The organism is Trueperaceae bacterium, from assembly GCA_023954415.1.
Taxonomy (GTDB): domain Bacteria; phylum Deinococcota; class Deinococci; order Deinococcales; family Trueperaceae; genus JAAYYF01.
The window spans coordinates 227,416-318,916 of record JAMLIB010000004.1; the positions used below are offsets into that span (position 1 = coordinate 227,416).

The 91,501-nt window shown below is 70.5% G+C and carries 87 protein-coding genes and 1 other annotated feature (1 of these 88 cut by a window edge); of the genes, 60 read left to right on the plus strand and 27 right to left on the minus strand.

The genetic code is table 11. The features are described from left to right. From M9914_06690 to M9914_06700, 3 genes are all read left to right on the plus strand, one after another. Positions 1 to 181, plus strand: the final stretch of a protein-coding gene (locus M9914_06690; GenBank protein ID MCO5173866.1) for a hypothetical protein. The gene continues 1,376 nt to the left of window position 1, outside the view; only the last 181 of its 1,557 coding nucleotides appear in the window; its start codon lies beyond the left edge, outside the window; it ends in the stop codon at positions 179 to 181. A gap of 73 nt (positions 182 to 254) precedes the next feature. After that, positions 255 to 1,616 carry a methylenetetrahydrofolate--tRNA-(uracil(54)-C(5))-methyltransferase (FADH(2)-oxidizing) TrmFO gene (gene trmFO, locus M9914_06695; protein ID MCO5173867.1) on the plus strand — a complete coding sequence of 454 codons (1,362 nt, stop codon included), beginning with the start codon at positions 255 to 257 and terminating at the stop codon, positions 1,614 to 1,616. Between the two features lie 16 nt (positions 1,617 to 1,632). Further along, on the plus strand, positions 1,633 to 2,514 hold the full coding sequence (locus M9914_06700; protein ID MCO5173868.1) for a GNAT family N-acetyltransferase: 882 nt from the start codon (positions 1,633 to 1,635) through the stop codon (positions 2,512 to 2,514). Here the strand turns inward: M9914_06700 and M9914_06705 are convergent. Continuing rightward, positions 2,470 to 2,862, minus strand: coding sequence for a type II toxin-antitoxin system HicB family antitoxin (locus tag M9914_06705; protein MCO5173869.1), 393 nt, complete (start codon positions 2,860 to 2,862; stop codon positions 2,470 to 2,472). The genes M9914_06700 and M9914_06705 overlap by 45 nt on opposite strands. A 444-nt stretch (positions 2,863 to 3,306) precedes the next feature. On the opposite strand from M9914_06705, the gene M9914_06710 reads away from it, so the two are divergent. The 3 genes from M9914_06710 (at position 3,307) to M9914_06720 (ending at position 6,346) form a co-directional block, all read left to right on the plus strand. Beyond that, positions 3,307 to 4,347, plus strand: coding sequence for a beta-eliminating lyase-related protein (locus M9914_06710; protein ID MCO5173870.1), 1,041 nt, complete (start codon positions 3,307 to 3,309; stop codon positions 4,345 to 4,347). Between the two features lie 58 nt (positions 4,348 to 4,405). Then, positions 4,406 to 5,338, plus strand: a complete 933-nt coding sequence (locus M9914_06715) for a shikimate dehydrogenase (protein MCO5173871.1) — start codon at positions 4,406 to 4,408, stop codon at positions 5,336 to 5,338. 126 nt (positions 5,339 to 5,464) lie between these two features. After that, positions 5,465 to 6,346, plus strand: a complete 882-nt coding sequence (locus tag M9914_06720) for a metallophosphoesterase family protein (GenBank protein MCO5173872.1) — start codon at positions 5,465 to 5,467, stop codon at positions 6,344 to 6,346. A gap of 96 nt (positions 6,347 to 6,442) precedes the next feature. On the opposite strand, the gene M9914_06725 is transcribed toward M9914_06720, so the two are convergent. Beyond that, positions 6,443 to 6,862, minus strand: a complete 420-nt coding sequence (locus M9914_06725; GenBank protein MCO5173873.1) for a disulfide oxidoreductase — start codon at positions 6,860 to 6,862, stop codon at positions 6,443 to 6,445. Next, positions 6,859 to 7,500 carry a DsbA family protein gene (locus tag M9914_06730; protein ID MCO5173874.1) on the minus strand — a complete coding sequence of 214 codons (642 nt, stop codon included), beginning with the start codon at positions 7,498 to 7,500 and terminating at the stop codon, positions 6,859 to 6,861. The genes M9914_06725 and M9914_06730 overlap by 4 nt, the downstream gene beginning before the upstream one ends. 71 nt (positions 7,501 to 7,571) lie before the next feature. Between M9914_06730 and M9914_06735 the strand changes: the two genes are divergently transcribed. From M9914_06735 to holA, 6 genes are all read left to right on the plus strand, one after another. Then, positions 7,572 to 8,585 (plus strand): YhdH/YhfP family quinone oxidoreductase, encoded by a 1,014-nt coding sequence (locus tag M9914_06735; protein ID MCO5173875.1) that lies wholly within the window; start codon positions 7,572 to 7,574, stop codon positions 8,583 to 8,585. A gap of 108 nt (positions 8,586 to 8,693) precedes the next feature. Continuing rightward, on the plus strand, positions 8,694 to 9,305 hold the full coding sequence (locus M9914_06740) for a superoxide dismutase (GenBank protein MCO5173876.1): 612 nt from the start codon (positions 8,694 to 8,696) through the stop codon (positions 9,303 to 9,305). Positions 9,306 to 9,456: 151 nt separating this feature from the next. Beyond that, a complete protein-coding gene (locus M9914_06745; protein ID MCO5173877.1) occupies positions 9,457 to 9,957 on the plus strand; it encodes a ComEA family DNA-binding protein in 501 nt (166 codons plus the stop codon). After that, positions 9,954 to 12,293, plus strand: coding sequence for a ComEC/Rec2 family competence protein (locus M9914_06750; protein MCO5173878.1), 2,340 nt, complete (start codon positions 9,954 to 9,956; stop codon positions 12,291 to 12,293). Before M9914_06745 ends, M9914_06750 begins: the two co-directional genes overlap by 4 nt. A 169-nt stretch (positions 12,294 to 12,462) precedes the next feature. Continuing rightward, entirely contained in the window at positions 12,463 to 13,218 is a 756-nt protein-coding gene (locus M9914_06755) for a serine/threonine protein kinase (GenBank protein MCO5173879.1), read from the plus strand. A gap of 10 nt (positions 13,219 to 13,228) precedes the next feature. Then, complete coding sequence (holA, locus tag M9914_06760) at positions 13,229 to 14,188, plus strand: DNA polymerase III subunit delta (GenBank protein ID MCO5173880.1); 960 nt, start codon at positions 13,229 to 13,231, stop codon at positions 14,186 to 14,188. 74 nt (positions 14,189 to 14,262) lie between these two features. On the opposite strand, the gene M9914_06765 is transcribed toward holA, so the two are convergent. Further along, positions 14,263 to 15,477, minus strand: coding sequence for a Gfo/Idh/MocA family oxidoreductase (locus M9914_06765; GenBank protein ID MCO5173881.1), 1,215 nt, complete (start codon positions 15,475 to 15,477; stop codon positions 14,263 to 14,265). 237 nt (positions 15,478 to 15,714) lie between these two features. Between M9914_06765 and M9914_06770 the strand changes: the two genes are divergently transcribed. The 6 genes from M9914_06770 to M9914_06795 all read left to right on the plus strand — a co-directional run bounded on the left by M9914_06770 (position 15,715) and on the right by M9914_06795 (position 20,740). Then, complete coding sequence (locus M9914_06770; protein ID MCO5173882.1) at positions 15,715 to 16,425, plus strand: SBBP repeat-containing protein; 711 nt, start codon at positions 15,715 to 15,717, stop codon at positions 16,423 to 16,425. A gap of 131 nt (positions 16,426 to 16,556) precedes the next feature. Beyond that, entirely contained in the window at positions 16,557 to 17,039 is a 483-nt protein-coding gene (locus M9914_06775) for a hypothetical protein (GenBank protein ID MCO5173883.1), read from the plus strand. Positions 17,040 to 17,207: 168 nt separating this feature from the next. Then, a complete protein-coding gene (gene meaB, locus M9914_06780; protein ID MCO5173884.1) occupies positions 17,208 to 18,137 on the plus strand; it encodes a methylmalonyl Co-A mutase-associated GTPase MeaB in 930 nt (309 codons plus the stop codon). Positions 18,138 to 18,166: 29 nt separating this feature from the next. Then, positions 18,167 to 18,649, plus strand: a complete 483-nt coding sequence (gene coaD, locus M9914_06785; GenBank protein MCO5173885.1) for a pantetheine-phosphate adenylyltransferase — start codon at positions 18,167 to 18,169, stop codon at positions 18,647 to 18,649. A 181-nt stretch (positions 18,650 to 18,830) separates the two neighbouring features. Further along, positions 18,831 to 19,823 carry an Hsp33 family molecular chaperone HslO gene (locus M9914_06790; GenBank protein ID MCO5173886.1) on the plus strand — a complete coding sequence of 331 codons (993 nt, stop codon included), beginning with the start codon at positions 18,831 to 18,833 and terminating at the stop codon, positions 19,821 to 19,823. Positions 19,824 to 19,918: 95 nt separating this feature from the next. Further along, the gene (locus M9914_06795; GenBank protein MCO5173887.1) at positions 19,919 to 20,740 is read left to right on the plus strand and encodes a DMT family transporter; all 822 of its coding nucleotides are present in this window, start codon (positions 19,919 to 19,921) and stop codon (positions 20,738 to 20,740) included. Here M9914_06795 and M9914_06800 read toward each other — a convergent pair. Together M9914_06800 and plsY are read right to left on the minus strand one after the other, a co-directional pair. Further along, on the minus strand, positions 20,721 to 21,191 hold the full coding sequence (locus M9914_06800; protein ID MCO5173888.1) for an NYN domain-containing protein: 471 nt from the start codon (positions 21,189 to 21,191) through the stop codon (positions 20,721 to 20,723). The genes M9914_06795 and M9914_06800 overlap by 20 nt on opposite strands. A gap of 165 nt (positions 21,192 to 21,356) precedes the next feature. Continuing rightward, positions 21,357 to 21,959 (minus strand): glycerol-3-phosphate 1-O-acyltransferase PlsY, encoded by a 603-nt coding sequence (gene plsY / locus M9914_06805; GenBank protein MCO5173889.1) that lies wholly within the window; start codon positions 21,957 to 21,959, stop codon positions 21,357 to 21,359. A gap of 164 nt (positions 21,960 to 22,123) precedes the next feature. Between plsY and M9914_06810 the strand changes: the two genes are divergently transcribed. The 5 genes from M9914_06810 to M9914_06830 all read left to right on the plus strand — a co-directional run bounded on the left by M9914_06810 (position 22,124) and on the right by M9914_06830 (position 28,583). Further along, positions 22,124 to 23,704, plus strand: a complete 1,581-nt coding sequence (locus M9914_06810) for a rhomboid family intramembrane serine protease (protein MCO5173890.1) — start codon at positions 22,124 to 22,126, stop codon at positions 23,702 to 23,704. A 131-nt stretch (positions 23,705 to 23,835) separates the two neighbouring features. Beyond that, positions 23,836 to 25,617 carry an acyl-CoA dehydrogenase family protein gene (locus tag M9914_06815; GenBank protein MCO5173891.1) on the plus strand — a complete coding sequence of 594 codons (1,782 nt, stop codon included), beginning with the start codon at positions 23,836 to 23,838 and terminating at the stop codon, positions 25,615 to 25,617. Between the two features lie 252 nt (positions 25,618 to 25,869). Next, positions 25,870 to 26,934, plus strand: coding sequence for a recombinase RecA (gene recA, locus M9914_06820; protein ID MCO5173892.1), 1,065 nt, complete (start codon positions 25,870 to 25,872; stop codon positions 26,932 to 26,934). A gap of 273 nt (positions 26,935 to 27,207) precedes the next feature. Next, the gene (locus tag M9914_06825) at positions 27,208 to 27,423 is read left to right on the plus strand and encodes a ribbon-helix-helix domain-containing protein (protein ID MCO5173893.1); all 216 of its coding nucleotides are present in this window, start codon (positions 27,208 to 27,210) and stop codon (positions 27,421 to 27,423) included. Positions 27,424 to 27,551: 128 nt separating this feature from the next. Continuing rightward, positions 27,552 to 28,583 carry an efflux RND transporter periplasmic adaptor subunit gene (locus M9914_06830; GenBank protein ID MCO5173894.1) on the plus strand — a complete coding sequence of 344 codons (1,032 nt, stop codon included), beginning with the start codon at positions 27,552 to 27,554 and terminating at the stop codon, positions 28,581 to 28,583. On the opposite strand, the gene M9914_06835 is transcribed toward M9914_06830, so the two are convergent. After that, a protein-coding gene (locus M9914_06835; GenBank protein MCO5173895.1) for an IS3 family transposase occupies positions 28,519 to 29,759 on the minus strand; the annotation gives its coding sequence in 2 pieces (ribosomal slippage) (positions 28,519 to 29,465 and positions 29,465 to 29,759; 1,242 coding nt in all). The two genes, M9914_06830 and M9914_06835, sit on opposite strands and share 65 nt — an antisense overlap. After that, positions 29,350 to 29,481 (minus strand) — a sequence feature (AL1L pseudoknot). It overlaps the preceding gene by 132 nt. A gap of 59 nt (positions 29,760 to 29,818) precedes the next feature. Between M9914_06835 and M9914_06840 the strand changes: the two genes are divergently transcribed. From M9914_06840 to M9914_06860, 5 genes are read left to right on the plus strand one after another with little or no spacing between them, the layout of a single operon-like run. After that, complete coding sequence (locus M9914_06840) at positions 29,819 to 30,346, plus strand: hypothetical protein (GenBank protein MCO5173896.1); 528 nt, start codon at positions 29,819 to 29,821, stop codon at positions 30,344 to 30,346. After that, positions 30,343 to 31,050 (plus strand): ABC transporter ATP-binding protein, encoded by a 708-nt coding sequence (locus M9914_06845; GenBank protein ID MCO5173897.1) that lies wholly within the window; start codon positions 30,343 to 30,345, stop codon positions 31,048 to 31,050. Before M9914_06840 ends, M9914_06845 begins: the two co-directional genes overlap by 4 nt. Further along, the gene (locus tag M9914_06850; protein ID MCO5173898.1) at positions 31,047 to 32,354 is read left to right on the plus strand and encodes an ABC transporter permease; all 1,308 of its coding nucleotides are present in this window, start codon (positions 31,047 to 31,049) and stop codon (positions 32,352 to 32,354) included. The genes M9914_06845 and M9914_06850 overlap by 4 nt, the downstream gene beginning before the upstream one ends. Beyond that, positions 32,354 to 33,820 (plus strand): TolC family protein, encoded by a 1,467-nt coding sequence (locus tag M9914_06855; GenBank protein MCO5173899.1) that lies wholly within the window; start codon positions 32,354 to 32,356, stop codon positions 33,818 to 33,820. The genes M9914_06850 and M9914_06855 overlap by 1 nt, the downstream gene beginning before the upstream one ends. Next, on the plus strand, positions 33,817 to 34,857 hold the full coding sequence (locus M9914_06860; GenBank protein ID MCO5173900.1) for a TolC family protein: 1,041 nt from the start codon (positions 33,817 to 33,819) through the stop codon (positions 34,855 to 34,857). Before M9914_06855 ends, M9914_06860 begins: the two co-directional genes overlap by 4 nt. A gap of 89 nt (positions 34,858 to 34,946) precedes the next feature. Here M9914_06860 and M9914_06865 read toward each other — a convergent pair whose 3' ends face one another. From M9914_06865 to M9914_06875, 3 genes are read right to left on the minus strand one after another with little or no spacing between them, the layout of a single operon-like run. Then, positions 34,947 to 35,930 (minus strand): ABC transporter permease, encoded by a 984-nt coding sequence (locus M9914_06865; protein ID MCO5173901.1) that lies wholly within the window; start codon positions 35,928 to 35,930, stop codon positions 34,947 to 34,949. Continuing rightward, positions 35,927 to 36,889, minus strand: coding sequence for an ABC transporter permease (locus M9914_06870; protein ID MCO5173902.1), 963 nt, complete (start codon positions 36,887 to 36,889; stop codon positions 35,927 to 35,929). Before M9914_06870 ends, M9914_06865 begins: the two co-directional genes overlap by 4 nt. A gap of 38 nt (positions 36,890 to 36,927) precedes the next feature. After that, a complete protein-coding gene (locus M9914_06875; protein MCO5173903.1) occupies positions 36,928 to 37,872 on the minus strand; it encodes an NAD(P)-dependent oxidoreductase in 945 nt (314 codons plus the stop codon). 538 nt (positions 37,873 to 38,410) lie between these two features. Here M9914_06875 and M9914_06880 point away from each other — a divergent pair. From M9914_06880 to M9914_06925, 10 genes are all read left to right on the plus strand, one after another. Further along, complete coding sequence (locus tag M9914_06880) at positions 38,411 to 40,093, plus strand: peptide ABC transporter substrate-binding protein (GenBank protein MCO5173904.1); 1,683 nt, start codon at positions 38,411 to 38,413, stop codon at positions 40,091 to 40,093. A 92-nt stretch (positions 40,094 to 40,185) separates the two neighbouring features. Beyond that, a complete protein-coding gene (locus M9914_06885; protein ID MCO5173905.1) occupies positions 40,186 to 42,006 on the plus strand; it encodes an amidohydrolase family protein in 1,821 nt (606 codons plus the stop codon). A gap of 3 nt (positions 42,007 to 42,009) precedes the next feature. Beyond that, a complete protein-coding gene (locus tag M9914_06890; protein ID MCO5173906.1) occupies positions 42,010 to 43,806 on the plus strand; it encodes an amidohydrolase family protein in 1,797 nt (598 codons plus the stop codon). Continuing rightward, a complete protein-coding gene (locus M9914_06895; protein MCO5173907.1) occupies positions 43,803 to 45,638 on the plus strand; it encodes an amidohydrolase family protein in 1,836 nt (611 codons plus the stop codon). Before M9914_06890 ends, M9914_06895 begins: the two co-directional genes overlap by 4 nt. Before the next feature lie 93 nt (positions 45,639 to 45,731). Beyond that, the gene (locus tag M9914_06900) at positions 45,732 to 46,445 is read left to right on the plus strand and encodes a FadR family transcriptional regulator (GenBank protein ID MCO5173908.1); all 714 of its coding nucleotides are present in this window, start codon (positions 45,732 to 45,734) and stop codon (positions 46,443 to 46,445) included. A gap of 58 nt (positions 46,446 to 46,503) precedes the next feature. Beyond that, a complete protein-coding gene (locus M9914_06905) occupies positions 46,504 to 47,505 on the plus strand; it encodes a thiamine pyrophosphate-dependent dehydrogenase E1 component subunit alpha (protein ID MCO5173909.1) in 1,002 nt (333 codons plus the stop codon). Continuing rightward, the gene (locus tag M9914_06910) at positions 47,492 to 48,520 is read left to right on the plus strand and encodes an alpha-ketoacid dehydrogenase subunit beta (GenBank protein MCO5173910.1); all 1,029 of its coding nucleotides are present in this window, start codon (positions 47,492 to 47,494) and stop codon (positions 48,518 to 48,520) included. Before M9914_06905 ends, M9914_06910 begins: the two co-directional genes overlap by 14 nt. A gap of 26 nt (positions 48,521 to 48,546) precedes the next feature. Continuing rightward, positions 48,547 to 49,908, plus strand: coding sequence for a Xaa-Pro peptidase family protein (locus tag M9914_06915; GenBank protein ID MCO5173911.1), 1,362 nt, complete (start codon positions 48,547 to 48,549; stop codon positions 49,906 to 49,908). Between the two features lie 30 nt (positions 49,909 to 49,938). Continuing rightward, a complete protein-coding gene (locus M9914_06920; GenBank protein ID MCO5173912.1) occupies positions 49,939 to 51,246 on the plus strand; it encodes an E3 binding domain-containing protein in 1,308 nt (435 codons plus the stop codon). Positions 51,247 to 51,270: 24 nt separating this feature from the next. Then, positions 51,271 to 52,716: an NAD-dependent succinate-semialdehyde dehydrogenase gene (locus M9914_06925; protein ID MCO5173913.1), complete on the plus strand. Its 1,446-nt coding sequence runs from the start codon at positions 51,271 to 51,273 to the stop codon at positions 52,714 to 52,716. A gap of 64 nt (positions 52,717 to 52,780) precedes the next feature. Here the strand turns inward: M9914_06925 and M9914_06930 are convergent, their stop codons facing one another. Next, complete coding sequence (locus tag M9914_06930; GenBank protein MCO5173914.1) at positions 52,781 to 53,836, minus strand: Gfo/Idh/MocA family oxidoreductase; 1,056 nt, start codon at positions 53,834 to 53,836, stop codon at positions 52,781 to 52,783. Continuing rightward, positions 53,836 to 54,324, minus strand: a complete 489-nt coding sequence (locus M9914_06935) for a hypothetical protein (GenBank protein MCO5173915.1) — start codon at positions 54,322 to 54,324, stop codon at positions 53,836 to 53,838. The genes M9914_06930 and M9914_06935 overlap by 1 nt, the downstream gene beginning before the upstream one ends. A 178-nt stretch (positions 54,325 to 54,502) precedes the next feature. Here M9914_06935 and M9914_06940 point away from each other — a divergent pair, with 178 nt between their 5' ends. The 7 genes from M9914_06940 to M9914_06970 all read left to right on the plus strand — a co-directional run bounded on the left by M9914_06940 (position 54,503) and on the right by M9914_06970 (position 63,762). Continuing rightward, complete coding sequence (locus tag M9914_06940; protein MCO5173916.1) at positions 54,503 to 56,005, plus strand: MmgE/PrpD family protein; 1,503 nt, start codon at positions 54,503 to 54,505, stop codon at positions 56,003 to 56,005. A gap of 92 nt (positions 56,006 to 56,097) precedes the next feature. Beyond that, positions 56,098 to 57,258 (plus strand): 2-methylcitrate synthase, encoded by a 1,161-nt coding sequence (prpC, locus tag M9914_06945; GenBank protein ID MCO5173917.1) that lies wholly within the window; start codon positions 56,098 to 56,100, stop codon positions 57,256 to 57,258. A gap of 7 nt (positions 57,259 to 57,265) precedes the next feature. After that, positions 57,266 to 58,168, plus strand: coding sequence for a methylisocitrate lyase (gene prpB, locus M9914_06950; protein MCO5173918.1), 903 nt, complete (start codon positions 57,266 to 57,268; stop codon positions 58,166 to 58,168). A gap of 197 nt (positions 58,169 to 58,365) precedes the next feature. Continuing rightward, positions 58,366 to 60,141 (plus strand): 2-oxoacid:acceptor oxidoreductase subunit alpha, encoded by a 1,776-nt coding sequence (locus M9914_06955; GenBank protein MCO5173919.1) that lies wholly within the window; start codon positions 58,366 to 58,368, stop codon positions 60,139 to 60,141. An 8-nt stretch (positions 60,142 to 60,149) separates the two neighbouring features. Next, positions 60,150 to 61,190 carry a 2-oxoacid:ferredoxin oxidoreductase subunit beta gene (locus M9914_06960; protein ID MCO5173920.1) on the plus strand — a complete coding sequence of 347 codons (1,041 nt, stop codon included), beginning with the start codon at positions 60,150 to 60,152 and terminating at the stop codon, positions 61,188 to 61,190. 11 nt (positions 61,191 to 61,201) lie between these two features. Then, a complete protein-coding gene (locus tag M9914_06965) occupies positions 61,202 to 62,455 on the plus strand; it encodes a glycosyltransferase family 1 protein (GenBank protein MCO5173921.1) in 1,254 nt (417 codons plus the stop codon). A 71-nt stretch (positions 62,456 to 62,526) separates the two neighbouring features. Beyond that, positions 62,527 to 63,762, plus strand: a complete 1,236-nt coding sequence (locus tag M9914_06970; protein ID MCO5173922.1) for an MFS transporter — start codon at positions 62,527 to 62,529, stop codon at positions 63,760 to 63,762. 10 nt (positions 63,763 to 63,772) lie between these two features. Here M9914_06970 and M9914_06975 read toward each other — a convergent pair whose 3' ends face one another. From M9914_06975 to M9914_06990, 4 genes are all read right to left on the minus strand, one after another. Then, positions 63,773 to 64,810, minus strand: coding sequence for a dipeptidase (locus M9914_06975; GenBank protein ID MCO5173923.1), 1,038 nt, complete (start codon positions 64,808 to 64,810; stop codon positions 63,773 to 63,775). A gap of 116 nt (positions 64,811 to 64,926) precedes the next feature. Then, positions 64,927 to 65,790 carry an ABC transporter permease gene (locus M9914_06980; protein MCO5173924.1) on the minus strand — a complete coding sequence of 288 codons (864 nt, stop codon included), beginning with the start codon at positions 65,788 to 65,790 and terminating at the stop codon, positions 64,927 to 64,929. Next, on the minus strand, positions 65,783 to 66,712 hold the full coding sequence (locus tag M9914_06985) for an ABC transporter permease (protein MCO5173925.1): 930 nt from the start codon (positions 66,710 to 66,712) through the stop codon (positions 65,783 to 65,785). The genes M9914_06980 and M9914_06985 overlap by 8 nt, the downstream gene beginning before the upstream one ends. A 113-nt stretch (positions 66,713 to 66,825) precedes the next feature. Next, a complete protein-coding gene (locus tag M9914_06990) occupies positions 66,826 to 68,310 on the minus strand; it encodes an ABC transporter substrate-binding protein (GenBank protein MCO5173926.1) in 1,485 nt (494 codons plus the stop codon). A 224-nt stretch (positions 68,311 to 68,534) separates the two neighbouring features. Here M9914_06990 and M9914_06995 point away from each other — a divergent pair, with 224 nt between their 5' ends. Then, a complete protein-coding gene (locus M9914_06995) occupies positions 68,535 to 70,373 on the plus strand; it encodes a diguanylate cyclase (protein MCO5173927.1) in 1,839 nt (612 codons plus the stop codon). 107 nt (positions 70,374 to 70,480) lie between these two features. After that, positions 70,481 to 71,719, plus strand: coding sequence for a Zn-dependent hydrolase (locus M9914_07000; GenBank protein MCO5173928.1), 1,239 nt, complete (start codon positions 70,481 to 70,483; stop codon positions 71,717 to 71,719). A gap of 86 nt (positions 71,720 to 71,805) precedes the next feature. Here M9914_07000 and M9914_07005 read toward each other — a convergent pair whose 3' ends face one another. From M9914_07005 to M9914_07020, 4 genes are all read right to left on the minus strand, one after another. Beyond that, complete coding sequence (locus M9914_07005) at positions 71,806 to 73,203, minus strand: FAD-binding oxidoreductase (GenBank protein ID MCO5173929.1); 1,398 nt, start codon at positions 73,201 to 73,203, stop codon at positions 71,806 to 71,808. A 139-nt stretch (positions 73,204 to 73,342) separates the two neighbouring features. Then, positions 73,343 to 74,098 carry a class I SAM-dependent methyltransferase gene (locus M9914_07010; GenBank protein MCO5173930.1) on the minus strand — a complete coding sequence of 252 codons (756 nt, stop codon included), beginning with the start codon at positions 74,096 to 74,098 and terminating at the stop codon, positions 73,343 to 73,345. 60 nt (positions 74,099 to 74,158) lie between these two features. Further along, positions 74,159 to 74,965, minus strand: a complete 807-nt coding sequence (locus M9914_07015) for an ABC transporter permease (GenBank protein MCO5173931.1) — start codon at positions 74,963 to 74,965, stop codon at positions 74,159 to 74,161. Position 74,966: 1 nt separating this feature from the next. Further along, positions 74,967 to 75,743 (minus strand): ATP-binding cassette domain-containing protein, encoded by a 777-nt coding sequence (locus M9914_07020; GenBank protein MCO5173932.1) that lies wholly within the window; start codon positions 75,741 to 75,743, stop codon positions 74,967 to 74,969. An 88-nt stretch (positions 75,744 to 75,831) separates the two neighbouring features. Between M9914_07020 and M9914_07025 the strand changes: the two genes are divergently transcribed. The 4 genes from M9914_07025 to M9914_07040 all read left to right on the plus strand — a co-directional run bounded on the left by M9914_07025 (position 75,832) and on the right by M9914_07040 (position 77,740). Then, positions 75,832 to 76,578, plus strand: a complete 747-nt coding sequence (locus M9914_07025; GenBank protein ID MCO5173933.1) for a TetR/AcrR family transcriptional regulator — start codon at positions 75,832 to 75,834, stop codon at positions 76,576 to 76,578. 110 nt (positions 76,579 to 76,688) lie between these two features. Further along, positions 76,689 to 76,976, plus strand: a complete 288-nt coding sequence (locus M9914_07030; GenBank protein ID MCO5173934.1) for a hypothetical protein — start codon at positions 76,689 to 76,691, stop codon at positions 76,974 to 76,976. A 39-nt stretch (positions 76,977 to 77,015) separates the two neighbouring features. Continuing rightward, positions 77,016 to 77,369 carry a DUF6516 family protein gene (locus M9914_07035; GenBank protein ID MCO5173935.1) on the plus strand — a complete coding sequence of 118 codons (354 nt, stop codon included), beginning with the start codon at positions 77,016 to 77,018 and terminating at the stop codon, positions 77,367 to 77,369. Beyond that, positions 77,366 to 77,740, plus strand: a complete 375-nt coding sequence (locus tag M9914_07040) for a winged helix DNA-binding protein (GenBank protein ID MCO5173936.1) — start codon at positions 77,366 to 77,368, stop codon at positions 77,738 to 77,740. The genes M9914_07035 and M9914_07040 overlap by 4 nt, the downstream gene beginning before the upstream one ends. Positions 77,741 to 77,815: 75 nt before the next feature. On the opposite strand, the gene M9914_07045 is transcribed toward M9914_07040, so the two are convergent. Then, a complete protein-coding gene (locus M9914_07045) occupies positions 77,816 to 78,505 on the minus strand; it encodes a LysE/ArgO family amino acid transporter (GenBank protein MCO5173937.1) in 690 nt (229 codons plus the stop codon). A gap of 701 nt (positions 78,506 to 79,206) precedes the next feature. Here M9914_07045 and M9914_07050 point away from each other — a divergent pair. After that, a complete protein-coding gene (locus M9914_07050; GenBank protein ID MCO5173938.1) occupies positions 79,207 to 79,830 on the plus strand; it encodes a LysE family translocator in 624 nt (207 codons plus the stop codon). A 12-nt stretch (positions 79,831 to 79,842) separates the two neighbouring features. On the opposite strand, the gene M9914_07055 is transcribed toward M9914_07050, so the two are convergent. Both M9914_07055 and M9914_07060 read right to left on the minus strand, forming a co-directional pair. Beyond that, positions 79,843 to 81,237 (minus strand): PLP-dependent aminotransferase family protein, encoded by a 1,395-nt coding sequence (locus M9914_07055; protein MCO5173939.1) that lies wholly within the window; start codon positions 81,235 to 81,237, stop codon positions 79,843 to 79,845. A gap of 20 nt (positions 81,238 to 81,257) precedes the next feature. After that, the gene (locus M9914_07060) at positions 81,258 to 82,088 is read right to left on the minus strand and encodes an arginase family protein (protein ID MCO5173940.1); all 831 of its coding nucleotides are present in this window, start codon (positions 82,086 to 82,088) and stop codon (positions 81,258 to 81,260) included. Positions 82,089 to 82,122: 34 nt separating this feature from the next. On the opposite strand from M9914_07060, the gene M9914_07065 reads away from it, so the two are divergent. From M9914_07065 to M9914_07080, 4 genes are all read left to right on the plus strand, one after another. After that, positions 82,123 to 82,731, plus strand: coding sequence for a TetR family transcriptional regulator (locus M9914_07065; protein ID MCO5173941.1), 609 nt, complete (start codon positions 82,123 to 82,125; stop codon positions 82,729 to 82,731). Positions 82,732 to 82,783: 52 nt separating this feature from the next. Then, a complete protein-coding gene (locus tag M9914_07070) occupies positions 82,784 to 83,557 on the plus strand; it encodes an ABC transporter ATP-binding protein (GenBank protein MCO5173942.1) in 774 nt (257 codons plus the stop codon). After that, positions 83,554 to 84,288 (plus strand): ABC transporter permease, encoded by a 735-nt coding sequence (locus M9914_07075; GenBank protein MCO5173943.1) that lies wholly within the window; start codon positions 83,554 to 83,556, stop codon positions 84,286 to 84,288. Before M9914_07070 ends, M9914_07075 begins: the two co-directional genes overlap by 4 nt. Positions 84,289 to 84,411: 123 nt before the next feature. Further along, positions 84,412 to 84,789 (plus strand): VOC family protein, encoded by a 378-nt coding sequence (locus M9914_07080; GenBank protein ID MCO5173944.1) that lies wholly within the window; start codon positions 84,412 to 84,414, stop codon positions 84,787 to 84,789. 50 nt (positions 84,790 to 84,839) lie between these two features. Here M9914_07080 and M9914_07085 read toward each other — a convergent pair whose 3' ends face one another. The 3 genes from M9914_07085 to M9914_07095 all read right to left on the minus strand — a co-directional run bounded on the left by M9914_07085 (position 84,840) and on the right by M9914_07095 (position 86,938). Beyond that, positions 84,840 to 85,277, minus strand: coding sequence for a VOC family protein (locus M9914_07085; protein MCO5173945.1), 438 nt, complete (start codon positions 85,275 to 85,277; stop codon positions 84,840 to 84,842). 166 nt (positions 85,278 to 85,443) lie between these two features. Beyond that, positions 85,444 to 86,400 (minus strand): NAD-dependent epimerase/dehydratase family protein, encoded by a 957-nt coding sequence (locus M9914_07090; protein ID MCO5173946.1) that lies wholly within the window; start codon positions 86,398 to 86,400, stop codon positions 85,444 to 85,446. A gap of 4 nt (positions 86,401 to 86,404) precedes the next feature. Then, positions 86,405 to 86,938 (minus strand): DUF4188 domain-containing protein, encoded by a 534-nt coding sequence (locus M9914_07095; protein MCO5173947.1) that lies wholly within the window; start codon positions 86,936 to 86,938, stop codon positions 86,405 to 86,407. Between the two features lie 87 nt (positions 86,939 to 87,025). On the opposite strand from M9914_07095, the gene M9914_07100 reads away from it, so the two are divergent. From M9914_07100 to M9914_07115, 4 genes are all read left to right on the plus strand, one after another. Then, complete coding sequence (locus M9914_07100) at positions 87,026 to 87,676, plus strand: MerR family transcriptional regulator (GenBank protein MCO5173948.1); 651 nt, start codon at positions 87,026 to 87,028, stop codon at positions 87,674 to 87,676. A gap of 255 nt (positions 87,677 to 87,931) precedes the next feature. Next, complete coding sequence (locus M9914_07105; GenBank protein MCO5173949.1) at positions 87,932 to 88,513, plus strand: helix-turn-helix domain-containing protein; 582 nt, start codon at positions 87,932 to 87,934, stop codon at positions 88,511 to 88,513. After that, on the plus strand, positions 88,510 to 89,043 hold the full coding sequence (locus M9914_07110) for an SRPBCC domain-containing protein (protein ID MCO5173950.1): 534 nt from the start codon (positions 88,510 to 88,512) through the stop codon (positions 89,041 to 89,043). The genes M9914_07105 and M9914_07110 overlap by 4 nt, the downstream gene beginning before the upstream one ends. Before the next feature lie 55 nt (positions 89,044 to 89,098). After that, the gene (locus M9914_07115) at positions 89,099 to 89,716 is read left to right on the plus strand and encodes an MBL fold metallo-hydrolase (protein MCO5173951.1); all 618 of its coding nucleotides are present in this window, start codon (positions 89,099 to 89,101) and stop codon (positions 89,714 to 89,716) included. 285 nt (positions 89,717 to 90,001) lie between these two features. Here M9914_07115 and M9914_07120 read toward each other — a convergent pair whose 3' ends face one another. Continuing rightward, positions 90,002 to 91,249 (minus strand): MFS transporter, encoded by a 1,248-nt coding sequence (locus tag M9914_07120; protein ID MCO5173952.1) that lies wholly within the window; start codon positions 91,247 to 91,249, stop codon positions 90,002 to 90,004. Positions 91,250 to 91,501 lie beyond the last annotated feature (252 nt).

The following is a 91,501-nucleotide window of genomic DNA, read 5'->3' on the forward strand; positions in this document are numbered from 1 at the left end:
CGGCGCGTTGAGCTGGTGGCAGGTTCACGCTCCTGGCGACCTGCTCAGCGACCGGCTCATCCACTACCGGGTAGACAGGCGCGTCATCCTCCGGCGCTCCAACCCGTTCACCGCCCACGGCGCCTACTGGTCCGACGCCACGTTCTTCAGGGTGGCGCTCGACTGGATGGGGTTCGGTTGAGAGAGTCCGGCCGAAGCCAGGTGGACGCCGGCTAGTACCGCCGCGGTCCGACTCCGGTGCTAGGCTGACCCGCATGGAAGCCACCCACAAGCGCATCACCGTCGTCGGCGCCGGCATGGCAGGCAGCGAGGCCGCGCTGGCCGCCGCCCGCCTCGGGGTGGCGGTCGACCTGATCGAGATGCGTCCGACGAAGCTCACCCCGGCGCACAAGACGGGTGCTTTCGCCGAGCTCGTCTGCTCCAACTCCTTCGGCGGCGAGGGCGAGAGCAACGCCAAGGGCCTGCTGCAGGCCGAGATGCTCAGGGCCGGCGGCGTCGTGATGGGCAGCGCCCACGCGAACCGCGTCCCGGCCGGCGCGGCGCTGGCCGTTGACCGCGAGCCGTTCTCCCGGTCCGTGACCGCCGCCGTGCGTGCGCACCCGCTCATCACGGTTCACGAGCGCGAGCTGACGAAGGTGCCCGACGGCATCGTCGTCCTCGCCACGGGGCCGCTGACCGCCGACGCCTTGGCGGCCGACATCAAGGGCCTCCTCGGCGACGAGTTCCTCGGCTTCTACGACGCCGCCGCGCCCGTGATCGCCTACGACTCGATCGACATGACCATCGCCTACCGCAAGGGCCGGTACGGCCAGGCGGCCGACTACATCAACCTGCCCTTCACGCCAGAGGAGTACGGCGCGTTCTACGCCGCGCTCGAGGCCGCGCGCTCGCACACGCCGCACGATTGGGAGAAGCTGGAGTTCTTCGAGGGGTGCATGCCCGTCGAGGAGATCGGACGGCGCGGCCGCGACACCCTCCGTTTCGGCCCCATGAAGCCCGTCGGGCTCGAGCATCCGGAGACGGGCAAGCGGCCGTACGCCGCCGTGCAGCTCCGGCAGGAGGACGCCGAGGGGCGCATGTGGTCGCTCGTCGGCTTCCAGACGGGCCTCAAGTGGGGTGACCAGAAGGCGGTCGTGCAGCTCATCCCCGGTCTGCAGGACGCCGAGATCGTGCGCTACGGCGTCATGCACCGCAACACGTACCTCAACGCCCCGCGGCTCCTCGCGCCCACGCTCGGCATGCGCGACCACCCACGGCTGTTCGTGGCCGGCGTGCTGGCCGGCACCGAGGGGTACCTGGAGTCCTCCGCCACCGGCTGGTTGGCCGGCAGCAACGCCGCGCGCCAGGCGCTCGGCCTGCCCGGCGTCGTCCCGCCGGTCGAGAGCATGCTCGGCGGCCTCGTGCGCTACCTCGCCACGGCGAACCCGCAAGGCTTCCAGCCGATGAACGCGAACTGGGGCCTCGTGCCCGACGTCGAGAAGGTCAAGGGCCAAGGCAAGCGCGAGCGGCGCGAGGCCATGTACCGGCGCGGGCTGGCGGCGTTCGAGGCTTGGTTGCCGGAGGTGGGCGGTTCCGCCGAACCGGCCGGCGCGGGCCAGGTGCTGGTACCGGCCTAGATCGCTCCGGCGCCGCGTGAGGATCCAGAGGTACTACGAACAGCCGGACCGGCTGCTGACGGCCACGCTGGAGGCGCTCGCGCTCGCCGGCGCGGCGACCGACGGCTTCAAGTCGCCCATAGACGTCGACGCGGCCATGAACGTGGCGAAGGAGATGCCCGTCCTGTACGTGGCCGAGGAGGACGGCACCCCCACCGGCTTCCTGTACGTCTTCGCCCCGCGGCGCGACGAGATCGAGGTGAACGCCCTGGTGGCTCCCGGTTGGCGCCGCAAGGGCGTGTTCACTGCGCTACTGCGCGAGGCGGTGGCCAACGCCGCCCTGGCCGGGTACCGCAAGGGGCTGCTCGTGTGCGACGCGCGCTCCGCGACCGGCAAGGCCGTGCTGGAGCGCTGGGGCGTGCCGTTCGAGCACGCCGAGCAGCAGATGGTGCTCGCTGTCACGGCCCGACCAGGTCCGGTGAGGGAAGGCCTGACGCTGACGGAAGCGCACCTGGATGAGCTGCCGGAGCTTGCGGTCCTGAGCTCGGCCGCCTTCGGGCTCGACGTGGTTGCCACGACCTCACTTCTCGAGAACAGCATCCGCTCGGAGGAGCGCACGCAGTGGGTCTTGAGCGACGCCGGCAGGCAGGTCGGCGTATGCGCCAAGGTCGAGAAGGGCGGCGCCTATGAGCTATACGGACTGGGCGTTCACCCTGATGAGAGGCGCCGGGGGTACGCGCGGGCGCTACTCGACCTCGCGGTGGAGCGGGCCTGGGGCTCGGGGGTTAGGAGCGTGCTCCTGGACGTAGATAGCGCGAACATTGCGGCGTTGGCTCTGTACCACGGCTACGGTTTCGAGCGGGCTCAGAGCACGCTATATCACGTGTTCGAGTTCGCTCGGTTCCGGGGCGGTCGCTGACTCGGCGTCCTTGTCCTCGTTCAGCGTACGTTCGACGGCGCGGATCACCAGTGAGTTGATGCTGATCGCGTTGTTTTCGGCGCGCTGGGCCAATCTGCGATGCAGGCCAGGATCCATACGGATGACGACCTTGCCCGAGTACGGCTTCTCCGGCGCTTCTCCAAGTTCGCGGCACCATTCCAGGTACTCGTCGACCGAGTCGTGGAAGGCTTGTTCGGCGTCGCGGACAGTGTTTCCCTCGAAGTGGATCACGTCCCTGAGTCCGATGACCGTTCCGCTTAACACCCCTGCGGCGATGTCTATGTCCAGCGCGGCCGTATAGCCCTTGTACGGCGTTAGCTTAGCCATTCCAGTCCTCCAGGAAAGACCTGAGGCGAGCGATAAGTATCTTGCTGCACTCGTCGTCCGGGTGGGGCCGGTGCACGACGAGTTTTCTGCCGCTTGGGGCTAACATACGGAACCTCGATTCTTTCGCGCCGGTTACTGAGCACCCGATGGCTTCCAGAAGGCTTACCGCCTCGGCCCACCGTATGGTTGCCGCCGTTGGCGTGATGCCTATGCGCCGCAAGGTGTCCAAGTGCCTGTTGCTCAGCTTGCTATGCGGCATCCGTCCCAGGCCCTTTCGGAATGCTAGCATGAAGTGCTAGCATCTGAGCTTCGTCACCGGCGCATGGCTGGGCGGCTCCTACGAGCGACCTGGCATGGCCTCGTGATGCTTGTTCGATTCATACGACGACGCGACGGCGGCCCCCACGGCTCGGAGCCTAGGGTGCATAGGCATAGAATGCCGCCATGTTCGCCGTCGACCTGCGCTCAGATACCGTCACCGTCCCCACTCCCGAGATGCGCGCCGCGATGGCGGCCGCCGAGGTGGGCGACGACGTCTACGCCGAGGACCCCACCGTCAACCGCCTGCAGGAGACGGCGGCGGAGCTGACCGGCTTCGAAGGCGCCCTGTACGTCCCCTCGGGCACGATGAGCAACCAGATCGCGCTGGCCGTGCACACGCGGCGCGGGTCCGAGGTGATCGTGCCCGAGGGCGCGCACATCTACGAGTACGAGCCCGGGGCGATGGCCGTGCTGTCCGGCGCGCTGCCGCGCTTCGCGCCCGCCGTCCGCGGCGCCCCGACCGCCGAGGGGGTGCGAGCCGCCATCCGCCGCAGCCCGCACCAAGCGCCCACGGGCCTCATCACGTTGGAGAACACGCACAACCTGGCGGGCGGCGCGGTGGTGCCGCTCGCCACCCAGGCCGCCATCCAGTCCGTGGCGCGCGAGGAGGGGATTCCCGTCCACCTCGACGGCGCGCGGGCGTTCAACGCCGCAACCGCCCTCGGGGTCGGCATCGCCGACGTCACGCGCGGGTTCGACAGCGTGTCGATCTGCCTCTCCAAGGGCCTCGGCGCCCCCGTCGGCAGCCTCCTCCTCGGCAGTCGGGCATTCCTCGCCGAGGCTCACCGCTACCGCAAGCTCCTTGGCGGAGGCATGCGCCAGGCGGGCGTGCTTGCCGCGGCCGGCCTCATCGCGCTCACGCGCATGCCGGCCGGGCTCGCGGCCGACCATGCGCGCGCCAAGCGCCTCGCCGAAGCGCTAGCTGGCGCTCCTGGCATGACGCTCGACCCGGCCCGCGTCGAGACGAACATGGTCTTCATCGAGGTGGGCGACGCGGCGGGCCTCGTGCAGCGCTGCGCGGCGCGCGGAGTCGGCCTGAGCAGCATGGGGCCGCGCACGGTGCGGCTTGTCACGCACCACCAGGTGGACGACGCGGGCATAGCTCTGGCCGTCGACGCGATCGTGGCCGCTGCCGGCTCCATGGCGCGCGCCGCGCGGGCCTAGCCATGGCGGGGAACGCCGCGGCGAGCCGCTCAGCGCCATCACGTGCGCGCGGCCCGGCGTGAGACGCGCCTACGTCATCGCCTACCCGGCCGGCCACTCGCTCAGCCCCGCCATGCACACGGCCGCGTTCGCGGCCCTCGGCCTCCCCGCCACCTACGAGGCGTGGGCGGTGCCTCCCGACGAGCTCCCCGCCGCCTTCGAGCGGCTGAGGCTGCCTGACGCCTACGGCGCCAACGTCACCGTGCCCCACAAGGAGGCCGCCGCCGGGCTCGTGGACGAGCTGACGAGCGAGGCGCGCGCGCTCGGCGCGGTCAACACGGTCGTGAACATGGGAGGTCGGCTCCTCGGCGCGAACACCGACCCGGACGGCTTCGCTGCGAGCCTCGCCGCCGTGCTGCCGGGCTACCCGGACGCGCTGCCGCGCGACCTGCGCACGCTCGTGCTCGGCGCGGGCGGCGCGGCGCGGGCCGTCGTCTGGACGTTGCTCGAGCGCGGCGTCCACGTGGATGTCCTGAACCGCGAACAGGAGAGGGCGAAGAGGCTGGTGGCACAGTTCGACCCGGGTGGCCGGCGTGCCGGGGTGGTCGAGCGCCTGCCGTCGGGAGACCCCGCCGCTCGTGACCGCGCCACGGGGGTCGAGCGCGATGGGGGCGGTGATCCGCGTCCAGCCATGCTCGACCTCTCCCGGTACGCCCTCCTCGTCAACACGACGAGCGTCGGCATGGCCGGCGGTCCCGACCCGGACGGTCTGCCGTTGATCACGCGCGCCGAGCTGGCGACGGCGCGGCAGGGCTGCGCCGCCATCGACCTTGTCTACCGGCCCGCGACCACGCCCCTCCTCTCGGCGGCTGCCGAGCTAGGGCTGAAGACCGAGAACGGCGTGACGATGCTGGTCGGGCAGGGGGCCCGGTCGTTCGGCATGTGGACCGGCGTCGAGGCGCCCGTCGCCGTCATGCGGCAGGCCGTGGAGGTGGGTCTGGCGGGGCGCTGAGGGGGCGGAGGGACGCTGCCGAGCCGGACCCCGCCTCGCCCGAGCGCCGGAGGCGCCGCCGAGCGCGATGAGCGGTCGCCGATGCCCGACGCCGCCCCGCTTGTGCGCCTTGGTACTATCACCCACGTGAGGGTAGCCATCTTCGCCGACGTCCACGGCAACCTCCCGGCGCTCGAGGCCGTGCTGGACGACCTCGGACGCCAGGACGTCGACCGCGTGATCATCAACGGCGACTCCGTGAACAGGGGACCGCAGAGCGCCGAGGTGGCGCGCCTCCTCGCCGGCTTCCCTCACGAGGCCACCCTCGGCAACCACGACGACCTCATGGTCATGGTCAACGAGCGCGACCCGTCCCTCGGCGAGACGCTCGTAGACCCGTTCTGGTCCTCCACGCGCATGACGGCGGCGAGCCTCGCGCCAGGCGGCTTCCTCGAGGCGGTGAAGACGCTGCCCATGACGCTGCGCATCGAGCTGCCGGGCGCGCCGAGCGTCCTCGTGTCGCACGGCAGCCCGCGGCACTACCGGGAGGGGTACGGCCCGGCGCTGACGTCCGAGACGATCTCCGAGATCGTCGAGGAGTACCCGGCGGACGTCTTCGTCGGCTCGCACACGCACCGCCCGCACTTGCAGGGGTGGGCGCGGTACACGGTCATCAACACCGGCTCGGTCGGGGCCCCCTTCAACGGCGACCCACGCGCGCAGTACCTGATCCTCACGCTGACCGGAGGCGCCTGGGAGCACGAGTTCAGGCGCGTGCCCTACGACCTCGACGAGGCGGTGGCCGCCTACGCGGACTCCGGCCTCCTGGAGGAGGGCGGCCTCTCGGCGCACATCTTCCGGGACGAGCTCGCGCATGCCCGGTCGTACATCGTGCCGTTCCTCATGCGGTGCGAGGAGGGTGCGCTCGAGCGCACGTGGGAAGGCTGGGAGGCCTACAAGCGTATGCGTCCGGAGCGGTTCGTGCCGCCGGTGCGGTCAGTGGAGATCGGGTCCAGCACGGAGCCTTAGGAGCTCGAGCGGTACCGTAGGGACCTCGTGGAGCTGGTTCGCGAGGACCTTACGGAAGGCCTCTGAGGCTCCAGCCCTGGTCCGAGACCCGGAGCCTCAACGCCCCGCACTACGCCGCGCGACGAGCGTGAGCATCACCGTGGTCATGATGAACGCCACGAACGCCAGCGTCGGGATCGTGATGAACCCTAACCAGTCGATGTACTTGAGGCTGCACGGCACCCCGCTCGAGCACACCCCGTGGCCGAAGCCCGGGATGCGCTCGACGAGGATGTGATAGCCGCTCACTAGGATGCCGAGGGCGCTCAAGGGGAGCGCGTAGCGCACGACCTTCGTGTCCTGCGTGAAGCTCGCCACCCCGAGGACGAGCACGAGCGGGTACATCAGGATGCGCTGGTACCAGCAGAGGGTGCAGGGCACGAAGTGCCTGATCTCCGAGAAGTACAGCGACCCGAGGGTGGCCACGATGGCCACCAGCCAGGCCGGGTAGATGAGGCTCGAAGAGCCTTGTTTCACTGGAGGGCGTTCTCGATGGCGCGGCTGATGTTGGCCACGGTGGGGTTGGACACGAGCACGCCGTTCACGAGCACGGAGGGCGTGCCGGTGAGGTTGGCCTGGCGGGCCGCGGCCTCGTCGGCCGTGACATCGCGCGCCGTCTCGCTGCCGCTGACGCACTGGCGGAGCTGGTCGGCGGCGAGCTGCGGCGCGTACTGGATGGCGAGGTCTAGGGCACGGCTCGTGTTGCGGGCGATGTCGTTCTGCGCGCGCATGAGGATGGGCTCGAGGGTCACGAAGGCCTCGTTGCTCTGCTGGTAGACGCACTCGCCGAGGACGGCCATGTAACGGGAGCGTACGGCCGGGTCGATCACGGGGAAGTTCAGGTAGTAGAAGGCGGCCTTACCGGTGTCTGCGAAATCCCGCAACAGCTGCGGGGCGATGTTCTCGCTGAACTCGGCGCAGTGCGGGCAGAGGAAGTCGATGAAGACCGCGACCTTGACCGGCGCGTCCGCGCTGCCTGCGCGCGGCTGCGAGGCGTAGTCGATGGTGGCGACGGGCGCGGCCGACGACGAGGTCAGGCGCGGAACGATTACGGCGGCTAGCACCACGAGCACGGCCACGACGATCGTCAGCAACGTCAGACGTTGAGAGTTCATGCTGCGCAGTGTAACGGACGACGTATGAGGACGCTGCGGCCTGCGAGTGGCGGCGAGGCTAAGATCGGCGCATGGCCGCCTTCGTTCCCCCCGCCACCTACCGCGCGCTGCGCGTGAGCCTGGAGGACGGCGCGGCCCGGCGCGCGGTGCTCGACGTGCCGTGGTCCGTGCTGCCCGACCACGACGTCACGGTGCGCGTCAGCCACTCGAGCCTCAACTACAAGGACGCCCTCTCCGCCAGCGGCAACCGCGGCGTGACGCGCGACTACCCGCACACGCCGGGGATCGACGCCGCCGGCACCGTCGTCGCGTCGCGCGACCCGCGCTTCGCCGAGGGCGACGCCGTGGTGTGCACGGGCTTCGACCTCGGCATGGGCACGGCCGGCGGGCTCGCGAAGTACGTGCGCGTGCCCGGCGACTGGCTCGTGCGCCGGCCTGCCGCCCTGAGCGCGCGCGACGCGATGGCGCTCGGGACCGCCGGCCTCACGGCCGCGCTCGCCGTTGACCGGATGGCGGCGGCCGGAGCGACGGCGGACCTCGGTCCGGCCGTGGTGACTGGCGCCTCCGGTGGGGTCGGCAGCCTGGCCGTCGCGCTGCTCGCCGGCGCCGGTTACGAGGTCGTGGCCAGCACGGGGAAGGCTGCTGCTGCCGAGCTGCTCGGGCGCCTCGGCGCGGCGCGTACGCTCCCTCGGGCGGAGCTCGCGACCGAGTCGCAGCGGCCGCTCCTCTCGGCCCAGTACGCGGGTGGGGTCGACACGGTCGGCGGAGCCACCCTCGCCAACCTCCTCAAGAGCACCGCGATCGGTGGCGCCGTCGCGGCCTGCGGCCTGGTCGGCGGGTCCGACGTGCCCCTGACGGCGTTCCCGTTCATCCTGCGGGGCGTCGCGCTCCTCGGCGTCGACTCGCAGCACGCGCCCATGGCCGTGCGCGAGGCGGTGTGGGAGCGGCTCGCCACGGACGCGCGGCTGCTCGGCCTCGTTCAGGACGCGGAACTCGTGCGGGAGACCGGGCTGGACGCCCTCGAGGAGCCGTTCGCCGCGTTGCTCGCGGGCGGCGTGACGGGCAGGATCGTCGTGCGGCTGTAACGCCTCGACCGGGGCGCGGCGCCCGCGCTGCTAGACTCGCTTGAAGAAGTCGCGCCCTCCCGACCCGGTGGAACGGGCCGCGGGCGAACATCGAAAGGAGCCCCCACCATGGCCTTCAAGCTTCCCGACCTGCCGTACGCCACCGACGCTCTCGAGCCGAACATCGACGCACGCACGATGGAGATCCACCACGACAAGCACCACGCGGCCTACACGAACAACCTGAACGCCGCCATCGAGAAGCACCCGGAGCTCGCCGACAAGAGCGCCGAGGACCTCGTCAAGAACCTCGCCCAGGTGCCGGACGACATCCGGACGGCCGTGCAGAACAACGGCGGCGGGTACCTCAACCACAACCTGTTCTGGGAGATCATGGGCCCGAAGGGCGGCGGCGAGCCAAGCGGCGCCCTGGCCAGCGAGATCGAGAAGGCGTTCGGCTCGTTCTCGGCCTTCCAGGAGAAGTTCGCCGCCGCCGCGGCCGGGCGCTTCGGCTCCGGCTGGGCCTGGCTGGTCGTCGGCAAGGACGGCGCCCTGAAGGTCTACTCGACGGCCAATCAGGACTCGCCCCTCATGCAAGGCGACACGCCCGTGCTCGGCCTCGACGTCTGGGAGCACGCCTACTACCTCAACTACCAGAACCGGCGCCCCGACTACATCAAGGCGTTCTGGAACGTCGTCGACTGGGGAGCGGTAGGCAAGAAGCTCGCGGCTGCGCGCTGAGGCGGGGCCGGCCGTGTGCCGCGTGCCGCCCTGGGTGTGCGGGCGTAGCGGTCGATAACGCGCCGGCTGCGGCCGCCCGCTGACCGAGCACCACTAGGCAAGAGCCCACGCGGAACGAGCGTCCGCGTGGGCTTCTTCGTAGCGTCGCGGCATGCGCGTCCTGCGCCGCGACCCACTTGCCCGCATCCTGGCCCTCGCCTGCCTCGGCCTGGCGCTGGCCGTCGGCCTGGGCACGTTCGCCCGCCGTCCGGTCGCGCCGCGGGTGGTGAGGCCGCCCATCACGGTCTCCGTGTCCGGCGAGGTCGTGCGGCCGGGCAGCTACGAGGTCGAGTTCGGCGCGCGCGTCGAGGAGCTGCTGCGGCTCGCCGGCGGCTTCCTGCCGACCGCGGCGCGCGCGCTCGTCCAGCTCGCGGCGCCGCTGACGGACGGCCAGGCCGTAGTGGTGCCGGCGCTTGCGGCACCGGGCGGGTCCGCGCGCGTCTCGCTCAACTCGGCCGACGCCGCCCAGCTCGAGACTCTGCCGGGCGTCGGCCCGGCCACGTCGCGGCGCATCATCGAGCACCGGCCCTACGCGCGGGTCGACGACCTGCTGCGCGTCCCTGGCATCGGGCCGAAGAAGCTGGAGCGCCTCAGGCCGTTGGTGACGTTGTGACGGGTACGTTCGTGCCGTGGCCGCTCCCGCTCGCCGTCGGGGCGGTGCTCGGGGTGGTCGTTACCGCGCCGCTCGGCCCTGGGGCCACGTGGGTGGTGGTCGCGGGGCTGGCGGCGGCCGGCACGCTTGCCTGGCGAAGGTGCGGTTGGCGCTGGCCGCACGTGGTGGCGCATGCCGGGATCGTCGGCCTCGCGCCGTTCTTACCCGTCGTGGCGCTAGCCGCCGCCGTCGGTGCCGCCCGCATGCAGGCCTGGCAGGCGGGGCCGAGCGAGCGCCAGCGGGCCGTGCTCGCCGCGGAGTACGCCGGCGCTGAGCACGAGTGGCGGGGGCGGTCAGACGGCGAGTTCCTGAGCACCACGGCGCCCGTCGCGGCTCGGCTCGCCATCGTCATGCCGCGCGGCGCGGCGGTGCCGGTCGGCGACGTCATGCTCGTCGGCACGGCCGAGCCCGCGCCCGGCAAGCGGAACCCGGGCGGCTTCGACTACGCCTCACACCTCGCCAGGCGCGGCGTGGCCGGGCAGCTCTTCGTGCGCGGAGCGGTCGCTCCGACCGACAGCACGTTCCGCCTGATCGACCGCCTGGCCGCCGGGGTCGGTGCCGGCCTGCCGGAGCCGGCGGCGGGGCTGATGCTCGCGCTGACCCTCGGGAAGCGCGAAGACCTCGGGGGCCTGCGCGAGACGTTCGGGGCCGCCGGTATGGCCCACCTGCTGGCGCTCTCCGGCCTCCACGTCGGCATTCTGCTGCTCGCCCTCGGCAGGTCGTTGAGCCGCCTGCCCACCGCGCGGTTGCCCGTGCTGGCAGCGGCCACCCTCGGGTTCGTCCTCCTCGTCGGCCCCAGCCCGAGCGTGGTGCGCGCGGCCACTATGTCGCTCGCCGCGCTGGCCGCCACCGCGCTCGGGAGCGGGCGGGCGCACGCCTGGGCCACGCTCGGCCTCGCCGCGCTACTAGGCACCTTGAGCGCTCCCCAGATGGTCCTCGACCTCGGCTTCCAGCTCTCCTACCTGGCCGTGGCGGGCATGCTCGTCTTCTTGCCGCCCTGGACCAAGGCGCTGACCGGCCCGGGGCTGGGCGGCCGTTCGCTTGGCGGCGGGGCTCCCACGAGATCGCGCGGCCGGCTCGCGCGGCTGGGCGGCGCCCTCGTGAACGGCGGCCTGGTGAGCGTGGCGGCGCAGTTGCCGACGCTCTCCCTCGTGGCGGGCACGTTCGGCGGCGTGCCGGTGGCGTCGCCGCTCGTGAACGTCGTCGCCGTGCCACTAGCGGGCCTGCTCGTGCCGCTCGGCTTCCTGGCCGCCGCCGCTGGGCTCGTCGCCACGCCGCTGGCGGCGCTCGTGAACCACGTCACCGGTCCGTTGGCGGGAGCCCTCATCGGCGCAGCCGAGCTCGGCGCGCGCCTGCCGTTCGCGGTGTGGGGCGAGATCGGGTCGGTGGGGCACGTCGCGTGGGTGGGCGCATGCGTCGGCATGGCCGCGTGGGCGCACGGGCGGTTGCGGGCGGCTCAGGCGCTCGCCGTGGTCCTCCTGTGCGGCGGCGCCACCGTGGCCCTGACCCCGCGCCACGGCGTGCCGGACGTCTGGTTCCTAGACGTCGGGCAGGGCGATGCCGCGCTCATCCGCCTGCCCGGCGGCACGGGCGTGCTCGTAGACGGTGGGGGCACCCCGTTCTCCGACTACGACGTCGGCAAGCGCGTGGTGCTGCCGGCGTTGCGCGCCCTGGGCGTGCGGCGGCTCGACGCCGTCGTCTCCACCCACCCGGACGCCGACCACCTGGAGGGGCTCCTCACCGTCCTCGGCGCCATGCCCGTCGGCCTGCTCGTGGCCGGGCCGCCCGTACCCGATAACGCTTTGGATGTGGCGCTGCGCGAGCTGGCGGCCGCGCGCAACGTCGAGGTCCACGAGGCGTGGCGCGGTGAGCGCCTGGTCGTCGGCCGCGCCGGCCGTGTAGTCCTCGACGTCCTCAACCCGGCCCGCGGCCCCGATCCGCCCGCCGGCAACGACGCCTCCGTGGCGCTCGTGCTGCGCCTGGACGGCGTCGCCAGGGCCGTGTTCCTGGGAGACATCGGCGTGGCCGTGGAGCCGGAACTGCCCGTGCCGCCCGTCGACGTGCTGATGGTGGGCCACCACGGTTCTCGAGGCAGCACCGGCGAGGGGCTCGTGCGGGCGGCGAGCCCCTCGCTCGCCGTCATCTCCGTCGGCAGGAACTCGTACGGTCATCCGACGGCCGAGGTCGTGGACCGCCTCGCGGCCCACGGCGTGACGGTGCTGACCACCCAGGAGCGCGGCGCCGTGCGCGTCGGGCTGCGCGGCAGCACGACGTGGTCGACGATGGTGGGGCCGTGAGGTTCGCCGGCTTGCGTCGGCTGGTGCGGCCGTCGTGTGCCGGGGAACGCCCGTCGCGATCGTCGGTAAGTGTGCCGCGAAGGTGCGGCCGCCCGCGTGACCGACGAGGAGCCGGGGTAGGGGGTATGCGCGGCTGCCGCGCGCGGAGGTGCGTGATAGATTGCCCACAGTGTTGCTGACGGTTCGTGTGCTATCGGAGCAGGGTCCCGTGCGGGTCGAGCTCGCACGCTGGGAGGACCGGCTCGTGGTCGTGAAGCGCCTCCTCGGCACCCACCCCGTCGCCAGCCAGCGCCTCGAGCGCGAGGCGGCCGTGGTCGGCAGGCTCCGCCACGAGAACATCGTTCCCCTGCTCGGCATCTCCGGCGACGCATCGCTCATCTACGCCTACTGCCCGGGCGTGTCGCTCGAAGCCGCGCTCGAGCGCGGGCCGCTGCGGCCGCGCCGGGCCATGAAGATCGCGCGGGACGTCCTGAGTGCGCTGGCCTACGCCCACGCCGAGGGCGTCCTGCACCTGGACGTGAAGCCGGCCAACATCCTGGTGAAGGGCGAGACGGCCCTCCTCACGGACTTCGGCTTCGCCAAGGACCTGGGCCTCACGGCCATCACCACGCAGGACATGCTGCTGGGCACACCGAGCTTCATGGCGCCCGAGCAGTTCAAGGGCGTGCGCACGGACCACCGCTCCGACCTGTACGCCACGGGCGCTGTCATCTACCACATGCTCACGGGGGCCCCGCCGTTCGGCGGTCAGGTCGTGCGCTGGCTCGCCGGCGACGACCGGGTGCCGCTCGACCCGCTCCCCGAGTCGGTCGCGCAGTACGAGCCCATCGTGGCGAAGGCGCTTGCCCGCGACCCGGACGAGCGCTACTCCTGCGCCGAGGAGTTCCTGGCCGCGCTCGAGGACGTCGCCTTGGCCGCGACGTAAGCTCGGACCCATGATCAGCTCGTTCACCGGCGACCCGTTCCTGGCGCGCCGCGCCGCGCGTGCGGCGATCCTCGAGGCCGGCCTCGACCCCGCCGGGGTTACGGAGCTGGGCGAGGGCATGAGCGCTCAGACCGTGCTCGAGCTCGCTAGTCAGGGCGGCCTGTTCGCGCAGGCGGCGCTGTTACTCGACTTCGACGCGGCCTTCCAGGGCCAGGCCGGGGTGAAGCCTCGCAACGAGGTCATGAGGGCGCTCGAGTCCGTCGGCGACGGCGCGGTGGTGTTCGTGCTCGACCCGAGCGCCACCCCGGCCCGGCAGAAGGCCCTGAAGGCACTCGGCAAGCAGACGCACCTCGCCCTGCCACGCGGCGACCAGCTCGCGCGGTGGGTGGGGAACGAGCTGAAGGCGGCCGACGTCGCCTTCGAGCCCGCCGTGGCCACCTACCTGGCGGAGACGTTCGGGGACGACGCGGCCAACATCGTCTCCGAGATCCAGAAGCTCGCGGCGCTGGACGAGAAGATCGGCCTGGAGCGGGCGAAGGCGGTCGTGAACGTCATGGCGACGTACTCGGCCTTCGACCTCATCGAGCGCGTCGCCAAGGGCGACGTGGCCGGCAGCCTGAGCATCGCTCGGAGCCTGGTCGAGGGGGGAGAGGCCGTGCCGCGCGTGTTCGGCGCCCTCACGTGGCAGTTCATGCTCGTCGCCAAGGCGGCCGGGCTGCTGGAGCGCAGCGGAGGCAAGCGCGTGAGCGGGGCGCAGGCGGCCGGCGAGCTCGGTGCGGCGCCTTACGCGGCCGAGAAGGCCCTGCGCCTGGCGGCCGGTCTGGACGAGGGAGCCGTGCGTGAGTGCCTGGGCGGGCTCCTCGCCGCGGACGTGGCCGCCAAGTCGGGCGGCTCTCCCGAGCTGGCGTTGGAGGCGGCCGTGATCGATCTCGCGCAGAGGTGGCGGGGTGGGTTGGGTGCGCGTAGGTGAGACGGTCCGCGTGCTGCTATGCCGCGAGGGAGATGTTCAGAGGAGTGTTCGGATAATCGGCTCGAACGAGTAGCTCAGGCGCCGCGACCGACCTTCACCCAGACAGACCCCCCAGCCTGCGACGCCACAGCCGCCTCGATGAACGCCACGCCGCGGGCGCCGTCGCTCACGCTCGGGTAGTCCGGCACCGCGCTGCTTAGGCCTGCGTCGCTTGGGCTCGCACCGCCCGAGCTTGGCGCACCGGTGTCCGCCGAGCGCTCACGCAGCCTTATCGCCTCCGCCACGTTCCGATAGACCTCGGCGAACGCCTCGATGAACCCTTCCGGGTGGCCGGACGGGATGCGCGTGGCGGCAGCCGCGGCGGCGCCGAGGTACGGCCCGCCCGCCCGGGTGAGCACCTGCGTCGGCGCGTTCAGCAGGTGGACGACCAGGCGGTTCGGGTCCTCCTGGCGCCAGTGCAGGCTGCCGCGGCTGCCGTTCACCGTGAGGCGCAGGTCGTTCTCGGCACCGATGGCGACCTGTGACGCCACCAGCACGCCCTTCACGCCGCCCGTGAAGCGCAGGAGCACGTTCGCGTCGTCGTCGAGCCGCCTGCCCGGCACCACGGGGGTCAGGTCGGCGCAGAGCTCCTCCACGTGTAGGCCCGTGACCGAGGCAGCCAGGTTCTCAGCGTGGCTCCCGATGTCGCCGATGGCGCCGCCCGTGCCGGCCAGCGCGGGGTTCGCGCGCCACGCCGCCTGTTTGTTGCCGTCCTCCTCCAGGCGCGTGGCCAGCCAGCCCTGGTGGTACTCGATGACGACCTTCCGCAGCTCACCGAGCGCACCCGAAGCGACGAGGCGGCGCGCCTCCTTCACCAGCGGGTAGCCCGTGTAGTTGTAGGTGACGCCGAACACGACGCCGCTCGCCGCGACCGCGGCCTCCAGGGCGCGCGCCTGGGCCGAGTCCACCGTCATCGGCTTGTCGCAGATGACGTTGAAGCCCGCCTCCACGAACGCGCGCGCGACCGGGTAGTGCATGTGGTTCGGGGTGACGATGCTGACGGCCTCGATGCGCTCGGCGGGGTCGAGCGCGTTCTCGGCCCCGAGCATCTCCTCCCACGTGCCGTAGGCGCGCCGCAGGCCGAACTCGGCACCACTCGCGAGCGACCGCTCCGGCGTGCTCGAGAGGGCGCCCGCCACGAGCTCGAAGCGTCCGTCCAGCCGAGCCGCCATGCGGTGCACCGCGCCGATGAAGGCGCCCGTTCCGCCGCCGACCATGCCGAGGCGTACGGGTGCGGGGTTCTTGGTCATGTGACGTCGCACCTCCTCAAGTGAACGTGCGTGAGCCTAAGGTAGTTACTAGGGTACCCGACGGGCCTGCTTCGCTCCGGATAGTGAGGTCCGCCTGACTGCTCGGCACCGTACCGCGTGTTGTCGCCGAGGTATTGCGGTTGGTCACCAGCGTAGACGAGGCCGCGCGCACCGGCTTGACGCGGTACGTGACTTTGCCAAGATGGGTAGCGAGTGACCAAAATGCGGAGTGACATATTGATCGCTCTTACTGCGGCCCTGGCTGCTGCCGTGGTGTTCGCTCAGGCACCGGTTCCTGCGATCGGTCCTGGTTCTACCGTCGCGGCGGTGGCGCTGCGTGCGGATGGAGCCATCATCGTTGCCGGCACGACGCAGGGCAGCCAAGGGGGGCAGTCCAGCCAGGGTGGCTTGGATGCCTTCATCGCGTGGCTGACGCCTGAGGGGCTTCTGGAGCGCGTCTTGCAGTTCGGGACGTCTGGTGATGAGCGTGTCGGTTCGCTCATCCTCGATGAGCAGGGGAATATCTATGTGACGGGCGACACCAATATGCAACTCTCGTTCGCCGTCGGTACCGGCGCACAGTTCGTCGTAAAGTTCACGCCCGAAGGCCAACTCCTGTGGGCAAAGAACTTTGGTGGCAACGAGTCGTATTCACCGCCGGTCATTGCGTTGGACGGCGCAGGTGATGTCATCGTCGCCGGTTCACAACCGAGCGGCAGGACGAAGTCCTATGGGAGGCTGGGGCAACAGCCGTTCTACGAGGCGTACTTGGCCGTTCTCACGCTGGACGGAGAGTTGATTGATGACCATGTCTTCACAGTAGATGAAACCCAGGCGCCCACGGAAGCCTTGCCGTTGTCAGACGGAAGCTTAGTGATCTTGGGGCTGCAGTCTCTCGAGCTCTTGGCGGCGATGGCCCGGAGTCACACGGTTTCGCTGCCCGCATGAGCAGGAATGGCGAGGTAATCCATCAAGTGGCTCTCACTCGCCGAGGTGACAACACGTTTCCCGTTAGAGGTCTGTTACTGGGGCATGGGGAAGTGGTCATAACGACGGGTACGGGTATAGGCATCGGCGAGATGGATGGCAAGCCGGGTGGCATTAGCTACTATGCTGCCATCGGCATACTCAATCAAAACTTTGAGCCGGTTTGGATGAAATCCTTCGGCGAAGCTCGGAGCTACGTTGGTACTGGCGTCGCCGTGAGTCCTGTAGGAGAGCTGGTTCTGGTCGGTTCTGGTAACGGTGATGTTGGTGGTGAACCCCAAGGTGCTAGTGATGTTTTTCTTGGCGCCTATACGATTGAAGGCGTGAGGCTTTGGCTCACCCAGTACGGTACTCATAACTTTGATCTCGCCAAGGCAGTGGCCGTTACTGCAGAGGGGACGATTATCGTTGTTGGCTCGTGGAATGGAGACTGGAAGCATATCGTATATGGATTGCCAGGCAACATACTTGAATTGGGCGAATCGTGGTTCATCGCCGCTCATGCTCCTGACGGTGAGATGCTCTGGATGAGGACGTTCACTGCGAGTGACGCGGACTCAGGTGAAGGCCCTTAGCCAGACTGCTTATGAACTACGAACACCCACTGCCGACGCACCTCATGCGCGCAGGCGCAAGATTGCGGCACCACTAGCGCGCCCTCCGCGCTGCTAGTGAGCGGCATGGGCAGGTTGGCGCCTTCGTTGAGTCGCCTGCTAGACGCTGCAGTAGGTTAGCCTCATCTGATGGAACCGCTATTGGAGCGCCTCCTGGCCGGCAACGAACGGGCCGTAGCTCGCGCCATCACCCTGGTCGAATCTGACGACCCGCGCGGCCGCGAACTGCTCAAGCGCGCGCGGCCGCGCACGGGCCGGGCGGCCGTCGTCGGCATCACCGGCTCGCCCGGTAGCGGCAAGAGCACGTTGACGGACGGCCTAATCGCGGCGGCTCGTGCGGCGGGGCGCAAGGTGGGCGTCGTGGCCATCGATCCGACGTCGCCGTTCAGCGGCGGCGCCATCCTGGGCGACCGCATCCGCATGACGCGCTGGCACTCGGACTCCGGGGTGTTCATCCGCTCGATGGCGACGCGCGGTCACCTCGGCGGCCTCGCCGCGGCCACCCTGCAGGCCGTTGCCCTCCTCGACGCCGCGGGGTTCGACACGGTGTTCATCGAGACGGTCGGCGTCGGCCAGTCCGAGGTGGAGATCGTGACGGCGGCCGACACCACCGTCGTGGTGCTGACACCCGGCCAGGGCGACGCCGTGCAGGCGTTCAAGGCCGGCATCATGGAGATCGCCGACGTGTTCTGCGTCAACAAGTACGACCACCCCGGCGGCGACCGGTTGCGCAGGGAGATCCGGGCCGCGCAGGAGCTCGGCGAGCACGGCGAGTGGCTGGCGCCGGTGGCCACCACCGTCGCGTCGAAAGGCGAGGGCGTCGATGACCTCATGCGCCTGGTGGACGAGCACCGCGCCTACCTGGTCGCGAGCGGCGGGCTCGAGGCCGCGCGCAGGCGCAGGGTGCGCTCCGAGGTGAGGTCCGCGCTAGGGGAGAGGCTGCGCCGCCAGCTCGTGGACGGCGAGGAAGAGGCCGTCGACGCCGTCCTGGCGGGCCGCCTCTCACCCGAGGAGGTCGTGGACGACCTGCTGCGCGATGTCCTCTTCCGCTCACCCTGAGTGGCGAGGGCCGCTAGACTGACCCCACCATGATCCATGCCGTCTACCCCGGTAGCTTCGATCCGTTGCACAACGGCCACGTCGACCTCATCCGCCGTGCCGCGCGCATCTACGAGAAGTTGACGATCGCCGTGCTGCACAACGAGGCCAAGGCGAACGCGCTCTTCGACACGAACGAGCGCGTCGAGATCATCCGCGAGGTGGTCGAGGGCATGGAGGGCGTGACGGTCGATTCGTTCGACGGCCTGCTCGCCGACTACACGCGCAAGATCGGTGCCACGGTCATCGTCAAGGGCCTGCGCGCCATCTCCGACTTCGAGTACGAGCTGCAGATGGCGCACCTCAACCGCCAGCTCAACCCGAACGCCGAGACCACGTTCATCATGACGGCCACGCGCTGGTCGTACGTGTCCAGCACGCGCGTGAAGGAGCTCGCGCGCTACGGCGCCGACGTCGCGAAGCTCGTGCCGCGCGCCACGTTGCGCCGCCTGCACGAGAAGCTGCCCCACTAGGCGTTCGCTGCGCGGGATTGGGACCCGCCCGCACCGCTACGGCGCGCCGGTGGTCGAGGGGCGCGCGCAGCCCAGGGCACGCCGTCGCCGCCCTGACTGCCCATATACTCTCTGGTCGCGCCCACGGGCGCCCCTGTCCGCCGGGCGCCACGGGCTGCCCGAGCGGCACGAGAGGAAGTCCATGTCTTACTTGCTTCGTGGCGTCGCCGCGGGCGGCGGCATCCGCGTGGTCGCGGCCGACACCACGGCCTTGGTGAGCGGGGCCGTGGAGAAGCACGGCGCCACCCCCACGGCGGGCGCCGCCCTCGGGCGTACGCTCACCGGTGCGCTGCTCCTGTCGCACGTCCTGCTCAAGAACAGCCGCGACCGCGTGACGCTCCGCCTGCGCGGCGACGGCCCGCTGGGCGGCGTCATCGCCGACGCCGGCCTGGACGGCACCGTGCGCGGCTACGTCAACAACCCGCACGTCGACCTGCCGCTGAGGCAGGACGGCAAGCTCGACGTTGGTGGCGGCATCGGGAGGCAGGGTGAGATCAGCGTCGTGCGCTCGCACGCCCCTTACGGCGACCCGTACGGCAGCTCGAGCGACCTCGTCAGCGGCGAGGTGGCGGAGGACATCGCCACGTACCTGGCCGTCTCCGAGCAGGTCCCCTCCGCCGTCCTCCTCGGCGTCTACTTCGACGGGCACAGGCGCGTGAAGCGCTCCGGCGGGGTCATCCTCCAGGCGCTCCCCGGCGCCGACGAGGGCGCGCTGACCCTCCTCGAGGCCAACGTCAAGGCGCTCGGGCAGCTCACGACGGCCATGGCCGACGCGCCCATCCTGGACGTGGTGCGCGACCAGCTCCTGTGGGGCATGGACTTCGAGCTCCTCACCGACCCGCCCTTGGGCGTGGCGTTCGCCTGCCGCTGCTCGGACGAGAAGGCGCTGGCGGCCCTCGCCTACTTCACACCGGCGGAGCGCCGGCAGATGGCAGCCGAGGACGGCGGCGCGGAGGTCGTGTGCCACTGGTGCGGCGAGAAGCGCTGGGTCGGCGCGGAGGCCATCCTCGGCATCTCCGGCGCCGAGGTGCGCTGCCCCGATTGCGGTACCCTCTGGTACCGGGACGGCCAGACGCGCATGGTGCGGGACGCCGAGCTGTGCACCTGCGGCCGTCCGGTGGTCTTGCCCAACTGAGCTGCGTCAGATCGACCTAGCGGAGGCGCTTAGTGCGGCCCGGTCTCGTACTGCTACTGCTCTTCCAAATGGTGCTTTGGGGATCCGCTTACCCGATGATCAAGCTCGGTCTGGGCGGCATGTCGGCCGACCACCTGACGCTCCTCAGGCACCTCGTGGCGTCGGTGGCGTTCCTGCCCATCCTCCTCGCCATGCGCTCCCGGCTTTTGCCGCGGCGGCAGGACGTGCCGTACCTCTTCCTGCTCGGCCTGCTCGGTTACACCATCTACCACTTGGCGCTGAACTTCGGCGAGCTGCACGTGAGCGCCGGCGCCGCGAGCCTGATCATCGGGACGGCGCCCGCCATGACGGCGCTCCTCGCCACGGTCATGATGCGCGAGAGGCTCCCGGCGCTCGGCTGGCTCGGGTCCCTCGTCTCGTTCGTCGGCGTCGCCTTCATAGTGCTCGGCGACGCGGGCGGCGGGGTCTCGTTCAACGCCTGGTCGTGGCTCGTGGTGATCTCGGCGGTCGCGTCGTCCTTCTACACCGTCCTGCAGAAGCGGCTGTTCACGGTCTACCGGCCCATCGAGGTGGCGGCCTACGCGACCTGGGCGGGCACCATCCCGCTCCTGGTCTTCCTACCCGGCCTGGGCGCGGACGTGGCCGACGCCCCCTGGCAGGCCCTGGCGGCCACGCTCTACATCGGCGTTTTCCCGTCGACCATCGCCTACAGCATCTACGCCTATGCCCTGTCGAAGGTGCCTGTCACGCTCGTGACGGCCTTCCTCTACCTCGTGCCGGTCATGAGCCTGCTGTTCGCCTGGGTCATGCTCGGCGAGGTGCCGGCGCTCGTCACGGCCGTTGGTGGCGCGGTGGCCATCGGCGGGATCGTGTTACTCAATTATGCGAAGGCGCGGGCTACCAGTCGGACGGTTTAGCGATCGGACCCTTGGTCGAACCCACGGGGTCCGGGAACTGGCATCTGCTCAGTGACGGTTTTATATGCCTGACGTCGCTCACTAGCCGTGCCAAGCTTCCGACTGGCCTGTTCTCCGGAGTAAGCAGAATGACTGGCAAGCCCACCTCTTTGACCACGATGCGGACAGGCTCTGCAAGGTCGGAGTCGTTGGTGATGATCGCCGCCTGCTCGAACGCACCCAAGAAGGCATCGCGGACCAGATGCGCGCCGAAGTAGAACTGTTGCCTACGCGGCATGTCAGGGTCCCGCTTACCGGAAACACGAGCCGTGTAGTAGTTGATGCGCTCAACAACGGCGGAGGACGGCAGCACCGCCTCAGACAGCTTCAGGAGATCAAGCCACTTGTGGTGTGTGCCCTTAAGGGCACGGTAGTACAGGTTGAAGCCGTCGACATACACGAAGGTGCGCACGTCGTGTCTCCTATAGCAGGAGAGCCCGCAGTTAGCGCTGCGGGCTCTCCTGAGCCTACGGCACGCCGTAGGTGGGTTGGTTCAGAGTAGACGGTCGTATCTGATGATGTCAATGAGCCATAAACAATCTCGCTTGCAGAGGTGTCTTGCTAGGAGGCGACCGGTTCAGGACTTCGCCGACCGGTCTCCCAGCCGGCGCTCGTTGCCGGCCACCAGCCGCTGGATGTTGCTGGAGTGGCGGTAGACGGCCAGCCCGAGCAGGGCGGCCGCCAGTAGGAGCCGCGGGCCGATGTACTCGCCCTGCACGATGACGAAGAGGGGCAGCGCCGCCATGCCGACTAGCGAGCCGAGCGACACGTAACGGCTCAGCAGGATGGTGAAGACCCCGAGCACGAGGCACATGAGCGTCGTGAGCGGGTCGATGACCATGAACACGCCGATGCTCGTGGCGATGCCCTTGCCGCCCTTCATGCGTAGGAGGACGTTGAAGTCGTTGCCGAGCACGGCCGCGAGGCCGGCGAGCGCCGTGACCCATGGGCCCAGGCCGACGATGCCGGGCAGGAGCGTGGCCAGCGCGCCCTTCAGCGGGTCGAGGATGACGACGATGACGGCCGGCACCACGCCCAGCGCCCTGAGCACGTTCGTGGCGCCGATGTTGCCGGACCCGACCTGCTGGATGTTCACGCCCCGCACCTTGGCCACCAGGTACCCGGACGGGATGGTGCCGAGGAAGTACGCGACGACGATGGTGATTGCGGCCAACAGCACGTCCAGCAAGGAAACCCTCCGGGTCCCGCCACTCGCATGTGCGGACCGTTCCTGATTGTAACGACTGCGCCTGCCCGCCACGGTGCCTCGGTGAGTGGACCTCGCTACCGGGCGGTGAGATAGGCCGCCTAGGTCCGAGGCGAGCGCCGCGTTACCATCTGGCGATGACCACGGCCACCCTCTTCGCGTTCGTAGTGGCGGTGACTGGCGCGTCGACCGTGCGCTGGGCCACGCGCATGGCGCCGCTGCCCGGCGAGTTCCCGCTCAAGACGCTGCTGGGTGCCATCGCCGCGGCGGCCGTCGCCGTCGCCGGCCTGGGCGACCAGCCCCTGCCGAGCACCGTTCAGTGGGCGGTGCTGGCGGTCGCCGCGTTGTACGTCTTCGCCCCCCTCGCGCTCGTCGCGGCCGTCCGCTCGGGCGCCTGGCGCTTGGCGAGGGCCGCCACCTCGCTCATGTACTGGACCCCGGGAGGCCGAGCGTCCGTCGGGCGCCTCTTGGCCCAAGCGGCCCTGCAGCAGGGCGACTCCGAGGCGGCGTTGGCCCTCACCACGCGCCACGACGCCGTCCTCCTCTCCCAGGCCCGACTCGCGAGCGGCGACTACGCCGGTGTGCTGGAGCTCGAGGAGCCGGCAGGCGCGGGCGCGGCGGACAACGGCAACCTCGTGACGGCCGCGCGCATCGAGGCGCTCATCGCCCTCGGGCGCGTGGAGGAGGCTCGGCGGGAGACCGGCCTGCTCAAGACGCGGTTCGAGGCCGGGAGACAGGGGCCCCTCGCCTACCGTTCCCTGGTCCTGTCCGAGGCCCGCTTGGCCGCCGAGCAGGGCGACCTGGACGGCACGCGCAAGCTCCTCGAGCAGCCGTTGGCGGGGGTGACGCCTGCCACGCTCTACGAGATCCTCGGCACGGCCGCCGAGCGCTCCGGCAGGCACGCCGCGGCCGTCCGGGCCTACCAGGCGGCGTACACGGCCGCCACAGGGGCGTCGCGGAGGCGGCTGGAGGCCAGGTTGAAGAGCCTGGGTGCCACACCACCGACCGCGACCGCCCTGCTGGCGCGGCGCCCGCTCGCCACCTACCTGTTGGCGGGCGCCATCGCCCTTGCTTACCTGGCGCAGGTGCTGGCGGACCGCTACTACGGCGTCGTCTCGGTGCGCGGCCAGGGGCTGTACGTGAGCAACCTGGTCGCGGCGTTCACCCAGGGCCTGCCGGGCGTGCCCGACGCGGGCGCCTGGTGGCGCTACCTCACCTACGCTTTCCTGCACGGCAACCTCGTGCACATCGGCATGAACCTGTGGGTGCTCTTCGACATCGGCCGCCTCTACGAGCGCAGGCGCGGCTGGGGCGACCTGCTGGCCGCCTTCACCGCCGGCACGGCGGCAGGCGCCTACCTCACGACCGTGTTCCAGGCCGGCGTGCCCGTCGTGCTGGTCGGGGCCTCCGGCGGCATCCTCGGCGTGGCCGGCGCGCTGCTGGCCGAGGCGGCGCTCGGCAAGTCGGCGTCGGACAGGCTGCTCCTGCGCAGCCTCCTGCAGTGGGTCGCCATCCTCATCGTCTTCAGCCTGGCCGTGCCGGGCGTCTCGCTCTGGGGCCACGTGGGCGGCATCGTCGGCGGGTTCGCCTACGGCGTCATCCGACTGCGCACGCGCCTCGGCGCCCGGTTCTCGCAGGCGGTCGGCTGGTTCTGCCTGGGCCTGCTGGCGCTGGCGCTGGTGAGCGCGCTGACCACCGTGGTGCCGCTCCTGCCGTGAGGGCGGTTGGCCGCGCTGAGCAGTGGCGCGCTCCTGCCGGGGGCGGTTGAGGTAAGGTTGTACTCAGTACAAAAGTGACCAGCGGGTGGGCGAGCTCCGATCACCCGTCAGCACCGCATGGAGGCTCCAGGATGTCCACGCCAGACCGCAACCCGCAGACCGCCGGCGCCACGCCGAGCGCCCACGTGACGGCCCCGACGGGCGGAGCCTTCCTCGTCGAGCGCCAGGACGCCGCCACGGTCCTCATCCCCGAGGCGTTCGACGACGACCTCAAGATGTTCGCCACCACGGCGCGCACGTTCGTGCAGCGCGAGATCGTTCCGGACTTCGCCAAGCTCGAGGGCCTGGATTACGAGCTCTCGCGCGAGAAGATGGCCAAGGCCGGCGAGCTCGGGCTGCTGGCCGTCGAGGTGCCCGAGGTCTACGGCGGCCTCGGCGCTGGCAAGGCGGCCGCCTCGGTCGTCACCGAGGCCGTCGCGGCCTCCGGCTCGTTCAACGTCACGTTCAACGCGCACGTCGGCATCGGCACACTGCCCCTCGTCTACTTCGGCACGGAGGAGCAGAAGGCGCGCTACCTGCCCAAGCTCGCGACGGGCGAGTGGGTGGCGGCCTACTGCCTGACAGAGCCGGGCTCGGGGTCCGACTCGCTCGCCGCCAAGGCGCGCGCCGACCTGGACGGCGACGAGTGGGTCCTGAACGGTACGAAGATGTGGATCTCGAACGCCGGCTTCGCCGACCTCTTCACCGTGTTCGCGCAGGTGGACGGTGACAAGTTCAGCTGCTTCCTCGTCGAGAAGGGCGCGCCCGGATTGAGCCTCGGGGCCGAGGAGCACAAGATGGGCATCAAGGGCTCCAGCACGCGGCAGGTGATCCTCGAGAACGTGCGCGTGCCCAAGGGCAACCTGCTCGGCGAGGTCGGCAAGGGCCACCGGATCGCCTTCGGCATCCTCAACATCGGGCGCTTCAAGCTCGCCGTCGGCGCTGCCGGCGGTGCGAAGCAGCTCATCGGCCTGGCGCAGGCGTACGCGAAGGAGCGCCAGCAGTTCAAGGCGCCCATCGCCACGTTCGGCCTCATCCAGGAGAAGATCGGGCGCATGGCGGCCGACACGTACGCGCTCGAGAGCGCCGTCTACCGCCTAGCCGGCAGCATGGACGCCGCCACCGCCGGCAAGCCGGACCCCACCGCGCAGCTCGCGGCTCTCAACGACTACGCTGTGGAGTACTCGTTCATCAAGGTGTTCGGCTCGGAGATCCTCGACTACGTGGTCGACGAGGCCCTGCAGGTCTACGGCGGCTACGGCTTCTCGGCGGACTATCCGATCGAGCTCGCCTACCGCAACAGCCGCATCAACCGCATCTTCGAGGGCACCAACGAGATCAACCGCGAGCTCACCGTCGACCAGCTCCTGAAGCGCGCCATGCGCGGCGAGCTCGACCTCCTCGGGCCTGCGCAGGCGGCGATGCTGGGGCGGCCCGTCGAGAAGGTGGCCGCGCCCGAGGCCCAGGCCGACGCCGAGCTGGCCCTCGCCAACCTCAAGCTCGGCACGCTGATGGTGGCGGGCATGGGCGCCATGGCGTACATGCAGGGCCTCGAGCGCGAGCAGGAGCTGCTGGCGCGCGTGGCGGACATGGTCGGGCTCGCCTACCTGGCCGAGGCGGCGCTGCTGCGCGCCGAACGCCTTGCCGGCGCGCGCGGGGGCGAGGTCGCCCTCCTGCTCGCCCGGCTCTACACGTTCGCGGCCGTTGACCGCGCGCGCGACCTCGGCACGGAGGCCCTGCGCCGGATCCCGCGCGGCGAGGAGACGCTCCCGCGCTTCCATGCCTACCTGGCCGAGCACGGCGTCGACCTCGTTGAGCTGCGGCGCCAGGCGGCGCAGGCCGTGTACGCGGCGGACGGGTACCCGTTGGGTTGAGGCGGCGGCTCCCGCTGGGCGCGTTGGCGGGCTAGACGAAGTTGTTGACGGGGCGTACCGCACGGCGTGGGTGCGCGAGTCCGCCCTTGTTCTGTACTGCGGGCGAGCGCCGTAGGCCCGCCCGCCGCCTAGCCGTTCTAGTCCGCAGTCGCTTGCGGACCCTCCCCCGATGCCTTATTATTTAAGGTACATCTGAGGTAGTGGGTCCGCGGTCGCGTCCGACCGGCCCAGCGCCCGGACGGAGGCAGGACCATGGAGAAGGAACGTGCTAAGGCTCTTGATTCTGCGTTGTTGCAGATTGAGCGGCAGTTTGGGCGTGGGGCGGTTATGCGGTTGGGGGCGGTGCCGGTTGGTGTGGGTGGGGGTGGGGTGGTTTCTACTGGGTCGTTGAGTGTGGATGTGGCGTTGGGGGTTGGTGGGTTGCCTCGGGGTCGGATCGTTGAGGTTTATGGTCCTGAGTCTGGGGGTAAGACGACTCTGGCTTTGCATGTGGTGGCTGAGGCGCAGGCGGTTGGTGGGGTGGCGGCGTTCGTGGATGCTGAGCATGCGTTGGATCCGGTGTATGCGGCGGCGTTGGGGGTGGATGTGAATGAGTTGTTGGTGTCGCAGCCGGATACGGGTGAGCAGGCGCTGGAGATCGTTGAACTACTCACGCGTTCGGGTGCGGTGGATGTGATCGTGGTGGATAGTGTGGCGGCGTTGGTGCCGCGCGCTGAGATCGAGGGTGAGATGGGGGATTCTCACGTTGGGTTGCAGGCGCGGTTGATGAGTCAGGCGCTTAGGAAGTTGACGGGGGTGTTGGCTAAGTCGAATACGACGGCGATCTTCATTAATCAGATTCGCGAGAAGATCGGGGTGATGTACGGGAATCCGGAGACGACGCCTGGGGGGAGGGCGTTGAAGTTCTATGCGAGTGTGCGTTTGGAGGTTAGGCGTAAGGGGGATGTGAAGGTGGGGGTTGAGCGGGTGGGGTCTAGGGTGCGGGTGAAGGTGACGAAGAACAAGGTGGCGCCGCCGTTCAGGGAGGCGGAGGTGGACATCATGTTCGGGCGGGGTATCGATAAGTTGGGGGACTTGGTGGGGATAGCTAGTGATCTGGGGGTGGTGGTGAAGAGCGGTTCGTGGTTCTCGTACGCTGGTGAGCGTTTGGGTCAGGGTAAGGAGCGTGCGGTGGAGTTCCTTGCCGCGCGTCCTGAGTTGGTGGCTGCCATCCGGCAGCAGGTCATGCAGGCACTCAACCAAGGAACAAAGACCCGGGGTGCCGGTAGCGATAGCGAGGAGATCGATACGGATGATGTGGGGGTCATGGAGGCGTAGAGGTTAAGGCGGATACCTTAGTTGCTAAGGAAGCACTAGATGGCAACGGTCTTATCCAAGAATGATGTGAGCTCGTTGCCGACCACGTTCACCACTCGGCTATAGCTCTGGCCGACGGCCTGCATCCGCGGAAGCTGTATCGGCTCAGGGACGACGGCGTGATGATCGAGTTGTCGCGAGGGGTGTTCCGGCGAGCAGATGCTCCGCCAGCGACGTGGCCGGACCTCTTTCACCTCAGCTGACCATGACTCGGACACCGCGCCGGAGGATGCGATGCGAACGATGGTCCACATGAGTGATGCGCAGGTCGAGGCCCTCGACGCCCTTGCCAAGCGAGGGCGTCGGTCTCGCGCCGCCCTCATCCGGGCGGCGATCGACGATTATCTCGAACGCCATCGTTGCGAACAGGTCGAGGAGGGCTTCGGTCTGTGGGGCGAGCGCGAGGTCGACGGCTTGGCTTTTCAGGAGAACGCACGCCGTGAAGGGTAGGCGCGCCGTTCGCCGACCGGCCCACGCCCGGCACCTACACAAGGTCTACACATTCGCTGCCTAACATGTTGAGGTTGCGACCGGCGTGGCTCTTGAAGTGGAGCCGGCCGCGTTAGGGAGTGTATGTGATGGAGACAACCGCGCCCCGCTTGTCCACGGGCCGCTCGCGCCTCAGGTGGTGGTTGGTGGGCCTGGTGCTCGCCCTCGCCGGAGGTGCCGTGGCCTACGTACTGCTCACGAGGCCAACGGCGGCCACTACGACAGCGGTGCAGTCGCCCCAGACGTTGCCCATCGTCTTGCGGCCGCACGCCGTCACCGTCGCCGGCCCCGGGACGCTGGAAGCGAGCACGTCGCTCAACCTGACGGTGGCGGCCGGGCTCAGCGGGCGCATAGCCGCCATCGCCTCCGTCGGCGACAGGGTGAGCGCAGGCGATCAGCTCGCCAGCCTCGACCCCACCGCGTTCGAGCGCTCCCTCAAGCTCGCGCAGTTCGACCTGGAGCGCGTGCAGGCGCAGCTGCGGTCGTTGGAGTCGAGCCAAGCCCAGGCGCAGGCTTCGGCGGCGCAGCAGAGGGCCTCCGCGGAGGCGACCCTCGCGACCGCCCAGCGCACGGCCGAGACCAAGGCGGAGGACCTCGCGCTCGTGCAGAACCTCCGCGGCCTCGGCGCCGAGAGCGACGAGGCGCTCCGTAACGCCCAGGTGGCCAACACCGATGCCTCGCAGGCCGCCGCGACCGCAGCGTCCGACCTCGAGGCGCTCAAGAACACCCTGGCGCTGCAGGCGGCGGCGCGGCAGAACGACCTGACCAACTCCCAGCTCAGCGTCGCGCAGGCCGAGTTGGACGTCGAGGAGGCCGAGGCCGACCTCGCGTCGCTGACCGTGTCCGCGCCGTTCGGCGGGGTCGTATCGCAGGTCAACGTCGTGGTCGGCACGGGCGTGAACGACGCGACGAACCTGCTCACGTTGATCGACGACTCCAGCCTCTCCCTGATAGTGCAGATCGACGAGACGCAGGTCGGGACGGTCAAGAAGGGCCAGTCGGCGACCGCCACCCTCGACGCCTTGAAGCGTCCTGGGTTTCGTAGAGGGTCTTCTCTCACGCGGCCTGCCTCGGCAGGTCCAGGTTCTGATTGTAAGCAGCCTCGTACTTCACGGGGCTGAGGTAACCGAGTTTCGAATGCAGGCGGCGCTCGTTGAACCACGCCACCCACGCCGTGGTGGCGGTCTCGATCTCCTGCCGGGAGGTCCACGCCCGGCCGCCGGGGCGGATGAGCTCCGCCTTGTAGAGCCCGATGGTGCTCTCGATTAGCGCGTTGTCGTAGGCGGTGCCGACCCTACCGATGCTGCCGGCCATGCCGTGATCGAGCAGCTTCTGGCTGAAGGCCAAGCTGGTGTATTGACTGCCGGCATCGCTGTGAACTATGACGCCCTGCCCGGTGAAGCTGGGGTTCGTGCGCTTCCTGATGCTGATGGCTTGATCCAGCGCCTTGGTAACGAGCTGCGCGCCCATGCTGGTGGCCACCGTGAAGCCCAGGATGCGCCGGGAGAACACGTCCTGCAGGAACGACACGTACACCGTGCCCTCGCGGCTGGGGACGTAGGTGAAGTCCGACACCCACACCGTGTCGGGCGCCTCCAGGCTCCAGTTGCGCTGCACCAGGTCAGGCGCGCGGGCAGCGCCTACCTCCGGGTAGGTGGTGCGCACGCGCTTCAGGCGCGTGGCGCCCCTGAGGCCGGCTGAGCGCATGATGCGCGCCACCTGGTCGCGGCCCGCTGCCACGCGCCTGTGCCTGAGTTCCTGCCACACCTTGCGGACGCCGTAGCACTCGTAGTTGGCGTAGAACACGCACCTGACCTCGGCCAGCAGCCGCTCATCGGACAGCGATCGAGCCGAGGGCGGTCTCTTCTTGAAGGCGTAGTAGGTGCTGGGGGTGATCTGGTAATCGTGGTCCCTAAGGACACGGCAAATCGGCTCGACCCCGAACGAAGCCTTGTAGGCATCGATGTACGCGACGATCACTTCAGTTTGCGGTCGAGCTCCGCGGCGGCGAAAAACGCCGAAGCGGTCTTGAGAATCTCGTTAGCGCGCTTCAGCTCGGCGTTCTCGCGCCTGAGGCGCTTCAGCTCCTCGTGTTCGCTGCTCGTCACGCCTGCTCGTTCGCCGGCGTCGACCTCGGCGCGTCTGACCCAGCCGCGCATGGTGTCGATGGGGATGCCTACCAACTCATGAACGCGCCGGAACGAAGCCGTAGCTGACTCCTCGGGCGCCTCGCCGCGGCGCTCCTTGAAGAGCCTGATCACTCGTTCTCGCGTCTCGGGATCGTACTTGCTCGCCATGACCCATTCTCTCCAATCGTGGGAGAAAAGAGTCTCTACCGAACCCAGGACGCTTCACCTTGCCCGGACAGGTCTTCAGCGGCACCGTGACCTCCGTGTCGCCCGTCGCTCGCCTCGAGAGCAACATCGCGATCTTCGACGTGGTGATCACGCTGCCCAACCCCGATCTCCTGCTGCGCCCCGGCATGACGGCCGAGGCCGAGATAGCCGTCAAGGAGGTCGCCGAGTCGCTCACCGTCCCGAGCCAAGCCCTCGTCACGGGGCCGCGCGGCAGCTCCATCACGGTCATGACGGAAGGCGGCACGACCGAGAGCCGCCCGGTCGAGGTCATCGAGACGGTCGGCTTCCAGAGCGTGGTGACCGGCGATTTCACCGGCGCTACCCAGGTCGTCATCCCGAGCGGCGTGGCGGTCGTCGGGCAGGGCCAGGCGACCGGCGGCCAGGGCGCCACCCAGCTCGGGCTGCCCGGCGCGGCCGGCGGTAACTTCGGCTTCGGCGGGGCCGGGGGCGGCTTCCCCGGTGGCGGGGGCGGCGGCTTCCCGGGCGGCGGTGGTGGCTTCCCAGGTGGCGGCGGGGGTCAACGATGAGCGAGCCGCTACTCGAGCTGCGTGACGTCAGCAAGTCCTACCGCTTCGCCGGCGGCGAGTTCCAGGCCCTCAAGGGCGTGTCGCTCGCCGTGCACGAGGGTGAGTACGTGGCCCTCATGGGGCCGAGCGGCAGCGGCAAGTCGACGCTCATGAACGTCCTCGGACTCCTGGACAGGCCGACGGGCGGCAACTACTTCCTCCGCGGGCGAGACGTAGCCGGCCTCAACGAACGCGAGCGCTCCGAGGCGCGCAACGTCTACATCGGCTTCGTCTTCCAGGCCTTCAACCTCCTGCCCCGCCTCGACCTGTTCGAGAACGTCGAGCTGCCGCTCGTCTACGCCGGCGCACCCGGCGCCGAGCGGAAGCGCAGGGCGCTGGAGCTGCTCGAGCTCGTCGGCCTGGCCGACAAGCGCCACAGCCGGCCCAGCCAGGTGTCTGGCGGCCAGAAGCAGCGCGCGGCCATCGCCCGCGCGCTCGCCATGGAGCCCGCGCTGCTGTTGGCGGACGAGCCGACCGGCAACCTGGACACGGCCACGGGCAACGAGATCCTGGCGCTGTTCTCCGACCTCCACGCGGCCGGCTCTACGATCCTCCTCGTGACCCACGAGCCCGACGTGGCCGAGCACGCCCAACGCACGGTGGTCGTTCGCGACGGCCTGATCGCGTCGGACGAGCGCCATGCGTTGCGGGGGGTGCAGGCATGAGCTCGCACCAGGGGGCGGCGACCGTTCGGGGCGTCGCCCGGTCTTCCCGCGCCGGGCAGGGGCGCTCGGCCAGGCACGGGCTCGGCCCGATCCAGGTGTTCCTCATGGCGTGGCGCAGCCTCAGCGGCAACGTCATGCGCTCCGTTCTGACGACCCTTGGCATCATCATCGGGGTGGCGTCCGTCGTCGCGCTCACCGCCGTCGGCACGGGCGTGAACGCCGGCGTGGAGCAGAGCATCACCAACCTCGGCACGAACCTGCTCACGGTGAGCGGCTCCTTCGGTGGCTTCGGCGGCGGTCTCGTGCGCGGCGGTCCGAGGCAGAGCGTGACCGTGGCGGACGCAGAGGCCATCCGCGACGCCGGCTGGGAGTCGGTGGCCGCCCTGGCCCCCGTCGTGCAGACGAACTCCCAGCTCAAGAACGGCAGCCTCAACGTCAACGCCACGGTGATCGGCACCTGGCCCGAGTTCGCCGAGGTGCGCAACACGCCCCCAGAGTCGGGCACGTTCTTCAGCCAGGCCGACGTAGACGGGCGCAACCGCGTCGTCGTCCTCGGCAGCGACATCGCCTCCGAGCTCTTCCCGGACGGCTCGGCGATCGGGGGGACCGTCAAGATCGTGGGCGTCAGCTACACGGTCCTCGGCATCCTGCCGGACAAGGGCGCAGGCGGCAACAGCACGAACAGCAACGTGCTCATCCCCCTGTCGACCTACCTCCAGCGCGTCGGCCGCTCGTCGGCGGTGGGCCAGCCGACCGTGCAGAGCGTGTACGTGCAGGCGCGCTCAGCCGACGACCTCAAGACGGCGCAGACCCTCATCAAGAACCTGCTCGACGTGCGGCACGGCACGCAGGACACCCGCGACTTCCAGGTCCAGAACCAGGGCGACGTGCTGGCCAGCTTCTCCGAGATCACCGGCACCCTGACCCTCTTCCTCGGCTCCGTTGCCGGCATCAGCCTCCTCGTCGGCGGCATCGGCATCATGAACATCATGCTCGTCTCGGTGACGGAACGCACCAGGGAGATCGGCATCCGCAAGGCCCTGGGCGCCAAGCCGCGCGACATCCTCGCGCAGTTCCTCACGGAGTCGTCGCTCCTCTCCGTCGGCGGCGGCCTGATCGGCATCGGGCTCGGCCTCCTGCTGGCCTTCGTCGTGCTGCCGCGCTTCGGCCTGAACGCGGTGGCCACGCCCGGCTCCATGATCGTGGCGTTCGGGTTCTCGGCGTTCGTCGGCGTCTTCTTCGGCTTCTACCCCGCCAGACGCGCGGCCTCGCTCGATCCGGTCGACGCGCTGAGGTACGAGTGATGCCGTCACGCCTGCTCAGGTTCATCCGTGCCGGCCGCGCCTCGTGGGTGTTCGCCATCTTGACCTGCCTCTCGTTGGCCGCCGTGCCGGCCGCGTTCGCCCAGGGCGCGGCCGCGAGCAGCGAACCCGCCGGCGCGCAGGGCGCGTCGGAGGGCGCGTCGGAGAGCGCGTCGGAGGGCACGGTGCAGGGCGCGGCGGAGGTCGCCGGCGAGGTCGTCACCTTCGCCAGGGCGGTCGAGCTCGCGACCGACGCCAGCTCCGTGCGCACGGCCGAGGCGCAGCTCGAGCTGGCCAACCTGTCGCTCCAGTCGGCCCTCTACCCAGTGTCGGCGACGGCCACCGGCGGCCTTAGCACCAACACCGACTTCACGGGCGACGGCACGACCCTCGGCCTCGACGTCTCGGTCAACGCCAGCCTGAGGTTGGGGTGGGGCTCGTCCGGCGACTCCATCGCGGCCGCCAGGCGCACGGTCGAGGCGGCGGAGGCGGCCGTGCTGAGCGCGACCTCCGACGCCGTCCAGCAGGCCGTGCGCCTGTACTCCGACGCCCTGGCCGCCGTCGACGCGCGCGACGTGGCGCGGCTCCAGGTGGACGTGGCCAAGCTCCAGGCCGACGCCGCCCACGCGCGCCGGGCGGCCGGCGCCGTGCTGCCGTCGGACGTCACACAGGCCGACCTGACTCTGAAGAGCGCCGAGCTCGACCTGAGCGCGGCGGAAGCGACGCTGGCGGCGGCCTACACCGACCTCTCGATCGCGCTCGGCGTGAGCGTGAGCGGCGTGGCGAGCGAGGTGCCCGACGCGCAGGAGCCCGCCGTGGACGACCTCGTCGCGGCCGTGGCCGCGCGCGACGACGTGCGCGCCGCCCAGCGCGACCTCGCGTCGGCCGCGGACGCCGTGGACCAGGCGGTCAGGGCGAGCGGCGTGAACGTCTCCGCTAACGCCTCCGTCTCCGCCACCTCCGGCGCCACGTCGCTGAGCCTCGGCGCCTCGCTCGACTCGCGCGATCAGACGCCCTCCCTCACCAGCCGCCTCGCCACCTCTACCGGCGGCTCCAGCACCGGCGGCGCGGCGTGGCGGGCGAGCCTCGGCGTGAGCGCCAGCGTGCCTCTCGGCCCGCCGGACACGCGCGTAGCGTCGGCCGAGCTGAGCTACGCCCAGGCGCAGGCCAAGCTCGAGCAGACGATCGCGAGCGCGAACGTGGAGGTAGGGGCCCTGCGGGTCCAGGTCGAGGCGGACGCGGCCAAAGTGCAGGTGGCCGAGGCCCGCTCGGCGCTGGCCGGCGACGCCAGCGCCGCCGCCGACGTGCGCTACGGCCTTGGCGTCGTCGGCCAAGTCGAGGTCGTCCAGGCGCGCATCGCTAGCTTGCAGGCTGACGGTCAACTCAGGAGCGCACGCTTCACTCACTTGCTCGACCTCATGGCGCTCGCTAGGGCCCTGGGTCGTCCTGCCACGGAGGTCATCAGATGAGGTCAGTTCGCCAGGCGCGGCGGGTCTTCGCGCTCACCCTTACGCTCTTCCTCTCGCTCTTCTCCCTCCACGCCGGCGCGCAGGCCCCGAACGCCCTCACGCTCGCCACGGCCTTGACCGACGGCAGCGAGGCCGCCACCGGCGTCGTGAGCGCTCGCACGGCGCTGAGCAAGGCCCAGCGCGACCTGGAAGTGGCGGCCGCGGACCCGAGCACCACCCCCATCGCGCGTGCCTCGGCCGAGCGGACCGTGGCCGGCGCGGAAGGCGACCTCGCCGTCGCCCTCGCGACCGCCGCGAGCGACGTGGTGAGCGCGTACACGGACGTCCTGCAGGCCGAGACCACGAGAGCGCTTGCCGAGCGTCAGCTCGACATCCTCACCCGGACGCTCGAGGCCACCAAGGTCCGCTTCGGCGCGGGCGCCGTGACGAGCGTCGACGTCTCCAAGGCGGAGAGCGACGTCGCCGGCCAGCAGCGCACGCTGCAGGAGGCCGAGACCGACCTCATGTTCGCCAAGGACTCGCTCGCCGCGCTGCTCGGCAAGGACGTCGGCGCCCTCGAGCCCGTGACGGAGGCCGACCTGCTGCCCGACGCGGACATCGAGGCCGCGAGCGCCAACGCCCTTGACGGCAGCGCCCGCGTGGCGACCGCGAGGCGCAGCCTCGAGGCGGCGCGCCTGCAACTCGCCGCGGTCGACAACGCGCTGAGTGCCAGGGCGGACATAGACACGGCCAGGACGGCGGTGGGCACGGCGGAGGACACGCTGAGTGACACCGAGGCCACCGTGACGCGCGACGTCCAGCGCGCGCTTGCCTCCGTGACGGCCGCCAAGAACCGCTACCGCGGCGCGCTCGACTCGGCCGCGGCCGCGGCCACCGACCTGGCCGCCCAGCAGGTCCGGCTCTCCGCCGGCACGATCTCGGAGCTGGCCTACGCGCAGGCCCAGCTGACCTTGGCGAACTCGCGGGCGTCGGCCGCCAGCGCGCTCCACGCCCTGCTGTCGGCGCAGTACGCGCTGCTGCTCACGGCGGCGCGCTGAAGGACCGGCGAACCGCGAGAGCCCCGATAGCGGCGTCCAGACGACCCCGGCCGGAGACCTTCGGCCGGGGTCGCTCTTCGCCGCGATGATCAACTACGGCGCGGGTCGAAGGCGTCCCTGAGCCCGTCGCCGACGAAGTTGATCGCTATGACCGTGATCATGATCGCCAGGCCGGGGGCGACGGCGAGGAGCGGAGCGGAGAGCGCGAACTGCTGCGCCTGGTTCAGCATGTTGCCCCATGTGGGGGTGGGGGGTTGGATGCCAAGCCCGAGGTAGCTGAGCGCGGACTCTGTCAGGAGGGCGCGGCTGGCGATGAGGGGCGCGGCCACAAGCAGCGGGCCCTGCACGTTCGGGAGGATGTGTCGGAACAGGATCCGGAAGTTCTTCGCGCCGAGGGCCTTGACGCCCTCGACCTGGTCGCGTTTGCTCAACGAGATCGTCTCCACCCTGACGATCCGCGCCAGGTCCATCCAGGCGAGCAGACCGATGACCACCACCAGGACCGTGACCGTGGGGCGCATGACCGCGGCGATGGTCAGCAACAGGAAGATGGCCGGGATGGCCAGCAGCGCGTCGGTCACGCGCATCAGGAGCTGGTCGAGCCAACCGCCGAAGTAGCCGGAGACGATCCCGAGCGTCGACGCGGTCAGCAAGGCGATCACCATCGCGGAGAGCGAGACCGGCACGGAGACGCGCCCCGCGTACAGCAGTCGTGCCGCGACGTCCCGGCCGATCTCGTCCGTGCCGAGCAGGTGCTGGGCCGACGGCGTCATGAGCATCTGACGGGGGTTCGGCTTCACGGCGAGGCTGGCCGGCACGAAGTACGGCCCGATGACGACGGCCGCCACGATGAGCACGAGCAGCACCACGCCGATCAGGGCCAGGCGGTTCCGCAGGAACGCGCGCAACGCGCGCCGCCCGGGGCGCTGAGAGCGCTCGCGGCGGCGGTCCGCGCTCGCCGCGGCCTCATCGCTCGGAGCGGAGCCCGGCCCGCCGCTGGCGCCGTTGCCCCCTAGCGCTTGATCGGTCACGCGCTGGACGGGGTCGGGCTTGGTACGGGCCGAGGGGTTCATCGATACTCTACCCTCGGATCGATGAACGTGTAGACGACGTCGGCGACGATGGTGAGCAGCGTCACCAGCAGGGCCACGAACACGAGGATCCCCATGAGGACCGGGAAATCGGCCCGCGCCGCGTGGTCGACCATCAGCCTCCCCATGCCGGGCCAGGCGAAGACCTGCTCGGTGATGAGCGAGCCGCCCATGAGCTGCGGCATGTCGACGGCGATGATCGTCACCACCGGCAGTAGCGAGTTCTTCAGGCCGTGCTTGAACAGCACGCGCCACTCGCGCAGCCCCTTCGCGCGGGCTGTGCGTATGTAGTCCTGCGAGAGCACCTCGATGAGGCTGCTTCTCACGTAACGCACGTAGCGGGCGAGCATGGAGAACGCCAGGATGCTCGCCGGCAGGATCAGGTGCCGCGCGATTCCGGCGAGGGTCGGGCCCTCGACGAAGTCGTACATGCCGCCGGACGGCAGGTAGGGCAGACCGCGTTGCCGCGTCCAGAGCGAGAAGAACACGATCGCGAGGATCCCCGTCCAGAAGGTCGGGGCGGAGAACGAGATGATGGAGACGGTCGTGATGGCGTAGTCGGCGCTCTTGCCGCGGCGCACCGCGGACAGCACGCCGAGCGGTATCCCCATGACGATGGTCAGCGCGAACGCCGTCCCCATCAGGATCAGGGTGTTCGGGAAGTGGGTGGCGATCAGGTCCGTGACCTTGCGTCCCGAGACGAGCGACGCCCCGAAGTCGCCCGTGGCGATCTTCGTCAGCCAATCCGCGAAGCGCACCGCGATCGGCCTGTCGAGGCCGAACTGCTTGGTCAGCCTCTCCAGGTCCGCCGCCGTCACGTTGCCTTGCAGGTAGAACGACAGGGGGTTGCCCATGTACTGGAGCAGCACGAAGGTGAAGACGGAGATGATGAGCAGGAGCGGGACTATCGACAGTAGCCGCCTCAACACGTACGTGAGCATCGGTATCCCCTCTCCTGCGTCACCGACACAGGGCCGCTCTAAGCTGGCTTGACCTGCCTTAGGCCGTCGTCGACCGGAGCCGGGTCCGGCGCGAGCTGGAGGCCGGCGCCCTCGGCCGTCAGCAGCAGGAGGGTGGCGAAGTCGTCGGCGGTGTGCCCGCGCCCGATGAGGGCCTGCACGGCCTCGCGCGTCGCGGCCGTCACCGGCATCGGCACGTTCAGCTCCCTGCCGGCCGCGAGACCGAGGTCCAGGTCTTTCCGGAGCAGCGGCGGGGTGAAGGTCGGCTTGAAGTCCAGGTTGACCAGCGCGGGGGTCTTGTACTTCGTGAACACGGAGCCCATCACGCTGTTGTTGATGAAGTCCAGGAAGGCGCGGCGCTCGATGCCGCCCTTCTCGGCCAGCACGGTGATCTCGGCCAGCGCCTGGGTCACGACCCCGAGCAGGACGTTGTGCGCGATCTTTACGGTGCGGGCCAGCTCCCCCGTGCCGACGTAAGTGACGCCCTCGCCCAGCGCCTCGAGGTATGGCAGCGCCCGCTCGAACGCGGACCGGTCGCCGGAGACGGCGACGCTCAGCCGCCCCGCCTTCACGACCTTGCCGTTGCCGCTCACGGGGGCCGCCAGGAGCTCGGTGCCGACCGTGGAGGCCTTCGCCCTGACCTTGGCCGAGGTCTCCGTGTCTACCGTTGACGAATCGATCAGGATCCTCGGAGCCTTGCCGGGGACGGAGAGGACCCCGTCGGGTCCGGTCGTCACGGTCAACAAGGTCGCGGGGTCCGCGACCATCGTGAACACGATGTCCCGGTCCGCCAGCTCCGCCACGCGGTCGACGACGGTCGCCCCGTACTCCGTGAGGGGCTCGGCCTTCGACCGCGTGCGGTTGTAGACGGCCACGTCGAACCCGGCCTTCAGGAGCCGCGCTGCCATGGGGAAGCCCATGTTGCCCGTGCCTATGAAGCCCAACCGGTCTCTGGTGTCACTCATCGTGGAGTTGCCCCTCTCGTGGCCGCTGCATGGCGAAGCGCGACCCGCCAGGTTGAATGATGGTCATACCGCGCTATGCGTACAAGGGTCCCTTCTCGGGGCGGCCGTCGGCGATGGCTGGCATGATTGCACGGGACTCCGCGGGTGTCAACGACGGCGGCGAGGGGCGGATAAACACGGCTAAGACGCGTTTAGTGTGCGAAACGGGCGCCCGGCGGCCTTGACGCCTCCGACCACCCGTGCTAGCTTGCTGCGCAAGGTGGACAGCGCGCTCCTGCGCCACGGTGGTATAACCACCGTACCGAGATGCTTCGCGTCACGAGCCGACCCCAGGTCGTGCGGGACGCGCGCAGCACGGGCGCCGGCGGTCTTCGAGGCGCCTCGCGCCCGGCGCGCGGTCGTGAACCGTCCTAGCACGCTAGTCCGTAGGCAGGGAGGTGCGACGAGTCGGCTGCAAGACCGGAGTTATCGCGAGGGTCCCAATTGCTCGGGCTGGCCGGTTCAGGCCAGCGAGTCATGACGAGCGTAGAGGAGCTGCATGAAGACCAACGGTGGACGGTATCTGGTAGTGACCCGGTTGCTGGTCGGGATGATGGTGGCGGGGCTGTTCCTCGCGGCTGCGAGCGCGCAGGACGGCCGCGCCGAGGGCAAGTCCGGGGGAACCCTGATCATCGGTCAGCTGCAGGAACCCGCGAGCATGGTGCTCGCCGAGTCGAGCACGCCCGTGTCGGCGCAGTACTACACGGCCTTCCTGGTGAACGAACCGCTGCTGAAGGTCGACCACGACTTCAACCTCGTCCCCGGCCTACTGGCCGAGGTACCGACGCTCGAGAACGGCGGCATCAGCCCCGACTTCCGCGTGTACACGCTGCAGCTGCGCCCCGGCCTGCTGTGGGACGACGGCACGCCGATCACCGCCAACGACATCGCCTTCACGTGGCGGTGGGTGAACGACACCACCAACGCCGCCTACACCACCCACGGCTGGGAGAAGGTCGAATCTGTGGCCGTGAGCGAGGACGGGCTGACGGCGGTCGTCACGCTCAAGGACGCTTTCGCTTTCTGGCTCGACGAGGCCGTGATCGGCATGGGCATCGCCCCACAGAGGGCGCTCGAGGCCGCGGGCAGCAAGGACGCCTTCAACCAGCAGGTGGTCGGCAACGGTCCGTTCAGGATGCTCGAGTGGCGCGTCGGTGACGTGCTCATCTTCGAACGCAACCCCCACTACTACCGCGGACCGGCCAAGCTCGACCGGATCGTGGTGAGGATCATCCCCGACTCCAACGCCCTCAGCGCCGCCCTCAGGGCAGGCGACGTGCAAGTGGCCATCGGCCTCGGCACCTCGGACGCCGCCCAACTGCAGTCCGCCGCCGGCGTCGACGTCATCAAGACGACCTGGCCGCAACTCGAGCGCGTTTTCTTCAGCCAGACGGTGCCCGGGGAGCCCAACACACCGCACCCGATCCTCACCGACAAGGCCGTGCGCAAGGCGCTCGTCATCTCGGTCGACATGGACGAGATCCTCGACAGCATCTACTTCGGCATCAACCCGCGCGCCGTCAACGAGCTCTCGGGCACGGGCTACTTCAACCAGGACCTCCAGCCTTACCCCTACGACCCTGAAGAGGCGAAGCGGACGCTCGAGGAGGCCGGTTGGGTCGATACCGACGGCGACGGCGTGCGCGAGAAGGACGGCGTGCGGCTCAGCCTCACGTACTCCACGGCGGCCGGCAACCGGCCGCGCGAGTCCACCCAGGCCATCGTGCAGCAGGCGTGGGCCGAGATCGGCGCGGAGGTCAGCATCCAGAACTACCCGGCCCCCAGCTTCTTCGGCGGGTGGCAGGGCGTCGCGTGGGGTAGGCGTTACGACCTGGCCCAGTTCAGCAACGGCATCTTCGCGCTGCAGCCGAACCTGTCCGACTGGTGGCACTCCGACTCCATCCCCACACCTGAGAAGCCCTTCGGCAACGGCCACTCTGGGTGGTCGAACCCGCGGGTGGACGAGCTGCTCGACGAGCACCGTCACGGCGTCTCCGAAGCGCGGGCGCGCGAGATCCTCGACGAGGTGCAGCAGATCATCTACGACGAGTACGCGATGTTCCCGCTCTTCAGCGCCGCGACGATCTTCGGGGTGAGGACCAGCGTACACAACGTGCACCCGACGTCCTTCGGCGTGCACGCCGGCCTGTTCTGGGACGTCTACGACTGGTGGATCGACTGACCGGCCCGTCCCTTTAGGGTCATGAGCTCTCGTTCCGGGCATGGGCGCGCGCAAGCGTCGCCCATGCCCGTCGCCTAGAAGGGAAGGTTGTCATGGAGCGCGACGAACTCGTCGCAGTGGCTCTGGGTGAGCGGCCAGCCGGCTTGGTCATCCGCGGCGGCAGGCTGGTGAACGTCTACTCGGGCGAGATCTACGCGGCGGACGTCGCGGTCATGGGGGAGAGGATAGCGGCCGTCGGGGACGTCGACCGGTGTGTTGGCCCCGACACCGCGGTCGTCGACGCGAGCGGTAGGTACCTCGTCCCCGGGTTCATCGAGACGCACTTCCACGTCGGTGCCACGTCGCTCGGTTCCACCGAGCTGGCCAAGCTGCTCGTACCGTACGGAACGGCGGCGATAGTCACCGACTTCACCGAGGCCACGAAGCTGAAGGGCGCCAAGGCCGCGCGCTTCTTCCTCGACGAGGCGAACCGGACGCCCCTCAAGGTCTATTTCTCGCCTTTCTACACGGCCATGCTCGGCACCGCCGAGCGCCCCGGCGTGTCGCCGGAAGAGTTCGAGGAGATGCTCGCCTGGCCCGAGTGCCTCGAGTTACGCGAGTGGAACGTGCAGTCGCAGCGCCACGCCTCCCCGCTCGTGCGCGCTGCGGGCGAGAGCGCGCTGCGGCGCGGCAAGCTGCTGGCCGGCCATATGCGCGCGCAGCTGGGGGCCGTCCTGCAGGCGTCCGTCTCGGCGGGCACCCGGTCCGACCACGAGGCGTACACGCTGGAGGAGGCGGTCGAACGCATCCGCGCGGGCGTCGCCGTGCAGATCCGCTTCGGTTCGGCGCACTGGACCGAGACGTGGGACCTCCTGCGCGTGGTGACTGAGCGGCGGCTCGACCCGAGCCTCGTGATGTTCAGCACGGACGAGCAGGAGGTGGTCGACATCCGCGACCTCGGCTTCATGGACCATCGCGTAAGGCTGGCCATCGAGGCGGGCGTCGCGCCCGTCGAGGCCGTTCGGATGGCCTCGCTGAACCCGGCGCGCTACCTCGGGGTGACGGGCGACCTCGGCGGCGTCGCCCCCGGCCGCCTCGCCTTCGTCTCGCTCGTCGACGACCTCAGGTCGTTCGAGGTCACCGCGGTTGTCCACGGCGAGCAGGTCGTCGCGCGCGACCGGCGCTACCTCGGTGAGCTCGAGCGGCCCGAGTACCCCGCCGACTACTACGGCACGGTCAAGCTCCGCGCCCCCCTGACGGCCGAGGACTTCCGCGTCCCCGTGGCGGCGGGCAGGACGACCGCGACGGTGCGGACGATCGGCTTCGATCAGGCGGCCAGCGGCACCCGCGAGGTCTTCGTGGACGTGCCCGTGGTGTCGGGCGGCGCGGCGGCCGATCCGGCGAACGACGTGGTGAAGCTCGCCTCGTTCGAGCGGCTGGCGCGAAGCGGGAAGCGCGGTGTCGGCTTCGTGCGCGGGCTGGGCATGCGGCGCGGCGCGCTCGGCTTCACCTACCATCCCGGCTCGTGCGACCTGGCGATCATCGGCTCCGACGACGCCGACATGGCCCTGGTCGGCAACCGGATAGCCGAGCTCGGCGGCGGGCTCGTGGTCGCGATCGACGGCGAGGTCGTCGCCGAGGTCCCGATGGGGCTCCTCGGCATCGTGTCTGACCGCCCCGTGGACGAGGTCGAGGCCGGCATGCGTCGCGCCAAGGAGATCATCGCCGGGGACCTAGGTATCGACTTCCCCGGCAACGTCTACCGCCTGGCGGTCCTGTTCATCCCGGGCGTCGCGCCCGAGCTGCGCATGGCGATCGACGGGCTGCTACGCATCGCGTACGCCGGGGACCGGCTCGACGTGAACGTCGTCCCGGTCGTGGTCGACGCGCCGGACGCCGGCGCCTCCGCGACCGCGGCCGAGAAGGGGAGATAGGCAGTGGAACGAGACGAACTGGTCGCGGTGGCGCTGGGCGAGAAGCCCGCCGGGCTCGTGATCCGTGGTGGGCGCCTTGTGAACGTCTACTCGGGTGAGATCTACTCCGCCGACGTCGCCGTTCTCGGCGATCGCATCGCGGCCGTTGGCGACGTCGACCGCTGCGTTGGCGAGGGCACGAGGGTCGTCGAGGCCGGCGGCCGTTACCTCGTCCCGGGCTTCATCGAGGGGCACATCCATGTGGGGGCCACGTCCCTGGCGGTCACGGAGATGGCGAGGCTACTGGTGCCTTACGGCACCGCCGCCATCGTCACGGACTTCAACGAGGCCACCAAGGTCCAAGGGCCGCAGGTGGCGCGCTACTACCTCGACGAGGCCAAGCGCACGCCGATGACGGTCTACTACTCGCCCTTCCACACGAGCTTGATCCCCACGGACGGCCGCGAGGGCGTGACGCTCGAGCAGCTGGACGAGATGATGAGTTGGCCGGAGGCCAAGGAGCTGCGCGAGTGGAACGTGCAGCAACACCGTAGTCCGAACGAGAAGGTGCGGCGGGCCGGCGAGATGGCCAGGGCGCACGGACTGCGGCTGGCCGGGCACCTGCGGCTCTTCATGGACGGGCTGCTGCACGCCTCGGTCGCTTCCGGGGCCGTGTCCGACCACGAGACCTACACCGTCGAGGAGGCGGTGGAGAGGATCAGGGCCGGCGTGGCGCTCCAGATGCGCTTCGGCTCCGCTCACTGGCACGAGATCCACGACATCCTGCGGGTGGTCACCGAGCGCCGGTTGGACTCCAGCCTGATCATGTTCAGCACGGACGAGCAGGAGATCGTCGACGTGCGAGACCACGGTTTCCTCGACCACCGCGTCCGCATGGCCATCGAGGCTGGCGTGGCTCCCATGGACGCCGTGCGCATGGCGTCGCTCAACCCGGCGCGCTACCTGGGCGTCACCGGCGACCTGGGCGGCATCGCGCCCGGTCGCAAGGCGTTCGTCAACCTCGTCGACGACATGCGCTCCTTCACCGTCACGGAGGTCGTCTACGGCGAGGAGGTCGTCGCCAAGGACCAGCGGTACGTGGCCGCGCTCGAGCGGCCCGAGTACCCGCGCGAGTTCTACGGCACGGTGAGGCTGAAGCGGCCGCTCACGGCGGAGGACTTCGCCATCGCCGCGCCGAGCGCCGCGGCCGCCACCGCCAAGGTACGCGTCATCGGTTTCCACCCGGAGGCCATGGGCACGAAGGAGGTCCACCTCGATCTGCCCGTGGTCGACGGCAAGGTGCAGGTGGACCTGGGCAGGCAGGTCGTGAAGCTCGCGTCCGTCGAGCGCATCGGGGGTATCGGCAAGCACGGCGTCGGCTTCGTGCAGGGCCTGCCCCTGCGGCGTGGCGCGTTGGGCTTCACCTACCACCCCGGGCCGTCCGAGCTCGCGCTCATCGGCACCAACGGGGAGGACATGGCGCTCGTCGGCAACAAGATCGCCGAGCTGGGCGGGGGCCTGGTGGTCGCCGTCGACGGCGAGGTCCTAGCTGCGGTGCCGATGCCCTTGCACGGCGTCGTGTCGGACGCCTCCGCCGAGGAGGTCGAGGCCGGCATGCGGCATGCCAAGCGGGTCATCGCCGACGTTCTCGGCATCGACTTCATCAGCAACTACTACCGGCTCACGGGCTTCTTCATCCCGGGCGTGTCGCCCGAACTGCGCATGTCCGTCAAGGGGTTGCTGAAGGTCGCCTACGCCGGCGACCAGCTGAAGGTCGAGCCCATCCCGGTGGTGATCGACGGAGCGGGGCCGTCGGCATGAGCAGCGTGGTCGGTATGGGGGCGGTCCCGGCGGACGACCGCGACGCCCTCGTCGCGGTGGCGCTCGGAGAACGGCCCGCCGACGCCGTGATCCGTGGCGGCAGGCTCGTGAACGTCTACACGGGCGAGGTACACCCGGCCGACGTGGCCATCCTCGGCGACCGGATCGCCGCCGTCGGCGAGGTAGGGCGTTGCCTCGGCCAGGACACGCGCGTAATCGAGGCGGACGGACGCTACCTGGTGCCAGGCTTCATCGAGACGCACATCCACGTGGGCGCCACCTCCCTGACCATGACGGAGCTGGCGCGCCTGCTCGTGCCGTTCGGTACCGCTGCCCTGGTCACCGACTTCACGGAGGCGGGCAAGATGCGCGGCAAGCGGGCGATGCGCTTCTTCCTCGACGAGGCGAACCGCACGCCCCTCAAGGCCTACTTCTCGCCCTTCTACACGACCCTCATGGGCATCGAGGGGCGTCCGGGCGCCAGCATGGAGGACCTCGTCGAGATGCTCGAGTGGCCGGAGTGCGTCGAGCTGCGGGAATGGAACGTCTTCGCGCAACGCAACGACAACCCCGCCCTCGCGGGGCTCGGCCGGCTCGCTCGCAGCTACGGCAAACGCCTCTGCGGGCACCTGGACGGGCAGGCCGGACCGACCCTCCAGGCGAGCGTGGCGGCCGGCAGCCTCTCCGACCACGAGGTCGCCACCGAGCGGGAGCTCTTGGAGCGGCTCCGCCTCGGGCTCGCCGTGCAGGTGCGGTTCAGCTCGGGCGCCGACAACCTCGGGGTGCTAGCGGCGCTCGCCAGGGAGTGGGTCGACACGCGCAACGTCATGTTCGCCACGGACGAGGAGGACATCGACGACCTGGCGCGCCTGGGGCATCTCGACCACCGGATCCGCGCCGCCATCGGGATGGGCATACCGCCCGTCGCGGCGGTGCAGATGGCGACCATCAACGCGGCCACCTACCTAGGGATCGGAGGCGACCTGGGCGGCATAGCGCCGGGCCGGCGCGCGTTCGTGAACCTGGTCGACGACCTGCGGCGGTTCGCGGTCACCGAGGTGGTCGCCGGCAGCGCGGTGGTGGCGCGCGCGGGTCGGTACGTAGGCGAACTCGCCGCCCCCGAGTACCCCGGCGATTTCAGGGACACGATCAGGCTGAAGGCGCCGCCGAGCGCGGCCGACTTCGTCGTCCCGGCGCCGGTCCCTTCCGACGAGGACGGCGTCGCGGCGCTCGTCATCGACATCCGGCCCTACGACGTGCGTACCGAGGCCCTGACCATGACGCTGCCCGTGACCGCTGGCGCCGTGACGGCCAGTCCGGGGCTCGGGGTGGCCAAGGTCGCCATAGCGGAGCGGCACTTCGCCAGCGGGAAGATCGGTCGCGGGTTCGTCAGGGGGTTCGGGATAGCGCGTGGCGCCTTCGGGTCCTCGTACCACCCCGGCCCCCTGCACCTCGCCGTCGTGGGCATGGACGACCACGACATGGCCGTGGTGGCCGCGCGGGTGGCCGAGCTGGGCGGCGGGTTCGTAGCGGCCGTCGGCGGGGAGGTGGTCGCCGAGGTGGCGCTGCCGATCCTGGGCTTCCTGACCTCCGAACCGGCCGAGGAGGTCGTCGAGGCGTTCCGCGTCGTCAAGCGGGCCGTTCGGGACGAGCTCGGCGGCGAGTTCGACGGTCTGTTCACCGGCCTCGCCTACCTCTGCATGCCCGGGGTGCTGCCCGACGTGCGGATGACGGTCGACGGCCCCGTGAACGTCCGGCTGGGACGAGATCGCCTGACCGTCACCTCGGCGGACGCGTTCCCGAGTCCTGGCGCGGTAGGGCTAGAGGTATGATGGTCACACCAGGCGATGGAGCTCCGCTCAGCGCAGCGCAGGGATCGCTGCTGCTCCGCTAGCGCGTGCCTGTGGCTGGGGGAAGGGATGACCGTGATCGAACCACTCAAGCAACAGCGGTTGTACGAGAAGGTGGCGGAGAAGTTGCAGGACCTGATCAGCACGGGCGAGTTGTCCGCGGGGGATCGCCTGCCGAACGAGCGCGCGCTCGCGGAGCAGTTCGGCGTGAGCCGCACCGTCATCCGTGAGGCCAGTAAGGCGCTCGCGGTCAAGGGCCTCATCGAGGTCCGGCCCGGCCAGGGCACGTTCGTCGTCGACGCCACGGGGGACACCCTGTCGCAGTCGTTCCAGACCATGCTTGGCCTCGACCCGGGGGTCGGCTCCCAGGAGAACCTGGTGGAGGTGAGGGAGATCCTCGAGCCGGAGATCGCCTACCGGGCCGCTCTCAGGGCCCGGCCGGAGGACATCCGGGCGCTGCAGCAGGCCGTCGCCGCCATGGACAAGTGGATGAACGACATGCCGCGCTACATCCAGGCGGACAACGCCTTCCACCTGGCGCTGGCCGTTGCCACGCAGAACGTCTTCGTGCCGCGCCTCATGGCGTCGGTCGTCGACGTGCTGCAGGAGCACCGCGGCCGCATCTTCCACACGGACGGCGGCCCGGCTCGCGGGCAGGACCACCACAAGCGCATCCTGCGAGCCGTCGAGGAGGGCGCTCCCGAGGCGGCGCGCGAGGCGATGCGGAGTCATCTGGCGCAGGTACGTAGGGACAGCACGCAGCCCAAGCAAACCGCGGGGGTCCCGTGAGGCATTCGACCGGAGAACGGCGGAGAACGCCACGGAACCGGAGAGCGCGAGGAGTGAAGTGATCGAGACCAAGGAACCGTCCACTCACGGCGTGCCGCAGGTCGGCGCCGAGGTCGGCAGCCGCCTCTACAAGCAGATGTGGAGGATCCGCGTGTTCGAGGAGCACGCGAACGAGCTCTACCTGGCGGGCAAGATGCCCGGGCTGACGCACCTCTACACCGGTCAGGAGGCCGTCGCGGTGGGCGTCTGCGAGGCGCTGGAGCGCGCGGACTACATCACGAGCACGCACCGCGGGCACGGTCACTGCGTGGCCAAGGGCGCCAGGCTCGACCTGATGTTCGCCGAGCTCCTCGGCCGCAGTCCGGGCTACAACCGCGGCAAGGGCGGCTCGATGCACATCGCCGACCAGGAGAACGGCAACCTCGGCGCCAACGCCATCGTGGGCGGCAGCGCCGGCATCGCCACTGGCGCCGCCCTCTCGGCGAAGATGCGTGGCAGCGGCCAGGTGGCCGTCTGCTTCTTCGGGGAGGGCGCTCTCGGTCAGGGCCTGCTCAACGAAGTGATGAACATGGCTCAGCTTTGGAAGCTACCCGTCATCTACGTGTGCGAGAACAACCGCTACGGTGAGTACACGCACTTCAGCGAGACCACCGCCGGCACGGTTCGCGGCCGGGCCGAGGCGCTCGGCATGCGGGCCTTCGAGGTCGACGGGCAGGACGTCATCGGCGTCAACGAGCTGCTGACGCGGCTGGTGGCTTCCGCCAGGACCGGTGGCGGCCCGGCGCTCGTCGAGTGCCACACGTACCGCTACCACGGCCACCACGTGGGCGACATCAACCGCGAGTACTACCGGCCCAAGGCCGAGGAGCTCGAGTGGCGCGAGCGGCGCGACCCCATCAAGCTCTTCGGGGAGCGGCTCGTGGCGGCCGGTCTGGCGAGCGCCGAGGAGTTGGCCGCGATGCAGGCCGCCGTGCGTGAGGAGGCGGCCGCCGCGCTGGCCTTCGCTCTCGCCGCGCCGTTCCCGGACCCGAGCGAGGTGACGCTTCATGTCTACGCTTGAAGCCCTGATCGCCGCGGCCCCACGGGACGCCGCGCGCGTCATCACGTTCTCGCAAGCCGTGCGCGAGGCGCTCGCCGAGGAGATGCGCCGCGACGAACGCGTCTTCATCATCGGCGAGGACGTCGCGGAGGCGGGCACGCCCTTCAAGGTCCTCTCGGGTCTGGTCGAGGAGTTCGGGCCCGGCCGGGTCATAGACACGCCGATATCCGAAGCGGGCTTCACCGGCCTCGCCGTCGGCGCCGCCATGACCGGGATGCGGCCGGTCGTCGACCTGATGTTCGGCGACTTCCTCACCCTGGTCATGGACCAGCTGGTCAACCAGGCGGCCAAGACGCACTACATGTCGGGCGGGAAGCTCAAGGTGCCGATGGTGCTCCGCACGACCCTCGGCGCGACGCGGCGCTCGGCCGCGCAGCATAGTCAGAGCCTCCAGGCCTGGGTCAGCCACGTGCCGGGTCTCATCGTGGTCACCCCCTCCACGCCGTACGACGCGAAGGGGCTCCTCAAGACGGCCATCAGGAACGACAACCCGGTGGTCTTCTTCGAGGACAAGATGGGCTACACGGACAAGGGCGAAGTGCCGGAAGGCGACTACTCGATCCCCTTCGGCGTCGCCGACGTGAAGCGCGTCGGCGAGCACGTCACGCTCGTCGCCACGAGCAGCATGGTGCAGGTCGCGCTCAAGGCGGCGGAGCGGCTCGAGCAGCTCGGCATCAGCGCGGAGGTCGTCGATCCGCGGACGCTCTTCCCGCTCGACAAGGAGACCCTCGTCGCGTCGGCGAGGAAGACGGGCCACGCGATCGTCATCGACGAAGGTTACGAGCGTTACGGGGTGACGGCGGAGCTCGCCGCCGTCATAGCGGACGGCGCCTTCTACCACCTGGACGCCCCCGTGAAGCGCCTAGGCGCCATGGACGTGCCGGTGCCCTTCTCTCCCACGCTGGAGGACGTGACCGTCCCCACCCCCGAAGTAGTCGTCGCGCTCACCAAGCGGTTGCTGGCCGGAGAGGCCTGAGGCGCGCCCAAAGGAGTCTGTCAGCCATGGCTATCCATACCTACGGCACGATGGGGGTCGACTGGGAGCAGAGGATCGACTTCGAGCGACTCCGCACCCAGCGCCTCGAGCGCATCAAGGCGGTGTTGGAGCGGTCGGAGGCCGGCGCCCTGCTGCTCTTCGACATGAACAACGTGCGCTACGTGACCTCCACGCACATCGGTACGTGGGCGCAGGACAAGGTCGCGCGCTTCACCCTCCTGACCCGGGGTGGCGCTCCGATCCTCTGGGACTTCGGTTCCGCCGCCAGACACCACCAGCTCTACGCGCCGTGGCTGGACGGCGCCGAGCGTTCGAGGCCGGGCGTGTCCATGCTGCGCGGGACCATCTCGCCGCAGATGGGCAGGGCCGAGAAGGTCGCGGCCGACATCTACCGGGAGCTGGCCGCGCGCGGCCTCGAGCGCGAGCCGGTCGCCATCGACCTGGTGGAGCTTCCGGTCCTCTTCGCCCTGCAGAAGCTCGGGCTCGAGGTCGTCGACGGGCAGCAGCTCATGCTCGAGGCCCGCAAGATCAAGACGGTCGACGAGATCTCGCTCCTGACGCACGCGGCCGGGATGGTGGACGGCGCGTACCAGCTCGTCTACGAGAACCTGCGTCCTGGTGTCAGGGAGAACGACATCGTCGGGCTCGTCACGAAGTTCCTGTACGAGCACGGGTCCGAGATGGTTGAGGGCGTGAACGCCATCAGCGGCGAGCGCTGCAACCCGCACCCGCACGTCGCCTCCGATCGCATGTTGAGGCCGGGCGACCCGGCTTACTTCGACATCCTCCAGAGCTACATGGGCTACCGGACCTGCTACTACCGGACCTTCGTGGTGGGGAGCGCGTCGCGCGCGCAGGTGAGCGCCTACGACAAGTGCCGCGACCTGCTTGACCACGCCATCAGCCTCATCCGGCCCGGCGTCACGACGGCCGAGGTCGTCGAAGTGTGGCCGCGCGCGCAGGAGTTCGGCTTCCCGGACGAGGAGCTGGCATTCGCCCTGCAGTACGGTCACGGCATCGGCCTGAACATCTGGGAGAAGCCCATCTTCAGCCGCCTCGTGTCGTTCGACCATCCGGAAGTGATCGAGGAGGGGATGGTCTTCGCGCTCGAGACGTTCTGGCCGGCGAGCGACGGCTGGTCCGCGGCCCGGATCGAGGAGGAGGTCGTCGTCACGAGCGACGGTTGCGAGATCATCTCGCGCTTCCCCGCCGAGCAGCTCATGGTCACCGGTCCCAGGTACTACAGCACCGCGGGGCCGCTCCCCACGGTCAGGGACACCCAGTCGGCGCTCAACAACCCGAGGGTGGCCCCGCGCCTGCCGGCCGCGGACGCCGGTGCGGCGGGCGCCGGCGGCGCCGAGGGATGACCGGGTCGGCGGAGGCGGGTGAGCCGGAGCATGGCTAAGGACGTCATCATGCCTGCCCTGGGCATGGCGCAGGAGAGCGGCGTCCTCGTGAAGTGGCTCGTGGCCGAAGGCGCGAGCGTCAGCGAGGGCGACCCGCTCATGGAGGTCGAGACCGACAAGGCGATCGTCGAGGTACCGGCGACCGCCTCCGGGGTCCTCTCGTCCGTCGCCCACCGCGAGGGGGCCGAGGTCAAGATCGGCACGGTGCTGGCCGTGCTCCTGGCGCCGGGAGAGGAGGCGGGTGGCCCGTCACGAACGCCGAGCACGCCGCGCCCCTCCGCCGGGCTGGCCGCAGCGGTGGCAGCCCCCGCCGTCGCCACTTCACACGCCGTGGCGCTTACGCCGCCGCCCCTTCCCGCGCCGAGGGAAGCCAGCGGGCCTGGGGCGAGCGGCGGACGTCCGCTCGGCTCGCCGAAGGCCAAGCGGCTCGCCCGCCAGCGCGGCATCGCGTTGGAGGGGGTCGTCGGCACCGGCCCCGGCGGCGCGGTCAGGGCGGTGGACCTGGGCCTGCGCGCGCAGGCCGCGGCCGCGGGTATGCCGCGCACCTCAGCGGCATCCGCCCTCGACCCGCGCACGCACGCCGCGACCGCGGTTCCGGTGCCGGAGGCCGTACACGCCGTCGTCCCTGCCCCCGTCACCGCGGCGGCGGTGCGCCGGTCGACCGAGGCGGCCGCCCTCGCGAGCGGCACGGCGTGGTGTCAGACGAGGCTCGATGCCGCGCGACTCATGGAGTTCCTCGAGAGAGCCAACTCTTCCGGGGCGCATGCCAAGCTCGGGACCGCATGGCCCGAGAGGATCGTGGCTGCCGACGTGTTGGTCAAGGCCCTCGTCGGTGCCTTGAGTCGCTCTGCTGGCCCGGACGCCGGAGCTTCGGCGGGCGGCGTCACGATCAACGTCTACTCCGCCACCGGGGAGGGGCGCGGCGTGGCCATCGGCGCCACGCAGACGCGTTCCGTCCTCGACGTCTCCCTCGCGCGCGAGGGTGCGGAGCCGGCGAGTGCCGGTGACGGGCGACGTCGGGACGAGGCCACGCCGCCCATCGTCGTCGACGACCGCAGCGCGCAGGCCTTCGAGCAGTCGTCGGGGACGACGCTGCCCGCAGGGGTGCTGCTCAGGCTCACACTCGGACCCATCGCCGGCCCGGGCTCCGGACCGGGCGGTCCGGATGGCGGTCGGCGCGAAGCCAGCCTGCGGCTGGACTACGACTCGCTGGCACTGGGCGACCCCAAGGCGGCCGCCATCTTCTCCCACCTCGGCCGCGTCCTGGAGGACCCGTTCTCCTTGGCCGTCTACGGTTGAGCCTGAACGCAGGAGGTTCGGTAGGTGAAAAGCATCTTCGAAGTCGAGGGGCGTTACCTCGGTCACGAGTGGGTCGCCGGCGACCGTACGTTCGACGTCACGAGCCCAGCTACGGGCGAGGTGATCGCCAGGGCCGCCGATTGCGGTGCCGCCGAGGCCGCGGAGGCGGTGGACGTGGCCGAGCGGGCGTTCGCCGACTGGCGCGCTACCACCGCGTTCGCCCGCTCCGCGTTGCTTGAGCGGTGGGCCGACCTCATCCTCGAGCGGCAGACGGAGCTGGCCGAGCTGATGAGCGCGGAGATGGGCAAGCCGATCCGGGAGTCGCGCGGGGAGGTCGCCTACGCCGCCGGCTTCGTGAAGTGGTACGCGGAGGAGGCCAAGCGCGTCTACGGCGAGGCGTTCCCCAGCCACGTCGGCAACAAGCGCCTCTACGCCTTGAGGCAGCCGGTCGGGCCGGTGTTCGGCGTCACGCCGTGGAACTTCCCGGTGGCGATGGTGACCCGCAAGGCAGCGCCCGCCCTCGCGGCGGGCTGCACCTTCATCCTCAAGCCGGCCGAGCAGAGCCCCCTCTCGGCGTTGCTGACGGCCAAGCTGTGGCTGGACGCCGGCGGACCCGCGGGCACGCTGCAGGTCCTGACCGCCAGCGACCCCGTGCCGTTGTCCGACGTGCTGATCGCCGATCCGAGGATCAGGAAGGTGACCTTCACCGGGTCCACTCCGGTCGGCAAGATCCTCTACCGCAAGTCCGCCGAGACCGTGAAGCGCATCTCCCTCGAGCTCGGCGGGCACGCGCCGCTCATCGTCTTCGACGATGCCGACCTCGACGTGGCGGTCAGGGAGGCGATCGCCTGCAAGTACCGCAACTCCGGGCAGACGTGCGTCTGCACCAACCGCATCTACGTGCAGCGCGGCGTCCACGACGCGTTCGTGACCGCGTTCGCCGCGGCCAGTGAACGGCTGCGGGTCGGCGACCCGGCGCTCGATACCACGGACATAGGGCCACTGGTGGACGCCCAAGGCCTGACGAAGGTGCAGGAGCACATGCGGGACGCCCTCGCCAAGGGGGCGTCCGTGGTCACTGGGGGCTCGGCGATCGAGGGGCTCTACTTCCGACCGACCGTCGTCACGGGGGTCGCGTCGGACATGCTCATGATGAACGAGGAGACGTTCGGTCCCGTCGCGCCGGTGAGCGTGTTCGACGACGAGACGGAGATCGTGCGCCTGGCGAACGACACCCCTTACGGCCTCGCCGCCTACGTCTTCACGAACGACCTGTCGCGCGCCCACCGCATGGCCGAGGCGCTGGATTACGGGATCGTCGGTATCAACGACGGCGTGCCGTCCACGCCGCAGGCCCCCTTCGGCGGCGTGAAGCAGTCGGGCATCGGTCGCGAGGGCGGCCCGTGGGGCATCGAGGAGTACCTGGAGATCAAGTACGTCTCCGTCGGGATCCGCACCAGCCCGAGCTGAGAGCGCACCGTCGGTCGACCGGCGGGTCGGTACTCGGCCCGCCGGTGTGGCGGGGGCTGGGGCGCTAGCCGCCCACCGCCACGGGCCGTCCCCCGCTAGCGACCGAGCGGTACACGGCCTCGATCAGCGCGACGGAGCGGAAGCCCTCGTGCCCGTCGATGGCGGGCCTGCGGCCCTCGGCCAGCGCGGCGAAGAGGTCGGCGTACTGCCTGCGGTGGTTCTCGAACGAGATGGCCATGGGGTCGCTGGAGCCGCCCGTCGCCTGACCGCCGTGCGCGGCGAGGACGCTCGCGCGCTCCGCGTCGCCGCCAGCGCGCGTGCGCCAGTCGACGAGCACGTCGTCGTGCACGACAGCGAGGCCCTCCGAGCCGTACACCTCGAGGGCCTTCGGTCGGCCGGGCCATAAGGACGTGGCCGCGCCTATCTGCCCGAGGGCGCCGTTCTCGAAGCGGAGGCTCGCCACGAGCGTGTCCTCGACCTCGATGCGCTCGTGCGCCAGGGTGGCCGCGTAGGCGCAGACCTCGCGCACCGGGCCCAGCAGCCACAGGAGGAGGTCGACCTGGTGGATGGCCTGGTTCATGAGCGCGCCGCCGCCGTCGAGCGCCTGCGTGCCGCGCCAGGCGGCGCTGTCGTAGTACGCCTGCGTGCGGTACCACGGCACGTAGGCGTTGCCCTGGAGGAGCGCGCCGAGCCGGCCCGCGTCCACCGCCTGCTTGACGTACGCGTTAGCGTCCGCGAAGCGGCTCATGAACACCGTCGCCAACGCCACGCCCGCCTCCTCGGCGGCGCGGATGAGCCGCCTGGCGCGCTCCGTGGTGACCTCGAGCGGCTTCTCGACGATCACGTGCTTGCCGGCGGCGATCGCCGCCAACGCCGGCTCCAGGTGCGCGCCCGACGGGGTGCAGACGGCCACGACGTCGACCTCCGGGTCCGCGACGGCCTCCGCGACCGAGGCGAACGCCTTCACGCCGTGCTTCTCGGCCAGGGCGCGGGGCTTCTCGGGCGTGCGGCCGGCCACGCCGACCAACCGCCCTTCCGGCAGACCCGTGACGGCGGCGATGTGCGCCGCCGCGATGTTGCCGGCACCGATGACGGCAACGCCGAAGCGGCGCTCGACCATCAGAAGTGGTAGTTGACGCCCAGCGCGGCGCCGAACGTCGGGATCCGCGCCGGCGAGCCGTTGCCGAGGCCGAACGAGCCGCCCAGCGTCGCCTCGAGGAAGAGCCCCAAGGGCGCGAGACCGAAGTCGACGAAGCGGAACTCGCCGCCCGCCAGCGCGTGGATGTCGAGCCAGGCGCCGCCGTTGCCGAACTCGATGGCCGGCCCGGCCCCGAGGTAGACGGCGAAGGGGCCCTCGGCGGCCACCGTCGTCATGGCGTCGACGCCGATGCCGAAGTGCGCGCTGCCGCCGCTGGCCGTCACGCGGCCGCTGACGCGCAGGTCGAAGCCGTTGGACAACGCGTTCGCGATGCCGTAGTGGAGCGTGACGCCGAGCGGGTAACCGCTCCTGACGCCGAACCAGTTCTGGGCGTTGGCGTTGCCGAAGAGGGCGAGGAGACAGAGGAGAGCTAGGGGGGCGAACACCCGACGGTGAGAGGTGAGGTTCATGCCCGCCATTCTCCCGGATGTTCGGATGAGGTGGTGCCAAGAGTTCCACGTCTGCGGTCTCGTTGCGGCCTTCGCGTCCACGTGCCGTGGCGTGATCGCCGCGGCCTCGTCCCGGTCTTCCGCCCCGCTCGCCGCGGGGAGTTCGCCCGGACGGGCGGATGCTATCGTCCGTGAGACGATGAAGTCCCATCAGGTCCGCACTTACAAGTCCGCCGAGCACCTGCCGCGCGAGGAGCAGCTCGCCTGGAAGCTCGCCGCGGTGGCAACCGACCCCGTTCCCCTCGAGCCTGCCGTGCTGGAGATGATCGGCAACCGGATCATCGACAACGCGTCCGTGGCCGTCGCCTCCCTGGCGAGGCGCCCGGTGGTGACCGCCCGCACGCAGGCGTTGGCTCACCCGCGCGCTCCCGGCGCCGCCGTCTTCGGCGTCGGCAACGCGCGCACGTTCTCGCCGGAGTGGGCCGCCTGGGCCAACGGCGTGGCCGTGCGCGAGCTCGACTACCACGACACCTTCCTGGCCGCCGACTACTCGCACCCCGGCGACAACATCCCGCCCATCCTCGCCGTCGCTCAGACGAAGGGGCTCGGCGGGCGCGACCTGGCGCGGGGCTTGGCCGCCGGCTACGAGCTGCAGATCGACCTCGTGAAGGGCATCTGCCTGCACGAGCACAAGATCGACCACATCGCCCACCTCGGCCCGTCGGCCGCCGGTGGCATCGCCGCCCTCCTCGACCTGAGCACGGAGACGGCCTACCAGGCCATCCAGCAGGCCCTGCACGTCACCACCACCACGCGCCAGTCGCGCAAGGGCGAGATCTCGTCCTGGAAGGCCTACGCACCCGCCTTCGCGGGCAAGATGGCGATCGAGGCCGTCGACCGCACCATGCGCGGCGAGGGCGCGCCGTCGCCCGCGTACGAGGGCGAGGACGGCTTCATCGCGTGGCTCCTCTCCGGGCCGCAGGCGCGCTACACGGTGCCGCTGCCGGAAGCGGGCGAGCCGAAGCGCGCCATCCTCGACTCCTACACGAAGGAGCACTCCGCGGAGTACCAGAGCCAGGCGCTCATCGACCTCGCGCGGCGCATGGGGGCGAGGATCGCGGACACGGACGCCGTCGAGTCCGTCGTCATCCACACGAGCCACCACACCCACTACGTGATCGGCACCGGCTCGAACGACCCGCAGAAGTTCGACCCGACCGCCAGCCGGGAGACCCTCGACCATTCGATCATGTACATCTTCGCCGTCGCCCTCCAGGACCGCGCCTGGCACCACGAGCGCAGCTACGCTCCTGAGCGCGCGCAGCGGCCCGACACGGTGCGGCTGTGGCGCAAGGTCGGCACGGTCGAGGACGAGGAGTGGACGCGGCGTTACCACTCGACGGACCCGAACGAGAAGGCCTTCGGTGGCCGCGTGGTGGTCACGCTGACGGACGGCACGGTCGTCGAGGACGAGATCGCTGTCGCCGACGCCCATCCGCTGGGCGCCAGGCCGTTCGCGCGGCAGCAGTACGTCGCGAAGTTCAGGACGCTGGCGGAAGGCGTGGTCGCCGAGGCCGAGCAGGCCAGGTTCCTGGAGCTGACGGCACGCCTCGGCGAGCTGACGCCCGCCGAGGTCGCGCAACTGAACGTGGTCGTGGCGCCGGAGAAGCTCGGTGGCGAGGCGCCGGCCGGGATCTTCTGAATGGAACGCCCTCCCGCTGCGGTCTTCGCGGCAAGGGCACTTCGGACGCAGGGGCCTACCAGCGGCCGCCCGTCCGAGCGGAGGTGAGTGAAGTGCGTCCAGAACCCGAGAGCGCGGCGCAGCAGCCGCGCGCCAAGAAGTCCGTCGCCCTATCGGGCGTGGTGGCCGGCAACACGGCCCTGTCAACGGTCGGCGCCAGCGGCGACGAGCTCCGCTACCGCGGCTACGACGTCAAGGAGCTGGCGGGCGCCTGCGAGTACGAGGAGGTCGCGCACCTCCTCATCCACGGCGCGCTGCCCGACGCGGCCCGACTGCGGGCCTACAAGGAGAAGCTGCGCTCCCTGCGGGGCCTGCCTGCCGCCGTCAAGACGGTGCTCGAGGCCATCCCGGCCGCCGCCCACCCGATGGACGTCATGCGCAGCGGCGTCTCGGCCCTCGGGTCCGTGCTGCCCGAGAACGAGGCGCACCCGGAAGCGGGCGCGCGCGACATCGCCGACCGCCTCATCGCCTCGCTCGGCTCCATGCTCATGTACTGGTACCACTGGGCCCACAAGGGCGAGCTCATCGACGTCGAGACCGACGACGACAGCGTCGGCGGCCACTTCCTTAGGCTCCTGCGCGGCAAGGAGCCTAAGGAGAGCTGGGTGCGCGCCATGCACCGCTCGCTCATCCTCTACGCGGAGCACGAGTTCAACGCCTCCACCTTCACGTGCCGGATGATCGCCGGCACGGGCTCGGACGTCTACTCCGCCGTCTGCGGCGGCATCGGCGCCCTGCGCGGGCCCAAGCACGGCGGGGCGAACGAGGTCGCGTTCGAGATCCAGCGGCGCTACGCCTCGCCTGACGCGGCCCAGGCCGACATCCTCGCGCGCCTCGAGAAGCGCGAGGTCGTGATCGGCTTCGGGCACCCCGTATACCGCGTCAGCGACCCGCGTTCGGACATCATCAAGGCGGTGGCCCTCGGGCTGGCCGAGGAGGCCGGCGACGAGCGCACGTACCGCGTCGCCGAGCGGATCGAGACGGTCATGCACGACTCCAAGCGCATGTTCCCGAACCTCGACTGGTACTCGGCCGTCGCGTACTCAGCCATGAACGTGCCGACCGCCATGTTCACGCCGCTCTTCGTCATCGCCCGCACGGCGGGCTGGGTGGCGCACGTCATCGAGCAGCGCGAGGACGGCACGATCATCCGCCCCTCGGCCAACTACACCGGCCCGGGCGACCGCGCCTTCGTGCCCGTCGGCGAGCGGTAGGCGGCGCGTGCCCTACCTGGTCGCCGCCGACCTCCCGAGCGAGCGCCCCGGCGCCCGGCTGCGGGCGCTCCTGGCCCGGCCGGGCATCGTGCCCATGCCGGGCGCGCACAACGGCATGGCCGCGCTTCAGGCGCGCGCCGCGGGCTTCGACGCGCTCTACCTCTCGGGCGCCGCCATGAGCGCCTCCATGGGCCTGCCCGACCTCGGCATCATCACCATCGACGACGTCTGCTTCTTCATCCGCCAGGTCGCGCGCGCCGGGCTGCCCGTGCTCGTGGACGGCGACACGGGCTACGGCGAGGCGCTCAACGTCATGCAGATGGTCCGCGCCTTCGAGGCCGCCGGCGCGGCGGCGGTGCACATCGAGGACCAGCAACTCCCCAAGAAGTGCGGTCACCTCAACGACAAGCGCCTCGTGAGCGCGGACGACATGGCCCTGAAGGTCGCCGCCGCGCGCAAGGCCGCCACCGACCTCGTGGTCGTGGCCCGGACGGACGCCGTGGCCAGCGAGGGGCTGAGCGCCGCCATCGCGCGGGCCGAGCGCTACGTCGCCGCCGGCGCCGAGGTCGTCTTCCCTGAGGCCCTCACCACGCCGGCCATGTTCCGTGAGTTCGCGGCCGCCCTCCCTGGCGTGGCGCTCCTCGCCAACATGACCGAGTTCGGGCGCACCCCCATGCTGAGCGCCGCCGAGTTCGAGGAGCTGGGCTACAAGATCGTCATCTGGCCCGTCACGTCATTGCGCATGGCCAACAAGGCGCAGGCCGAGCTGTACGCCACGCTGAAGCTAGAGGGCAGCGCGCAGGCGCTCCTGCCGCGCATGCAGACGCGCGCCGAGCTGTACGCCACGATCGATCTGGAAGCGTACGAGGCTCTCGACGCCGCCATCGTGAGGACCGTGCTTCCCTCCTAGCCCCGAACCGTTGGCGATCCGGTCGTAGCAGCCCTGCCATGGCGGCCCGGTAGTAGCGGTACTATTGCCGGTAATACCGGGTCGCCCTCAAAGCACCCGAACTAAGGCGGCCGGGCTCCGTGCCCGACCCGGAGGTGCGTGAGCGCATGGGTGTAACCGTTCCTGTCGACCGCCCGCATTCGGAGCGCGGCGCCGGCTTGAGAGTCAACGATTTCTCGATCGTCGTCGCGACCGCCAACGGAACGGGCAGCCAGACTGCCAACCTCACGCTACTGCGGTCCTTCTTCAAGATGGGCATCCCCGTCCACGGGAAGAACATCTTCCCGTCGAACATCCAGGGCCTGCCCACCTGGTACCACATCCGCGTCAACAAGGACGGCTACATCGCGCGCAAGCCCTCCGAGCTCCTCGTCGCCTTCAACCCCGCCACCCTGCACGAGGACGTCGCCACCCTGCCGAGCGGCGGCGTCGTGGTCCACAACCTCGACCTGCACCTCAAGCCGGAGCGGGCCGACCTCACCTACTACCCCGTGCCCGTCAAGCAGCTCCTCGCCGGGGTGGAGGTCAAGGGCAAGATCAAGGAGTACATCGCGAACATGACGTACGTCGGGGTGGTCGCCCACCTCCTCGGCGTGCCGCTCGACGTCATCGAGGAGGCGCTCGAGCACCACTTCGGCAAGCGCAGGAAGCTGGTGGACAGCAACCTCGAGGTCGTGCGCCTCGCCCACGCCTGGGCCGTCGAGAACCTCGTCAAGACCGACGAGTTCAAGGTCGAGCCCATGAACGCCACCGCGGGGCTCATCATGATGACGGGCAACGAGGCCGGCGCGCTCGGCGCCGTCTTCGGGGGCGCGAGCGTGTCCGGCTGGTACCCGATCACCCCCTCGACGAGCTTCATCGACGCGCTGCGCGAGTACCTCGGCAAGCTGCGCCACGACGTCGACGGCCGCCCGACCTACGTGGTCATCCAGGCCGAGGACGAGCTGGCGGCCATCGGCATGGTGGTCGGCGCCGGCTGGGCGGGCGCGCGCGCCGTCACGGCGACGAGCGGACCCGGCCTCTCCCTGATGGCCGAGTTCCTCGGCCTCGCCTACTACGCCGAGGTGCCGGCCGTCGTGTGGGACATCCAGCGGGTAGGCCCCAGCACCGGCCTGCCGACGCGCACGAGCCAGGGCGACGTCGCCTTCGCCTACTACCTCGGCCACGGCGACACGAAGCAGGTGCTCCTCTTCCCGTCGTCCATCGAGGAGTGCTTCGAGTTCGGCTACCGCGCCCACGACCTGGCCGACGCCCTCCAGACGCCCGTCCTCGTCCTCTCCGACCTCGACCTCGGCATGAACAACTGGATGGGCGAGCCGTTCGTCTACCCCGACGCGCCCCTGAACCGCGGCAAGGTCCTCTCGGCAGAGGAGGTGGCGGCGCTGCCGGACTTCGGCCGCTACAAGGACGTCGACGGCGACGGCGTCCCGTACCGCACCCTGCCCGGCAACGAGAACCCGCGCGCCGCCTGGTTCGGCCGCGGCACGGGCCACGACGAGAACGCCAGGTACTCCGAGCGTGCCGACCACTGGGTGCAGAACATGGACCGGCTGGCCCGCAAGTTCGAGACCGCCCGCGCCATGGTGCCGACGGCCGTCAGCGACGAGCGGCCGGGCGCCGAGCTCGGCATCATCGCCTACGGCACCACGCGCTACGCCATCGAGGAGGCGCGCGACCTGCTCGCGGCGAACGGGGTGGTCACCGACTTCATGCGCGTGCGGGCCCTCCCGATCGGCGCCGAGGTGCGCGACTTCGTGGCCAGGCACGAGCGCCTGGTGGTCATCGAGATGAACCGCGACGCGCAGCTGACCGCCATCTTGCGCGACGAACTGCCGGAACACGCCGCCAAGCTCAAGCCGATCGCGTACCTCGACGGCATGCCTCTCACCGCCGCTTGGGTGGCGGAGCGCCTCGCCGCGCACCTCGGGGAGTAGAGATGACGATGGAACGGCCGACACCGGCAGTCAAGCTCAACCGCGCCGGGCTCAGCAAGAACGACTACGTGGGCAGCCCCTCGACCCTCTGCAAGGGCTGCGGGCACAACTCCGTGGCCAGCCAGCTCATCCAGATCGCGTACGAACTCGACCTGCGCCCGCAGGAGATCATCAAGCTCTCCGGCATCGGCTGCTCGAGCAAGTCGCCCGCGTACTTCCTCGGCCAGTCGCACGGCTTCAACTCGCTGCACGGCCGCATGCCGTCGCTCGGCACGGGCGCCCTCGTCGCCAACCACGCGGTGCGCGCCATCGGCATCAGCGGCGACGGCGACACGGGCTCCATCGGCCTCGGCCAGTTCAAGCACATGCTCAGGCGCAACGTGCGCATGGTCTACATCGTCGAGAACAACGGCGTCTACGGCCTCACGAAGGGGCAGTTCTCCGCCACTTCCGACGAAGGCGCCAAGCTCAAGTACGCCGGCACCAACCCGTTCCCGGGCATCGACATCTGCATGGAGGCCCTCGTCGCCGGGGCCGGGTTCGTGGCGCGCACGTTCGCGGGCGACGCCAAGCAGGTCCGCGAGGTCATCAAGGCCGGGCTTTCGTACCGCGGCACCGCGGTCATCGACATCATCAGCCCGTGCGTCGCCTTCAACGACGAGCCGGACTCGCGCCACAGCTACGCCTACGGGCGCGAGCACGAGCAGGCCCTCCAGGAGGTCGGGTTCATCCCGGCTCAAGAAGAGATCTACATCGACGACTACGACCCCGGCACCACGCAGGTCGTGGAGCTGCACGACGGGTCGCGCATGACGCTGCGCAAGCTGGAGGCCGACTTCGACCAGGCCGACCGCCTGGCGGGCATGGCGCGCCTCGAGCGCGCGAACGCGGCCGGCGAGCTCCTCACCGGCATCGTCTACTACGACGACCGCCGCCCCAACTTCGCCGAGCTGAGCGAGCTGGGCGAGACCCCGCTGAGCATGCTGCCCGACGCGAAGCTGCGCCCGTCCGCCGACCAGCTGCAAGCGTTCCTGGCCGGTTACGCCTGAGCGGTAGCGGCGTGGGGGAGAGCAGCGAGGCCGCCGCCGCGGTGGCGCGGGCGGGGTCGAGGGCCTCGCGCCGCGACCGCCCCCTGCGCGTCGCCTGGGTGAGCGAGACGTTCCTCCCCAAGGTCGACGGGGTGGTCACGCGCCTCACGGCCACGCTGACGGCGCTCGCCGAGCAGGGGCACGAGGTCCTCGTGCTCGCCCCGCCCGGCGCGCCGGACGAGCACGCCGGCCACCGCGTCGTGTCCGCGCCCGGCGTCCGCTTCCCGTGGTACCCGGCGCACAAGGTCGCGCTGCCCGCGCCGCGGCTGGAGGCCGCGCTGCGCGGCTTCGCGCCCGACCTCGTGCACGTGATCAACCCGATCCTCTTCGGCTCGTGGGGCGCCGTGCTCGCGCGCCGCGCCCGCCTGCCCCTCGTCGCCAGCTTCCACACGGACCCGAAGGTCGTGAAGGACCTCGGCCTCGGCGTCATGCATCGGCCCCTCGAGGTACTCGACCGGGAAGTGCACAACCTGGCGCATGTGAACCTCTGCACAAGCCCCCAGATGGTCGAGCTCGCGCGCGGCCTCGGCATCAGGCGCGTGCGCCTGTGGCACAAGGCGGTCGATACCGAGCGGTTCAATGCCCGCTACTGGTCGACCGAGATGCGCGCGCGCCTGACCGACGGGGAGCCGGACGCGCCGCTCGTCGTGTACGCGGGCCGCGTGTCGTTCGAGAAGCGCGTGGAGGTGCTGGCCGACGCCGCGGACCGGCTCGCCGCCGCCGGAGCCCGCCTGGCCGTCGTGGGCGAAGGCCCGGCCCTGGCCTGGTTGCGCGAGCGCCTGGCCGGCACGAAGACCGTGTTCACCGGCTTCCTGGCCGGGGAGGAGCTCTCGGCCGCCTACGCCAGCGGCGACGTGTTCGCCTTCCCCTCTACCTCGGAGACGCTCGGCTTCGCGGCGTTGGAGGCGATGGCCTCGGGCGTTCCGGTCGTGGCGGCCGACGCCGGGGGCCTGCCGCACGTCGTGCATGACGGCGAGACCGGCGTGCTCGTGCCGCCGGGCGACGCGGTCGCGTTGGCGACGGCCATCGAGCGGTTGATCGCCGACCGACGCGAGCGCGAACGGCTGGCCCTCGCCGGCCGGGCGGAGGCCGAGCGCTGGTCGTGGGGCGCCGCCACCGAGGACCTGGTCGCCCGGTACCGGCAGGCGGTGCGGGTGGCGGGGCTGGCCAAGGCACGCGCGGCGGGCCCCGGCTCTCGCGCGTCCGCCGCTGTCGGTCGCGCCTAACGCGCGGCGTACGCTCCCCGAGCGTACTCGCGTCCCGCCTGGCCGCCAGTGTTAGCATCCCCGTTACCCGCATGCTCCTAGCCATCTACCTGCCAGCGATCCTCATAGCCATCTGCGACGGGTTGCTGATCCCGACGTTGCCCATCTACGCGGACGGCTTCGGCGCCTCCGTCGCCGTCATCGGCCTCGTGCTGGCGGCCGAGGGGATCGGCACGCTGATCGCCGACCTGCCCGCGGGTCGGATCGTGAGCGGCATGCGCGTCCGCGACGCCATGGTCCTCGGCACCCTGATCCTGGCGGTGGCCGTGCTCGGCGCCGGCCTCGCGCCCAACCTCGGGTGGCTGCTCGTCTCGCGGCTCGTCTCGGGCGCGGGCCTGGCGATCTGGAACATCTCGCGCCACGCGTTCATGGTCGAGGCCACGCGCGGCACCAACCGCGGGCGCGCCATGAGCACGCTGGGCGGCCTGACGCGCCTCGGCGGCTCCATGGGTCCGGCCGTCGGCGGCCTCCTAGCGTCGGCGCTCGGGCTGCGCGTGCCGTTCATGCTCTACGCCGCCGTCGCCATGGCGACGGTCGTGCTGCTCCTCAGCGCCCTGCCGGCCGGCGCGCGGGGCGGGGCGGCGCACGGTCGGTTGGCTGGCTCGCACGCCGAGGAGCGCGCCAAGCGCCGCGCCGCCATGGCCGGAGTGCGCGTGACGCTCTTCAACGCCGGCGGGGCGCAACTCCTCGGCCAGGCCGTGCGCACGGGGCGACGCGTGCTCGTGCCGCTGTACGCCGCGCAGGTCCTCGGGCTGGACGTCGGGGTGGTAGGCCTCATCGTGAGCGTGTCGTACCTAGCCGACATGTCGCTCTTCTACCCAGCCGGTCTGATCATGGACCGCCTGGGCCGCAAGTTCGCCATCGTCCCCTCCTTCGTGCTCCAGGCGGTCGGGATGGCGCTTGTACCCCTGACGACGGGGGCGACGGGGCTCACGCTCGCCGCGCTGCTCATGGGCTTCGGCAACGGCATCAGCGCCGGCACCATGCTGACCCTCGGCGCCGACCTGGCCCCGAAGAACGCCGTCGCGACCTTCGTGGGCTGGTGGCGTCTCATCGGCGACGCCGGCTTCGTGGCCGGGCCGCTGATCACGGGTGCCGTGGCGAGCGGCTTGGGCCTCGGCCCGTCGGCGCTCGTCATCGGGGCGCTCGGCGCCGGCGCGGCCGCCTGGTTCGCGTTCGGGGTGCCGGAGACGCTCGGGCGGCCGCTGGCCGAGCCGAGCGCCCGCGTCGCGCCGCTTACCGGCACCGACCCCGGGGCCAGCGACTAACTAGCCGCGCTCACTCTCCCCACGTAAGCCTCAGCACCCGCAGCCAGTTGCGGTAACCGATCTTGTGTAGGGCCTCGTCGTCGTAGCCGGCGTCTGCCAACGCGCTCATGAGGTTGGGCAGGTGCGCGGCGTCCTTGACGCCGTCGGGCATCGTCGCGCCGTCGAAGTCCGAGCCGAGCGCCACGCCGTCGATGCCGAGCTTGTCGACGAGGTGGTCGACGTGCCTGACCATCACCGCGAGTGGCATGCTGGTGGCGTAGCTGCCGTCCGGGCTCAGGAAGCCCGTGTTGTAGTTGAGACCAACGACGCCGTTGGAGGCGCGCACGGCCGCCAACTGCTCGTCGGTCAGGTTGCGCGGCGACGGGCAGACGGCGTAGGCGTTGGAGTGGGTGGCGACGAGCGGCGCGTCGCTCGTGTGCGCCACGTCCCAGAAGCCCTTCTCCGTGATGTGCGAGAGGTCGAGCATGATCCCGAGCTCGTTGCACCGCCTCACCAGCGCGAGGCCGTGCGGCGTGAGGCCCGGGCCCATGTCGGGGCTGTGCGGGAACTCGAACGGGACGCCGAAGCCGAAGAGGTTGGGTCGGCTCCACACGGGCCCGAGCGAGCGCAGGCCGGCCGCGTGGTACGTGTCGAGCGCGCACAGGTCCGGCCCTATGGCTTCCGCCCCCTCGAAGTGCATGATGCCGGCCAGCACGCCGTCGTCGATGGCCCGTTCGAGTTCCGCCGCCGTCTTGACGAGGCGGAAGCGTGGGTCGCGGTCCCAGGCCAGGAGCTGGGCCACGCAGCGGTCGGCGTGCGCCCTGGCGCCGGCCGGGTCGACGGCGCCCGCCGGGGCGGACTTCGGCGGGGCGTCCGTCAAGGACTCCTCGGCCACGTGCGGCAGGGGGGCGGAGTGCGCCCAGATCGCGAAGAAGCCGCCGACCATGCCGCCCTCGCGCGCGCGGACGTAGTCGACGTGGCCGTCGGCCTGGCGCGAGAAGAAGTCGCGCTTCGGGTCTTCGATGTGGTTGAGGAGGGTGTCGTTGTGGCCATCGAACACTGGGATCATGGCCGCAAGGCTACCGCTTCGGGGGCGGTGCGTATGCGCGGGCGCTGGTTCGCGCCGACCGGTGGTCCGAGCGGGCCTCGGGGCTGCGCGGCCGGCGCGGCCGCCCGGCCGCCGGCTCAGTCGCGCGGGTCCAGCGCGTCGCGCAACCCGTCGCCCAGGAGGTTGAAGGCGAGGACCGTCAGCGAGATGGCGGCCCCCGGGTAGAGGAGGAGCCAGGGCGAGCCGGGGAGGTAGCGACGGCCGCGGGCGAGCATCTCGCCCCAGTCGGCGGTCGGCGGCTGCACCCCAAGGCCGAGGAACGACAGCCCGGCCATCGAGAGGATGGCGAAGCCGATCCCGAGCGTCGCCTGCACGCTCAACGCGCCGAGCGCGCTCGGCAGAACGTGCTTGAGGAGGAGGCGCGGGTCGCGGGCGCCGAGCGCCTTGGCCGCGACGACGAAGTCCTCCTCGCTCGCGGCGATGACGACGCTGCGCACGATGCGCGCGTAAGACGGTATGCCCACGATGGCGACGGCGATGACGGCGTTCTCGAGCCCGGGGCCGAGCGCTCCGACGACCGCGAGGGCGAGGAGCAGCGAGGGGAACGCCAGGAGCACGTCCATGACGCGCATGAGGACGGCGTCGAGGCGGCCGCGGTAGAAGCCGGCCACGAGCCCCAGCGCGCTGCCGATGAGGGCGGCGACCAGCACGGGAACGAGGCCCGTGAGGAGCGAGACGCGCGCGCCGAACAGCACGCGGCTGAGGATGTCGCGGCCGAACTCGTCCGTGCCGAACCAGTGCGCTTGTGACGGCGGGCGCAAGCGAGCCCGCAGGTTCTGGGCGTCGGGAGCGTACGGCGCGAGCACTGGGGCGAGGAGCGCGACCGCCACGAGCACGACGACGAGCGCCAGCCCCACGAGCGCGGCCCGGTTGCGCGCGAAGCGCCGCACGGCGGGCGAGCGCAACCAGGCCCCGAGCGGGTTCGCCCGGGCGCTAGTCATAACGCACCTTCGGGTTCAGGAAGGCGTACGACACGTCCACGAGCAGGTTCATGACGATGAAGACGGCGGCTATGAAGAGGACGCTCCCCTGCACGAGCGGCAGGTCGCGGGACGTGATGGCGTCGACCAGCATGCGCCCGATGCCCGGCCACGCGAACACCGTCTCCGTCAGGACGGCGCCCCCGAGCAGCCCGCCGAACTGCAGGCCAACGACCGTGACGACGGGCAGGAGGGCGTTGCGCAGCGCGTGCCTCAGGCGCACGGCCGCGGCGCCGTGGCCCTTGGCCGTCGCCGTGCGCACGTAGTCCTGCCTGAGCGTCTCGATCATGCTGGCGCGCGTGATGCGCGCGATGAAGGCGGCGGACGAGAAGCCGACGGCGGCGGCCGGTAGGACGAGGTGCCGCCACGTGCCGTAGCCGGAGGCCGGCAGCCAACCCAGGTCGAGCGAGAAGAGGAGCATGAGGAGGAGCCCGGACCAGAAGACGGGCACGGACACGCCGAGGAGCGCCACGAGCACGGCCAGGTGGTCGACCCACGTGCGGCGGTAGACGGCCGCGAGCACCCCGAGCGTCATGCCCAGCGCTATGGCGACCGCCATCCCACTGCCGGCGAGGAGGAGCGTGGCGGGGAAACGGCTCAGGACCTCGCCGGCGACGGGCTGGGAGCTCCTGACGGAGGTGCCGAGGTCGCCCCGCACGAGGCCGTACAGGTAGTCGAGGTACTGGACGATGGGCCCGCGGTCGAGGCCGTGCGCCTTGCGCAGCGCGTCGAGGGCCTCCTTGCTCATGCCCTGCGCCGACTCGCCGACGAGGGCGAGGACGGGGTCGCCCGGCGCGAGCCACAGCATGGCGAAGACCACGAGGGTCACGCCGAGCAGCACGGGCACGGTGGCGGCCAGGCGGCGCAGGACGTAGAGGGTCATCGTGGGCGCGGGTGGTGGGGCGTCATCGGTTTAGTGAGTGGGCCGGTCAACCAGGCGCGTGGCCGCCGGGGAGGCGGCCACGCGCGCGTAGGTTACTTACTCCGGGCCGGCGCTCAGCGCGCCAGCGTGGCGTTGCGCAGGTCGAGGTTGATCCAGGAGAAGCGCACGACCTCGCCCTTCAACACTGGCCACTTGGCGATCGTGGAGAGCGGGTAGTAGAGCGTCACCATGGGCACGTCGCCGAGCACGGCTTCCTGCACCTCGCGGTAGTCGGCGGCGCGCACGGCGTCGTCGGGCGTGGAGCGGGCCTCCTCCAAGAGGGCGTCGATGGAGGCGACCTGGTAGCGCGCGATGTTGTTGGCCGGGATCTCGCTCGAGTGGAAGAAGGCGTAGAGCGTGTAGTCGGCGTCGAGCGTCACGGTGCCCCAGCTGGAAGCGTAGAGCTCGAGGTCGTCCTTGGCCGTCTGCTCGACGTACGCGGCGTAGTCCTGCACGCGGATCGTCAGGTCGATGCCGACCTCGGAGAGCATGAACTGGAGGACCTGCGCCACGGCCTCGAGGTCGGGGTTCTGGTAGATGTCGAGGGTCAGCTTCAGGCCCTCGGCGCCGGCCTCGGCGAGGAGCGCGCGCGCCGCCTCGGGGTCGTAGGGGTACGGCTCGGCGAGGTCGGAGGCGGCGAAGCGGACGGTCGGCGGGATGGGCACGACGCCCGGCTCGGCGAGGCCGCGGAGGAACTCGTCGATGATCAGGCTCTTGTCGATGGCGTGGGCGATGGCCTGGCGCACGCGCAGGTCGTGCAGCTTGGCGTTGGCCGTGTTCAGGCCGAGCATCATGCTGCCCCAGCCGAGGTACGCGCTCGTCTCGAGCTGCGACTCGCTCGCCAGCGCCTCGAAGGCGTCCGGCGGGATGTTGAAGAGGATGTCGATGCCGCCGGAGCGGAGCTCGATGAGCTGCGTGCTCACCTCGGGGATGATGCGGTACAGGACCTCTTCGATGGCCGGCGCGCCGCCCCAGTAGTCGGCGTTGGCGTGCAGGAGCACCTGGTTGCTCTGCTCCCACGACACGAGCGTGTACGGGCCGGAGCCGACAGGGTTGCGGGCGAGGTCGTCGCCGTGCGCCACGGGCACGATGGCGGTGACGGGGTGCGCGAGGTGGGCGAGGAGGGGCGCGAACGGCTCGGCCGTCTTGATCTCGACCGTGGTCGCGTCGACCGCGGTGACCTCGCTGATGGCGCTCACGACGAAGCGCCCTGGCGCGGCGGTGGCCGGGTCGAGCAGGCGCTCGAGGGACGCCTTGACGGCGGCGGCGTCGAGCGGGGTGCCGTCGGTGAAGCTCACGCCGGCGCGGAGGGTGACGCGCAGCGTGCTCGGGTCGAGGTACTCCCAGCTCGAGGCGAGGAGCCCCTCGATCTCGCCTTGCGGGGTGACCCGGAAGAGCGTCTCGTAGACCTGGTTGGTGACGGCGAAGGAGAAGCCGTTGAACGTCTTCTGCGGGTCCAGCGTCGGCGGGTTGGAACCGATGGCGGTGGTGAGGCGTCCTTGGGCCGCGGCGACCGCGGGTAGGAGTAGGACTAAGGCCAGCAAGACGATTCTTCTCATGCACCCTCCCAGGTATGCGTCGCGTCCGGCAGGGGCGTTGTCGCCCCTGATCTCGACCGCGTGCAGTCGATGCTAAGGGATATACCCCGCGCCATATAGTCGGCCGGAAAGCATGAAGCCTTGGTAAAGGCCTGAGCGGGCTGGCATATATACTGGCGGCCGACTCCTCGCCGGAGGGCCTGCTCGCTCGGCCCGAAGCCGGGCGAGCGCGGAACCGGTGACCGATGCTGGAAGATCACACGCAAGCGCCGCGCGACGAGGCGGCGCCGGTCGGCCTCGCGGCCGAAGCTTGGAGCGAGCGTTCCCGCGGGCCACGCGTGGCGCTCGGCTTGGCGCGCGACGCCCTTGACGCCGGCGCGGCCGGGACGGTCGCCGGGGTCGCGTTGGCCGCGCGGGCGGTGGCCGGACTGGCTTTGGACGAGCCGGCCGAGGCCCTCGCGGCGGCGCGGCGGGCGTTGGCGGCGCTCGAGGCGGACGAGCAGGATGCGGGCGTCTGGCCGACCGACAGCGGCGTGGACCTCGCGGAGGTCAAGGTCGAGGCGCTCCTGAGCGCGCTGCGCGCCTCGTTCCTCCTCGACGAGCCCGTGGGCGCGGCGCGCTACGGGCAGGAGGCCCTCGCGCTCGCCGAGGCGAGCGGCCTGACGCGCCTCGCCGCGCGCGCTCACTCCGACCTCGCCGCCGTCTACGGCTCGCGCGACATCCTCGACGTCGCCTTGCGTCACCTCACGGCCGGCATCGCCGTGCTCGAGCAGGCCGGCCTCCCCGTGGCCCCCGCCCTCCTCAACAACCTCGGCAACGTCTACCGCGACACGAACAGGGTGGACGAGGCCCTCGCCTGCTTCACCAGGGCCAGGGAGGCGTTCCAGGAGGCAGGCGACCTGTTCGGCACGGCGCTCGCCCGGTCGAACGAGGGCGTCGCCTACATGCGCCAGCGGCGCTTCGGGTTCGCGGTGGAGGCCCTGGAACGCGCCCTCGTCGAGCTGGCCGAGGCGGGCAACCGCACCTACGCCGCCGCCACCCTCGCCAAGGTCGCCCAAGCGCACGGTCTGGCGGGCGACGAGCGCCTCGCCGACGAGAAGTTCTCCGAGGCGATCCAGGCCCTGCGCCCCGACCACGACCCGTGGGAGGCGGAAGTGCGGGACGCTTACGGCGAGCACTTGCTGAGCGCCGGGCGGCACTCCGAGGCCCTCGCCGAGTTCGAGCGCGCCGAGCGCCTGTACCGCGCCGCCGGCGCCCCCATCCCCGCGACCGGCCTCGGGCGGTCGCAGTCCGTCGCCCTCGCGGCCCTCGGGCGGTTCAAGGAGGCGTACGAGCGCCTGACCGACTACCTGGCCGAGCGCGAACGCGGCTCCGCCGATCGCAACGAGGTGCTCCTGCGCCTGCTGCTCGTGGAGTTCGAGGCCGGCCTCGGTTCGCACCACGAGCTCCATGTCGTAGCGCGGCAGGCGATCATCGAGGCGAACAGGGCCTTGCGGGAGCAGGCCATGAAGCTAGAGGGCCTCTCCATCACGGACGACCTGACGGAGCTCTTCAACCGTCGCTACTTCAGGCGCCGCTTGCAGGAGGAGTTGGTGCGCGCGCACCGGGACGGCTCGGAGGTCGTCGTGCTCCTGGCCGACGTCGATCACTTCAAGCACGTGAACGACAGCTACTCTCACACCGTCGGCGACGCGGTCCTCACGACGGTCGCGGGCATCCTGCGGCGCAACTTCCGCGCGTCGGACGTGGTGGCCAGGTGGGGCGGCGAGGAGTTCGCCGTGCTCATGCCGGGGACCACGAGGGTGACGGCGTTCGAGGTCGCCGAGCGCGCCAGGCGCGCGGTGGCGGAGCACCCGTGGCACGACCTCGCGCCCGGGGTGGCGCCGGGGCTCGCGCTCACGGTCAGCATCGGCCTCGCGTCGACGGCGGACCTGGCGGGGTTCGCGAGCGGAGACGGGCACGGGGATGACGAGCCCGCGGGTCGCGCGCCGGATACCGAGCTGCAGCGGCTCGTCGACGAGCGCCTTTACCTCGCCAAGCGGGGCGGTCGCAACCGCACGGTGGCCACGGGGCGCGAAGACTAGCCCCGTCCGCGGGGGTAGACTGACCCTCACGACATGCGTGCCCAGGCGACGCGGCGGCCCTCCGGCCGGCGCGTCGCCGCCGTACCAGCAGTCCAGCAGGAGGTCGTATGAGCCCGCTCGATCCGAAGCGCACCGTGCAAGAACTCAAGGACCTGCGCGCCCTGACGGGCGACGAGAACGGCGCTTGGCGCGTCGCCTGGACGGACACGTGGCTGAGGGCCAGGGAGTTCATGCGCGAGAAGACGGACGCGCTCGGCCTCGAGACGCACATGGACGCCGCCGGCAACGTCTGGTCGACCTTGCCTGGCGAGTCGCCCGTAGAGCTCCTCATCGGCGGGCACATCGACTCCGTGCCGGGCGGCGGCTGGCTCGACGGCTGCCTGAACGTGCTGGCCGGGCTCGAGGTCGTGCGCCGCATCAAGGACGAGTACGGCGGCAGGCCGCCCGTGACCGTACGGCTCGTCGACTGGGCCGACGAGGAGGGCGCCCGCTTCGGCCGCAGCCTCCTCGGCTCGAGCGCCGCGGGTGGCACCCTCGTGCCCGACGAGGAGCGCCATCGCAAGGACGCCGACGGCGTGCTGCTCGTAGAGGCCCTGAAGCGCTGCGGCGTGGACCTCGACACCATGAACGACGCGCACGCCGAGCTGAGGAACGCGGGCGCCTACCTGGAGCTCCACATCGAGCAGGGGCCCGTCCTCCTCGACCTCGACCTGCCGCTCGGCGTCGTGCTCGGCACGTTCGGCGTGGAGCGCCACGGCATCCACTTCCGCGGCCAGGCGGCGCACTCCGGCTCCACCCCCATGAACCGCAGGCGCGACGCCTTCCTCGCCGCCGGCAAGATGAGCCAGGAGATCTACGCGATCACGGACGAGCTGGGCGGCGTGTGCACGATCGGCTCGTGCGTCACGCGCCCCGGCATCGTCACGTCCGTCGTGGCCGAGTGCGACATCACTCTCGACCAGCGGCACCTCGACCGCGTGGCGTTGACGAGGATGTACGAGCGCGCCGTCGAGGCGTCCGAGCGTTTCGCCGCCGAGGGGGGCGTCGAGGTGACGTGGAGCAAGATCTGGGGCATCGACCCCATGCCGTTCCACCCCGAGCTCATCGAGCTGGCGGACGAGGCCGTGCGCGAGGCGAGCGGCGCCTCGCACCGGCTGCCCAGCGGCCCGTTGCACGACGCCGCCGAGGTGGCCCGGGCCGGCATCCCGACGGTCATGCTGTTCGTGCAGAGCCTGCACGGCATCTCGCACAACAAGATCGAGGACACGAAGGAAGAGCACATCGAGCAGTCGGTCGTCGCCCTGGACCGGCTCGCCAGCAAGACGATCGCCTGGCTGCGGCGCTGAGGGGCGCCCGCGGGGCGGCGTGAGCCCCGCCCGCGGTGCTCGCGCGGTCTTGGTCCTGGCGGGCGGCCCGGCGCTCCCCCTTGGCCTCAGGCCACCTTCCCCCTGAGCCGGTTCCCGAGCTTCGCCCGCGGGCTGGGCCGGCCCGTGCGCGCCTCCTCGCGGTCGGCCGAGCGGGTCAGCCACAACCCTGTGTTCACACCGACGTAGCGCAGCGGCTCCGGCTCCCAGCGGGGCCAGCGGTGTTGGACCCACGGGAGGTCGGTGCGTTCGCTCGTGCGCCCCAGCACGAGCTCGGCGAGGGTGCGCCCGGCCAGGTTCGAGAGGGCCACGCCGTCGCCGACGTACCCGCCCGCGTGCCCCAGCGCCGTGACCCGGTCGTACGTCACGCTCGGCCGCCAGTCGCGCGGCACCCCGAGCGGCCCGCCCCAGCGATGGGTGACACGCACGCCGTCCAGCTCCGGGAAGAGGTCGACGAGGAGCTTCGCCAGGTGGCCGTGCACCACCTCGTCCTGGTCGAACTCCGGGCGGATGGCGGAGCCGAAGTGGTAGGGCGCGCCGCGGCCCCCGAGCGCCACGCGCCCGTCCGCGGTGCGCTGGCCGTAGATGACCATGTGGCCGTAGTCCGCGAAGAGCTGCCGGTCCTGGAAGCCGACCGAGCGCGCCTGCTCGTCGGAGAGGGGCTCCGTCGCGATCATCAACGAGTACAGGGGGATGAGCGTCCGGTGCTCGCCGGGGAGGTCGCGCGTGTACCCCTCGGTGGCGCGCAGGACGGTCCGCGCCCTCACGGTGCCCGCGCCGCCTTGGCTCCGGAAGCGCACGGCGCCGGTCTCGATGGCGGTCGCCTCGGTGGCCTCGAACAGCCGCACGCCCAAGCGCTCGCAGGCGCGAGCCAGGCCGTGGGCGAGCAGCGCCGGCTGCAGGGCCGCCGCCCGCGGCATGAAGCTGGCGCCCAGCACGTTCGTCATGCCGGTGAGGGCGCGCGCTTCCGCCGCGTCCAGGTAGCGGACGTCCTCCTCGCTCAAGCCGAGGGCGTGCTGCTCCTCCACGTCCGCGCGGGCGCGCTCGGCCTGCAGCGCGCTGCGGGCCGCGATGAACCTGCCGCCCAGCGCGTAGCGGCAGTCGATGCCCTCCGCCTCGCACACGCGGCCGACCTCGCCGACGGCGTCGAGCGCCGCGAGTTGGAAGCGCAGCGCCGCCTCCTCGCCGTGGCGGAACGCGAGCGTGGCGAGTCCGAGCGGGTACTCGGGGTGGCACCAGCCGCCGTTCCGACCGGAGGCGCCGAACCCGACGTGCTCGCGCTCCAGCACGACCACGTCCAGCCCGGGATCGAGGCGCTTGAGATAGTAGGCGGTCCACAGGCCCGTGAAGCCCGCGCCGACGATCGCGACGTCGGCCCGCTTGTCCTCCGTCAGGTGCGGACGCGCTGGTCCTATGGGTACGTCCTCCCACCACAAGGGGGAGGGCTTGGCGAACTCCAACGACATGCCTGCTCCAAGGGGCCTCGGGAGGCCGAGTTTCGGTTAGTGATAAGGATACCCGGCGGCGCTCCGTGAGACGGCGTGCGTGAAGCCTGGGCTCGTCGGCTGCGCCGTGGCGCGTGTGCCAGATGGGCCTTCCTCCTCGTCAGCCCGGCCGCCGGGCCTCGATGAGGTGCCGGGTCGAGTGCGCCACCAGTGGCTCGCCGCCGCGCAACTGGGCGTCAAGGCCTTCGAGCACCTCCCGGTACTTGACGACGGAGAAGCCCGGCACCCACCAGACGCACTTGCGCAGTAACCACACGACGGCACCCACGTCGTGGAGCTCCATGCGGCAGCGTGCCGTGCGCAGGTCGGTGACGACGAGGCCGGCCCGCCGAGCGGCGCCCGCCTCGGCCTCCGGGTCGCGCAGCAAGCGCTCCCTGGGCAGTGGCCCGAGGAAGTGCTCGATCAGCTCGAAGGCCGAGGCGGGCCCCACGTGCTGCGCGAAGTAGCGACCGCCCGGCTCCAGCACGCGGTGGATCTCCGACCAGTCCGGACGCACCGGATGCCGCGAGGTGACGAGGGCGAAGGACCCCTCACGGAACGGGAGCGGCGCTCCCGCCTCCGTCTCGACGACCTCGACCCCTCGCGGACCGAGCAGCTTCCTAGCCCGCTCGGCGTTCGGCGGCCAGGGCTCCGTTGCCACCATGCGCGGCGGGAAGACGGGAGACTCCGAGAGGACCTCGCCGCCGCCCGTGTCCAGGTCGAGCGCCGAGGGAACTCGCCCCAGGCGGTCGGCGAGGAGCCTGGCGTAGCCCCAGGGCGGGCGCTCCTCCGTGGCGCGGCCGTCGAGGAAGCCGAAGCCCCAGCCCGTCACGTCTGCCGCCTCGGCCTCCGCGATCAGGTCGTCGAAGGGGCGCATCCGGGACACTCTACCGAGGGCGCTCCGGCGTGGGTGCCGTGCGCCCCTCGCCGCCGTGCGTCACGGCAACCGTCGGTAGGCGCGCACGGCCAGAGGAACGAACACCGCCGTCAGCGCCAGCGGCCAGAGCGCCGCGAACTGGACGGCGTGGTCCGCCATGAGCGTTAGGCCGGGTGTCTGCGCGCCGGACAGTAGCTCGCGAACGGCGGACGTGGTCGCCGATAGGGGGTTCCACTCCGCGACCATGCCGAGCCAGGTCGGCATGGTGCGCGGGTCGACGAACACGGTGGAGAGGAACGCCACGGGCCAGACCGCGAGCTGCGCGGCCGACAGCGCTTCCGGAGTCCCGGCCTTCAGGCCGATCCACACGCCCGCCCACAGGAGGCCGAACCTCAGCGACAGCAGGAGGAGGTAAGCCTGGGCGATCTGACCTGGACCGGCGTCAGGCCGCCATCCGAGCGCGAGACCGGCGGCGCTGACGATCGCCAGTTCGACAGCGGCGGTGAGCATGTCGGCGAAGACGCGCCCGAGCAGCACGGAGCCGCGCGAGATGGGCAGGGTCCGCAACCGGTCGGTCACCGTCTTGGCCGCGTCGTTCGTGACCGCACCGATGGTCGACTCGATGCCGGAGAGCATCGTGAAGGCGAGGATCCCCGGCACGACGAAGACGATGTAGTCGCCGGTCGTGCCCGCGATCGCCCCGCCCAGCAGGCCGCCCATGAGCAGCATGACGAGGACCGGGAACAGGAGCTGGATGCTGAACGCGACCGGGCGTGCGCGCCAGTGCGCGATGGCCCGGCTTGTGAGGATCAGCGCCTCGCGCAGCAGGCGCCGGCGTGGGGCGCGTTCGACGTCTGTCACGGTCATGTCACCGCTCCTTGCCGTGCAGGTGGAGGTAGACGTCTTCGAGGGTCGGTTCCCGCAACTCCATCCGGGGCTCGCCGACGAGCGCCTTGAGGCTGGCTGTCGTTCCCGTGGCTAGCACCTTCCCCTCGCTCAAGATCACGACGTCGTCGGCGAGCTCGTCGGCCTCCTGCAGGTACTGGGTCGTGAGCAGCACGGTCGTGCCGTCGGCGACGAGGCCTCGCACCGCGTCCCAGATCGTGCGCCGCGCGACGGGATCGAGGCCTGTGGTGGGCTCGTCGATCAGCAGGACCGAGGGCCGGGTGATGAACGAGGTCACCAGGTCGAGCCGGCGCCGCATGCCGCCGGAGAAGGCGGACACCCGTTTGTCGGCGTGTTCGCCGAGCCCGCCCTGCTCGAGCAGCTCCAGCGCGCAGGCGCGCGCCTCGGAGCGGGATAGCCCGATCAAACGCGCGAACAGCACGAGGTTCTCGCGGGCGGAGAGCACGTCGTCCAGCGCGGCGTACTGCCCCACGACGCCGATCGAGGCGCGCACCTCGCGGGGGTGGCGGTCGACGTCCCAGCCGTTCACCTCGACGGTGCCAGCGTCCTTGCGGGTCAACGTCGTGAGGATCCGGAGCAAGGTGGTCTTGCCCGCACCGTTCGCTCCCAGGAGGGCACAGACCCGGCCGGGGTCAACGGTCAGGCTCACGTCGTCGAGCGCGGGGCGGTCCGCGCCCTCGAACGACTTGCGCACCCCTCGCGCGCTGATCGAGCCACGGTTGTGCTTAGGACGGCTCATGCTCGTTCCCTTCGTTCATCGCGCCATACCTCCTCGCCCCCTGGGCTATACGATGTACTATACAACGTATATAAGATAGAATGAGGCTGTGCCCACGCGCGCCGGCATCGACGAGCTGAGGCTGCTCGGGCTCCTGTGGCGCGAGTCGCCGCCCGGCCCTCGCAGCGGTGTCGGCACGCGCGCCGTCACGGCGCTGGCCGTTGAATTGGCTGACCGAGAGGGGCTTGAGGTGGTGACCATCCGGCGGCTGGCCGCGGAGGCCGGCGTCACCGCGATGGCGCTCTACCCGCACATAGGCGGACGCGCCGAGCTCGTCGAACTGATGCTCGACCACGTGGCGGGCGCCACCTACGCGCGAGCCGGGGAACCCGACGATCCAGATTGGCGCCTGCGCCTCACAGCCGTCGCAGAGGCGAACTGGGCTAGCTGCCTCGCGCACCCCTGGGTCACCGACGTCGCCCCGGGCCGCTCGGTGCCCGGTCCCGGCGCGTCGACCAAGTACGAGACCGAACTCCGCGCGCTGAACGGGATCGGGCTCACGGACATCGAGATGGAGTACACGCTGACCGCTCTCCTTGCCCTCGTCCAAGGCGCGGCGCGCGCCGCCGTAGCCGACCGTCGCTCGCGCGAGCCGGGGGAGCAGAACGACGCGGGATGGTGGTCGAGGTTGGAGCCGGCCCTGGCCGCGGTCATCGGCGACGCCGGCAGGTTCCCGACCGCCGCGCGCGTGTCCCGGGCGCTGGGCGAGGCGACGGGGAAGGCCAGCGACCCGGAGGGGGCCTACCGGCATGGTCTGGACCTGTTCCTCGACGGTCTGGCTCGTCGGCTTCGGTGAAGTCGGGCGGCGGCCGAGCCGCAGTGGCCCGGTAACCGAGAGCTACTCGTCGGGTACAGGTGCAGTACCGTGCGGCATGAACCCCGACCTTCGGAACCCCGGGAGCCAAGATGCTTGACGAAGGCGAGCCGATCATCGAGCGCCCCGAGCCCGGCGAGGTCGTGTGGCGCGACGCGGAGGGCGTGACGTGCCGCCGGTGGAACTGGCGGCAGGGGCGCAGAACGCAGCTGACGGACGAGACGACCTCGGCGCTCTTCATCCTCGATGCCCTCGGTGCCGTGGACGACCTGGCCTTGCGGGCGGCCGTCGATGATCTGGTCGGGCGTTTGTGCGGGCTGGGAGCTGCGGTGCGGGTGGCGCGGCGGGTGTTGGCGGTCGGCAGCCACCGGCGTGTCTAGCGGATCGGAATAGTTATCTTATTGTGATAACATAGGGCGGTGGCCGAGGTCCGCGACTCAAGCCTTGACACCCTTCTGGACCTTGACGGCCAAGTGCTGGTTGTCGATCCGGTGGGTGGACACTGGGTGAAGTTCGTCGTCACTCGTGTTCCCGTGTCTACGGCGAAACCCCACGGTCTCGACTATTCGTTGACGCTCCATGGGCCAGCTGGTGAGCGGCTCGTGGGCTTCGATAACGCTCACCCTGTTGGACGCGGCGCACTCGGCGCGCCGTCGGACCACCGCCACCGTCTCAAGGCGGTAAGGGCCTACACCTACCAGGATGCCGCCACCCTGTTGACCGACCTCTGGCAAGCGGTCGACGCGATGCTGAGAGAACGAGGTGTGCTATGACGATCTTGAGAGTCGGAATCGCTGATTACGAGGAGATGAAGGCGAGAACCCTGCGAATCGCACGCGGGGAGGAGGAGCTGACAGAGAACGCCCCGAAGGTCTGGTTCACATCTATCGAGTCGTTCGCTCGAGTCCTGTCTGCCGGGAATAGAGAACTGCTCCGCGTCATCGACGAGCGGACACCGGGCTCCCTCGAAGAGTTGTCAGAGATGACTGGGCGTGCGAAGTCCAACCTCTCACGCACGTTGAAGAAGATGGTCAGTTACGGGCTCGTGCGTATGGAGAAAGGCGAAGGACGACGACTCGCGCCGCGTGTTGCCCATGACAGGGTCGAGCTGGACTTGCAGTTGACGGGACGCACCCGAGAGTAGGTTTCATGCGGCGATGGTCAATCAAGATCTTGCGCCGAGCCGCACGACCTTCAGCGCGCACGACGAGCGCCAAGCCTACGCGAACACGAGGGTGCCAGCGACTACGAACATGAGCACCGCGATCAGCCCGTCCAGCACGCGCCATGCGCGCTTACCGCGCAGCACGGGGGAGAGGTAGCGGGCTCCGAAGCCGAGGGCCGAGAACCACAGGACGCTTCCCAACATCGCCCCAGCCGCGAAGAGCCACCGGCCCGGACCGTAGGTCGCGGCCACGGACCCGACCAGGAAGACCGTGTCGAGGTAGACGTGCGGGTTGAGCCAGGTGAAGGCGATGGCGGTGAGGAGTACCGGTGCCAGGGGCGTGCCCGTCGACGGCCTCTTCTCGTCGGGGCCGTGACGCGCGTCCGTGTCTCCGGCTGACGGGCCGATGCCCGCACGTGACCGTGGGCCGTTGCCGGTGTCTGCCTCGAGCCCGCCGCCGCTCGGCCGCCAGGCGCGCCTGGCGGCCAGCAGCCCGTACGCGACGAGGAAGGCGGCTCCAGCCCAGCGCGCCGCGGTCGTGAGCCAGGGCAGCGCTTCGAGCGCGAACCCCAGCCCCGCCACGCCCGCCAGGATCAGGAGCGCGTCGGAGAGCGCGCAAACGAGCACCACGGCGCCGATATGCTCCCTACGGATACCTTGCCGCAGCACGAAGGCGTTCTGGGCCCCGATCGCGACGATGAGGGACAGGCCTAGGCCGAGGCCTGCTGCGACCGTTGCGAGCACGGATAACTTTACCCATGCCGGCGGGGGAAGTCTCGTGAGGCGTTGCCTCTCGCGCCACCGATGCCGCCAGGGCAAGAAGTGGAGGCGAGGCCCAGGCCCGGGGAGAGGAGCCGGGCTTCGTGGTCAGCACGGCGTCCACTCGCGAGAATGAGACCGCCCACGACATGACGTCGTCGTTTATCCACCCAAGCACTTGATAGATGATGGCCACGTCTGCGTGCAAGTCGCGGCTATGGATCGGTTCGTGATGGGCTACACGGTTGCGCAAATGATGGAGGCGGTGTAGGGCGGCATAGGAAGAGCCACGCTTTTGCGGATGAAGGTTCGGGAACGCGTGCCGGAGGGACCGAGACGCTCGCGAGACAGTGCATCTGCGATCACGCGTAGATGCTCGGTGGGCTCTGTCACCGTGGCCTCCTCGTGTCGTAAAGTGTAGCGAAGACCCCGGAAGGCCTCTGCGAGAGCATGTCTCCGGGGTTGTTACGTTCTAGGCAAGAACCGTCCATGACTAGGCATTGCGCCAGCGGCTCTGAGCGGTAAGCACGATCACCGGTTTGCTCGACACAGGCTCCACCAGTCGCATGACTACGCCACGCCCTCCCGGGGCGGCAGTGAAGCATCCATCCAGTGCTGTGTTGGTACGACTACATAGGCTAAGTTTGGCCCTATATACAGGACCATGCTGCAGTTAGGGTAGCGGCATGACCACGGCCTTCTGGCCGACCTCACTGGTGGTGACCGCGACGCCCGGCACGGGGGCGCTGTTCACGATCGCCGCCGGCATGGCGCGTGGGACGCGGGCCGGACTGGTCGCCGCGCTCGGCTGCACGCTCGGGATCGTGCCCCACATGATGTTGGCGTTGACGGGCGCGGCAGCACTGCTTGCTGCCAGCCCCGTGGCGTTCCAGGCGGTCAAGTGGCTCGGGGTTGCCTACCTCCTCTACATGGCGTGGGGTCTATGGCGGCAGGCCGGCGCTCTTGCCCCCGCTGCCGGGCAGGGAGTAGCCGGTGCGGCGCCATCGGTGGGGCAGGTGATAGGCGGCGCGGTGCTCGTGAACCTGCTGAACCCGAAGCTCACGCTGTTCTTCTTCGTCTTCCTGCCCCTGTTCGTCGACCCTGCGGCGGACGGAGCGGTGTTCAGGATGGCCGGTCTCGGCGCCGTGTTCATGGCGATAACGCTGGCGATCTTCTCCGTCTACGGAGTGTGCGCGGCCTGGCTGGGGCGGTTCGTGACCGGCAGGCCGCCCGTCATGCGGTGGCTCGGCCGCGTGTTCGCCGCCTCGTTCGTGGTCCTGGCCGGCATTCTCGCCTTCGCCGGCCTCTGACTTGGTGACGCCTCAGGTCGGTAGGAGCCCCGCGAGCGTGCCGAGGGTCTTGAGCGCCTGCTCGAGCCTTGCGGGAGGATGGGGACCGTAGCCGATGACCAGCCCTGGCGGTCCTGGAGCGAAGCGGTGCTCGGATAGGGGTTTGACGGCGATCCCTTCCGCCGCGGCCCGCGTCGCGAGCGCGGCGTCGTCGATGCGATCTGGGAGCCGAACGAGGAGGTGCAGCCCGGCCGCGACGCCCTCGACCCTGCAGCCGGGGAGGTGACGCCCGATCGCCGCCACCGCCGCGTCCCGGCGCTCCCTATGCCGGAGGCGGAGACGGCGCAGGTGGCGCTCCAACACGCCGGTGTCGATGAGCTCGGCGAGAGCTAGTTGCGGCAGAACGGGGGAGCCGAGGTCGGTGGCCCAACGTTTGCGAACGAGCTCGTAGTGCAGGCCGGCGGGTGCGATCAGCCAGCCGATCCTCAGCGCGGGTGCGAGGACCTTGGAGAGGCTGGAGACGTGAACGGTCCGCTCGGGTGCCGTTGCCTGCAGCGCGCGCACGGGTGCGCGGTCGTAGCGGTACTCGGCGTCGTAGTCGTCTTCGATCACGAACCCGTCGACCTGCTCCGCCCATGCGACCAACGCCCGGCGACGCTCCGGCGAGAGCACCACGCCGGTCGGGAACTGGTGCGCGGGGGTCACGAGGACGGTGCGAGCCGCGGTGCGCGCGAGGGCGTCGACGTCCAGGCCCTGCTCGTCGACCCGGACCGGATGGAGCGCGTCGAGCCAGTGGTCGAGGATGCGGCGGTTGCCTTCCGCTCCCGGGTCCTCTACGGCGCACTCGGCGATTCCCAGGCCACGGAGCACCTGCGCGAGCAGGCTGAGGGCTCCGGTGACGCCGGCCGTGACGACGATCCGGTCGGCGTCCGCAATGACCCCGCGGCTTCGCGCCAGCCACCGGGCGAGCGCGGCCCGCAGGGCCAACGCACCTTGTGGCGGGGCGTATCCCAGCTCCCTGACGGTCGCGGTGGCCAGCACCTTGCGCTCCGCCCGCAGCCACGCTGCGCGCGGGAACGCGGTCAGGTCCGGAACGCCCTCGGAGATGTTCAGCAGCTCCCGCGCGGCTGTAGCTTCCGGGAGGCTCGCGAGCCTCGCTTCGTTTCCGGTAACCAGGTCGGCGACAACGGTGCCTCCCCCGTGGTTGGTGACGACGAGGCCTTCCTCATAGAGCCGCTCGTAAGCCTCCACCACGGTTCCGCGCGCCAGCGCGAGCTCGCCGGCCAACACCCGGCTGGCCGGCAGGCGCGTGCCTGGCGCCAACGCGCCGTTGGCGATGGCGGACCGGAGCTGGTCGGCGAGCCACGCCGTCCGACCGCGCGCCGGCGCCGCGCTCGGATCCAGGTTGAGGAAGTCGGAGCCGGCCATGCGCCGGCGCTCTGGCGAGCCTATGGAAGCACCGGGGAGAGCGCCTCCAGCAACGTCGCGAGCCCTCCATGCGTGCCCGGTCCGGCCCCCTCGGCGTCCTCGCGCGCCTCGAACTCGGCTACCTCCAGGCCGACGACGCGCTCCCGCGGCAGCCCGGCCAGCACCGCCCTGAGCGTGGTGGGTGCGAGACCGCCCGGCACCACGTAGTCCGCGGGCACGTGGCCGGGTTCGAGCGCGTCGCAGTCGAGGTGCACCCAGACCGGGCCGTCCCCCAGTGCGGCCTCGACGGCCCTGGCGACGGCCTCGTCGCTGCCCGCCCTTGGGGGCACCACGGTCGCTCCGGCGACGGCGAGGAGCCTCGACTCCTCTGCGTCCAGGTCGTGGCCGCCAAGGACCACGACGTTCGAGCCAGAGAGGCCGGCGCCGTGGCCGCTGTCCCAGAGCCCGCAGGCGGCCGCCAGCACCATGCCGCCGAGGTAGCCGGACGTCGTCGTGGCCGGCGTGTTGAAGTCCCCGTGCGCGTCGATCCACAGCACCTTCAGGTCCGGCCAGCGCGCGGCGGCCACCGGCAGGGTCCCCAGGCTGGCCGGGCACTTGTTGAGGGCCAACAGGGGAGTCAGGTCGTCGTCGAGGGCCTCTCGAACCGCCCTCGCGAGCTCGACGAGCGTCGGCTCGGCCTGCGCCAGTGCCGCGGGCCAGGCGTCGTCGACAGGCGCCGTCGGCGTGCCGCACTTCCGCACGCTCACGCCGAGGCGCTCGGCCACCGCCGCACCTACGGCGGCGGCGCCCGGGATCGCCCCCGCGGTCCTGTCCGCGACGCGGCCCTGCGACACGATCACGGTGTAAGGCATGCGCCCAGACTAGCGCGGCGGGTAGGCTGACCCCATGCCTGATTACGCCGTGCCGAAGGCGAAGCGGCGGCGGGGTCGGCCCAAGGGCGGGGCCACCGACGCGCGCGGTCGCATCCTGGCCGCCGCGGCGGAGGAGTTCGGCGCGTTCGGGTACGACGCCGCTACCGTTCGCGGCATCGCCGCGCGCGCCGGCGTCGATCCGGCGCTCGTGCACCACTACTTCGGGACGAAGGCCGACCTCTTCGCCGAGACGATCGAGATCCCGCTCCGGCCCGACCTCGCCATCCCGAGGATCCTCGCCGGTCCGCGCGAGGCTGTAGGCGAGAGCGTCGTGCGGTTCGTGCTCGGCCACCTGGAGGACGCCGATACACGTAAGCGCACCGTGGCGCTGCTCCGCAGCAGCCTGGGCAACCGGCTCGCGACGCCGCTCGTGGCCGGCTTCCTGCAGCGCGAGCTCATCGACCGCCTTGCGGCGGGCCTCGGCGCTCCCGACGCGAAGCTGCGCGCCTCCCTCGCCGCGAGCCAGATCGCGGGGCTGTTGATCGCGCGTTACGTCGTGCAGCTGCCGACGCTCGCGGAGGCGCCCGTCGAGGAACTCGTCGCGCGCGTCGGCGCGACGGTGCAGCGCTACCTCGTGGAGTAGGCCGACCGGCGCCGTCTTGACAGGCGTCGGTCGACGGCGCACAATTCATCGCATGATGAATAATGATCGCGGGCCCGCGTTGACCGTCCGCGGCCTGCGCGTGATGCGGGGCGGAACGGTCGTGTTCGACGGGCTCGATGTCGTCGTCCCCCGCGGTCAGATCACGGGCCTGCTCGGCCCGTCCGGGTGCGGGAAGACGACGCTCATGCGCTCCATCGTGGGAGTGCAGAAGACCGAGGGAGGGAGCGTTACGGTCCTCGGGGAGCCGGCCGGGGCCAGGACCCTGCGGCGCCGGGTCGCTTACGACACGCAGTCGGCCTCCGTGTACGCGGACCTCACCGTGCGACAGAACCTCAGGTACTTCGCGCGGCTCGTCGGGGCGCCGGCCACCGACGTCGACCGCGTCGTGGCCCAGGTGGGGCTCGCGGCGCAGCGCGACCAGACGGTCGGCTCGCTCAGCGGCGGCCAGGAGAACCGCGTCTCGCTCGCGGTAGCCATGCTCGGCAGCCCGGAACTGATCGTGCTCGACGAGCCGACGGTCGGGCTCGACCCGGTCCTGCGGGCCGAGCTGTGGGACGTGTTCAGGGCCCTCGCCGACGCGGGCGCCACCCTCATCGTGTCGAGCCACGTGATGGACGAGGCCTTGCGTTGCGACCGGCTCTTGCTGATGCGCGCCGGTCGGATCATCGCCGACCTGACCCCGGCCGACCTGTTGGCGGAGACGGGAACGACCGATCCGGACACCGCGTTCCTCACGCTGATCGAGCGCGACGCGGCGCCTCGGCCGCTCGCTCGACGGGCGTTGGGGCCGGAGACGGCGGCGTGACCGGCTCCCGTACCCTCGCCACCGCCGGGCGCGTGCTCCGGCAGCTGAGCCACGACCACCGGTCCGTCGCGCTCATGCTCGCCGCCCCCAGCCTGCTCGTCGGGCTGTTCGCATGGCTGTATAGCGGCCAGCCCGGCGTGTTCGACCGGCTGGGCGGCGCCATCCTGGTGCTGTTCCCGTTCACGGTGATGTTCCTGGTGACATCGATAGCGACGTTGCGCGAACGTCGGTCCGGCACGCTCGAACGGCTCATGACGACGCCGCTCGGCAAGGCCGACTTCATCGTCGGCTACGCGCTGGCGTTCGGGCTGGTGGCCGTGCTGCAGGCCGTCGTCACCGTGACGTTCTCCGTGTGGGTGTGCGGGCTCGACGTCGCGGGGTCGCTGCCGGCGATGATGCTCGTCGCCGTCGTCGCCGCCGTCCTCGGCACGGCGCTCGGGCTCCTGGCCAGCGCCTTCGCGCGCACGGAGTTCCAGGCCACGCAGTTCATGCCCGTGCTCGTGTTCCCGCAGGTCCTGCTGGGCGGCCTGTTGATGCCGCGCGCCAGCATGCCCGGCGCGCTGCGCGCGTTCAGCGACTGGCTGCCGCTCAGCTACGCGATCGACGCCGTCACGGCCGCGACCACGGGGGACGATGGCTGGAGCCTCTGGCGGCCGTTGCTGGTGGTCCCGGCCTTCGGGGTCGGGTGCCTCGCGCTGGCCTCGCTCACGCTTCGCAGGCGTACTCCCTGAGGCGCGGTCGTCGCCTCGTTGGGACTGGGCGTCCCACGGGTCGGGCCTTGCTGGGTCAACCGCACGGGCTCTCCCCTCGGAAGTAGTGCGCGCGGTAGCGTTGGCACGCAGTTCGGAGGAGACATGAGACTCATCCAGGTCGCCCAGCGTGCCACCGATCTCGACCGCGCCACGGCGTTCTACGCCGACCTGCTCGGCGCCCCGCCCGCTGCTCGCTTCGACCAGCCCGGCCTCGTGTTCTTCGATCTTGGCGGGGCGCGACTGCTGCTGGACCGAGGTGCCCGAAGCGCGTACCTGTACCTGGCGGTAGACGACATCCATGCCACCGTCGAACGCCTCCGCGCGGCCGGCGTGGCGGTCCGGTCCGAACCGCACCTGATCTTCACCCACGTCGACGACACGCTCGGTCCCAAGGGGGCGGAGGAGTGGCAGGCGTTCATCCAGGACTCGGAGGGCAACACTGTCGGGCTAGTTGAGCACCGCGCCTCTGGGGGTTCCTGACAACGAGCGCGCCTGGCGTCGCGGCGCTTTGGCTCCTCGCCTTGTCACGCTCAGCCGAGGCTCTGCGCGAGTCCGACCAGGATGTCCTCCGGCCCGCGGATGTAGCAGAGCTTGTACGCGTCTTGGTACCGGACGACCTCGTCGCTTACGAGCCGCGTACCGTGCTTGGCGAGCCGCGCGAGCGTGGCCTCGATGTCGTCCACCTCGAACATCACGCGAAGGTAGCCCAGGGCGTTGACGGGGGCGGCGCGGTGGTCCTCGACGGTCTCCGGTTCCAGGAAGCGGGAGAGCTCGACGCGGCCGTGGCCGTCGGGCGTGCGCAGCACGGCGATCTCGACGCGCTGATCGCCGAGGCCGGTGCAGCGACCGGCCCACTCTCCCTCCACCATGGTCCGGCCTTCGAGCTCCAGCCCGAGGTCTTGGAAGAACTCGATCACCGGGGTCAGGTCCTGTACGACGATGCCGACGTTGTCCATCCGGGTAGCCATGGGGTCAATGTAGCGCCTCCAGGCCGTCGTGCTCGGCGCGCGCGATGACCGCACCGCGGTCGATCCCGATGACGGTCGGCATGGCGAGCCGACTAGGTAGTCGATCGCGTTGATGCGCCCGCGGTTCGCGGATCGGTTGGGTCTGGCCTTCAAGGCCCAGCCTTACCTAACGCGCTCGCGCCCTGGCCAGCCACGCGGCTGCGGTATCGCGGACGACCCGCTCCCACGGCGTCGGGGCGATCCCGAGCTGCTCGGTCGTCTCCGATCCATCGGCGACGAACGGCGCGTCGAACTGGTACAGGACGCCCGTGACTTCCCGGAGCAGCGGGACGAACGCACCCCCGGCGTGCATCGTCCACCGGGGCACCTGCCATAGCCGGGGTTCGGGGAGCCCGCGTTCGCCGTGCAGGTCGAGCAAGGTCCGGCGAACGCTCAGCGCCGGGTTGGACGGCACGATCCACGCCGAGCCCCACGCCCGCTCGTCCTGACCGAGCACCGCGAGGGTGGCGGCGACGTCCTCGATGGCCGTCCAGGTGTGGGGCTGGTCGGGATCGGCGAACACCATCGCCGGCTTCCCCCCTAGCGTCGCGTGTGCGTACCTCGCCAGCAGGCCGTTGCCGATCGACAACGCCGGGCCGATGTAGTCGGACGCCCTGGCCTCGGCGACGCGCACCCGCCCGGCCTCGTGGGCGGCCAGCGCCTCCCGCCACAGTCGCGCTCGCAGCGCGCCCTTGTGGTCGCTGGGGCGCAACGGCGTCGCGCGCGTCATGGGTCCGTCGACAGGACCGTAGCCGTAGAGGTTGCTTGCAGTCACCAGCACCGCGCCGGTGCTTTCCGCCGCTGCCAGGATCGCGTTTGCCAGCGGCGGCCACTCCTTCTCCCAGGCCGAGTACGTTCCCGGGTTGGCGCAGTTGTAGAGCACACGTGCTCCGTGTGCAGCGGCCGTGAGCTTGCCTACGTCGTTCGCGTCCACTGCGAGCGACTCGACCCCCGCCACGCCGAAGTCGCGGCCCGAGCGGGTCAGCACCCGCACGCGCTCTCCCTCATGCGCGAGTCGTCGCGCCAGCGAGGTTCCGACCGGCCCGGCGCCGACGATCACGTGAAGAGCGTGACTTGAGTTCATATGGCTATTGTCTCGCGCTTCCGGCTCGGGACATCGAGCTTATCGGAGTCGGGTGGTCAGCGGGCTCGTCCGCGCGGATCCGTTGGCGCGCCGTCTCGCCGCGCTGTGCGACGGGTAAGTGCTCACCTGCCGCGGCCAGCCCGATCACGGGCATGTTGTTGTACACGGTCTCATATGCGCCTGCGGCGACCTTGAAGGTCTCGTGGAAGATGCCCACGTCGCCGCCCGTGCCGACCCTTCGGTTGAAGCGCCGCCATGCCGGTAGGTGGGGGTCGTTGCGGTCGCGCGCGAACCGTTCCAGCTGCTCGAAGCTCCGCCAGTACTGGATGAGCGTGATCGTGCGCCCCGACCAACCGAACTGGGTGCTCAGCAACCCTTTCTCGGGGTGGGTGAACAGCTCCCTCAACATGGGTCCCATCGCGCTCATGACCGGCACCCACTTGTGCGGCTTCCAGAGCTTGTTGATGCGCATGCCTATCACGAAGACGACGAAGTCGCCTTCTATGCTCGCTGTGTATCGGCCCGGGATGGCTCTCATGCTGGCCTCCTGAATGGATAGCTTGACTATCCATAATAGATAGTGCCAGTATCTATGAGAGATGTCAAGCAGCGACTGCGTGTGCGAATGCGGATAGCCGGGCTCAGTGAGGCGAGCGGGGTCAGCATCTCGACCCTCAAGTACTACCTGCGTGAGGGGCTGCTTCACCCGGGCGATGCGCGCGCGGTGAACCAGGCGGAGTACGGCGAGGGCCACGTTCGGCGTGTGCGGCTGATCCGGGCGCTGCTGGAACTCGGCAAGCTGCAGTTGGCCGACATCCGGCGCGTGCTCGCCGCCGTCGATGACGATGGCGTCGCGATCCACGATGCCTTCGGGGTGGCTCAGGACGCCATGGTCCCGGCTCGGGATCGGGGCTCCCCCGAGTACGGGCGAGCCTTCGTGGCAGTGGAGGAGTTCGTGCGGCGGCACGGCATGCGGGTGCGCCAAGACGCTCAGGTCCGAGGGATGCTAGCCGACGCGCTCGTTGCCATGTGGTCCGGGGGCTGGGACCTCGACCTGCGCACCTTCGACGCGAGCATGCCGAGGATCCTCGCCGAGGCGGGGCAAGAGTTGGAGGGAGTGCCCGACGATGACCGCGCGGTGCAGATGGAGGTGACGGTGATCGGGACTATCGCCTACGAGGTGGCCCTAGCCGCGCTCCGCCGGATGGCTCTCGAGCACGCGAGCGCGGAGCGGTTCGCGCTGAGTGCGCTTCCGGGGTCTGCTCATGGGACGTGAGGCTCGCGCGATCGCGGAGGCGGGAGGCCGTCTCGACTTGCTCGCCGCCGGCGAGCCGCTCGTCCTGACGCTGGGCGAACCTGAGGCTGGCAAGTGGGCTGCCGCTTTGCTCGGGCCCCCGCCCAGCCTCGCCGCCTTACCCGAAGAGTCGGTCGAAGTCTGAGACCGGTTGCCGCCGACCCCGGCCTCCGGCGCCCGTGTCGGTTCGCGACCCCCTGCCTTGACAATTTTTCTTGTCAATCGTATCTTGCCGCCATGAACAGCGTGCAGGTACTGAGCGACGGAGCCGCGGTGGAGGTCGCGCTCCACCCGGTTCGTGCGTCGATCCTCGAGGCCTTGGCCGAGCCTGGGTCGGCGGCCACTGTGGCGGCGGCGGTGGGCCTGACGCGGCAGAAGGTCAACTACCACCTGAAGGCCTTGGAAGCGCACGGACTCGTCGAGCCGGCGGAGACGCGTACTTGGGGCGGGATCACGGAACGGTTGATGCAACGCACCGCGCGCCGGATCGTCGTCGCTCCGGACGTGCTCCAGACCTCGGCGATCGACACGGGCGGGATCGCAGATCGGCTCTCGGCCGACTACCTCGTCGCGGTCAACGCCCGGGCGGTCTCCGAAGTGGGAACGATCATCAGAGAGGCGCCGGACGGGGTCCGTGTGCCGACCCTTACGGTGGATGCGGTGATCGGGTTCGCATCGCCGGAGGACCGGGCGGCGTTCGCGTCCGAACTCCAAGCGGCGGTCGCCGCGATCGCCGCGAGGTACCACCACGACGAAGGTCGACCGCACCGTTTGATCGTCTCCTCCTACCCTCGCCCAAGGAAGGCGGCAGGATCATGAACGACGAGGAACGCATAGGGCGTGTCGCGCATCGCGCGGAGCTTACCTACGGCATCGCCGCGGCCCCCGAGGAGGTTTGGCGTGCGATAGCCACCGCGGGCGGCATCTCCTCTTGGATGGTGCCCACCGCGCTCGAACCGCGCGTAGGTGGCGAGGTGTCGTTCGACTTCGGCGCCTTCACCTTGAATGGCACCGTGACCGCCTACGACCCCGGGAGACGGTTCGCGTACGAGGAACCGTGGCCGATCGCCGAGCGTGCCGAGGATGTCTCACCCGAGATGGTCGAGTGGTTCTCCCGCCACCACGTGCCGCTCGAGCGGGTGTACGAAGACCTTGCGCACGCGAGCCCGATCGCGACGGAGTTCGTCATCGAAGCCGGGTCGGGAGGGAGCTGCGTCGTGCGCATCGTCACGAGCGCGTACGGCGCCGGTGCCGATTGGGAGAACGAGTTCTTCGCCGAGATGGTCGAGACGACGCTCCCCATCTGGGACGGCCTCGCGGCGTACTTCGCCCGGGCGGCATCGCTATGACGACCCCGGTCGGCGCGGCCCGTCGGGCCCGGCGGGAAGCATGGGTGCGAGGAGTATGAGCGCCGGTCGAGGGATCACGATCACGCCCATCAGGGTAGGGGAGCTCGCGGCGGTCCGGATGCCGATCCACGTGTACTGCATCGACCATCCCGACGGGCGGATCCTGGTCGACACGGGATTCACCGAGCTGCACCCGGCCGTCGCCGACATGCAGCCGAACATCCACCCGTTGAACCGGCAGGACTTCGACCTCGGCGTCGTCCGCATGGTGATGAACACTCACCTGCACTTCGATCACTGCGGCGGTAACCACCTGTTCCCTGACGTCCCCCTCTACGTGCAGCGCCAAGAGCTCGAGGACGCGCGTGCACAACCTGACTACACCGTCCCGGAGTGGGTGGACCCGCCGAACCGGCCGTTGAGGTACGTCACCGTGGAAGGAGATCAGGAGCTCCTTCCCGGCATCCTGGCGGTGTCGACGCCGGGCCACACGCGGGGGTCTCAGGCGATCGTCGTCGATGCGCATGACGGCCTAGTGGTCATCGCCGGCGACGCCGCCGTCTGGTCGGGCGAACTGGACGACCCCAAGACCGAGGGGCAAAGGCGCATCGTTTCGCTTCGCCCCAAGCGTGTCTGGCTCTCACACCAAACCGAACCGTGGACACCGGGCTAGCGGGTTCTCGTGCAGGGCATCGACGGTCGCGGGTTTCACGGTCGGCTCCGGCGAAGCGCGCGTCAACCCGGTTCATGGTGCCGATCTTGCCGAGTTCATCGTGGAGCGCCTGGCGGGGCCGGCGGGAAGTTGGGATGTTGGTGGGCCGGATGTCTTCACGTATCGTGAGTTGGGGGAGCTTGCGTTTCGTGTTGCTGGTCGTCGCCTGCGTGTGTTGCGTCTCGGGCTTGGTGTGACGCGTCCGTTGTTGTGGGTGGCGGATCGACTACTACAGCGGCTCTGGCCTTACTCCGACCTTCGGTACCGCCGTACGGCCGGGATGCCGAGGGCGATGGAGGCGACACCTAGCGCGGCCGCCAGCCCGCCTAGCATGGCGCTCGCCGCACCGCCGGTGGCGGAGGCCACGACACCAGCCCGCAAGTTGCCTAACTGGGGGCCACCGACGCCGACCAGGTAGTCGATCGCGTTGACGCGACCGCGGTACGCATCGGGGGTCGCCTCCTGCACGAGCGTGGCGCGCGAGACGACGCTCGCGACGTCCGCTGCACCGGCTAGCGCCAGGGCCGGCAGCGCCAGCCATAACCGGTCGGCGGCGCCGAAGGCGACGAGCGCCACGCCCCAGATGCCGCCCGAGACGAGCATCACTAGACCTTGTTTCCGGCTGCGGGTGATCCGACCGGAGAACGTGCCTGCCAGAACGCCACCGATCGCCAGCGCCGGCTGGAAGAGCCCGAGAGTGACGCTCGACCCGCCGTAGCGCTCGGCGTTGATCACTGGGAACAGCGCGACCGGCATGGAAAGCAGGGTGACGCAGAGATCCGTGGCGAACGCGCCGATGAGCACGGGCGTGCGTGCCACCAGTCGGGCCGCCGCGAAGAACCCGCTTCCGGGTGTCTCTGTGCCCGAACCCTTCGGCCGCATGCTGGGCAGGCGCGCGACGCCGTAGAGAGCGAACACGAACGCGATGGGGTTGGCGACCAGGCACGGTCCGACCCCCGACCACGCGATCACCAATCCGCCGACCAGCGGCCCGGCCAGCATGCTGATCTGGAAGGAGAGGTTCGTCAATGCCAGACCGGCGCTGAGGCGCTCACCGCTCAGGAGCCGCGGGACGAAGGTCTTGGAGGCCGGGGCTCCGACGGCGTTCAGTCCCGACTGGATGGCGATCACCACGAAGATCGGCACGACGGAAGCGGTGCCGGAGATGACGACGGCCGCGAGCATCGTAGAGGCGAGCAGTTGCCCGACGCGGATCACGATCACCAGCGTCCGGCGGTCGACCGAGTCCGCGATGCGCCCACCCAGTAACGCGAACACCAACATCGGCACGGCCTGCGCCCCGCCGATCGCCCCGACGAGTGCCGCGTTCCCCGTGCGTTCCCAGACGAGGAAGAGCACGGCGAACGAAGCGAGCTGCGAGCCGAAGACCGAAAGGGTGGTGCCGACCCAGAGCCGGAGGAACGCTGGACTCTCGCGGAGCGGCCTCACGTCGAGCAACGTTGCGGCGCGGCTCGTGGCGCGCCGCTGCCTCATGGGGTGTCGGTCGCCGGTCTGATGGACACGTCGCTCGCCTCCTTGGGGTCTCCGGCCCGGAGAGCAGCGGAGACGGGGGGGGGGGGCGGCCGCGGGGGGGGCGCCGCCCGCGCGGCGGGGGGGGGGGGGGGGGGGGGGGGCCCCCCCCCCCCCCCGGCGGGCGGGGGGGGGGGGGGGGGGGGGGGGGGCCCCGCGGCCCGGCCGTGAGTGTGTGGCTGTGCGTGTGCGGGTGCGAGTACAGGGCAGGGTGCA

Excerpts from the sequence above, each read along its gene's own strand:
- M9914_06745 (MCO5173877.1), top strand. The coding sequence starts at position 9,457 with ATGCGCGTCCTGCGCCGCGACCCACTTGCCCGCATCCTGGCCCTCGCC.
- M9914_07105 (MCO5173949.1), top strand. The coding sequence starts at position 87,932 with ATGAACAGCGTGCAGGTACTGAGCGACGGAGCCGCGGTGGAGGTCGCG.
- M9914_07020 (MCO5173932.1), bottom strand. The coding sequence starts at position 75,743 with ATGAGCCGTCCTAAGCACAACCGTGGCTCGATCAGCGCGCGAGGGGTG.
- M9914_07005 (MCO5173929.1), bottom strand. The coding sequence starts at position 73,203 with ATGTCGTTGGAGTTCGCCAAGCCCTCCCCCTTGTGGTGGGAGGACGTA.
- M9914_06865 (MCO5173901.1), bottom strand. The coding sequence starts at position 35,930 with ATGAACCCCTCGGCCCGTACCAAGCCCGACCCCGTCCAGCGCGTGACC.
- M9914_06910 (MCO5173910.1), top strand. The coding sequence starts at position 47,492 with ATGTCTACGCTTGAAGCCCTGATCGCCGCGGCCCCACGGGACGCCGCG.
- M9914_06920 (MCO5173912.1), top strand. The coding sequence starts at position 49,939 with ATGGCTAAGGACGTCATCATGCCTGCCCTGGGCATGGCGCAGGAGAGC.
- M9914_07080 (MCO5173944.1), top strand. The coding sequence starts at position 84,412 with ATGAGACTCATCCAGGTCGCCCAGCGTGCCACCGATCTCGACCGCGCC.
- M9914_07050 (MCO5173938.1), top strand. The coding sequence starts at position 79,207 with ATGACCACGGCCTTCTGGCCGACCTCACTGGTGGTGACCGCGACGCCC.
- M9914_06880 (MCO5173904.1), top strand. The coding sequence starts at position 38,411 with ATGAAGACCAACGGTGGACGGTATCTGGTAGTGACCCGGTTGCTGGTC.
- M9914_06940 (MCO5173916.1), top strand. The coding sequence starts at position 54,503 with ATGAAGTCCCATCAGGTCCGCACTTACAAGTCCGCCGAGCACCTGCCG.
- M9914_06980 (MCO5173924.1), bottom strand. The coding sequence starts at position 65,790 with ATGACTAGCGCCCGGGCGAACCCGCTCGGGGCCTGGTTGCGCTCGCCC.
- M9914_07070 (MCO5173942.1), top strand. The coding sequence starts at position 82,784 with ATGATGAATAATGATCGCGGGCCCGCGTTGACCGTCCGCGGCCTGCGC.
- M9914_07110 (MCO5173950.1), top strand. The coding sequence starts at position 88,510 with ATGAACGACGAGGAACGCATAGGGCGTGTCGCGCATCGCGCGGAGCTT.
- M9914_06985 (MCO5173925.1), bottom strand. The coding sequence starts at position 66,712 with ATGACCCTCTACGTCCTGCGCCGCCTGGCCGCCACCGTGCCCGTGCTG.
- M9914_06795 (MCO5173887.1), top strand. The coding sequence starts at position 19,919 with ATGATCAAGCTCGGTCTGGGCGGCATGTCGGCCGACCACCTGACGCTC.
- M9914_07120 (MCO5173952.1), bottom strand. The coding sequence starts at position 91,249 with ATGAGGCAGCGGCGCGCCACGAGCCGCGCCGCAACGTTGCTCGACGTG.
- M9914_06735 (MCO5173875.1), top strand. The coding sequence starts at position 7,572 with ATGGCCGCCTTCGTTCCCCCCGCCACCTACCGCGCGCTGCGCGTGAGC.
- M9914_06885 (MCO5173905.1), top strand. The coding sequence starts at position 40,186 with ATGGAGCGCGACGAACTCGTCGCAGTGGCTCTGGGTGAGCGGCCAGCC.
- M9914_07060 (MCO5173940.1), bottom strand. The coding sequence starts at position 82,088 with ATGCCTTACACCGTGATCGTGTCGCAGGGCCGCGTCGCGGACAGGACC.
- M9914_06705 (MCO5173869.1), bottom strand. The coding sequence starts at position 2,862 with ATGGCTAAGCTAACGCCGTACAAGGGCTATACGGCCGCGCTGGACATA.
- M9914_07015 (MCO5173931.1), bottom strand. The coding sequence starts at position 74,965 with ATGACCGTGACAGACGTCGAACGCGCCCCACGCCGGCGCCTGCTGCGC.
- M9914_06870 (MCO5173902.1), bottom strand. The coding sequence starts at position 36,889 with ATGCTCACGTACGTGTTGAGGCGGCTACTGTCGATAGTCCCGCTCCTG.
- trmFO (MCO5173867.1), top strand. The coding sequence starts at position 255 with ATGGAAGCCACCCACAAGCGCATCACCGTCGTCGGCGCCGGCATGGCA.
- coaD (MCO5173885.1), top strand. The coding sequence starts at position 18,167 with ATGATCCATGCCGTCTACCCCGGTAGCTTCGATCCGTTGCACAACGGC.
- M9914_06990 (MCO5173926.1), bottom strand. The coding sequence starts at position 68,310 with ATGAGAAGAATCGTCTTGCTGGCCTTAGTCCTACTCCTACCCGCGGTC.
- M9914_06810 (MCO5173890.1), top strand. The coding sequence starts at position 22,124 with ATGACCACGGCCACCCTCTTCGCGTTCGTAGTGGCGGTGACTGGCGCG.
- M9914_06740 (MCO5173876.1), top strand. The coding sequence starts at position 8,694 with ATGGCCTTCAAGCTTCCCGACCTGCCGTACGCCACCGACGCTCTCGAG.
- M9914_06845 (MCO5173897.1), top strand. The coding sequence starts at position 30,343 with ATGAGCGAGCCGCTACTCGAGCTGCGTGACGTCAGCAAGTCCTACCGC.
- M9914_06855 (MCO5173899.1), top strand. The coding sequence starts at position 32,354 with ATGCCGTCACGCCTGCTCAGGTTCATCCGTGCCGGCCGCGCCTCGTGG.
- M9914_06730 (MCO5173874.1), bottom strand. The coding sequence starts at position 7,500 with ATGAACTCTCAACGTCTGACGTTGCTGACGATCGTCGTGGCCGTGCTC.
- M9914_07065 (MCO5173941.1), top strand. The coding sequence starts at position 82,123 with ATGCCTGATTACGCCGTGCCGAAGGCGAAGCGGCGGCGGGGTCGGCCC.
- M9914_06765 (MCO5173881.1), bottom strand. The coding sequence starts at position 15,477 with ATGACCAAGAACCCCGCACCCGTACGCCTCGGCATGGTCGGCGGCGGA.
- M9914_06935 (MCO5173915.1), bottom strand. The coding sequence starts at position 54,324 with ATGAACCTCACCTCTCACCGTCGGGTGTTCGCCCCCCTAGCTCTCCTC.
- M9914_07090 (MCO5173946.1), bottom strand. The coding sequence starts at position 86,400 with ATGAACTCAAGTCACGCTCTTCACGTGATCGTCGGCGCCGGGCCGGTC.
- M9914_07010 (MCO5173930.1), bottom strand. The coding sequence starts at position 74,098 with ATGCGCCCCTTCGACGACCTGATCGCGGAGGCCGAGGCGGCAGACGTG.
- M9914_07030 (MCO5173934.1), top strand. The coding sequence starts at position 76,689 with ATGCTTGACGAAGGCGAGCCGATCATCGAGCGCCCCGAGCCCGGCGAG.
- M9914_06830 (MCO5173894.1), top strand. The coding sequence starts at position 27,552 with ATGGAGACAACCGCGCCCCGCTTGTCCACGGGCCGCTCGCGCCTCAGG.
- M9914_06775 (MCO5173883.1), top strand. The coding sequence starts at position 16,557 with ATGGATGGCAAGCCGGGTGGCATTAGCTACTATGCTGCCATCGGCATA.
- M9914_07115 (MCO5173951.1), top strand. The coding sequence starts at position 89,099 with ATGAGCGCCGGTCGAGGGATCACGATCACGCCCATCAGGGTAGGGGAG.
- M9914_07085 (MCO5173945.1), bottom strand. The coding sequence starts at position 85,277 with ATGGCTACCCGGATGGACAACGTCGGCATCGTCGTACAGGACCTGACC.
- M9914_06815 (MCO5173891.1), top strand. The coding sequence starts at position 23,836 with ATGTCCACGCCAGACCGCAACCCGCAGACCGCCGGCGCCACGCCGAGC.
- M9914_06790 (MCO5173886.1), top strand. The coding sequence starts at position 18,831 with ATGTCTTACTTGCTTCGTGGCGTCGCCGCGGGCGGCGGCATCCGCGTG.
- M9914_06915 (MCO5173911.1), top strand. The coding sequence starts at position 48,547 with ATGGCTATCCATACCTACGGCACGATGGGGGTCGACTGGGAGCAGAGG.
- M9914_06850 (MCO5173898.1), top strand. The coding sequence starts at position 31,047 with ATGAGCTCGCACCAGGGGGCGGCGACCGTTCGGGGCGTCGCCCGGTCT.
- M9914_06975 (MCO5173923.1), bottom strand. The coding sequence starts at position 64,810 with ATGATCCCAGTGTTCGATGGCCACAACGACACCCTCCTCAACCACATC.
- M9914_06875 (MCO5173903.1), bottom strand. The coding sequence starts at position 37,872 with ATGAGTGACACCAGAGACCGGTTGGGCTTCATAGGCACGGGCAACATG.
- holA (MCO5173880.1), top strand. The coding sequence starts at position 13,229 with ATGATCAGCTCGTTCACCGGCGACCCGTTCCTGGCGCGCCGCGCCGCG.
- M9914_06995 (MCO5173927.1), top strand. The coding sequence starts at position 68,535 with ATGCTGGAAGATCACACGCAAGCGCCGCGCGACGAGGCGGCGCCGGTC.
- recA (MCO5173892.1), top strand. The coding sequence starts at position 25,870 with ATGGAGAAGGAACGTGCTAAGGCTCTTGATTCTGCGTTGTTGCAGATT.
- meaB (MCO5173884.1), top strand. The coding sequence starts at position 17,208 with ATGGAACCGCTATTGGAGCGCCTCCTGGCCGGCAACGAACGGGCCGTA.
- M9914_06895 (MCO5173907.1), top strand. The coding sequence starts at position 43,803 with ATGAGCAGCGTGGTCGGTATGGGGGCGGTCCCGGCGGACGACCGCGAC.
- M9914_07040 (MCO5173936.1), top strand. The coding sequence starts at position 77,366 with ATGACGATCTTGAGAGTCGGAATCGCTGATTACGAGGAGATGAAGGCG.
- M9914_06825 (MCO5173893.1), top strand. The coding sequence starts at position 27,208 with ATGCGAACGATGGTCCACATGAGTGATGCGCAGGTCGAGGCCCTCGAC.
- M9914_06960 (MCO5173920.1), top strand. The coding sequence starts at position 60,150 with ATGGAACGGCCGACACCGGCAGTCAAGCTCAACCGCGCCGGGCTCAGC.
- M9914_07095 (MCO5173947.1), bottom strand. The coding sequence starts at position 86,938 with ATGAGAGCCATCCCGGGCCGATACACAGCGAGCATAGAAGGCGACTTC.
- M9914_07055 (MCO5173939.1), bottom strand. The coding sequence starts at position 81,237 with ATGGCCGGCTCCGACTTCCTCAACCTGGATCCGAGCGCGGCGCCGGCG.
- M9914_06710 (MCO5173870.1), top strand. The coding sequence starts at position 3,307 with ATGTTCGCCGTCGACCTGCGCTCAGATACCGTCACCGTCCCCACTCCC.
- M9914_07100 (MCO5173948.1), top strand. The coding sequence starts at position 87,026 with ATGCGGATAGCCGGGCTCAGTGAGGCGAGCGGGGTCAGCATCTCGACC.
- M9914_06930 (MCO5173914.1), bottom strand. The coding sequence starts at position 53,836 with ATGGTCGAGCGCCGCTTCGGCGTTGCCGTCATCGGTGCCGGCAACATC.
- M9914_06860 (MCO5173900.1), top strand. The coding sequence starts at position 33,817 with ATGAGGTCAGTTCGCCAGGCGCGGCGGGTCTTCGCGCTCACCCTTACG.
- M9914_07000 (MCO5173928.1), top strand. The coding sequence starts at position 70,481 with ATGAGCCCGCTCGATCCGAAGCGCACCGTGCAAGAACTCAAGGACCTG.
- M9914_06970 (MCO5173922.1), top strand. The coding sequence starts at position 62,527 with ATGCTCCTAGCCATCTACCTGCCAGCGATCCTCATAGCCATCTGCGAC.